This is a genomic window from Mesorhizobium qingshengii (assembly GCF_027563465.1).
GTDB lineage: Bacteria > Pseudomonadota > Alphaproteobacteria > Rhizobiales > Rhizobiaceae > Mesorhizobium > Mesorhizobium qingshengii_A.
The window spans coordinates 452266-562299 of record NZ_JAPFQA010000001.1; the positions used below are offsets into that span (position 1 = coordinate 452266).

Here is a 110034-nt window from a genome sequence, read left to right on the forward strand (position 1 = left end):
CCCGCATCTGTTCGGAGATACGGAGCTCGTTGAGCTTCTGGCCTGGTTCCAGCTGGCCGGTCAGGATCGCGCGCCGCAGCAGCGCGACGATTTCGGCGCGGCGCGTGGTGTCCGCGATCGGACTGAAATCCGCTTTCCCCATTCGGCCACTCCCAAGGAAACCGAAAGTAAGACAAGCAGATTGTCGACAATCTAACAAGAGACTATTTTCGGATTCTTCGATTGCCTCGAAGCCACGATGCGCCTCGACAATCGGTCCTCAGGCCGCGCGGCCGTAGAAGCCGATACGCTCCTCGTCGCTGAACATGACGCCGGGTTTCTCGTAGTAGGAGAAAACCGCGATCATGCGCTCGCGATTGCCTTCGACGGTGGTGACGCGGTGCGCGGTGTTCTTGCCGCGAAAGACGTTCAGCGTGCCCGGCTTCATGCGCAGGATCCTTGCCTGCGGGTCGCGCCCCTCAAGCAATCTGGCGACGCCGTCATAGTTGGGATTGTCGTCCGAACGGAGGTCGGTGCGGTATTCGAGATCGCCGCCGCGTTCCGCCTGCTGCAAGAGGAGGGTGGTGGTGAATTCCGAGCGGTCGAAATGCCAGTTCAGCGCCTCGCCGGCGCGGTAGGCCATGACATTGGTGCGGGCCAGCGGATCCTGCATGACATGCAGCCTGGCCTTGCCCATTGTTGCCGCGAGGAAACGCACAAGCGGCTCGTACTCGTAGATGGCAAGCACGGTGCTGCCGGGGATCTGGTCGGCGCAGACGGTGTGGCTGATGGTCTCGACCTTGCGCAAAGCGGGGTGATCTGGGGCAAGCTCGGGGATATCAGGCTTGAAGTAGATGTTGTGCGTCCGCTTGTGCACATGCGAGCGCGCATCCATCACAGGCTTGATTTCCCGCACCGCCATTTCAGCGACACCGGGGCGCAGAAACCCTTCGAGGTTGAACATGCCGCCTGCTTCGAGCGCTGCGATGGATTGTTCGACGAGGCGCTGCCATTCGGCGCTGCCTTCGCGGTCGAGCGGATAGCGGTCGAGATCGAGAATGTCTTTCATGATCATGGGCTCCGAGGTTCCGAGCACATGAGACGGCAAAAAAATCTTTCTCTCAACGTCGAAAATTATTAGGATTGGGCAAGAAAAACTTCTGGAGCCCGATGTGGAACGGCTGCCGCCGCTGAATGCCATCAAGGCCTTTGAAGTCGCCGCCCGCGCCGGCAGCTTCACCCTGGCCGCGACCGAGCTCGGCGTCTCGTCGGCGGCGGTCAGCCAGCAGATACGCAATCTCGAAACCTGGTTCGGCAAGCAGCTTTTCGTACGCAGCGGCAACCGCATCGCGCTGACCGACGCCGGCCACGCCATCTACCCGCAGACCGCGCGGGCGCTGGGCGACATAGCGGCGATCGGCCGGCGCATGCTGGAAGGGGGCTTGCGGACGCGCCTGGTCGTCAGCGTGCCGTTTTCGCTGGCCGAACTGTGGCTGGCGCCGAGGCTGGCCGTGCTTCTCGATGCCTTTCCGCAGATGGCGATCGACGTTCGGGTCGAGGACGATCCGGTCGACCTCATGCGCCAGAACATCGACCTGCGCATCAGCTATGGCGACTATCACTATCCCGGATTGAAACTCGTCCGTCTCGTCCATGACGACGTGCTGCCAGTCTGCGCGCCGGAGTTCTGGCGCAGGCACGGCAATGGCGATCCAAGCCTGGCGGACCTGCATGAGAGCCTGTTCATCCACACCAATTGGGGGCCGAACTATGCCTCCCATCCGACCTGGGCTGAGTGGTTTACGGCGTCCGGCGGCAGTCGCGCGCCCGATCCCTCGCATGGGCGCCGGGTCGGCCTGTCCAGCCTGGCGATCGCCTCGGCGAGGCTGGGTCTGGGCATTGCCCTTGGGCAGCGGGTCATGGCGCAGGCCGATCTGGAGGCCGGCCGGTTGATCGCGCTGTCGCCCGTGTCGGTGCGCCTCGGGCACCCCTATTGCGCGTTCATGCCACCGGCCAAGGCCGAGCGTGCCGACGTGGCCGGTCTGGTGGAGCTGCTCGTGAAAGCGGCGCCCGCGACCAGTGGGAAGGTCGGGGCGCCGCGCTAAAGCCGGACCTGACGGGGGTGTTCAGGTGGCCGGCTTTTCCGGCAGCGGAGAGATCGGCATTCCGGGTCCGATCTTCTGCAGATTGCCCGTTATCACTTGGTCGCCTTCGGCGACGCCATTCAGGATCGCCACCTGATCGCCGCTGGTCGGGCCAAGCGAGACCAGCCGCTGGTCGACCGTGTTGCCCTTGCCGACGACGTAGAGATATTTGCCGAGCTGGCTCGAGCCGAGTGCTGTCTGCGGCACCATCAGCGCGTCGGCCTGCTGCTTCACATGCAGCCGGACACGAACATACTGGCCCGGCAGCAGCGTGAACTTGCCGTTGCCGATCGTCGCCCGCGCCGTGATGGTGCCCGTCGAACGGTCGACCGAATTGTCGATGAAGGTGAGTTCGCCCTTCTGGCTGGCTTCGGTCTCGCCGGGAAGCAGGACCTCGACCTCGATCGGGCCGGCCGCGCGGGCCTGCTCGATCTCGATCAGGTCGGTCTCGCTCGGATTGAAGGTGACGTAGATCGGATCAAGCTGCACCAGCGTGTTGAGCACGGTGCCGGCAACGCTGACCAGTGTTCCGACCGAGGCCTGGTTGCGGCCCAGGCGACCGCCAAACGGCGCGCGGATTTCGGCATAGCTCAGATTGAGCTCGGCCGTGCGGACGGCTGCCTGGTTGAGAGCCAGCGACGCCTGTGCTTCGCGCAAGGTGCTGGTGCGCTGGTCGAAGCCGTCCTTGGCGAGGTAGCCGCTCTTGGCAAGCTCGGTGCCGCGGCCGAGATTGGACCGGGCATAGTCGAGCGTCGCCGTGTCGCGTTGCACCTGCGCCCTGGCCTGGTCGAGAGCCGCCTGGAAGTCATCAGGCGAGATCTTGTAGAGAAGATCGCCTTGCCGGACGTCGACGCCGTCAGCAGCGGTCTGCTCCTGCAGATAGCCTGGAATTCTGGCCTGCAGCGTGATGCTGCGGATGGGCTCAGTCCGGGCGGCATAGTCGAGGTAGATCGGGATCGTCTTCTTGACGACGCTGACCACCGGCACCGGCATGACAAACGCCGCCGGAGCCGGCGTCGCCGCTCCGGCCGTGCCGGCGTTGAGGCTGAGGTTGCCCATGTCGAGCAGGTGGACGCTGGCCATCGAGATCGCCCCCAGCGCGACAGCTGTTCCCAACGCGATTTTCCATTTACGCATGATCAGTCTCCAATCTTATTCGGCCGCTTCCGCCAGGGGCGGGAAGGCGGGCTCAGTAGTTGGTTCAGGGTGCTGGTGGGAGGCGGGCTCTTCACCGCCACGCCGTTCGCGCAGCTGTTCGATGACCGCGTAGAAGACCGGCACGAACACCAGCGACAGGATGGTCGCGGCGACCATGCCGCCAAACACCGTGGTGCCGATCGACTGACGGCTTGCGGCACCGGCGCCCGTGGCGAACATCAGCGGCAGAACGCCGAGGATGAAGGCGAAGGCCGTCATCAGGATCGGCCGCAGCCTGAGCCGCGCGGCTTCCATCGCCGCGTCGACGATACTGAGGCCTTCCTCGCGCCGTCGCCGTGCGAACTCGACGATCAGGATGGCGTTCTTGGCCGCCAGGCCGATCAGCATGACGAAGCCGATCTGCGAATAGACGTCGATCTGCATGCTGCGTGCCCACAGCGCCGCGAACGCACCGAACAGGGCCAGCGGCACCGCCAGCAGCACCATGAACGGCATCGCCCAGCTCTCGTACTGCGCCGCCAGGATCAGGAAGACAAAGACGATGGCGAGGCCGAAGACGACCGACGCGATCGATCCTGCCTTGAGCTCCTGGAAGGTGATGCCGGTCCATTCGAAACCGAAATCCCTGGGCAGCGCGGTGGTGGCGGCCCGTTCCATCGCGGCGACCGCCTGGCCCGAGGAAAAGCCGGGCGCAGCACCGCCATTGATCGTGGCAGACGCATTGTTGTTGTAGTGCGGTACGGTTTCCGGGCCCACGAACGGCACCAGCTTGCCCAGTGTGCTGAGCGGCACCATGCCGCCGGAGGCATTGCGCACATAGAGCCGCGAAATGTCGGCGGCGCCCGCACGTGAATCCTTGTCGGCCTGGATGGTCACCCGGAAGGTGCGGCCGAACAGGTTGAAGTCGTTCACGTAGAGCGAGCCGAGATAGATCTGCAGTGTGTTGAACACGTCGGGCAGGTTCAGGCCCAGCAGCTTGGCCTTGCTGCGATCGAGATCGTAGTTGAACTGCGGCGTCGAGGTCGAGAACGGCGAAAACAGCTGCTGCGGATTGATTTCCGGCTGCTTGCGCGCCTCGGCGATCACGGCTTGCGTCGCGTCGTTGAGTGCCGAACTGCCGCGACCGGTGAGATCCTCGACGACGAATTCGAAGCCGCCTGTCGTGCCGATACCCGGGATCGAGGGTGGATCGAAGCTCAGCGCGAAGGCTTCCGGAATCTGCATCAGCTTGCCGCGCACGTCGGCGACGAGCTTCGACGCACTCTGGTCGGGACCGCGTTCCTCCCAGGGCTTCAGGATGGCGAATTCGACCGCCGAGTTCGACTGCGCCGCGCTGGTCAGGAAGTTCAGGCCGCTGATCGAGCCGACGATGTCGACGCCGGGCGTCGACTGCAGGATGTCGCGCGCCTTCTGTGCCACCGCGTCGGTGCGCTCCAGCGACGCGCCGTCGGGCAACTGGATGACGACGAAGAAGTAGCCCTGGTCCTCGACCGGAAGGAAGGTCGAGGGCAGGCGCTGCCAGACGAAGTAGGTGGCGACCAGGCCGGCCGCGAACAGGCCAAGCATGATCCAGCGCAAGCGGATGAGAATGCGCACGCCATGGGCGTAGGCATGCGACAGCCTGTCGAAGCCTGTGTTGAACCAGCGGAACAGGACGAATTGCGTTGGCTGGCGATGCCGCAGGAAGGCGGCACTGAGCGCCGGGCTCAGCGTCAGCGAGTTGAAGGCGGAGATGCCGACGGAGATCGCCACCGTCAGCGCGAACTGGTTGTAGAGCCGGCCGGAGACGCCAGGAATGAAGGCGACCGGCACGAACACCGCCATCAGCACGGCGGTGGTGGCGATGATCGGACCGGTGACTTCGGCCATCGCCGCCTTTGTCGCCGCGAGCGGCTTGAGCCCGGCCTCCAGCTGTCGTTCGACATTCTCGACCACCACGATGGCATCGTCGACGACGAGGCCGATCGCCAGCACCATGCCAAGCAGGCTCAGCATGTTGAGCGAGAAGCCAAGCATCTCCATGACGACGAGCGTCGCCACCAGCGACACCGGAATGGCGATGGTCGGGATGATCGTCGTGCGCCAGCTTTGCAGGAAGATGAACACCACGGCGACGACGAGGACCAGCGCTTCGCCCAGCGTGATCAGCACGTCATGCATCGACGCCGAGACGAAGCGCGTGGTGTCGTAGTGCATTGCGTAGGACACGCCCTTCGGGAAACGGCCGGACAGCTCCTGCATCTTGTCCTTGACGCGCTGCTGCAGATCGAGCGCGTTGGAGCCGGGCATCTGGTAGACGGCAAGCACGACGGTCGGGTCCTTGCCGAAGAAGGCCGACGACGAATATTGCAACGCGCCGAGCTCGATGCGGGCGACGTCGCGCAGCAATACCAGGGAGCCATTGGCGGTGTTGGCGCGCACGACGATCTCGCCGAATTCCTTGGGATCGCTCAACCGGCCGACGGCATTGACCTGCATCTCGAAGGCGGTGCCGGCCGGAGCTGGCGACTGGCCGATCTTGCCGGCCGCGACCTGGACGTTCTGCTCTGCGATGGCGTTCTGGACGTCGACCGCGGTAATGCCGAGATTGGCGAGCTTGTCGGGGTCGAGCCAGACGCGCATCGAATAGCGCCGTTCGCCGAAGATCTGCACGTCGCCGACGCCGGGCAGCCGCTTCAGCGGATCGACGACCTGCAGATAGGCAAGGTTGCTCAGCGCCACCGGATCGATGGAATTGTCTGGCGAAGTCAGGTTGACGATCAGGACGAAGTTCGGGTTCTGCTTCTTGATCGTCACACCGCCCTGGTTGACGATCGCCGGCAGCGACGAGGCCGCCTGCGAGACGCGGTTCTGGACGTCGACCGCGGCGGTGCTCAGGGAATAGCCGACATCGAAGGTGATGGTGATTGTCGAGGAGCCGTCATTGGAGCTCGACGACGACATGTAGGTCATGCCCTGCACGCCGTTGATCTGCTGCTCCAACGGCGTCGTCACCGTGTCAGCCACCACTTGCGCGCTGGCGCCCGGATAGTGGGCGCTGACCACGACCTGGGGCGGCGTGATGTCCGGAAACTGCGAGACAGGCAGCAGGAAATAACAGATCGTCCCGGCGAGCACCATGATGATGGCGATCGCCGAGGCGAAGATCGGACGGTTGATGAAGAAGTTTACCACGACACACACGCCTCGCCGGCTGCTCTTGCCCGCCCGAAGGCGCTGGCAACCCTGGACAACTGGCCGTGCCTGTCACGGGGGGCTTCCCGTGAACGCAGCAACGGCACCCAGCTGCCCTGCTCATCGGCAAGTGAGCGAAGCATTTTCTCGAAGGCGCGGGGGTCGACCCCATCTGCTTTCATGACCAGCCGGATCATCGGATCCCGGACGGCCTCATCTATGGTAAGATCGCGGCGCTGTGGCATTGGCCGGCTCCTTGTCTGTCGATTCGCAGCCCATGCTCGCGAACCGTTTTCATCTCTTCACCGGCCGAGGCCGCATGATTGGCAGTTTCTCGTCCCTCTCATCTGGCAGGACCAGTTCACGGTCTTGTTATTGACGACGGACGACATAGGTGTTACCAGTAAGTAACATTCTGGAAGTTACAGACCGGTAACACCCTAGTCAAGAGGTGGCCGAGGGTTTTTTGGAAACGAAAGGAGATCATGATGGCAGACGGCGTCGTGGAGCGCTCTCGTCCCCGGGACCGGATCCTGGAGACGGCGCGCGACATGTTCCACAAGCACGGCATCAAGGGCGTCGGCGTCGACGCTATCACCGAAGCTGCCGGCACGAACAAGATGACGCTCTATCGTCACTTCGAATCCAAGGACGAACTGATCGTCGAGTGCCTGCGCGCCAACGCGGCCAAGGCCGGCGCTATGTGGGACGTGTTCGAGGCCGAATTTCCTGGTGACAAGCTTGCCCAACTGCATGCCTGGGTTCGCAAGGCAGCTGCCGTGCTCAAGGCTGACGGCCGCGGCTGCGACATGGCCAATGCCGCCGCTGAGCTGACCGAGCCGGACCATCCGGCCAGGCTGGTGATCAAGGAGCTCAAGGAGGCCCAGCGCGAGCGCCTTGTGACGCTATGCCGGGATGCCGGCATTGGTCAGGCCGAACTGCTCGCCGATACGCTGTCGCTGCTGTTCGAAGGCGCGCGCGTCAGTGTGCAGACCGTGGGCACCGAAGGGCCGAGCACGCAGTTCGTGCGCATGGCCGAGGGGCTGATCGTTTCCTTCCGGGGCACTGCCGCCGGTTGACGTGAGCCGCCGCTATCAACGACACGCCATTCTATCGTGCGATCAGGCGCGATGCGTGGCGCGCCTCGGCGTCGGTTACGCCGTTATTCCTGCCGGTTGAACGAAAAAAGCCCGCTGCCGGGAGGAGGTGGCAGCGGGCTCGATTTCGAATTTGGCGCGGGAGGAGGTGCGCCCCATTCAGCGTCGGCATCGCATCTGGGAGGAGTAGATGGCCGACAACCAGAAGCTATGACGTGCCCAACGATTCGGCAATCGCGGATCGTGCATAGCAGCTGTGCAGATTTGCCGTATCGCCCGCGAAAGTTGTGGGGTGTAGCCAGAAGAGCACAGGCTGCCTTCGCGGCGCGCCATCACTGCGCCGGAACGTTCTCCCTGAAGATCAGTCGCGGCTCGATGAACTTCCTTGTCAGATAGGGCGCGGAGGATGCGATGGAGCCAAGCAGGCGAATGACGGATTGTTCGGCGATCAGCCTGGCATTCTGGTCGATGACGACATCGAGCAGGTCGTCGACGAGATAGCCCCGCGTTTCCCTTGTCAGGTCGTGGCAGATGAACACCGGCTTGCGGTTCGGCTTGGCTTCCCGCAGCGCTCTCGCCACGCCCGAGCGTCCGGCTCCGACGCAATAGATGCCGAGCAGTTCCGGCTCGTTGTGCAGCGCCTTCATGGTCTCGGTATAGCTCACTTCCGGCTCGTCGTTGATCTCCACGGCGCTGCTGACGATCAGGTTGGGAAACTCCTCGTTGAGCACCGAGCGGAAACCCATTTCGCGTTCTTCGTGGCCGCGATAGGAGCGCGAGCCGACGACCATCGCCAGATGACCGGTACGGTCGCCAAGGAACCGGCCCATCAAAAGCGCCGCCGTTCGTCCGGCCACCCGGTTGTCGATGCCGACATAGGCCGATCGCGGTGCCGCCGGAATATCGGACACCAGGGTGACCAGGCGGATGCCGGCATCGACGATGTCGCGCAGGATGTTGCGGGTTCGCGGATGATCGACGGCGATGACACCGACGCCGTTGGCCCGGAGCGAGAGGTTTTCAACGGCGGTCTGCAATGCGCTCGGCGAGATGCCGGCAAGGTTGTGGATCCGGCACGAGGCGACCAGCGGAAGCCGCGCGGCGTAGTCCTCGATATGTCCGGCGAGATCGCTCATGAAAGCGTTGGTACCGATCGGCAGCAGGAATTCGAGATGGGCGGGCCGCGAGGGAAGCGTCACCTGATCGGCCACCGGCAGATAACCGAGCTGCTTGGCTGCCTCCATCACGCGCTGCCGGTTGGCCGCGCTGGCGCCCGCCCGGTTGTTGAGCACCCTGTCGACCGTTGCGGTCGAGAGCCCACAGCTGCGGGCGATATCCGAGACGGTGGCTTTCATGCCGCAACCCTATGCGCCGATGCGATACCGCGCCAGACAAGCGATGCGATTTGAGGTGACGGCTGATGGCCGCCCATCACCGGACGCATTTCGGCTGCTTTGACAAGGCGGCTTCCGGCCGTACTCAGTGAGATGGCTTGCCGTCGGCGATGGCATCGCGGATTTCCTTGTCCGACATGCCCGTGATGATCCGTTCGACTTCCGCCACGCTGGTCTTCTTCGGGTCGATGTCGTCGGCCACCACCTTGCCCCTGCGCATGACGACGATGCGGTCGACCACCTGGAACACATGGTGGATGTTGTGGGCGATGAAGATGCAGGAATGTCCTGAATCGCGGGCATTGCGCACGAAGCTCAGGACACCTTGCGTCTCGGCGACGCCGAGATTGTTGGTCGGCTCGTCGAGGATGATGAGGTCACTGTCGAAATGCATGGCGCGCGCGATGGCCACCGCCTGCCGCTCGCCGCCGGACAGCGAGCCGATCGGCGTCGTCGGCGGGATGTTCTTCGAGATGCCGACCTGCTTGAGCAGGTCGCGGGCGACATTGTTCATGGCCTCCTGGTCCATCCGGTTCAGGAAACGCGGCGGCTTGATCGGTTCACGTCCGAGGAAGAGATTGCGGGCGATCGACAGTTGCGTGACCAGCGCCGAGTCCTGGTAGATCGTCTCGATGCCGTGGGCGATGGCATCGCTGGTGCTGCGCAGGTTCACCTTCTTGCCGCGGATGAAGATATCGCCGCTGGTCAGCGGCACCGCCCCCGAAAGCACCTTGATCAGCGTCGACTTGCCGGCGCCGTTGTCGCCGAGCAGGCCGACGATCTCCCTTTCATTGACGTGGAAGCTGGCATCCTCCAGGGCCTGCACGCGGCCATAGGACTTACGGATGTTCTGCATGCGGATCAGTGGCTCGGCCATGGTTCAAGTCCCTGCCTGATGCCGGCGTTCCAGCCATGAATGGAGCGCCATCATGCCAAGGATGATCGCTCCGATGAAGATGTTGTAGGCAAGGCCTGGCACGCCGATCAGCACGATGCCGTTGCGCATCACGCGCAGGATCAGGATGCCGAGCACGGTGCCGATGATCGTGCCGCGCCCGCCGGTCAGCGCCGTGCCGCCGATCACCACCATGGCGATAACCTCGAGCTCATAGCCGGTGCCGCTGTTGGGGTTGGCAGCGGAAGTGCGCAGTGAGGAGATGATGCCGGCGAACGAGGCCATCAGCGACGAGAGCACGAACAGGCCGATCTTCACGCCGCTGACATTGACGCCGCGCGCCCTTGCTGCGTTGGGGTTGCCGCCGGCTGCCTGGATCCAGTTGCCGGTGCGGCTTTGCGTCAGGACATAGCCGAGCGCGATGGCCGCGGCGATGAACCAGAATAGGGACATGTAGATGCGGAACGGTCCGATGAAGAAGTCGCCGACCAATATGTTGGCAAGCCAGCTGCCCTCGGCGCTCCAGGTGCGTTGCGGAAAACCATCGGTGACGAAGAGGGCGGTGCCGCGCACCACCAGCAGCATGCCGAGGGTCACCAGGAAGGACGGGATCTTGAGCTGCGTCACGAACCAGCCATTGACCAGCCCGATCAGGGCGGCGACCAGCAGCGCGACGAGGAAGCCGACTTCCAGCGAGGTGATGCCGCTGTTGAACAGCGTCCACATCAGCACCGGCGAGAAGCCGAACAGCGAACCGACCGAAAGATCGAATTCGCCCGATGTCATCAGCAGTGTCATCGCCAGCGCGATCAGCCCCAGCTCGACCGTGAAGGCCAGTATGTTGGAGATGTTCTGCGGCGACAGGAAGTCGTGGTTGAAGCCCCAGAAGACGGCGACCTCGACGACGAGCAGCACGAAAGGCCCGAATTCCGGCCTCGCGATCAGGCGTTGGAGAAGCGAGTGATTTTCCACGAGGTATCCGCGACATGGTTGGAGCGAGCCGGGACCTCCACCGCATTGGCGGGACATGTCGCGGCGCTGGAGCAATTCCAGGAAAAGTCTGTAGCGGTTTTCCGTCCGGAATTGCGTAAAACAAAGCAGGAAGATGTCTGGCGCCGCGTGCCAGGAAGGGCGCGGCGCCAGGATCGCGGGTTACTTGCCGGACAGGATCTTGTCGTAGACGCCGGCGGTGTCCTTCTCGTAGAGCGCGCCGGTGATGACGTTGAAGCCCGGAGGAATGCCGCTTGCCGCCATGTTGGCCAGTGAAAGCGCAACGTAGCTGGTCGCCTGCGGGTCCTGCCACTGGCCGGCATTGACATAGCCGTTCAGCACTTCCTGGGTGGTGTCGAGCGAGTTGCCCCAGCCGACGACCGGGATTTCGCCCGGCTTGATGCCGACCTGGTCGAAGACCCGCTTGATCGAGCCGGTGACGAGGTCGCCGAGGCCGATGATCGCCTTGACCTTGGCCTTGTTGGCGGTGAGGTAGTCGACCATGCGGTTGATCACTTCGGCCTGGTCGAGCGTCGCTTCGGTGATCTCATAGGTGATGCCCAGCGGCCCGAAGACGCTCTTGATGCCTTCCTCTTCCTGGACGCCATAGGTGGCGCCGGGGATTTCGACCGGCATCCAGACGAAGTCGCCCTTCTTCACCAGCCCCTTGTCGACCAGATACTGCGCCCAGTGCTTGCCGAAGGTGACGTTGTCACCGCCGACATAGGCGTTGAAATTGGCCTTGGGATCGGGCGTGTTGAAATTGATGATCGGGATGTTGGCCGCGCGGGCTTCCTTGACGATCTCGACGAGGCTGCCCGGATCGGGGCTGGTGGTGACGATGCCGTCGGCCTTGGCGGAGAGGGCGGCGCGAACCGCTTCCTGCTGCGAGGCGACGTCACCATTGTGGAACGAGGTGTTGACGGTGTTGCCGGTGTCTTTCGCCCATTGCTTGGCGCCGGCGAGGAAGTAGGTCCAGACCGGGTCGGCCGGACCGCCATGCGAAATCCAGTAGAACGTCTTGGCCTGTGCCGCTGCTGGTACCACCATCAGCGCCACCAACAGGCCATACAAAACGAGTCTTAGCCGTGTCAGCATTTGATTTCCTCCCGTTTGAAGATGATCAGTCCGGATCCACTTCCTGTACCGGCAAGAACCGGATCGCGTCTCTCTCGCCGGCGCCAGTTGAATGCGTCAGAGCATTCCCTTTTTCGACGGATGGCAAGCCTCCATCTGCAAGTCGTAGTTGGCGTCCGACGAGGCGCCATCAACGATCCCATCAGATTGCATCAGTTGAGGTTGGTTTTTTTCGACGCTCGGATGATTGGCGTCGAGGCTCAGTCGAACGGATGATCCTGACCGCCATCGACGCGTCGGTTGCGCCAAAGCCTGACCAGCCGGTCGAGCGCCAGGGCGAGCACGGTCAGGGCGCCGGTGGCGAAGGTACTCCACGCGGAGTCCACGCCAAACAAGGTCATTGCGCTCAGGATCACCTGGACGATCAGGATGCCGATCGCCGCACCAATGACGCTGCCATGGCCGCCCGAAAGCGATGTGCCGCCGATGAGGGCCGCCGTGATCGCCAGCAACCCGAAGGCGCTGCCGTCACCTGGGGCAATGGCGCCGTCGGCGCCGCCATGGATCACGCCGGCAAGCCCCGCCATCGCGCCCATCAGCACCAGCGTCAGCAGCCGCACCCTGGCGGTGGGAATGCCGGCATAGGCGGCCGCCCGCGGATTGCTGCCGACGGCCTGGACCCGATAACCGAAGCGGGTGCGGTGGAGCACGATATGCATCGCCAGTGCCAGCGCGATGAAAACGATGCCCGCCGCCGGTACCACCGCGAAGGCCTTGGCTGACAGCGTCGTGAAGAGGCTGCCGTCCGCGCCCGGCGGCGTGATCGTCTGTCCCTTGCCAACCACCAGCGACAGGCCCTGGATCATCCACCAGGTGCCGGACGTCACCACCAGGGCGGGCAGGCGCAGCGTTGTCGCAAGCACGCCGTTAACGAGGCCAAGGCTGGCGCCGAGTACGATCCCGGCCAGCGCGGAAAGCCACGGGTCGAAGCCGGCCTCAATCAGAAGGGCGGTAGCAACCGCCGCAAGATGGAACACCGCGCCCGCCGAAAGATCGATCTCGCGCATGGCGAGCACGAACACCATGCCGATCGCCAGCAGGCCGGGGAGGGCGGCTTGCCCGAGCAGCGCCCAAAGATTGGCCGGATCCAGGAAAGAGGGTCTCAGCCAACCCAGTATCCCGACCAGGGCGGCGAGCGCGACAACGGCACCGGTCTCGTCAGGCAGTCTGATGCCGCGTCCTGGCTGACGGTTCGCCGACCCGGCCAGCGGCGGTGCGGTGTCGGTTTTGGTCATGCAGCGCTCTCCCGACGGGACTGTCTGTGCTCGCTGCCGGGCTCGTCCGCCGCGATCAGCTTGAGAATCGTTCCGGCATCCATGGCGGCATCGGCGATCTCGCCAACGAGCCGGCCCTGGCGGAAGGCCAGGATGCGGTCGCAGAGCCCCGTCAATTCGGAAAGCTCCTTCGAATGCAGGAGCACGATGCAGCCGCTTGCCGCCATCTGGCGGATCAACGCGTAGATTTCCTGCTTGCTGCCGATATCGATGCCGCGGGCCGGCTCATCGAGCAGCACCACTTGCGGGCCGATTTCCAGCCATTTGGCGATGATCACCTTCTGCTGGCCACCGGCCGACAGCGAGCCCGCCGGCATCTCCGGGGCCGACCTGATGCGCAGCGCCTCGATCTGCCGCGCGGCGCGGCCGAGTGCCATCCTGGGCGAGTACCAGCGCGTGCCCCAGTCGCGCGCGCCGACGACGACGTTCGACAGGTTGAAGGCGATCGACTTGTCGGGCATCAACCCGTTGCCGCGCTCGCCTGAAATCAGGCAGATGTTGCGTCGCGCCGCCTCCGTGCGGGTCCTCGGCAAGCCGTCGCCATCCGGAAAACGCACCTTGCCTTCGCGCGCCTTTTGCTGCCCGAACAACATGGCAAGCAGGTTCGACGCCCCGGAACCGGCAAGTCCGGCAAGGCCGACGATCTCGCCGGCGCGGGCCGTGAAGCAGATTCCATCCAGTCTGCCGCCGCCAAGCCCGGCAACGGTGATCTGCGGCCGCAGCGTGCCGGCAAGTGTCGGCAAGGCTCTGGGCGGCAGTGGAAACAGGGACTGGCGCAACTGGCCGATCATCGCCTCCTCGGACGCCGTCAGGTCCTGCCGCGCCTTGGACAACACGTCGCGGCCGTTGCGGATGACCGTCAGCTGGTCGGCAATGGCAAGCGTCTCCTCCAACCGGTTCGATGCGTAGAGCATGCTCATGCCCCTGGCTTTCAGCCCCCGCAACACCGCGAACAGCCGCTCGCTCTGACGCCGGTCGAGCGCCGAATTCGGGTCGTCGAGGATGAGCAGCCTCGGGTTTTCCAGCAGCGCGCGGGCGATGGCGATGAGCTGCCGTTCGCCGGGTGCCAGATCGCTGAGCGGGCGATGGACATCGACGGCGAGACCAAGCTGGCGAAGCACGTCGCGGCTGCGTGCCTCCATTTCGCGCCGGGAGATCAGCCCGTTGTGCAGCGGCTCGCCGTTGACGAACAGATTGGCGAGCACCGGGCGCTCCGGGAACAGGCCGGCCTGCTGGAGGACCACGCCAATGCCTTGCTTTCGCGCCGCATCGGGGCTGCCGATTGTCACTTTCTTGCCGTCATACTCGATGGTGCCCCTGTCTGGCCGGACGATGCCGGCGAGCACCTTTATCAGCGTCGACTTGCCGGCGCCGCTTTCGCCAACCACCGCGTGGATCGAGCCGCGCTCGACCGTAAGGTTCATGTCTTCAAGCACAACCGTGCCGCCAAAGCGTTTGGCGACGGTGCGCACGAAGAGTATCGGCGAATCGGACATATCGACGGCCCCCCGACCGCGCCGCGATCTTGGAGCGGATTGCGTCCGCAGTCACCCGGATTCCGCACAAAATTGTGTTGATGGCGCCCCTTCGGAACTGTGTTGATGGCGTCCCTTCGGACGACGGCCCTAGATGAGCTCCGCCTTCGCCAGCTCACGCATCAGATGGCTGGCGCCGTAGGTCCAGTGCGGGCAGTCGGGCGACAACCGCACCCGATTGACCAGCGCGCCGAATTTCTCCGACGAGATGGTGACGATGTCGCCGACCTTGTGGGTGAAGCCCTTGCCCTTCTCGCCGCGATCCTTGGACGGCACGAACATGGTGCCGAGATAGAGCGCCAGCCCGTCCGGATACTGATGATGCGGGCCCATGGCGGCGGCAACCAGTTCTTCCGGCGAGCGGCTGATCTCGGCCATCGAACTCGCGCCCTCCAGCGAGAAGCCGTCCTCGCCCTCGACCTTCAGGCGCACGACAGCCCGCTTCACGTCATCGATCGGGAACGTGTCGTCGAACAGGCGGATGAAGGGACCCAGCGCCGCCGAGGCATTGTTGTCCTTGGCCTTGCCGAGCAGCAGCGCCGAACGCCCTTCGACGTCGCGCAGATTGACGTCGTTGCCGATGGTGGCGCCGACGATCCTGCCGCTGCTGGCGGCGATCATGGCGATCTCCGGCTCCGGATTGTTCCAGGTCGACACCGGGTGCAGTCCGACATCGGCGCCGAAGCCGACCGAGGCCATCGGCTGGCATTTGGTGAAGATCTCCGCATCGGGGCCGATGCCGACTTCCAGATATTGCGACCAGGCGCCGCGCGCGATGAGCTTGGCCTTGATCTCCATTGCTTCTGGCGAGCCGGGCTTGAGCTTCGACAGATCGTGGCCGATCAGCCCGGCGATGTCGGCGCGGATGGCGTCGGCCTTTTCCGCCGAACCGCGCGCCTGTTCCTCGATCACTCGCTCCAGCAGGCTGACGACGAAGGTGACGCCCGACGCCTTGACCGCCTGCAGGTCGACCGGGGACAGAAGATACGGTTTTGCCGGATCGCGTGTGGCCTGGAAACTGTTGGCGGCGATGGCGTCGAGCGACCCGATTGGCTTGCCCTTGGCCGATCGGACGTGACCGGCGGGATCAGGCATCTCACAGACATCACGCACGGTCGGAGCCGCCCGCGACGTGATGTCGAACACGGTGCCGTCGCGGACGGTGACCACCAGCGGATGCGAGGCATCGCCGCTCCTGGCGCGGCCGACAAAAAGGCCTTCAGCGGGCAGGTGCGTCGGGTTCGTCATGGCGTTCGGTCCTCCGGATGGTCAACAATGCGAGCTGGCGCGGCACTTTCACCGGATTCCGGTGAAAGGTCTATCCCGTCACTGCCGATCGGATTCCAACCCACCGATGATCTGTTGGCGGCAGTCCACAGACGAAAACCGAAACGCTCTTTCAAAACTGTGAAATATTGACTAGGATTTTCACCAAACGCAGCGCATCCAGGTGACCCTTTGTCCGCACCATTTTCTGATCCGATCTGGCGCAAGCCGCAGGCGGCTTCCAAGTTTCAGGGGCTTTTTCCAAGCGGTGATCGTGTCGATGTCGTGGTTGTCGGTGGCGGTATCATGGGGCTGTCGACGGCGCTGCATGCTGCTCGCCTTGGCATGTCTGTGCAGGTGCTGGAGGCCGGTGAAATCGGCCAGGGCGCGTCGGGGCTCAATGGCGGGCAGGTCATTCCCGGCCTGAAGTATGATCCGGAATGGCTGCAGGAGCATTTTGGCGAGGAGCGCGGCGAGGCGCTTGTCAATTTTGCCGCCTCGACCGCCGATGCGGTGTTCGAACTGATCCGCGACGAACGACTGTCGGTGCCGTTCGTCCGCAATGGCTGGATCCAGGCGGCTCATACCGAGGTTGCACTGAAGGCAGCGGCAAACCGCGACCGGCAATGGCGGGCGCGGGGTGCCGACGTCAAGCTTCTGAGCGCGGCGGAGATCGCCACGATGACCGGCGCGCGCGGCTATCTCGGCGGCTGGCTCGATCGCCGCGCCGGTGTGATCGATCCGCTTGCCTATACGTCGGAACTCGCCCGGGTCGCAGCGGCGGCCGGTGTGAGGATAGCCGAGCGCCAAAGGGTCGTTCGGCTCACCAATGCCGCCGATGTCTGGCGCATTTCAACCGGAAATGGCGCGGAATTGCAAGCCAAGGCCGTCGTTCTGGCGACCAACGCCTACACGGACAGCCTGGTCCCCGGCCTCGCCGAGACGATCGTGCCGTTGCATTCCTTCCAGATTGCGACCGCGCCATTGCCGCCTGACCTGGCAGCCAGGATCCTGCCGGAAGGGCAGGCGGTGTCGGATTCCAGGCGCATCCTTGTCTATTACCGCAAGAGCGCCGATGGGCGGCTGGTTCTCGGCGGGCGCGGCCGCATGGCCTTGCCGTCGAGCGCCGGTGACTGGGCGCATCTCGAGCACGCGCTGCTGCGGCTCTATCCGGCGCTGTCTGGTCTCGCCATCGAAAGGCGCTGGTTCGGCCGGGTGGCAATGACGCCGGACCATCTTCCGCATATCCACGAGCCCGAGCGGGGCCTCGTCGCCGTGGTCGGCTGCCAGGGCCGCGGCGTCGGCCTGATGACGGCGCTTGGCGAGCGCCTCGCGGGCTATCTCCAAAGCGGTGATGCCAGGCAATTGCCATTTCCGCTTTCGCCGATCCGGCCGATTCCGTTCCATGCTTTCCGCCAGGTCGGCGTTGCCGCAACGATCGCCTGGTATCGCTTGCTCGATGCGCTGGAGCGTTGACTGCGGCATCAACGGGATTCCGCTTGACAGTTTCATGAATATGAAAAAGTCTTAGGTAATTTCAAAATTCGATGGGCAGGTCGATGTCGACCCTAGTTGCAACACGAGCGCCAGAGGCCCGGTCTTCATCGGGCTTCCGGATCGCCATGTTGCTGCCGGGCGCGCTGGTCACCTTCCTGCTGATCCTGTTTGCCCTCGGCCTGGTGCTTTTCCTCGCCTTTCGCGGCAATGACGGTTCGCTGCTCGGCGCCGGTTTCACGGTGGCGAACTTCGTCACCGTGGTTTCCGATCCGCTGTACTGGACGGTGACGCTGCGCTCGCTGGTCATTGCCGCTGTGGTCACGCTGGCCACGGTCGTCACCGCCTATCCCGTCGCCTACTATCTCGCCTTTCATGCCGGACGACGGCGTGGCCTGCTGCTGTTCCTGGTGACGCTGCCGTTCTGGACCAGCTATCTCCTGCGCGTCTTCGCCTGGAAGATCGTCCTGGCCTACAATGGCGTGCTGAATTCGGCGCTTATCGAAAGCGGCATCTGGTCCGAGCCGACATTGGCCTTTCTCAACACGCCGGCCGCCGTCGTCGTCACGCTCGCCCACGCCTATGCGCCGTTCGCCATCCTGCCGATCTATGTGGCGCTGGACACCATCCCGAAATCGCTGATCGAGGCCGCTTCCGATCTCGGCGCGAGACCCTTCACATCGTTCCGCCGGGTCGTGCTGCCCAATTCGATGCCGGGCGTGCTGGCGGCCGCCCTCGTCGTCTTCGTGCCGACGGTCGGCGACTATGTCACGCCAGCTCTCGTCGGCGGCCCGGCCAGTACGATGATCGGTACGTTGATCCAGGCTGAGTTCGGCAAGGCCAATGACTGGCCGTTTGGCGCCGCACTTTCCGTCGCCGTCATGCTGGTCATCCTCTGCGTGGTGCTGGTCGCGCGCTTCACCGACCGCAGATTTGGCAGCCGCACATGAGCGACGCACGCATGCAGGGAGGCGGCCGCTGGCTTGGCGTCTACGTCGTCGCCTACCTGGTCTTCCTTTATCTGCCGGTGTTGCTGATCCCGCTGTTTTCCATCAACAACTCGATCCAGGCAGCCTTTCCGCTGCAGGGTTTTACCTTGCAATGGTATGCGACGCTGTTCGGCAATTCAGCACTGTCCGGCGCACTTTTGAACAGTCTCGTCATCGGTGCCATTGCCGCCACCGGTGCTACGCTCTGCGGCATCACCGTATCCTACATGGACCTCTATGGCCGCTCGCCGCTGGCCGCCACCATCAGTGCCATCGCGCGGCTGCCGATCCTGATCCCGGGCGTCATTGTCGGCATATCGCTGCTGATCCTCGTCAATCTCATTGGTCTCGGGCCGTCGCGCGTCGCCATCGTTCTCGGCCACATTCTGGTGGCGCTGCCAACGACGGTGGTGATCATGCGCAGCCGCTTCGCGGCCATCCCGAAAACCATTCGCGAGGCGGCACTCGATCTCGGCGCCTCCGACTGGACGACCTTCCGGCGCGTGATGCTGCCGCTCAGCCTCCCGGCCATCGTTTCGGCCTTCATGCTGGCCTTCCTGATCTCGTTCGACGAATTCATCGTCGTCTTCTTCCTCGCTGGCACCGAGCCGACGCTGCCGCTCTACATCTGGAGCCAGCTGCGTTTCCCCAAATCGCTGCCGACGGTCATGGCGCTGGGCACGTCGATCCTGGCGGTCTCCTTCGTCATTGCTGCAATCGCCGAAATCCTGCGCCATCGCGGCCTGTCCGCGCCGGCGCCTCGACCCGCGGATCCATCACAACCAAAACAAACCGAGAGAGGAGAACTGCAATGGCATTCGACCTGATAAAGACGGCCCGGGCTGGTCTGGCCGCCCTGGCATTGGCGCTGTCGTCGACCGTCGCCTTCGCCGGTGACAAGCTGCAATATTTCACCTGGTCGGGCTACGAGCTGCCCGACTTCAACAAGAGCTTCCTCGCCGCGCACCCCGATGGCGTCGAGGCTTCTATCTTCGGTGACGACGATGACGCCTTCACCAAGGTCAAGGCCGGCTTCCGCCCTGACATCGCCCATCCCTGCTATGACAAGGTGGCGCGCTGGAACAAGGAAGGCCTGTTGCAGCCGATCGACACCAAGCGCATCAAGAACTGGGATTCGATCTTCCCGGTCTTCAAGAACCTGCCCGACCTGCAGGCCGGCGACGGCAGGGTCTGGATGGTGCCGTGGGACTGGGGCAACACCTCGATCCTCTACCGCACCGATCTTGTGAAGAACCCGGAAGCGAGCTGGAACCTCCTGTGGGACAAGCAGTATGCCGGTCGCATGGCGACGATCGACGCGGTGCATGACACGCCGATCGTCGCGGCGCTGCTGGCCGGCGTCAATCCGTTCGACATGACACCGGCCGAGATGGACAAGGTTGCGGCAAAGCTGCGCGAGCAGCGCCCGCTGCTCTCCAACTACACCACCGACATGACCTCGGTCGAGCAGGCGCTAGCAAGCGGCCAGCTGGTCGCCGCCATGACCTGGAACGCGTCCGCCACCTCGTTGAAGAAGCAGGGCGTGCCGGTCGAGTTCATGAAGCCGAAGGAAGGCATGCTGACCTGGGCCTGCGGCTTCGTCATGCTCAAGGACGCCAAGAATGTCGATCTCGCCTACGACTTCATCAACAGCCGTCTGGACGCCGACTCGGGCAAATACCTGATCGAGTCCTATGGCTATGGCAGCTCGCTGAGCTCTGCCTTTGCCACCGTGCCGAAGGAGGATCTGGAGAAATTGCAGCTCCCGTCCGATCCGGAAGTGATGCTGAAGACCACCATCTTCACCGGACCAATGAAACAGAATGACGAACTCGCCAAGATGTTCGAGAAGGTGAAGGCTGGCGGCTGAGCTGAGGCTCCAGTTCCAGTGGAGACGACTAATTGCTGAAGTTGGCGCCGCCCCTCACCTGCCTGCCGGCATCCTCTCCCCGTATAGTGACGGGGAGAGGGGTGCTCTCGCCGCCGGTTCGCCAATCGCCAACGTCGCAAGAAGGGCACCGAGGTTACGGCCAGCCCCTTCTCCCCGTCACTATACGGGGAGAAGTGCCCGGCAGGGCGATGAGGGGCGGCGCCGACCCCCGATAAGATGCGAATCCAATCCTGAAGCCGGCCTTGTGCGCTGCCGGCCTCAGATATTGCAAACAAGGACGAATGGATGGACATGCTGGATGGAGCGGCTGAAAAGCCGAAGGACGACGCCGATGTGCGCGTCGGCCGGCGCGTGCGGGCGCTCAGGCTGGAGCGCGGGCTGTCGCTGGCTGACCTTGCCGCAAGGGCAGGCGTGTCGATCGGCGCGCTCAGCCAGATCGAGCGTGGCATGTCCTCGCTGCGCGTCAAGGTGATCTGGCCGCTCGCCGCCGCGCTCGACATCGAGCCGTCGGCACTGATCGCCGACGGCAACGATGCCGTCAGCGATCTCTATTGCGTGCGCGCCAACAGCCGTCGCGCCATCCCCGTCAAATCGGAAGGCATTGCCAAGGCGCTGCTGTCGCCGCCGGGTGCAACGTTGACCGGCATGCTGGTGACGGTGGAAGCCAGTGGCGGCACCGCCGAGGCCTATGCGCATGCCGGACATGAATTCGGCTTCGTCCTGTCGGGGGAGGTTGAACTGGTGGTGGATTCCACAAACTACGTGCTGAAGAGCGGCGATAGTTTTGCGTTCAAGAGCACGCTTCTGCATGCCTTCCGCAATCCGGGTGCCGAGCGCTGCCAGATCCTCTGGGTCAACACCACGAAACCGTCCGAGGTTCGCGATGGCGCCTGATCCTCTCGTCCGGCTACAAGCGGTCTCGAAGGTTTTTCCCGGCGGCATCGTCGGGCTCGACGCCGTCGATCTGGACATCGTCGGTGGCGAGTTTCTCACCTTGCTCGGCCCGTCCGGCTGCGGCAAGACCACCAGCCTGCGGGTCATTGCCGGCTTCGAAAGCCCGTCGAGTGGCAAGGTGTTGCTCGACGGCCGCGACATCACCGCGCTTCGGCCCTTCGATCGGCCGGTCAACACCGTGTTCCAGGACTACGCGCTGTTTCCGCACATGAACGTCGCCGAGAATGTCGGCTTCGGTCTGTCCTTGCGCAAGCTTTCCGGAGCCGAGCAGTCAAAACGCGTTGGCGAAGCCCTCGACATGGTCGGTCTCGCCGACAAGCTCAACGCCCGGGTGTCCGAACTCTCGGGCGGCCAGCGCCAGCGCGTCGCACTCGCCCGCGCCATCGTCTGCGAGCCGCGCGTGCTCTTGCTCGACGAGCCGTTGTCGGCGCTCGATGCGCATCTGCGCGAACAGATGCAGGTCGAACTGAAGCGGCTGCAGTCCAGGCTTGGCACCACCTTCGTCATGGTCACCCACGACCAGACCGAAGCGCTGTCGATCTCCGATCGCATCGTCGTCATGAACAAGGGCCGCATCGAGCAGATCGCGCCGCCGGCGACGCTCTATGACCGGCCCGCCACCACATTCGTCGCCAGCTTCATCGGCACGATGAACCTGCTGCAGTCGCGCTTTGTCGGCCGCGACGGCGATCGCTTGCGGTTCGCCGCCGGCGCTCTGCCGCTGGAAGCCATGCCGGAAAATGGCGAGGCACCGAGCACGGGCGCAATGCGCATCATCGGCGTGCGTCCAGAGGATCTCCTGGCGACGACCAAAGCCACGGCCGGCACGGCGCCGGCGCGCGTCAACAGCATCGTCTTTCACGGCCGCACGCTGCGCCTGCATGCCGAACTCGAAAAAGGCGCACCTGTTGTCATCGATGCCCCGCGCCAGGCCGAGGGGTTTCAATTCAGCGTCGGCGACGTGGCGCATATCAGTCTGCGCCCTGGCGCCAACTGCCCTGTGCTGTCGGGCTAGTCTCATCCAGCGTCTCAAGGCTGCAGCCCAACTGCGCGCAGGACACGCCGTTCGGTGGTTACAGCCAAAGTCTGGCAACGGCCGCGAATACGCCCCTTAGGCAATTCATGCCGCCAATGCCGCAGCACCGGCGTCCGTTCCATTTTTGCTTGATTTGTTCCCTATTTGTTCTACAATTCCCAAACCGGATACAATTTGCCGATCGAGTTCAGTTATGAGTGGGCAACCTGCATTCGGAACCGCCAGGAACGGTCAGACCTTTTTCCAATGGGAAGAGTTCGAGCGACATTTCGACGACCGGATCTTCTTCGCCATCCTTGCCGAGAGCGCTATCGCGGGCACTCTCGCGCGGAAGGCTGTCGCCCTGGATCGGGAGTTAGGGTTGCAAGGCTGGTTTGTTCCGGAAGATCACATCCATATCTCGCTCGTCGGTCTCGGTGACCATGACGGATTTCCACAAGAGTTGGTCGAAATCGCCTGCCGCATAGGCTCGATGATCGTTGCAAAACCTTTCGAGGTTTCGTTCGATCGCCTGTCGGCTTTTGGCGGCGGTTCGCTTGTTCTGCGCGGTGGCAGTGGCAGCAATCCGGCACTGCAAGAATTCTGGCGCAACCTTACTGCGCTGATTTCCGACAGCCCGTTGAAATGCTTTCTCACAAAGTCCATCGAACCGCATGTCACGTTGCTACGCGATGAAGCGCATGTGCCCAAAATCCGCGAACGATCGATTGATCCAGTCGACTGGTTGGTGCGGGATTTTGTGCTGATTCACAGTCTCATCGGCAAGGGTGTCTACAAGGAGCGCGGACGTTGGCAATTGACCGGCCAGGACGATTCCCTGGCCGGTATGTGAGAAATCGCCGTCACACAGCCGCGCTATATATATCGTCCTGACACGGCTTGTCAGCTGTCATGCGGGCAAAGGTGGCGGGCCGGCAAGCGCTTCCCTACTTCGAGTGCGTCCGAACAGGAGGAACACAAATGACCATCGCGGAAATTGCCAAGGATTTCACCGAGCTCCTCAAGCAGGGCGACCACAACGGTGCTGCCGAAAAATACAATGCCGACGATATCGCCAGCTACGAAGCCATGGAGGGACCGATGGCCGTCAGCCACGGCAAGGAGGCCCTCAGGCAGAAAAGCCAATGGTGGCAGGAAAACCACGAGGTCCATGGCGGCTCGGTCGAGGGACCCTACGTCAACGGCGACCAGTTCGCGGTTCGCTTCACATTCGACATAACGCCCAAGGCCACCGGCCAGCGTGTCACCATGGACGAGGTTGGCCTCTACACGGTCAAGAACGGCAAGATTACCGAAGAGCGTTTTTATTACTGAGATACCTCCGGCTTCGGAGCCTGCTCTTCGCTCCGAGATACAAGCATGGCGGCCGGGACGGCGTCCTGGCCGCCATGTGGTGCTCAAATCGTCTTCACATACTCGGCAAGCTGGTCGGCCACCGTGCCCCAGCCATCGAAGAAACCCATTTCTTCATGGTTCTTACGGGTGGCCTCGTCGCGGTGGATGGCGGTGGCGGTGTAGCGCGTGCCCTGGCCATCCGGCTGGAGGGAAATGACCGCGGTGATGAAGGGTTCGCCTGACGGCCGATAGCCCGGCAGCAGTGCATCCGTCCACACCAGCCGCTCGTTCGGCACGATGTCGAGATAGCAGCAATGGCGGTCGTTGACCTCATTGCCATCCGGCGACTGCATGCGCGTCCTGAATAACCCACCTGGCCGCAGATCGATCTCGCAGTCGGTGATGATCCAAGGCTTCGGCGTGAACCACTGCTTGACATGCTCCGGCTTCGTCCACGCCCGCCACAACAGTTCGCGCGGCGCATCGACGACGCGCTCCAGCACAAGATCCAGCCTGGGATCCGGCTTGAAGGGATAGCTCATTTTTCCTGCTCCTTGAGGGTCATCACATAGGCGTCGAACTGGTCGAGGCGGCGCTCCCACAGGGTACGTTGTTCGGCCAGCCAGTTTTCAGCGAGTTTCAGGGGCTCGGGCGCCAGTTGATAGGTCCTGACCCGGCCGGTCTTTTCCGAACGCACCAGCCCGCAGACTTCCAGCACCTTGAGGTGTTCGATGAAGGAGGGCAGGGCCATTTCGAAAGGCTGCGCCAGTTCGCTGACCGAGGCTGGGCTGCGGTTCAGCCGCTCGACAACACGGCGTCGCGTCGGATCGGCAAGCGCGCGGAAGATGCCGTCGATCGGTGGAGGATTTGGATTTGTGGTTTGAAGACTTGTCATGGGTCGGTCCCGGGCAGCGCCAAACGTGGCTCAAAAATACTTAGGAAAATTCCTTAGTGTTGGCAATCCCCAAAATGCGACCATGCGGGCCTGGGTGCTGGCAAAGCGGGAAAGGCGGTTTTAGGCTGCGAAACGGATTCGACTGTCAGCCCAAGGAAAGCACGCTTTGACGATCACCATGTACGGCATCACCAACTGCGACACGATCAAGAAGGCGCGGGTCTGGCTGGAGAGCCATGACGTGCCCTATCGTTTCCATGACTATCGGGCTGAAGGAATCGAGGCGGGCAAGCTGAATGGCTGGGTCGGCAAGGTCGGGTGGGAAAAACTGCTCAACAAGGGCAGCACCACATTCCGCGAACTACCGGAGGCAGACAAGCAATCGCTCGACGAGAAGAAGGCCAAGGCGCTGATGCTGGCCAAGCCGACCATGATCAAGCGGCCGGTGCTGGAGATGGACGACAGGATTCTCGTCGGCTTCAAGCCGGATGTTTATCAGCAGGCGGTGGGGAAGTAGCGGCGCTGTATGCCCTTCACATCGTCATCCTAACGATGGCTTATTGTGAGCCTGCGCTGAGATACGCCGCCAGTGCCACCGCATTGTTGTGTGCTTCGTCATGCGCGCCGTAGAGCAGCGTCACCTTGCCGTCGCGGAGCAGGGCGCGCAGTTGCGCCACCGCCTCGCCATTGCCGTCCAGTTCGGCACGATATCGTTTCTGAAACTCAGCCCAGCGTTCGGGTTTGTGCCCGAACCACTTGCGCAATTCGGCGCTCGGCGCCACCTCCTTCAGCCATAGCTCCAGCGCGGCATGCTCTTTGCTGACGCCGCGCGGCCAGACGCGGTCGACCAGCACCCGCTGGCCATCGGCTTTTTCGGTTGCCGCATAGACGCGTTTGACCGCGATCCCGAAGGCCATCAAAGCCTCCCTTCATGCGATCACGTCAGGCCCACTCGCCCTTGCGCATGACAGGCACGCGGGCACCGTCCTTGTGGACGCCGTCTATGTCGATCTTGTCCGAACCGATCATCCAGTCGATGTGGATGAAGCTCTTGTTGCCGCCCCGCGCCGCGATCTCGTCCTGGCTGAGCGACGCGCCGTCGACGAAGCACTTCGAATAGCACTGGCCAAGCGCGATGTGGCAGGCGGCGTTCTCATCAAACAGCGTGTTGAAAAACAACAGGCCACTCGCCGAGATCGGCGAGGAATGCGGCACCAGCGCCACTTCGCCAAGACGGCGCGCGCCCTCGTCGGTGTCGAGCACCTTCTTCAGCACGTCCTCGCCTTTCGAAGCCCTGGCCTCGACGATCCTGCCTTCCTCGAAACGCACCGAGATCTCGTCGATCAGCGTGCCCTGGTACGACAGCGGCTTGGTCGAGGAGACATGGCCCTCGACGCGCCTTGCATGCGGCGTGGTAAAGACTTCCTCGGTCGGGATGTTGGGATTGCAGGTGACGCCGTTCTTGGCGGTCGAGGCGCCGCCCATCCACTCATGGCCATCCGCCAGCCCGACAGTGAGATCGGTACCGGGTCCGGTGAAGTGCAGCGCATGGAAATTGTGACCGTTGAGCCATTCGGTGCGGCCGCGCAGCGCTGCGTTGTGCGCCTTCCAGTTGCCGATCGGGTCCTCCACATCCACCCGCGAAGCGGCAAAGATGGCGTTGGCGAGCTTCGCGACGGCAACATCGTCGGCGTCGTCCGGAAAGACCTGCCTGGCCCAGGCGAGGTCCGGGTAGGCGACGATGTTCCAGTTGATGTCGAAGCCGGTGATCTTTTCCAGCGCCGGCTGGTAGGCCATCGAGTTCGCCTTGTTGGCGCGAGCCACCTTCGCCGGGTCCTGCGCCGACAGCAGCGACGGATCCTCGCCGCGTACGGCAAGCCGCGCCGCATTGTTGGAAAAGGCTTTCGCCATGCCTTCATAAAGCCAGCCGGCGGCACGGTCGAAGCTGGCATCGGCGCCGAAGCGGTAGCGCGCCAGCGTCATCTCGTCGTCGTTGAAGATCGGCGTCACCAGGCCGGCGCCGGCCTTGTAGGCGTGCTCGACGATCCGCCGGGTCAGCGGCAGCGCCGCGATCGACGATGTCAGCACCAGATCCTGTCCGGGCTGCAATTGCAGCCCGACCTTGATGGCGACCTCCGCCAGCCTGTCGAGCTTCACCGGGTCGATCGATGCGGAAACGCCGCGCGAATGTGTGGTCATGATCCTGCCTGCCGTAATGTCTTGATATGGTCTTACATAGACCGCAGGCCGCATCCTTTCCACCGCGATTGCGCTGGTCCAGACCTAGGCCGCGCTTTCAAGCGACCTGAACTGCGTCATCGTCGCCTCGATCTCCTCGCGGACCCAGATCTTGAAATCCCTGACCTTGCGGCTTTCGCTCCTGGTGGCGGAGGTCACCAGCCAATAGCCGAGCCCGCTCTGGGCGCGGATTCCGAAAGGCGCCACAAGCCGCCCGTCGGCCAGCGCATCCGCGGTGAGCAATTGCCAGCCCAGCATCACGCCATGGCCGGCAATCGCCGATTCCAGGCAAAGCATCGGGTCGGTGAAACGCGCCCCCTTCAGGAAGGTGACCGGTGCAACACCGGCCGCCTCGAACCAGCTTTCCCAGTTGATCATCGCCCGCTCGTCGGTGATCGCGCAGGTCTGGGCAAGGTCCTCGACCGATTTCAGTTTTTTGGCGATGACAGGCGCGCAGACCGGGAAGACCTCCTGCGCCAGAAGCAGTTCCGCCCGCCCGCCCGGCCATTTTCCGTCGCCAAGCCGGATGGCGATGTCGATGTCGGAGTGATCGAGATCGGCCAGCCGCACCGAAGCATCGATGCGCAGCAGCACGTTGGGATGCCGAGCGAAGTGACGCGACAGCCTGGGCAGCAGCCATTTCGAGGCAAAGGCCGGCGCCACAGAAACCACCAATGTGCATTGCGTCGCCTCGTCGGCCAGCGCCACGGCCTGGGCAAGCTCGCGAAACCCCGTGCCGAGGCGGGCCCCGAAGACGGCGCCGAATTCGGTCAGCACGAGACCGCTCGACGTCCGCTCGAACAGCGGCTGGCCGAGCTGCTTTTCGGTGCGGCTTATCTGCTGGCTGACTGCGCTGACGGAAACGGTGAGTTCGCCGGCCGCCGCCGCAAGCGAGCCGAGACGGGCAACGGTTTCGACGGCGCGAAGGCCGTTGAGGTGGACGCGATTGAGTATGGCCATTTGAGTTTTTCTAAACCGATCCGGCTGAAATCTCAATTGAAAGGTATATGGAAACGGCAGACCTTATCGTCGGGAAGACAGGCCCGCGGAGCCGGAAATGCTGAGGATGTTGTCGTCGCTGAAGGTCTTGTTCGCCGCGAATACGCCGTATGAGCCATGCCGTGAAAGCGAGACGCAGGGATGGCTGATCGATCCGCTTTCGCACCCCGTGCTGAACGCCATGTCGGAGCGCGAACTTGGTGATGTGCCGTTCAGGCTGACGGCGCGGCGGACCGTGCACGAGACGGCTTCGTTGCGTGCCGGTTCCGGTGGACGCCGCTGAGCGGACGTCACGGGTTCCGGCTTAAGGAAAAGTCGAGGCGATCGCCCCGCCTCGCGGTTGCACTGGCCCAACAAAAGGCGGATTGTTTCACCGGCTCGCGCACTTATTGTGCGCTGCGATGATATCGCCCCCCTCGACGGCGCTTCGCTTCGCTTTCGCCGGCATGATTGCCCTGGCCGTCGCCATGGGCATCGGCCGCTTCGTCTATACCCCGATCCTGCCTGGCATGATGGAAGAGCTCCACCTGTCGCCGGCCGATGCCGGGTGGATCGCCTCCGCCAACTATCTCGGCTACCTCGTCGGCGCGCTGGCCGCGGCGGGCGGCTGGGCGCATGGGCGCGAACGTCTGCTGATGCTGACGGGTCTCGGTGCCAGCACTGTCCTGGCCGCGCTGATGGGGCTGACTGACGCGATGGTCGCCTTTCTCGTCATCCGCTTTCTTGCCGGTCTGGCCAGTGCGTTTGTCATGGTGTTCATGGCCAGCATCGTTTTCAGCCATATCGCCGCTGCGGGTCGCGGCGATTTGCAGGCCTGGCATTTTGGTGGCGTTGGCGTTGGCATCGCGATTTCCGCGGCGATGATGGCGGTCCTGGTCACCGAACACGCCGGCTGGGCGGCAGGCTGGCTGTGGTCGGCGGCGATTTCGGCTTGCGGCTCTGTGCTCGTGGCGCTGCTGGCGAATGAAGGCCCGCTCGCCAATGGTGAAACCGGCCGTGAGCCGGCTCTGCCGAAAGAGCGGTCGTTGCTGAAGATCACCGTCGCCTACGGCCTGTTTGGCTTTGGCTATGTGGTGACGGCGACGTTCCTGGTCGCCATCGTCCGGCAAGGCGGCGGTAGCCGCGTCTTCGAGGCTGTCGTGTGGATGGTCGCCGGCCTTGCCGGCCTTCCCTCGACCTGGCTCTGGCAGAAGGTCGCCGCCCGGATCGGGCTCTATGCCGCCTATGCGCTGGCATGTTTCATCGAAGTTGTCGGCGTCACGGCAAGCGTCGCCATCGGCGGACGAACCGGGCCGCTGCTTGGCGGCCTGCTGCTCGGCGGCACCTTCATTGCCATTACAGCACTTGGCCTGCAGGCCGCGCGGCAGCGCGCACCTGAAGCGCCACGCCGGATCTTTGCCGTGATGACAGCCGCATTCGGTCTTGGCCAGATCATCGGTCCGGTTGCCGCTGGGTTTCTGGCGCAAGCGTCAGGTGATTTCGTCCTCGCCTCGATTGTCGCGGCCGGCGCTCTTGTCGTTTCTGGCGCAATCACATGGTCGGTTGCGCCAAAATCGCCATGATTGTGGTTTTGCTCGATGCAGGCATCGGGCACGGGCATTTGCTTTCCACCTAATGTGTGACTTTATGCCCGCCAAGTCAGCTGATTTGCACATCGATCGAGGAATTCGCCACAGTGTTCGTATCCTTCTTCCCGCAGCCGAAGCTGTTCTTCTCTTCGGCCGCCATCTGGAGCCTTGCGGCAATCCTGTTCTGGTTTTTCGGCGGTGAGCAACTGGGCGCCATTTTCGGACTTCCACCGGCTGCCGCCGACGCGCCGCCCATAATCGGCATCGCCGTGCTCATATCGAAGCCGTTCCTCTGGTTCTATCTCTACTTCGTGGCTTGCGTGGCCGTCTTCTATGCGTTCTGGAGCTGGTATTCTCCGCATCCATGGCAGCGCTGGTCGATCCTGATGACGGCGGTCATCCTGTTCTTCATCTATTTCAACGTGCAGGTCAGTGTCGCCGTCAACGCCTGGTACGGGCCTTTCTTCGACTATGTGCAGGGGCTGATGTCGGGAACCGGGAAGTCGACCAACGGGGAATTCTATACCGGATTGGCCGACTTTTCGTGGCTCGCGTTGGTCGGCATGAACGTGCAGGTGGTCAATGCCTTCATCGTCAGCCACTGGATCTTCCGCTGGCGCACGGCGATGAACAATTACTTCGTCGAGAACTGGGGCAGGCTGCGCCATATCGAAGGTGCCTCGCAGCGCATCCAGGAAGACACGATGCGCTTCTCGCAGATCATGGAAGATCTCGGCTCCAGCTTCGTCCAGTCGATCATGACCTTGATCGCATTCCTGCCGGTCATGATCCAGTTGCAGGCCCATATCAGCGAGTTGCCGATCATCGGCGCGATCCCCCAGCCTTTGGTCGTCGCAGCGCTGGCCTGGTGTCTGTTCGGAACGATCTCGGTGATGATTGCCGGCCTGAAGCTTCCCGGGCTGCAGTTCCGCAACCAGCGTGTCGAAGCCGCCTATCGCAAGGAACTGGTCTACGGTGAGGATCATGCGGACAGGGCGCAGCCGGCCACCACCGCCGAGCTGTTCGCGCATGTTCGTCACAACTATTTCAGGCTCTATTTCCACTACATCTATTTCAACGTCGTCCGTTACACCTACCTGCAGGCGGACAACATTTTCTCGCTGCTGATCCTGGGTCCGTCGCTGGTTGCGCACAAGATCACGTTCGGCGCGCTGAACCAGATATCGAACGCATTCGGCAAGGTAACGGGTTCGCTGCAGTTTCTGCTCACCTCCTGGTCGACGATCGTCGAACTTCAGTCGGTTCACAAACGCCTGCGCGCCTTCGAAGCGACGCTGCAAGGAGAACCGCTGCCGGATATCGACCAGCGCTACCTGGCAAGGCAGAGTGCCGAGGATCCGGCCTGATAAAGACCGAGGTTTTGGAAATCGAACCGGATTGGCGGCTCAGCCGCCAATCAAAGCCTGTTTCTGGCCAGCATCCTGTCGCGAAACGTAGTCGCGAAAGCTCATGCACTCGACGTCGGCCCTCACGCAGACCTCACCGGCAAAGCGCTCCAGCGCGCTCCAATAGGCGCCGTCATTCATCAGCGTGAAGTGGAAGCCGAGTTCCAGCGGAATACGCTTGCCCGCATATTCCCTGTCGAAGGCGGCGCGAAAGGCGTCATAGGTCCGGTTGGCGAACGCGTCCGCCTTGCTTGGCCGCTCGAAGCCGCCGGAATGCCGGACATAGAGATTGTAATCCATGGCGATCACCGGCCGTGATTTCGGTCCCTCCGGAATCTGCGGCAGGGAAAAGCGGGTGATGCCGCCGACGGTCGCCGGCCGGGCGGGGCCTTGCGAGACGCCGCTCGCGTCGAACTGGTAGCCGGCTGCCGGCAGCGCCTCGTAGAGCGCCTTGTTTGCCGACAGGTACGGCGCGCGAAAACCGGCCGCCGCATGCCGCGCGAAATCGCGCCAGCCCTTGGGTTCGGGCGCGATGCCGTTGATCGCGTAGGCGTTCTCGAGAATGTGCTCGAACGAGGCGAACTCGCTCAGCCAGTCGGCCTTGCTCCAGTCCTTGCCGTCGAAATGGCCGCAGCCATGGCTGGCGATGTCGTGACCCTCCGAGGCGGCAAGCCGGATCTGCTCGAGCCGCTCGGCGACTTCCTGCCTGGAAGCGGCAACGCCGATGTTGGATTTGCCTGGTGTCTTGCCTGGCGCGGTGTATTGGTTGCGGGTCTCCGGCGTCAGCAGGAACACGCAGGACAGGAAATAGGTGAAATGCGCGCCGGTACGCTGCGCCAGCGCCCGGCTGCGTTCCCACTGCGAAATGTCGCGGGCGCTGTCGAACGAGATGATGACGACCTGCTTGGGCTTCGCTGGCGGCGCCGGCGGATCGGCGAAGGCCGTGCCGACGCTGGCAAGCGAGGCGAGGGAGAACGCAACAACACGGAATGGACGAAGCATCGGCAATCGATCTGGGCTCGGGGAAATGTCTGGCAGCCGGCTATCGGGCAAATGTGGCGTGGGTACGGTCGTTCTTTTGTGGTCACTTGTCTCGCGATAAGCCGATTTTCCTGCCGAACCCCTTCCATGCCGACAAAATTTCGCTAAAACGCGGGCTCATGAACCGCCCCGGCCCGGGGCAGGAATGGTTTTGATTGATGTCCGACGACAGTTTTATCCGTGAAGTCAACGACGAGATGCGTCGCGAGCAGGCGCAGAAGCTGTGGGACCGTTTCGGCCCGGCTTTGCTCGGCATCGCGATCCTCGTGGTGCTCGGCACCGCCGCCTTCGTCGGCTATCGCTATTGGGACGAGACGCGCGCCAACCGCTCTGGGGATGCGTTCTCGCAGGCGTTGAAGCTTGCCAATGACGGCAAGAACGACGAAGCGCTGACCGCCCTTGATCAGCTGGAGAAGGATGGCTACGGCGCCTATCCGCTGCTTGCCCGCATGCGCGCCGCGACCGTCAAGGCCAACAAGGGCGATGTCGCCGCCGCCGTCAAGGATTTCGACGATGTCGCCGCCGACACCGCCATTCCCCAGGGCATCCGCGACATGGCACGGCTGCGGGCAGCACTCCTGCTCGTCGACCATGGCTCCTTCGCCGACGTCTCCAGCCGCGTCGAGGCGCTCACATCGGATACCAACACGCTGCGCCACACGGCGCGCGAGGCGCTCGGCCTTGCTGCGTGGAGGGAAGGCAAGACCCAGGACGCGCTGAAGCTGTTCGACCAGATCGCCGCCGATGACGGCGCCCCGCGCAACACCCGCGAGCGGGCAACGCTGATGTCCGAGCTGATCCGCGGCTCGGGCAATGCGTCGTAAATGCATGTCGCCCAAAAGTGTGCAGCGGTTTTGGGACAACGACATGCATGATTGTAGGACCGTATGACCTTCAAAGTCGCCATCATAGGCAGACCTAACGTCGGCAAATCGACTCTTTTCAATCGTCTGGTGGGAAGGAAGCTGGCGCTTGTCGACGACACGCCGGGCGTCACCCGCGATCGCCGTGTCCATGCCGCCAAGCTCTACGACCTGCATTTCGACGTCATCGATACCGCGGGCTTCGAGGATGCCGGCGCCTCGACCTTGCCCGGCCGGATGCGCGCGCAGACCGAGATCGCCATCCGCGAGGCCGACCTGATCTTCTTCACGGTCGATGCCAAGTCCGGCCTGATGCCCGATGACAAGACGTTCGCCGAGATCGTGCGCAAGTCCGGCAAGCCGGTCGTGCTGGTCGCCAACAAGGCGGAGGCGAAGGGCGCCCAGGGCGGCATGCTCGAGGCCTGGGAGCTTGGCCTCGGCGAGCCGATCCCGGTCTCGGCCGAGCATGGCCAGGGCATGCCCGATTTGCGCGATGCGGTGATCGGCGCGCTCGGCGAGGCGCGTGCCTTCGGCGAGGACGAGGATGGCGAGGACGACGAAATCGCCACCGGCGAAGTGCTGATCGGCGAGGACATCGCCGATCCGGATGCCGAGGACGCGCATACCTACGATGACACCAAGCCGATGCGCATCGCGGTCGTCGGTCGCCCGAACGCCGGCAAGTCGACGCTGATCAACGCGTTGATCGGCGAGGAGCGGCTGCTGACCGGACCGGAAGCCGGCATCACCCGGGATTCGATCTCGGTCGACTGGGACTGGCACGGCCGCCGCCTGAAACTGTTCGACACGGCCGGCATGCGGCGCAAGGCCCGGATTCACGAGAAGCTGGAAGTGATGTCGGTGCAGGACGGCCTGCGCGCGATCCGCTTTGCCGAGATCGTCATCATCGTGCTCGACGCCACCATTCCCTTCGAGAAGCAGGACCTGCAGATCGCCGACCTGATCATCCGCGAGGGCCGGGCGCCGGTGATCGCCTTCAACAAATGGGACCTGATCGACAACCCGCAGGAGCTTCTGGCGGAACTGCGCGAGAAGACGGAGCGGCTGCTGCCGCAGGTGCGCGGCCTCCAGGCCGTGCCCGTCTCGGCCGAGACCGGGCGTGGCCTCGACAAGCTGATGGATGCGGTGCTGAGGACCCACAAGGTGTGGAACAGCCGCGTCTCGACCGGCAAGCTCAACCGCTGGCTGGAAGGCATCCTGGCGCATCATCCGCCGCCTGCCGTCGCCGGGCGCCGGCTGAAGGTCAAGTACGTCACCCAGGCCAAGACGCGGCCGCCGGGTTTCGTTGTCCAGTGCTCGCGGCCGGATGCGATGCCGCAATCCTATGTCCGCTATCTCTCGAACAGCCTGCGCGAGGCCTTCGACATGCCGGGCGTGCCGATCCGCATCGCGCTGCGCACCTCCGACAATCCGTTTGCCGGCAGGGCAAAGAAGCGCGGCTGAGCGTCTGCGCCTGTCTGGCGCTGCATGATCACGCCACGTTACGCAAACCGCTGTCGTCAGCCCGGGCATTATCGGGCAGCGACTGCCGGGCCGCTTCCAGCAATATGTCGGCAAGGCGGGCCGCCACCGGCTCGGGTTCGGCGTCCTTGCGATGCAGGAACAGCGCCATTTTTGGCAATGCCGGCAGCCCGGCGATCTCAGGCGTCATCGCACTGACGCTGGCCGGCAGGCCGATGTCGGTGCGGATCGTCAGCCCAAGTCCCGCGGCGACGGCCGCCCAGATGCCGCCAAGGCTGGGGCTGGAGAAGGCCATCCGCCAGGACAGCCCAGCGCGGTCGAGCGTCTCTGTCGCCACCGTGCGCAAAAGGCATGGCGCTTCGAGCGCCACCAGCGGCAGTGGCTCGCCGTCGCGCAGGCTGGTCTCGATGCGCTTTGCCGGACCGATCCAGCGCATCTGCACATCGGCGACGTGCCGGCTGTAAGGCAGCGTCTCGCCGCTGTGCCAGGCGAGCGCGATGTCGAGATTGCCGGAGGTGATGCGCTCGGCGAGTTCGTAGCTGCGCGCGATCCTGGCCTCGATCTTGACCTTGGGATGGGCGCGGGCAAAGCGGCCGAGCACGTCAGGCAGCACCGCCTCGCCGAAATCCTCCTGCAGCCCAAGCCGGACCCAACCTTCCAGTTCGACGTCATGAAGGGCCGCCGCTGCCTCGTCATTCAATTCGAGCAGCCGGCGCGCATAGCCGAGCATGGTCTCACCCGCCTCCGTCAAGGCGAGGCCGCGTCCTGATTTGCGGAAGATCGGCGTCGCCGCCTGTTCCTCGAGTTTCTTCAATTGGGCGCTGACCGCCGAGGTCGACCGGCCAAGCCGGTCGGCGGCCCTGGCAAAACTGCCGAGCTCCATGCCGGTGACGAAACTGCGGAGAACGTCGAGATCGAATGTCACGCGTCGCATCGGAAAACGTCCCATTTTTCAGGATTGAATGTACGAAACTTCCTGATTTTAGGGATGGATTTATGGCGATAGAGAGAGTCCGTCAAGGTCCGGACCGCTGGTCCACCACGGGAAGATAATCATGTCCGCCATCGTCGACTGCACCGACCGACAGTCATCTGAATGCCTGAAGGATGGTCCTGCCAGCCCTGCCGAGAGGGTGTTCAGTCCAGGACATCGCTGGAAGGTTCTGGGCCTGGGCGTTGCCGCGAACGCCAGTTTCTCGGCCACTTTTTCCGGCATACCAGCAACGGCGGTCTTGCTTCGCCAGGGCTATCACCTGGGCAATGCCGAGCTAGGCATGGCGCTCGGGGTTCTCGGGTTGGGGGTTGCGCTCAGTGAACTGCCCTGGGGCTTGCTCACCGACCGCTGGGGCGATCGCCGCGTGCTTCTGATCGGGCTCGGCGCGACGGCGGCCTGGCTCTTCGTCATGGCGATGCTGGTTGTCCCGACGAGGACCAATATTCCCAACGTCACGCTCCTGTCGGCCAGCCTGCTCCTCACGGGATTGCTGGGGGGCAGCGTTAACGGTTCAAGCGGCCGCGCCATCATGGCCTGGTTTCGAGAAAGCGAACGCGGCTTCGCCATGAGCATCCGGCAGACGGCGGTGCCGCTTGGCGGCGGCCTCGGCGCGCTTGTCCTGCCGTCGCTTGCCCTGGCCTTCGGCTTTGCCGCGGTGTTCGGGCTCCTGGCGGCAGCATCCGCTCTCTCCGCCCTGTTCGCCTGGCGCTGGCTGCATGAGCCGCCGACGCGGGGCGAGGGCAAGTTCGGCTCGGCGGTTGTGACCGGGCCGCCGCCGCTGCGCAACATCGAGGTCTGGCGTATTGCCACCGCCATCGGCCTGCTCTGTTTTCCACAGGTGGCGGTGCTCACCTTCGCAGCGGTTTTCCTGCACGACTTCGTTGGGCTCGGAACGGCGGCGACCAGTGCCAGCCTCGCTGCCGTGCAGATCGGCGCCATGGTCACGCGCGTCTGTAGCGGCCGCTTCACCGACCGCCATGGCAACCGCCGCCTGTTTCTCCGGTCCTGCTGTGCGATCAGCGCGCTTGCCTTCGTGGTGCTTTGGCTGCTGGTTCTGGCCGCTTCCGCCATGTCAGGCAGCGCCTTCTTCCCGATGGCGCTCCTTCCTGTGCTTCTGGTTGTCGCGGGCATCTCGGTCTCTTCCTGGCACGGCGTCGCCTACACCGAGCTTGCCACGCTGGCCGGCGCCGGCCATGTCGGAACCGCGCTCAGCCTTGCCAACAGCTTCGTTTTCGTCGGCTTCTTCCTCGTGCCGGTGGCCATTCCGGGGCTTCTGCACCTCTTGTCATGGCCCGGCGTCTGGCTGTCGGCCGCGATCTGCGCGCTGATCGCCTGGCCGATCTTCCTGCGGCCGGCCTGAGCGCACGTGCCAGCCGCAAAACCGCCCGACTTTGAAATCACCACCTTGAGCCGACTGAGAAAACCCGATCGATTCCGTTAACGTCCCATCAAGGTTAATGCATCATTTTGCTCTCCAGTGGGGTCAGTAGCGTTCCTGGAGAGTGTTCCGTGCATCGACGTATGTTGAAGCGGCTGGTCGCCGCCGCCGGTGAGAGAAGACGCGGCTTTCTGCCTCCGCTCGTCATCGGTCTAGGCATCTGGATCGGCTTCCCGACCGTCGCCGCCTACCAGGACATGACGAGCCTTGTTTCCGGCCTTGAAGCGTCGAGCACGCGCTGGAATTCCTATGTCGAGAAATCCGTTGCCGGCTCGACCCATTCGGCTGAAATGCCGTTTGTCGATTCCGACGTCACCGGCTCCATCTCCGGATCCGGTGTCCATCTGGCCGGCGTCGGCACCGTGTCGTTTCGCGGCAAGGGCGGCAAGGTTAGCGGGACGCCCGACGAGGACCGCGTCGTGCGCGCCGACAAGAAGGGCCGCATCGTCCAGGTGTCTCCCGTTGCACCGCCCAGGAACTTCAATGCCGGGTCGATCTTCGAGCGCACCTCCTCCTTGCTGCGCCCCAGCATGGACAGCGGCCTGAAGATGGCCTTCGCCAAGCCGCAGATCAAAGGCAAGGAAATCCAGATTGCCGCGGCGTTCCATGCGCGTGAGGACAAGAAATCGGATCCCGGCGTGCCGGCCATGCTTGCGGCGCTGGTCAACAATGACCATCCGGATGTGCTGGCGACCGCCTATGCGCAGGCCGAGCCGGACTATGCCAAGGCGTCGCCCTTCGAGGCCCTGCTGCAGGACGACAAGCCGAATGACGGCCGCTTCATTCCGCCGATGGCCAAAGGTGACCATTCGTGGATACAGAACCCGCTTCCGGCAAGCGTCTTCTCCAAGCCGGAACAGGCATGCCTTGCCAACGGCATCTATTTCGAGGCGCGGAGCGAATCCGTGCGCGGCCAGGCCGCCGTTGCCCAGGTCATCCTCAACCGCGTCCGCAACCCGGCCTATCCGAATTCGATCTGCGGCGTCGTCTACCAGAACGACAGCTGGTTCAACCGTTGCCAGTTCTCCTTCGCTTGCGACGGCAGGAAGAAGCGCATCGACAGCCCGGCCGCCTACAAGACCGCCCAGGATATCGCCATGGCCGTCACCGCCGGCAAGATCTTCATCCCTGAGGTCGGCTCGTCGACCCACTACTATGCCCAATATGTCCATCCCGGCTGGGCACGCACGATGCAGAAGATGACAAAGATCGGCCTGCATATCTTCTACCGGACCTATGGCGGCGGCTGGAGCTGAGCAGCGAACAGATCGCTGATCTTTTCGCGTGGTGCGCGGTCGATCGAAGAGCCATTGCCCGGGGGATTCGTGCCATGCATCCCCGTCGACGCGGCGGGCACGATGTCGCACCTTCCTAAGCATCTGATTTTATTGCCTAAAATACATGACGATGAACTTCCGCCCGTGGCTTGACGGGCGCAAACCCTCTAACTATGTTGCCGGCGACTTTAGAAGCGGACGGACGGTGACGGTCTGACCGGGCAGGGGGGTTGCGATGGCCGATAAAAACAGGCCAGACGGAACCGGAGAAACCGGCCGCGGCAAGCAGCATGAACCCGACATCCGCGACGACGATCTTGAGCGACGTCGGCGTGAACTTGAAGCATCGCTTGCGACAAGGCTGCCGAACCGGCTCGAGGGGAAAGACGACGCGAAAGCGGGTAGTGCGGCCGGTTATGGCCAGGCGGTCAAACTCTCCAGTGAATTTATCGCTGGCGTGGTGGTGGGCGCCGGCATCGGCTGGATCATCGATCGTATGGCGGGGACATCGCCGTGGGGTCTGATCGTGTTCCTGCTGCTTGGTTTTGGCGCCGGCGTGCTCAATGTCATGCGTTCCGCGGGCGTTGTGGCCGAATTCGGACAGGGCGATAAGTCGCGTTCTGACCGGGACGATAGAAAATGACCGCCCTTCAGGCGGCATTTGGAAATGGCCGCCCTCGTGCGGCGATGGTAATTTGGCCGTACGCGGCATTGACGGGGTTTGAACGTGGCAGCTGACAAGGTCGATCCGATCCACCAGTTCCATATCAACAAGCTGATACCGATCGAGATCGGCGGCTATGACCTGTCGTTCACCAATTCGGCGCTGTTCATGGTCGCCACCGTGGTTGTCGCTGCGGCATTTCTGTTTCTGACCACGTCGAGCCGCAGCCTTGTTCCCGGCCGCCTTCAGTCGATCTCCGAAATGGCCTATGAGTTCGTGGGCAACATGTTGCGCGATGCCGCCGGCACGCAAGGCATGAAGTTCTTCCCGTTCGTGTTCTCCCTGTTCATGTTCGTGCTGGTCGCCAACCTGCTTGGCCTGTTCCCGTATTTCTTCACCGTCACCAGCCACATCATCGTCACCTTCGGCCTCGCCGCCCTGGTGATAGGAACCGTGGTCGTCTACGGGTTCATGAAGCATGGTCTCGGTTTCCTGAAACTGTTCGTGCCGCACGGCGTGCCGGTGTTCCTGCTGCCGCTAGTGGTGCTGATCGAGGTTATCTCCTTCGTGTCGCGCCCGGTCAGCCTCTCGGTTCGTCTGTTCGCCAACATGCTCGCCGGCCACATCACGCTGAAGGTGTTCTCGGGGTTCGTCGTCAGCCTGAGCGCGCTGGGCGCGGTCGGCGTGGCGGGTTCGGTCCTGCCGCTGGCAATGGCGGTGGCGCTGACCGCTTTGGAATTGCTGGTCGCCTTCCTGCAGGCCTACGTCTTTGCCGTCTTGACCTGCATGTATCTCAACGACGCCCTGCATCCCGGGCATTAACCCAAGAGTTTCCGGCATTGGCGCCGGATGGAATCGCAACGGAATTTCAGATCCAAAGGAGTTGAACAAATGGACGCAGAAGCAGCAAAGTACATCGGCGCCGGCATCGCTTGCCTGGGCATGGGTGGCGCGGGCATTGGCCTCGGCAACATCTTCGGCAGCTATCTCGCGGGCGCTCTGCGCAACCCGTCGGCTGCTGATGGCCAGTTCGGCCGTCTGATCTTCGGCTTCGCCGTGACCGAAGCTCTGGGCATCTTCTCGCTTCTCATCGCGCTTCTGGCCCTGTTCGGCTGAGCACTGGGAAGATTGGACAGGCCAGCCGCAAAAGCGGCGGGCCTGAATTTCGGGGATAGTCCATGTTCGTGACATCTGCCTTCGCGCAAGAGTCCGCGCCTGCCGCCGATACCAGCCACGCTGCGACGGAAGGCGACACGCATTCCGGCACCAGCGTGCCTGCGGAAGCGCACGGCACGTTTCCTCCATTCGATCCTGCGACGTTCCCGTCGCAGCTTCTGTGGTTGGCGATCACTTTCGGGCTGTTCTACCTCTTCCTGAAGCGGGTCGTGATGCCGCGTGTTGGCGGCATCATCGATGTCCGTAACGATCGCATCACGCAGGATCTCGACCAGGCAGCCAAGTTGAAGGGCGAGGCCGACGCCGCTGTTGCTGCCTACGAGCAGGAACTGGCGGAAGCCAAGACCAATGCCAACGCGATCGGCCAAAAGGCCAACGATGTGGCCAAGGCCGAAGCCGAGACCGCACGCAAGAAGGTCGAGGCAGCGCTTGACCAGAAGCTTGGCGAGGCGGAGGCGCGCATCGCCTCCATCAAGGCCAATGCCATGAAGGAAGTCGGCACCATCGCCGAGGACACCGCTTCGGCGATCGTCGAGGCACTGGTCGGCGGCAAGGCCAGCAAGGCCGAGATCGCGGCCGCGGTCAAATCCGTGGCCGGGTGAGGAGCGCATCATGGACGCCACATCTCTTGCAACGCTTTGGGCAACGGTAGCCCTCGTCATCTTCCTGGGCGTTGCCGTCTACATCAAGGTGCCCGGCATTATCGCCAAGGCGCTCGACGCCCGTGCCGCCCGGATCAGCAATGAGCTGGACGAGGCGCGCCGGCTGCGCGAGGAGGCCCAGCAACTGCTTGGCCAGTATCAGCGCAAGCGCAAGGAAGCCGAGCAGGAGGCCGCCGACATCGTCGCCGCCGCCAAGCGCGAAGCCGATATGCTTGCCGCCGATGCGCACAAGAAGACCGAGGATTATGTTGCCCGGCGTACAGCGCTTGCCGAACAGAAGATCGGTCAGGCCGAGCGTGACGCGATCGCTGAAGTCCGCGCCAGCGCCGTTGACATCGCCGTCGAGGCTGCGCGGACCCTGCTGGCCGGCAAGATCGACGCCAAGGCCGGTGCCGACCTGTTCAAGGCATCGCTTGCGGATGTGAAGTCGAAGCTGAACTGAGCCTGTCGATCAAGCAAAAAACGAAGCCGCCCGGGAAACCTGGCGGCTTTTTTGTTGTGGCGGGAATCATCTCCCCCTTGAGGGGGGAGGCTACCCGCTCAGCCGTTTCACCAATCCCTAAATTCAATCAAGCCCGGCCAGGCTCTCCTCTTCCGCCACCTCAGCGCCGCCCAGCCTGAACGGCGCGAAGGACACGCGGTGCAGCCGCGCGATAGGCCCATGCGCCTCGATCGCCGTGCGATGGCGGGCCGTGGCGTAGCCCATGTGGACCTCGAACCCGTAGCGGTCGTGATGGTTGCCGCAGCCGCACATCATTCTGTCACGCATCACCTTGGCGACGATCGAGGCGGCGGCGATCGATTGCGAACGCTGGTCGCCCTTGATCAGCGCCCGCCCTGCGCAAGGCAGGCCCGGTGGCACGTCGCGGCCGTCGGCGAGCGCGAGCTTCGGTTGAACCGACAGGCCGACCAGCGCACGGCGCATGGCCTCCAGGCTGGCCTTGAGGATGTTGCTGCCGTCGATGCCCTCGGCGCTGATGGACGCCATCGAAACGCCCAGCGCGGAGCCAAGAATTCGCAGGAACAGCGCCTCGCGCTGCAAGTGGCTGAGGCGCTTGGAATCGTCGAGCCCGTCTGGAATGTTGGCGGGGTCGAGCACCACCGCCGCGGCTACCACTGGCCCAGCCAGGGGGCCGCGGCCGGCCTCATCCATCCCGGCCACCGGCCACAGACCATCGGCCATCGCCTTCGTCTCGAAGGAGAAATCGGGTTTCTCGACGATTTCGAAGAGAAGCGGAGAGTCGGAACGCGCGCGAGCCATGTTGCGGCGAGGTTCGCATCGGCTCCGATTCTCCGCAAGTCCCTCCGGGTCGGGTGGGGCGCCGGACCGGGAGGGCACCGTCTGCAGGCCGGGGCAGGCCGGACGGGATTCTTGTGCTGCGACAGATCAAGCCACCGCAGCGAATTGAGCTTTCAAAGCAGCGTCAGCTGCAGCTGGTCCTTTCCGGCGGAAACGAACTGGTCGGTCCGAAGCGCACGCCGTTCGACATTGAGGCCGAGCCGCTTGGCGGTGATCTCGAAACGCCGGCCGATCTGCCAGGCGTAGGGACCGGCACCCTTCATGCGCTTGCCCCATTCCGAATCGTAATCCTTGCCATCACGCATCGAACGGATCAGCGACATCACGTGGCGGTAGCGGTCGGGATAGTGGCGCAGCAGCCAGTCCTTGAAGATCGGGCTCACCTCCAGCGGCAGGCGCAGGATGACGTAACCCGCCTCGCGCGCGCCGGCCGCGCGTGCCGAATCGAGGATGCGCTCCATCTCTTGGTCGGTCAGGCCGGGGATGATCGGCGCCACCATCACCGAAGCCGGAATGCCGGCATCCGAAAGCTGCCGGATAGCCTCCAGCCGCTTGGTCGGCGTCGATGCGCGTGGCTCCATCGTTCTGGCCAGCATGCGGTCGAGCGTCGTCACCGACAGCGCCACCTTGGCCAGCCCGCGCTCGGCCATGCGCGAAAGAATATCGATGTCGCGCGTCACCAGGGCGGACTTGGTGACGATGCCGACCGGATGGCCGCGTGCTTCCAGCACCTCGAGGATCTCGCGCATGATACGGTATTGCTTCTCGATCGGCTGGTAGGGGTCGGTGTTGGTGCCGATGGCGATGGTGCGCGGCTGATAGCCATCCTTCGACAGCTCCTTGTCCAGCAACCGCGCCGCATCCGGCTTGGCGAACAGCTTGGATTCGAAATCGAGACCCGGCGACAGGCCCATGAAACTGTGTGTCGGCCGGGCAAAGCAATAGACGCAGCCGTGCTCGCAGCCGCGATAGGGGTTGATGGAACGGTCGAAGGAAATGTCGGGCGATTCGTTGCGGGTGATGATGGTGCGCGGCTTCTCGACCTGCACTTCGGTCTTGAAGGGCGGCAGTTCCTCCAGAGAATTCCAGCCGTCATCGAAGACATGCCGGCTGACCGGCTCGAACCGCCCGGAAGGATTGATGCCCGCCGACCTGCCGCGATTGCGGTCCGGACGGACGCGCATGCCGCTCTGCTCGATCATTGCATTGGCCATCTCGGCTCTTCCTGCCCCGAAAGCTGCAATGTCGGCGCGCACGATCTGTTCCATTTTCGCCCGCTCCCAGGGACTGTCCATGTTGTGTCGAATCGCTCGGCTCATGAAATTATTCCTATTTAGCCGAAGAGAACAAAGCAAGAACTTTTTATGGTGCGGCGCAAGAACTGGCGCTGTGCGCCGCTTTCCGCTATTCGGCTAATGATGCTCAGCGTTCTCATAGAAACCCGAAATGACGAGGAGGCTCTCGCCCGAACGCTTGCCTCGCTGATTGGCGGCGCGGTCGAGGGCGTGGTGCGCGAAGTGATCGTCTGCGACACGGGTTCGACCGACCAGACGCATCGTGTCGCCGAGCATGCCGGCTGCCATTATGTCGCGAGCGGCGGTGTCGTTGCGGGCATCCGGCAAGCCAAGGGTGAATGGCTGTTGCTGCTGGAGCCGGGTGCGCGGCTGGTGGAGGGCTGGATCGACGAGGTCGTTGCCCACACGGCCAGGCAAACCATGGCAGCGCGATTCTCGCGGGTGCGAGCCAGCCGCGTGCCGTTCCTGGCTCGGGTCTTTTCGGGAAACCGCGCTTTGGCCGACGGACTGGTGATCAGCAAGCAGCAGGCCGCCGCCGCGGCGAAGAATGCGGGCAGCGCCGAGGCCATAGCGCGCGGCCGCGCGACAAAGCGGCTCGACGCCGAGATCTGGGTGGCGTCGGCGAAGCAAGAGCACCGCTCCCCTAAGTGATTTTTTGCAGCTGCTCTGTCTATTGTGCATTGCACAAAATCTGACGCGGGATTAGCCTGCTGTGGAAGCGGGTGGATTGGGTTTGGGTCATGCCGAGTGTTGAGCGCCGATGCGTATCGGTGCCGCTCTCATAGCCGAGGATCCGATGAACCTTTCGACATCAGACAAATCCGGCACTGCGAGCCTCGAGGCAATCGCGCGCGATGGCAGCCTGCTGCGCCGCATCGCCGTGCGCATTCCGACCTATTTGACGGATCTGCGCGAAAATCCCGCCTGGCTGCCGATGTTCGTTTTGGCCCGCACCATGCCTGGGCGCCGGATGCATTGGCTGGGGGCAAAGCGCGTCCGTGCGGCCGACAATGCCGGGGATACTATGTTCGCCGGCATCGAGCGCGCCGCGGTGGTCGAAGCGCTGCGCTCCGAAGGGCTGTTTTCAGGCCTGGTCCTGCCGCCGGCGATCCACGAAGAGATCGCGGATTTCGCCCGGCGCACGCCTTGTTTCGGTAATTTCGATCGCCGCCTCGAATTCATGCCGGGTGAACATGCCGAGGCCGAGAAGCGCTTTGGCCGCTCGCTGCTCAGCGGTCATTATTTCGAACGCACACTCGACTGCGATGCAGCCCGCGCCATCCAGCGCGATCCGCTGCTTCTCGACATCGCCGCGCATTATCTCGGCGGCCAGGCAAAACTGATCACGACGCGCGTCTGGTGGAGTTTTCCGACCGGCGAGGCCTCGGACGCCGACAAGAACCTTGCCTCGCTCGGCAAGTATCATTTCGACCTCGACGACTGGCGCATGCTGAAATTCTTCTTCTATCTCAAGCCCGTCGACGCAGACACCGGTCCGCATGTCTATGTCCGGGGCAGCCACAAGCGCCGTGCCCTCAAGCACCAGCTCACCCTTCTGGTCGGTCATTCCGCGCAAGAGGTTCTGGATGTCTATGGCGAGCAGAGCCCGGTGACGCTGACCGGCGAAGCGGGCCTCGGCTTCGTCGAGGACCCGTTCGGTTTCCACATGGGCACAGTGCCGGCGCGCACACCGAGGCTGATGATGGAAGTCGGCTTCGGCGTATCGCCGCCATCACGCCGGCGGTTTCATGGGGAACCTGTCATCCGCTGAAAGAGAACTATTCGAAGCTCACCTCGACAGGCATCCAGCGCGCGCGGCGCCTGGCTTGTCGCTGCACTTTGCTTTCCGTATCGAAATCCACGGGGATCGGCTGCTGACTGAACCGTCCTTGGTTGTCCAGGGCGTTGATGATGACGATCGCCCTGGCGTCGGTATCCTCTCCGGCGATCGCGGCGACATAGACGCCGCATTCCCCGCAGATCAAATAGTCGGCCGTGCTCAGTCCGAACCGGTATCTGCGCAATCGCGCGCTGTCTTTGACCGAGATGATCAGCCTGCCGTCCGGATCGGCAACGGCGCGCGAACCATGTTTGACGCAGAACGAGCACTGGCAGGCGCGAACTTCGATTTGCGACGGGTCGAGCCCGGCGGAAAATCCGAGGCGTATGTTGCCGCAATGGCATCCGCCAGTATGCGTGGTCATCGTATCTGCCTTGTCGTGAACGGCGATGATCGCCTTCAGGCAGGATACTTTTCCGGGGTCCGGTGCGGAATGGCGTTTCGAAGGCGCCGGTACCGTTCTGCCTGGCAAACACGACGCGAAACCGGTGCCTTGCCTCGGCTTTTACGGAGCCGATTTTCCGCGCCGCAGATGCTCGTCCAGGCGCGGCATGATCTCGACGAAGTTGCACGGCATGTGCCGGTAATCGAGCTGTGCCTTCAGGATGCCGTCCCAGGCGTCCTTGCAGGCGCCGGGCGAGCCTGGCAGCACGAAGACGAAAGTGGCGTTGACGACGCCGCCGGTCGCCCGGCTCTGGATCGTCGAGGTGCCGATCTTGTCGTAGGAGATGCGATGGAACACTTCCGAAAAGCCGTCCATGCGCTTTTCGAAGATCGGCTCCAGCGCTTCCGGCGTCACGTCGCGCCCGGTGAAGCCGGTGCCGCCGGTGGTGATCACGACATCGATCGCCGCGTCCTTGGACCAGCCAAGCACCTTGTCGCGGATTTTTTCGCGGTCATCGGTGACGATATCGCGGGCGGCAAGGATATGGCCGGCCTCGGTGATGCGGTCGGCCAGCGTCTGGCCGGATTTGTCGTCGGCAAGGCCGCGTGTGTCCGACACGGTCAGCACCGCGATGCGCACGGGAATGAAGGAGCGGCTCTCGTCAATTCTGGCCATCAGCTCCCTCCGATGCGATGCTGCGCGTAGCCGCGACGAACCAGTCGGGCTGGCGGGTGCGGATTTCTGCGGCCGCCCGCTTGGCCACATTGCCGGTCTCGAACAGGCCGAAGCATGTCGCGCCCGACCCGGACATTCGCGAAAAACCCGATCCAGCCTTGTTCAGCCATGAAAGCGCCCTGCCTATGGCAGGCTGTATCGCCAGCGCTGCCGGCTCGAGATCGTTGCGGGTGACTTCCAGCCAGTTGCGCAGGCTGTGAAAATCGATGCTGCGCGGCAGCGGCGGCAGGCCTTCATTGTCGCGCCGCGACAGCGCGTTGAATATCTCGGCCGTCGAGACCGGCGTGCCCGGATTGACCAGAACCAGCCCCAGTGTTGAAAAATCCGGCACCATCGACAGCTCGTCGCCAATGCCGCGCGCGACCAGCGGCTTTGCCGCCAGGCACATCGGCACGTCGGCGCCAAGCGAGACGCCGATCCGCGCCAGCTCGGCGCCATCGATGTCCAGGGCCCAGGTCGACGCCAGCCCGCGCAGCACCGCCGCCGCGTCGCTCGAGCCGCCGCCGACGCCGGAGGCAACCGGCAGGTTCTTTTCGAGCCTGATGGCGACCGGTGGTGTTCTCTCGGCCCCGGCCGCCCTGCGCAGGGCATCACGCGCCTTGAGCACCAGATTGCTGGCATCGAGAGGAACCGCCGGCGCGTAGCGGCCAGACACGGTGAAATCATCGCTGTCGGCGAGCGCGATCTCGACCCGGTCGCCAAAACGCGTGAACACCGCCAGGCTCTCGATCAGATGATAGCCGTCCGGGCGCCTGCCTGTGACATGCAGGGCAAGATTGATCTTGGCATGCGCAGGCCAAGTGCGCGCACCGATGACGGTGTCCGCAGCGTCTGATGTATGCGGGATGATGCTCAGTCCTTGGCCAGCCGGTATTCGCCGGTCTTCGGATCCTTGACCAGCGTTCCCATCGCGCCGTTCGCCGCCTGCTTTTCGGTGCGTCGCACCTTGGCCGTCACGCGTTCGGCTTCCCGCACGAAGGTGCGGTAGCCGAAATAGGCGGCGACGCCAACGACGGTGAAGAAAATGATCTGCGGCATGTCAAAACTCCTCCCACGCTGGGCCGGCAAAGGCGGCCGGTCGGGTCGGTTGATGCATGTCGCCCAAAAGTGGATCCGGTTTTTGGAAAACGACATGCGTAAGGCTTCACCCACTCATGCTAGACGGTTTTGCCCGGTTTTCAAAGCCCGAAGCGAGCCCACAGCGCGCGCTCTTCCGCCGCATCGATGACGCCGCTGGCGGCAGCCGCGGCAATATCGGGCGCCGAAAAGCCCTTGCTCGAGCCAAACAGACCGAAGCGGCTGAGGAAACCGCGCGGCGCCGTGATCAGCCTGAGCTGGGTTTTCGACCCGAACCGGGTTTTCAGCACCGTGCGCATGTCGCCGAGCGCATCGACCAGGCCGAGTTCGAGCCCCTTCTTGCCGGTCCAGAACAGCCCGGTGAACAGGTCGGGATCGTCTTTCAGCTTGGTGCCGCGCCGCTCCTTGACGAGATCGATGAAGGTGTCGTGTACCTCGAGCTGCAGCGCCTTCAGGCGCTCGACGTCTTCCTTCTTCTCAGGCTTGAACGGATCGAGCACGGCCTTGTTCTGGCCGGCGGTGTGGACACGGCGTTCGACGCCGATCTTCTTCATCAATTCCGGGAAACCGAACGAGGCCGAGACCACGCCGATCGAACCGACGATCGACGACGGATCGGCGAAAATCTCGTCGCCGGCGGCCGCGATCATGTAACCGCCCGATGCCGCGACGTCCTCGACAAAGACCAGTACCTTCCTGTTCTTTTCCGTCGCCAGGTCGCGGATACGCTTGAAGATCAGCCGCGACTGCACCGGCGAACCTCCCGGCGAATTGATCGAGACGGCAACCGCCGGCGCGTCGAAGGAAAATGCCTTCTCGATGAGACCGGCGGTGGAGGCCAGCGACAGGTTCTGCCGGAACTGGCCGCCCGACATGATCGTCCCGTGCAGCCGGATGACCGGAATGGTGACGACGGTGGAGCGCCAGGATTTCGGCAGCAGGCGGTTGAAAAGACGTTTCACGATGGCGCGGTCTCCGGTCGATGGGTTGCAGGCATGTAGGGATTCCCTGGCCAACGGCAATGTGGGGGCCAAGAATAGCTCAGTCTCCGAACAGCGAGGCGAGACCGTTGGTGATCATTTCGCTGCGCTCGTCAGGCCCGTGGCCCGATTGCGCATGAAGCATCAGGGGAGGGCGGATGGCGAGTTTTCCACGCGCTCCGAGCGTTGCCCGCACGACGATGCGGATCGCCGCAGCGTCGGGGCGAGGATGCACGGCGAGCAGCTCGGCATCGCCGAAACGGCCAGCGAGGGCGTCGAGAATGGGGCCGAGCTGTTCGGGCCGCGCGATGACGGCAAGCCCGCCGCGCGGCCTGACCACCGCCGCGGCACTTCGGATCCAGCTCTCGAACAGCCCGTCCTCCATGACATGCGCTTCCTTTCTCAGGCGATCGGGCGTGGCCCGGTCGCGTGCGGCATTGAAGGGGGGGTTCATGATGACGAAGTCGAAGTCATTGTCTGCGAGGCCGGCCGCCGCCCGAGCCCGGCCCGACACCGTGACATCGGCGACGAGGACGGACGCGCGATCGCTGAGATGCGCGTTGCCGGGGTGGGCAAGGGTGGCAGCCGCGAAGGCCGCCATTTCCGGCGCGCGTTCGACAAGCACGGCCTCGGCGGCCGGGCAGCGCGACAGCACCGCCAGGCCGGCGGCCCCGGCTCCAGCGCCGAAATCGGCGAGACGTCCGCCAAACGAGGATGGCACGGACGCCGCCAGCATCATCGCGTCCATGCCGGCGCGATGGCCGCCATGCTTGGGCTGCACGAGCCAGAAGCGGCCGCGATGGAAGGCGTCGACCGTGTGGGCCGGCGTGTCCGGGGCAAGGGCGGCTGGCGCGGCGGACATTATTTTCCGCGGATCTCGTTGGCGATGCCGGCGTCGGTCAGAATGCGCCGTGCGGCGTCGGCCTGGTCGGCGTCGACCATGATGCGTCGCGGCAGGATGCCGAGCGAACCGTCGAGCACGCTCATGTTCTGGTCGGCGACGAAGCAGCCGATGCCGGCGTCGCGCATCAGCGATTCGACAAAGGAAATGATGACGGCGTCGTTGGTGCGGATGAGCTCTATCATCGTGTGAAACTCGCAGCTTGCGCTATTGATGTAAACGGGCAGGGAATTCCGTGGCAAAGCAGAGCCCACTTCGGCATCGGTTGACACGCTGTCGTTGCCGCCGCGCCAATTCGCCACTTGCCGTGGCGGTGTCTGCCGCCCTAGAGTCCGTGCCGGGACTAAGGGTGCCGTCGCACGCGTTATACCAAGACGGGAGTGATTGTCGTGGGTGTCGTTCTCAACATTGAAAACGGGAAGCGGGAGCCCGCCTCCATCAAGGATCTGATCGATCTGACGGCGGCCGATATGGGGCGCGTCAACGAATTGATCCTGTCCAAGGCCGGCTCCGATGTCGAGATGATCCCGGAGGTTGCCAACCATCTGATCTCGTCTGGCGGCAAGCGGCTGCGGCCGATGCTGACGCTCGCCGCGGCCCAGATGTTCGGCTATGTGGGCGAGGGGCACGTCAAGCTCGCAACGTCGGTCGAGTTCATGCACACCGCGACTTTGCTGCACGACGATGTCGTCGACGAGAGCGGCATGCGTCGCGGCAAGAAGACCGCCCGCATGATCTGGGGCAACCAGGCGAGCGTCCTGGTCGGGGATTTCCTGCTAGGCCAGGCCTTCCGCATGATGGTCGATGTCGGCTCGCTCGAAGCGCTCGACATCCTGTCGAGCGCCGCCTCGATCATCGCCGAGGGCGAGGTGATGCAGCTTGCCGCCGCCAAGAACCTCGAGACCACCGAGGATGAACATTTCGCGGTCATCAAGGCCAAGACCGCGGCGCTGTTTTCCGCCGCCGCCGAGGTCGGCCCCGTCATTGCCCAGGCGACCCGCAACGACCGCGCGGCACTGCGCTCCTACGGCATGAATCTCGGTCTTGCCTTCCAGCTGATCGACGATGCGCTGGACTATGGCGGCACCAGCAAGGACCTGGGCAAGAATGTCGGCGACGATTTCCGTGAGGGCAAGGTGACCTTGCCGGTCATTCTCGCCTATCGGCGCGGCACCAAGGCCGAGCGCACCTTCTGGAAGCGCGCCATCGAGGACAATGTCGTCGATGATGCCGGCCTGGAAAAGGCGATCGGCCTGATGACCCGCCACGGCGCGATCGCCGACACGATCGGGCGCGCCAGCCATTTCGGCGAGATCGCCCGCGACGCCCTGGCGCCGCTGGAAGCGACGCCGCAGAAATCGGCGCTGATCGACGTCATCGATTTCTGCATCAGCCGGGTGAACTGAAAAGCGCAGCCGCGCCTGTCCGGCGCGGCTGACGAGGACGCCTACTCAAGAAGGCAATCCGCCGAATCCCGGTCCAACCGTCTCGACAAGCTGCCTTGCCGCAAATTATCTATAAAAAATGGCAAAGGGCACAGACGACACCATCGCCGTCCGCATCAGCAAGGCACTGGCGGATAGGATCATCTCGGGCGCGATAGAGCCTGGAGCTCGGCTTCGGCAGGATCATGTCGCCGAGGAATTCAACACCAGCCATGTTCCCGTACGCGAGGCCTTCCGTCGCCTCGAGGCGCAAGGGTTGGCCGTCAGCGAGCCACGCCGTGGCGTGCGCGTGGCGGCTTTCGATCTGGGCGAGGTCAAGGAGGTCGCCGAAATGCGGGCCGCGCTCGAAGTTCTGGCGCTGCGCCATGCCGCGCCGCACCTGACGTCAGCCATTCTCGATCTGGCCGAGGAAGCGACCAAGGCCGGCGACAAGTCCCGCGATGTCAGGTCGTGGGAAGAAGCCAACCGCGCCTTTCACCGGTTGATCCTGGCGCCGTGCGGCATGCCGCGCCTGCTCGCCACCATCGACGATCTGCACGCCGCGAGCGCCCGCTTCCTGTTCGCCGCATGGCGTTCGGAGTGGGAAGCACGCACCGACCAGGACCACCGGGCGATATTGACCGCCTTGCGGCAGGGAAACACCGAATCGGCGGCAGTGACGCTGGGGCGGCATGTCCAATGGATTGGCCGCAAGCCCGTCAAGACGGCCTCCGGGGCGACGCGCGAGGCCTTTGCCATCGTGGGCTAGGCGGCCTTTGCAAAGGGAAGGCTTGCTATCTCCAGGGAATTGTGGATTCGATAATAGATCGAAAACAGAAATTATCTATAATTTTAGATCGATCGAAGGAATCCCAATGGCAAACATCGCATTCACCTCCCGCAAGCCTTCTTTCAGCCCGCTCAGGCTCCAGGATCGCGCTCTCGGCTGGCAGGTCGGAGCCGTCGTGCTCGGCACGCTGTTCCTGGCGTTGTCGTCCTACATTGAAGTGCCGATGGTGCCGGTTCCGGTGACCATGCAGACTTTCGCCGTGACGCTCATTGGCGCGCTCTATGGCTGGCGGCTTGGTGCGGTTACCATCGCGGCATGGCTGGTCGAGGGCGCGGCGGGCTTTCCGGTCCTGGCCGGAGGCGCTGCCGGCGTACAGCATTTCGTCGGGCCGACGGGCGGCTATCTCTTCGCCTTCCCGATCACCGACGCGCTTGTCGGCTGGCTGGCCGAACGCGGCTGGAACGGCAACAGGGTGGTGCTCGCCTTTGCCGCCATGCTGCTCGGCAACCTTGCCTGCCTGGTTCTGGGCACGGCGTGGCTTGCCGTCATGATCGGCGCGGAAAAGGCCATTACTTTCGGTTTCCTGCCGTTCATCGTCGGCGGACTGCTCAAGTCGGCGCTCGGTGCTGCGACACTCAAGCTGTTTTCGGGCTACAAGCCGGAGCCGAGCGATCTCAGGCTGTAAGAATACATGACCATAAGGCTGCGCGCCCATCACCTCCTTTGCCTGCTCACCTATGTGGGCAAGGGATACAGCCCCGCCTTCACCGCCAACTACGACGGGATCGCGGAGCGCCTGAGCCGGGGCGAGGACATCCTGATCGTTTCCGGCCCTGACGACGTCTGCGCGCCGTTGCTCGACGAGCCGCAACCGCACTGCCTGCGCGAGAGCGCGGTGGAGCGGGACCGGCTCGCGGCGGCGGATGTGGAGGAATTGCTGGCGCGGCCAATCCGGATCGGCGCCCGCCTCGACCTCGACGCCGCGATCCTGGCCCGGATGCGGCAGGCGTTTTCGGCTGGCCCCGTGCGCAAGGCCTGCGGCGGCTGCGAATGGAACGAGCTGTGCAGCGCGGTCGCGGCCGGTGGGTATCGCGATACGCGCGTGCAGCGGTCCGCCTTGGCGGGCAAACGCTGATCGTGGCGACATAGTCTCGGTGGTTCGAATCTGTGCTATATTCGGCTCCGCCAGCGCCATGGCGGAAATTCGAGGCGGAAAACTGTCTCTTGCCGCCATGGTTTGTTAATCGGGTGACCCGATTGTGAATTTGAGGCGGATTGAAGCGTGACCCCAAAAAGGCCATGCTTTGCCCGGAAAGATCGAGTCTACGTCGATCCCGCTGACGCGGAGATGACGCCTGGCTGAAAGGGATACGATGCAGCAAGGACGTGCGCGCTGGCTGACAAGGCTGGCAATTGTGGCAGGCATGGCGATCTCGGCTCTGCCGGCCCATGCCAAGCAAACCACCGAACCGGTCAAGATCACGTCTTTCTCGGGGGCCTATCTGGCCGCGCGGATCGCCGAAGGCGACAACGACCTCGACAGCGCCATAGCCTACTACAAGCAGGCCTTGGCCTTTGACCCGAGCGACACCGGCCTGCAGCAGAGCCTGATGCTGTCGCTGATCGCTCAAGGCCGCTTCGACGAATCCCTGGTCTATGCGGACAAGCTCAAGGAAGTTCCCGATGTCGAGCGCTTCTCACGCCTGGCACTGGCCGTCGATTCCTTCCACAAGAAGGATTTCACCAAGGCGCAGTACTGGCTCAAGCTGTCGCTGGAATCCGACCTCGACCGGCTGATCTCCGGGGTGATGTCCGGCTGGGCCGAACAAGGCGCCGGCCAGGCCAGCGATGCGATGGCTTCGATCGACAAGCTCCAGGGGCCGGATTGGTTCGGCCTGTTCAAGTCGTTCCACCGTGCGCTCATCGCCGATGCGTCGAACATGCCTGAAAAGGCCGAGGCGATCTACGCCGCGACGATGCAGGATACGACCGCAGGCGGCGCTGCTCCCGAAACCTGGATGCGCAACGCCCAGGCTTATGCGTCGTTCCTGGCCCGCAAGGGCGACAAGGCCAAGGCTCTGTCGGTGCTCGATCAGGCCGAAGCGTTTTCGCCGGGCAAGCTGGAAATCGTCGCTTTGCGCAACAAGATCACCAAGGGCGACAAGATTGCGCCCTTCGTCGCCAGTCCGTCCGACGGCGCTTCCGAGATTCTGCTCGATCTCGCCACCGCGCTCAACCGCGGCGGCGGCGAACCGTTCGTCCGCCTCTACCTGCAATATGCGCTGGCCTTGAAACCCGACAGCGACGCCGCTCTCGTGCAGCTCGCTGCTGTCTCCGAGCAGCTGAAGGACGGCGAGGGCGCCATCGCGCTCTATCGGCGCATCCCCGCCTCTTCGCCGTTGAAAGAGCTTTCCGACCTGCAGCTCGGCCTCAACCTTGCCGATCTCGACCGCCATGACGAGGCGATCACGCATCTGAAGGCCTTCGTCGAGGCTCATCCCGACGACATGCGCGCCTACCTGGCGCTTGGCGGCGTCTATTCCTCGAAGGATGATTTCCGCTCTGCCGCCACTCTCTACGACAAGGCTGTCGAGGTGCTGAAGACGCCGACCGCCGCCAACTGGAACATCTTCTATCAGCGCGGCATCGCCTATGAGCGGCTGAAGGAATGGCCAAAAGCCGAGCCGAATTTCCGCAAGGCGCTGGAGCTTTTCCCCGACCAGCCGCAGGTGCTGAACTATCTCGGCTATTCCTGGGTCGACATGAACACGAACCTCAAGGAAGGCCTCGCGATGATCCAGAAGGCCGTCGACCTCAGGCCAAGCGACGGTTACATCGTCGATTCGCTGGGTTGGGCCTATTTCCGCATGGGCAGGTTCGATGATGCGGTGCGCGAAATGGAACGTGCCGTGTCGCTGAAGCCGGAGGATCCGGTACTGAACGACCATTTGGGCGATGCCTACTGGCGCGTCGGCCGCAAGCTGGAAGCCACCTTCCAGTGGAACCAGGCCCGCGACCTGAAGCCGGATCCCGATGTGCTGGCCACCTTGCAGCAGAAGTTGATGAAGGGCTTGCCGCCGATCGAATCCAACACGGCGCAGGAAACCCCGAAGGTCAAGCCCGAGCCAGTCCCCGCCCCGAAAGGATGAAGCCGGCTTTATGAATGCGAACGGGGCTCTTCGGAGCCCCGTTTTCGTTTGGATCGATGGTGTATCCGTCCAGACAGGCGCCGATGCGCTCGGAATTGCCTCAGAACATCTTCCGGTAGACGACGAAGCCGGAGCGTTCGCCGACCTTGTCATAGAGCTTCATCGCCGTGTGGTTTGTTTCGTGCGTCAGCCAGTACACCCGGCCGGAACCGGCGGCCTGGGCGCGTTCGTAGACACCCTCTATCAGCGCCCGGCCGATGCCTTTTCCACGCGAGGCCTGCATGGTGAAAAGGTCCTGCAGATAGCAATTCGGCGCGATCGCCGTGGTGCTGCGGTGGAAGAGGTAGTGGACGAGGCCGAGGAGTTGTCCCCCGCTGTCGGCGACCAGCGCATGGACCGGCTCATAGGCATCGAAGAAGCGGGACCACGTCATCGCGGTGATCTCACTTGCCAGGGCCGTCTCATCCGAGCGGCCATAAAATGCGTTGTAGCCGTGCCAAAGCGGCAGCCATTGCTCGAAATCCTGGCGGGTGACGGGACGGATGGCGATCGGGCTGGGCATGGCGGAACCTGTTGTCGTTGACACGGGGTGGTCCAAGTATCGAACAGACCTCGGGCTTTCATGGCCGGCAATGGGCCAGCCGCTCGCAATGCGTTCAACATCGTCCCGCGCGCTCCGGCGATCGGTGCCGACGCGCCTTGCTTGACGCTTCGCCGCCGGGTCTCTAGGACGTGGCGGCAAGCTAGCCTTTGCTGTCGAGGCCACCGTGACCGTTGAAATCCCCGCCCATATGCACCCCAGCCGCTCGTTCCAGGGGCTGATCCTGACCTTGCACAACTACTGGGCGGCCTATGGCTGCGTCATCCTGCAGCCATACGATATGGAAGTCGGCGCCGGCACGTTTCATCCGGCAACGACGCTGCGGGCGCTCGGACCCAGGCGCTGGAACGCTGCCTACGTCCAGCCTTCGCGCCGTCCCAAGGATGGCCGCTATGGTGAGAACCCGAACCGGCTGCAGCATTATTACCAGTATCAGGTCATCCTGAAGCCGAATCCGCCGAACCTGCAGGAGCTCTATCTCGGCTCGCTGGTGGCGATCGGCGTCGATCCGCTGCTGCACGACATCCGCTTCGTCGAGGACGACTGGGAAAGCCCGACGCTGGGCGCCTGGGGACTCGGCTGGGAATGCTGGTGCGACGGCATGGAAGTGTCGCAGTTCACCTATTTCCAGCAGGTCTGCGGCATCGAATGCGCACCGGTGGCCGGCGAACTCACCTACGGGCTGGAGCGGCTGGCCATGTATGTGCAGGGCGTCGACAATGTCTACGACCTCAACTTCAACGGCCGCGAGGGCACCGACAAGGTGACCTATGGCGATGTCTTCCTGCAGGCCGAGCAGGAATACTCGCGTCACAATTTCGAATACGCCAACACGGCGATGCTGCTCAGGCATTTCGAGGATGCCGAGGCCGAATGCAAGGCGCTGCTCGATGCCGGTGCGCCAGCGTCGAACGACAATCTGCCGATGCACAGGATGGTCTTCCCGGCCTACGACCAGTGCATCAAGGCCAGCCATGTCTTCAACTTGCTCGACGCGCGCGGCGTGATTTCGGTCACCGAACGGCAGAGCTACATCTTGCGGGTGCGCAATCTGGCCAAGGCCTGCGGCGAGGCGTTTCTGAAGACCCAGGCCGGCGGACTGGCGGCCTGAGTTTCAGGCGCGCTTCATCATCCCTGCTTCATCATCTCCAGGGAAGCGTTGATCGGCGACAGGATCTGGCCGCTCGGGCCGGCCATGGTCCGCAATGCCTGCCGCACGCCCGGCATCGAGAAGGCGCCGTGGACCTGCGCGGTGAAGCAGGCGCTGAGCGCGAGGATCTGAAGAAGTCTGGATGCCGTTTTCATGGTCGTTCAGCCAAGAGTTCCCTGCCTGAGCGTGGGTCGCTCCAGCGCTGCGTTCGGTTCATGGAAATCTTTGATCCAAGGACGAGCGGGATCGCCGCGCCCCGACAGGGCGGCCAAAATTGCGGAAATCAGCCGAAGTCGGTGATTGAAGCGCCGAAAGGGTGACAGCGGCCAGCCGAGTTGCTATGCCCCGCGCGGACCACTCTCCCGCATGAGCTGACCCCGATGCCTGACCTGCTTCTAGAACTTCGCTCCGAGGAAATCCCTGCCCGCATGCAGCGCAAGGCGGCGGGTGACCTGAGGAAGATGCTGACCGACGGTCTGGTCGAGGCAGGGCTGACCTACGAGGCGGCGCGCGAGTACTGGACGCCGCGGCGTCTGGCGCTTGATATCAGGGGGCTGATCGCGCGCTCGAAGGATATTCGTGAGGAGATCAAGGGCCCCTCGACCAGCGCGCCTGAACAGGCGGTCCAGGGTTTCCTGCGCAAGGCCGGGCTTGCTTCGATCGCCGAGGCGCATGTCCATTCCGACCCGAAGAAGGGCGACTTCTATGTCGCCCACATTTCGAAACCGGGCAGGGCGGCGGAAGAAATCATCGCCGAACTGGTGCCGGGCATCATCCGCAACTTCCCGTGGCCGAAATCGATGCGCTGGGGGCCGGCCTCGGCCAAGCCCGGCTCGCTGCGCTGGGTGCGGCCGCTGCAATCCATCCTGTGCACCTTCGGTCCGGAGACCGAGGAGCCGGTTGTGGTCGATTTCGAGATCGACGGCATCCGCTCCGGCAACATCACCTATGGCCACCGCTTTCATGCGCCTGATGCCATTACCGTGCGCCGCTTCGATGACTATGTTTCCAAGCTGGAGGCGGCGAAGGTCGTGCTCGACGCCGACCGGCGCAAGGAGATCATCCTTGCCGACGCTCGCAATCTCGCTTTCGCCAACGGTCTCGACCTGGTCGAGGACGACGGGCTGCTGGAGGAAGTCTCCGGGCTGGTCGAATGGCCGGTCGTGCTGATGGGCGCGTTCGAAGAGGCTTTCCTGGGCATTCCGGCCGAGGTCATCCGGCTGACCATCCGCGCTAACCAGAAGTGCTTTGTGACACGGCCACCGGGCGTCGACGATACGCTTTCCAACCACTTCATCCTCACCGCCAACATCGAGGCGAAGGATGGCGGCAAGGAGATCGCCCACGGCAACGGCAAGGTGGTGCGCTCTCGCCTGTCGGACGCGCTGTATTTCTGGACGACCGACCAAGGCGATTTGCCTGATCTCGACCGGTTGCGGGCGTCGGCGGAAAAGTTCGAACTCGACCTGAACAAACCGCTCGACCAGCGCATGGCCCGGCTCGACCATCTCGGCGTCACCTTCCATGCCAAGCTCGGCACGCAGGGCGAGCGGGTGGAGCGGATCAAGCGGCTGGCCGAAGAACTGGCGCCGATCGTCGGCGCCGATCCCGCGCTGGCGCGCCGCGCAGCGGTTCTCGCCAAGGCAGATCTGCAGACCGAGGTCGTTGGCGAGTTTCCGGAACTGCAGGGCGCCATGGGCCGCAAATACGCGCTCCTTCAGGGCGAGCATCCATCCGTGGCCGCCGCCGCTGAAGAACATTACAAGCCGCAAGGCCCGTCCGACCGCGTGCCGAGCGATCCGGTTTCGGTCACCGTCGCGCTCGCCGACAAGCTGGATACGCTGGCCGGCTTCTGGGCCATCGACGAAAAGCCGACCGGGTCGAAGGACCCCTATGCGCTGCGTCGAGCAGCGCTGGGCATGGTGAGGATCATACTGGAAAACAGGATCAAGCTTTCCCTTGGCGTCGCCATTGCGGCGGCAGTCTCCTCGGCGCTCGCCGCATATGAACGGCTCGGCGAGGGGGCTGAAAGCCGCGGTGTGGTCGCGATGCTCGATTCCCGCATTCGCGACTACAAGGGGGCAAGCCAGCTGTTGTCGGAAGCGGGCTTGATCTCCAACTTGTTGAGGGGCGGGCTGGCCAACGCGAGTTCAGAAATCTTTGGTTCCGCCGATCAGGAACGAGAGTTCTTTGATGGCCAGCGTATGATGGAATTGGAGGCGTCGCTGGCGCCATTCGTCGCCGACCTCCTCGCCTTCTTCCACGACCGCCTGAAAGTCTACCTCCGCGACCAAGGCGCCCGCCACGATCTGATCGACGCCGTCATCACGCCGCAGTCCGACGATCTCCTGCAGATCGTCCGCCGCGTCGAAGCGTTGGGCTCCTTCCTCGACACCGAGGACGGCAGGAACCTGCTCGCCGGCACCAAGCGCGCGGCCAACATCCTGGCTGCCGAGGAGAAGAAGAAAACGGCGGTCGCCGAAACCGTTGAGCCGGCTTTGTTCGAGGAAAATGCCGAGAAATCGCTCTTTGCGGCAGTGAATCAGGCTGAGAAGCAAGCCGGCGAAGCGATTCAAAACGAAGACTTTTCCGCCGCCATGCTGGCGCTTAGCGCGTTGCGCGAACCCGTTGATTCATTCTTTGAAGGTGTTCTCGTGAATGATGAAGACTTGGCGGTGCGGGCCAACCGTCTGGCACTTCTCACCCGGATCCGTGTAGCCACAGGTCAGGTCGCTGATTTCTCGAAAATCGCCGGCTGAGAAGACCATATTGTGAAAAGTGGGCACCGGTTTTCGGGCGGAATCACGCTCGAATAAAGCAATCCACAGGCGCCGGAAAAATATCTTCCGGCCGGCCGTTCGAGCCGGCTTACAGTCATATGACGATGATCTCTCCGTGGCAAAAGGAACATGTTCCCCAACCCACGGAGGCTTCCATGAATTCCGATCACGAAATCGAAGTGACTGAAGAAACCTCGGCGGCCGCCGAGGCGATTGAATCCGCTTCCGAAACCGATCACGACGCCGCTGCTGCGGTCGAGGCCGCTGATCACTCTGATGACGAGGACGGCGACGAAGAAGAAGGCGATGACGAAGACGGCGAAGAGTCCGACGAAGACGACGCTGAAGCCGCCACGCTCTCGGGCGATGACGACGAAGACGAAGACGAAGATGAGGACGAAGACGGCGCCGATGACGCCGTGAAGGCGGAAGGCGATGACGCCGAAGATGAATCTGAAGACGGCGAGTCGGAAGAAAACGACGACAAGGAAGAAGCGGCCTGAGATTTCAATCGGGTTCTGTCGAGAAGAGGGGGTGGCGCATCAGCGCCGCCCCCTCTTTTGTTGATTCCAGTTTTTGAGCGTGTCAGTCCTCCAGGATGCTGACGCGTACGCTGTTTTCGTAGACGTCGACCTGGATCAGCGGCTCGCCATTGACGATGGCCCGCTTGGTCGAGGAGCTCATCGCGCCGGGGCGCTCCAGCATGCGTTGCAAATCGGCGCGCTGGTCATTGGTCCTGAACCAGGCGTCACCCTCGTCGTCACGGTCGCGGCGATGGAATTTGTGCCAGTTGGCGCGGTCTTGCCGCACCATTTGCGCGGCGCTGTCGAGCGCATAGCCGTCACTCGCCTGATGATCCCGATCGGAAATGCGCGCGACATAGGATCCCAGCATGTCGTCCGCATGAGCCGCGCCGGCGCCAAGCAGTGATGCCAGCAGAAGCCCGGCCATGGTGACAGTTCTGGATTTGCTCATGATCAACCCCTTCTTGCCCTGAACGATGAAACCCCGTCTGCCACAGCCGCCCGGCGAAATTCAGGTGACGGCGTCCAGCGGTGAAGATGAACCGGGACGGGGTTTGCCCGGCAATGGTGCGCCGACCGTCAGACCGCAGTCAAGTCGCGGCGGGACGGCTACTTGGCTTTGCCGACCCCTTGTATGGGCTGGGCCGCGGCCTGCGCGGGCGAGCCCGGCGCTGCGGCGGATTTATTTCCGGTGTCTCCCGAAGGGGCTGCCGAGGCAGTGGCCGTTGCCGGCGCAGTGCCTGCGGCCGGCGCGGTGCCGGTCGCCGGTGCGGCGCTTGGTGTCGGCGCCGAGAAGGCAGGACCGGCGACGCCGCCACGGATGACCACGGGGCCTTGCTGGAAGCCGTGCCTGGTCCCGGGCTTGTCCGGGATGGCGGACACCTTTTCATAGGTGACGTCGGGCTGTGCTTCGGCGGGCGCCACCACGGACCGCACATCGCTGGCTTTGGTGGCGTCGGCGGTCTTCAGCGGTTTTGGGTCGCCGAGCTTGATGATGGATGGTGTCGAGGACGGCGCACCGGGAAAAACCAGCGACGAGGCCTGCGCCCCGCCGGTCACCGCCGCCAGGGTGATCCCCAGCGCTCCCAGGATATGCACAGACACGATGATAGCTCCCCTTTGTCCAGAACCGCACGATAGCGGGTCGGACTTGATATCGGCTTTCGTGGAAACAATGCATTTTAGGGATTGATAAATCGCCAATGCCTGACTTTCCCACCAGCGACTTGCCCAACTGCCGCCATCGTACTACGCAGCCGGCATCTGTGAGGTGACGAGAGTGGCTGAAATACTTGCCGTCGGCGAGGCGATGGAGCGGGCGCTGGCGCTGCTTAGGGGTGGCGATGTCGTCGCCATCCCGACGGAGACCGTCTACGGGCTTGCCGGTGACGCCACCAACGGCGTCGGCGTGGCGCGCATCTTCGAAGCCAAGGGGCGGCCGCGCTTCAATCCCCTGATCGCCCATGTCGCCGACATGGGGATGGCCGAGCGCATCGCGTTGTTTGATCCGCTGTCGAAGAAATTGGCGCTGGCATTCTGGCCGGGTCCGCTGACGCTGGTGCTGCCGCAGCGGCCCGGCAACGGCATCCATCCGCTGGTCACGGCCGGGCTCGATACGATTGCCTTGCGCATGCCGAGGGGCTTTGGCGGCGAACTCATCGCCCGCCTCGGTCGCCCGCTTGCGGCCCCCAGCGCCAATTCGTCGGGACGGATCAGCGCCACGACGGCGCAGGCGGTGGCCGCGGACCTTGGCGCGCGGATCAAGCTGGTGGTTGATGGCGGCGCGACGCCGGTCGGGCTGGAATCGACGATCGTCAAGGCCGAGGGTTCGGCGGTGCGGCTGCTCAGGCCCGGCGGCATTGCCGCCGGGGAGATCGAGGCGGTCATCGGCATGAAGCTGTTGCGTGGCGGTGCCGTCGGGGTCGAGGCGCCGGGCATGCTCGCCTCGCACTACGCGCCGGGCGCCGCGGTGCGGCTCAACGCCGGTACGGTCGCCGAGGGCGAAGCCCTGCTCGCCTTCGGCAGCCTGCGAGCCGAAGGCTGGCGACACGCGGCCGCGTTCCTCAACCTGTCCGTATCAGGCGACCTGCGCGAAGCGGCGAGCAATCTTTTTTCCTACATGCAGGATCTCGACCGCAGCGGCGCGCAGACCATCGCGGTCGAGCCGATCCCCCTTGATGGCCTTGGCGAGGCGATCAACGATCGGCTGTCGCGCGCGGCCGCCCCACGTGACAACACGCAGCCCGCAACATAGTTTTCCGACATGACCGAGATTTCCGCGACTCTCGACCCCGCTCTCATCGATCGCTTCGCGGCGATCGTCGGCGACAAATATGCACTGCGTGACGATCGGGATATCGCGCCTTACCTCGCTGAGCGGCGCGGGCTCTGGCACGGCGCGACATCGCTGGTGCTGCGGCCGGGCAGCGTTGACGAGGTCAGCCAGATCATGCGGCTGGCCACCGAGACGAGAACGCCGGTCGTGCCGCAGAGTGGCAACACCGGGCTGGTCGGCGCCCAGGTGCCGGACAAATCGGGCCGTGAGATCGTCTTGTCGCTGTCGCGGCTGAACCGCATCCGCGAGATCGACGTGCTGTCCAACACGGTGACGGTCGAGGCCGGAGTCATCCTGCAGACGCTGCAGGAGGCGGCCGACGCCGCCGACCGGCTGTTTCCGCTGTCGCTGGCCGCGCAAGGCTCCTGCCAGATCGGTGGCAACCTCTCGTCCAATGCCGGCGGCACGGGCGTGCTTGCCTATGGCAATGCGCGCGAGCTCTGCCTTGGCGTCGAAGTGGTGCTGCCGACCGGCGAGGTGTTCGATGACCTGCGCAAGTTAAAGAAAGACAACACCGGCTACGACCTGAAAGACCTGTTCGTCGGCGCCGAGGGCACGCTCGGTATCATCACGGCCGCCGTGCTCAAGCTGTTCCCGAAGCCGAAAGGGCGGGAAGTGGCTTTCGTCGGCCTGTCGTCGCCCGAGGCGGCGCTTTCCCTGTTCAGCCTGGCAATGGACCGTGCCGGAGCCGCACTCACCGCTTTCGAATTGATCGGCAGGCGGCCATACGATTTCACGCTGGCGCATGCCCAGGGCGTGACGCGGCCGCTGATCGAGGATTGGCCATGGTATGTGCTGATACAGATTTCGTCCGGCCGTTCATCGGAAGATTCGAGAGCCTTGATCGAGGACGTGCTTTCAGCCGGTCTTGAACAGGGATTCGTCGGTGACGCGGTCATCGCCGCAAGCCTCGGACAGGGGGATGCCTTCTGGAATTTCCGCGAGGTGCTGCCCGAAGCGCAGAAACCGGAGGGCGCCTCGATCAAGCACGACATTTCCGTGCCGGTGGCTATGATCCCGCGTTTTATCGAACAGGCCGCCGGTGCCGTGGCATCGGTGAGTGCGAACGCCCGCGTGGTCTGCTTCGGCCACATGGGCGACGGCAATCTCCACTATAACATCTCGCGGCCCGTGGACGGCGACGACGAGGCTTTTCTGGACCTCTATCACACCATGAACAAGGCCGTGCATGACGTGGTGCGCAGCCTGCACGGTTCGATCTCGGCCGAGCACGGCATCGGCCAGTTGAAGCGGGACGAACTGATCGCCACCGCGCCGCCGATGGCGATCGACTTGATGCGCAGGGTGAAGGCGGCCTTCGACCCGGCGGGGATCATGAATCCTGGTAAGGTTATCTGATCCTTTCAACATCTTGTGCCTGGTGGCATTCCGATAACCATCCCTGAGATCAGCAAAATTTAACCGACTTTCTTAAGCGCGGCGGTAAGGAGCCCGCGCTACTGTTTGCCCATAAACGAGGCCGGGAAAACCGGCCCGGAGAGAACCGGACACCGGCTCTCAGGAGACAAACAGGAAGGCACTCTATGAACACCGGACTGAAGCCAGTCTGGGCGGGACGCAACATGCGTCTTGACCCATTCCGCCTGCCGCAGGTGGTGAGCTACGCCACGCGCGACGACTATGGCGACGTGACCTTCACCATCGACCACCGTGGCGCCGTGATCCGCCGCGTGCTCGAGATGAGCGGCGTGCCGGCGATCATCGCTCTGCCCGCCAATGCGTTCCGCGGCGTTGCCGCCCGCGCGATGGAGGATCCGGACGGCAATGTCACGGTGACTTTGGAACTTCTGCACAACGATCCGATGCTGTCGGTGCCGCTGCTGGTTGCCGACGATCTCGAGGATGTCGCCGCCGACTGGCGCGCCTGGGCCGACGCCTACCGTCTGCCGATGCTCTTGATCGAATCGGACGGTGTCGCCCGCACGCTGGAGGAATCGCTCGGCGCGGCCATCAAGACGCTGCCGCCGCGGGATCGCCGCAAGGGTCGCGTTTCGACCACGCGTCGCCCGCGCTTCCTTGCTCGCCGCAGGGCCGGCGATCTCGGTCTCAGGCTGGTCGTCGACGGCCAGGAGATCATCTCGCGCGACTAGGCTTCTTCTCCCCGTCACTATACGGCGAGAAGTGCCCGGCAGGGCGATGAGGGGCAGCGCTGACCTAAGTGTTTGGCTACCACCTTAAGACTTTGAGTGTGCGTTGTGTCGCCGCTGAACCTCTCGCCTCGCTTTCAAGGTTGGCGGTGCCCCTCATCCGGCTGCCGCCACCTTCTCCCCGTATAGTGACGGGGAGAAGGAAGACTAAACGAGCGGCTTCAGCGCCACCCACAGCGCGCCGCCGATCAGGCCGAGGAAGATCAGCCAGCCGACCTGGTTGTTCGACCGGAACAGCCGCAGGCATTGGTCCGGATTGTCGATATCCAGAACCGTGATCTGCCGGGCCATATGGGCGCCGGCGGCGATCAGCCCGGCCAGTGCGGGCACCGGGGCCTGCGCCGACGCGAAGGCGATGGCGAAGCAGATCAGCGCGCCGCCATAAAGCCCTGCCAGCCACGACTTGGTGTTTTCGCCGAACAGGCGCGCCGTCGAGCGCACGCCGACAATGGCGTCGTCTTCCTTGTCCTGGTGCGCATAGATCGTGTCGTAGCCGATCACCCACAGGATCGAGCCGACATAGAGCATGATGGCGGGCCCATCGAGATCGCCGAACTCGACCGCCCATCCCATCAGCGCGCCCCAGGAAAAAGCAAGGCCGAGAACCAGTTGCGGCCAGTTGGTTACCCGCTTCATGAAAGGATAGATGGCGACGACGGCCAGCGAACAGATGCCGAGCAGAATGGCGAAGCTGTTGAACTGCAGCAGCACCGCCAGGCCGGCCAGGGCCTGCAGGACGAGAAACAGCCATGCCCGCCGGCGCGTGACCTTGCCCGATGGCAGCGGCCGCGACCGTGTGCGCTCGACCTTGTTGTCGATGTCCTCGTCGACGAGGTCGTTGTAGGTGCAGCCGGCGCCGCGCATGGCGATGGCGCCGACCAGGAACAGGACAAGATACCATGGCGCCGGCAACAGCGAGAGCAGCGGGTCGCCGGGACGCGGATAGGCGCTCGCCGCAAGTGCCGCCGACCACCAGCACGGCCACAGAAGCAGCTGCCAGCCGATTGGCCTGTCCCATCGGGCAAGCTGGGCGTAGGGCCATATCGAGCGTGGCAGCACACGGTAGACCCAATGGCCGTTCGGCGCATCGGCGACACGGCCCTGGGCCGCTTTCGATTGGATGGGTTCCATCATGCTGGATTGGCAGCAGAGTTGGAGGTCGTCAAGCGGCAAGCCGGGCAGCTGAACCGGATCATGACGCGAAGATGTCGTGGGCTGCGAACCAATCCTTCGCCACCTCGATGAAGGCCAGCGCCGCATTCGACACACGCTGATGCGTGTCATGGGTGAGCAGGATCCGCTGCATGGGCAGCGGATCCGACAGCGGCTTGCAGACGAGGGGCAGGCCGTCATAGCTGCGGTCACCGTGCGGGCGGGTGTAGCTGACCGCAACGCCGAAGCCGTTGGCGACCATGCTGCGCTGGAGTTCGAACGAGCTCGTCGCCCTGTCGGCAATTGGCGAAAGGCCGCGGCTGCGGAACAGGTCGAGCATGTGCTGCCAGCTGTGCGGCTGGTCCGTCGTGATCAGCGGATAGGCGGCCAGATCCGCGAGACTGACCGATGGGCGGTCCGCCAGCGCGTGGCCTGCCGGCAACAGGGCGTGCGGGCGAAGTTCGCGCAGCAGGATGCGGGCGAAATGCGTCGGCAGGCTGAGATCATAGGTTAGGCCGAGATCGATGGCCGCATCGCCGAGCCGTCGTCCCAGCGTCTCGAACGTCTCGTCGCGAACCACGACCTTCACCGCTGGATAGCGTTCGGAGAAGGCGCGGATCAGGGCCGGCGCGAAGAACGGAGCCAGATCCTCGAAGCAGCCCAGCACCAGTTCGCCGCCGACAGCCGATTTGCCTGAACCGAGGCCGGCGAGTTCGTCCGCCTGGGTGAGGACCTGTCTTGCCTTCGCCACAACGGCGCGCCCGAACGATGTCGGCGACACGCCGCTTCCCCGCTGGCGGACGAACAGCTTTTGGCCGAAATTCTTTTCGACGGCATCAATTGCCACCGAGATCGAAGGCTGCGAGACGTTCAGCATCCTTGCCGCGCCGGTGACGCTGCCATGACGCGCCACGGCGACAAGATAACGCAACTGCGTGAGGGTCACATTCATAGGCATACCCTATGCACCAAATGGAAAGTTATTATTTTACTGAATGAAAGACGGTTGCGATAGTCGGTTCATTCCCAAGAGGAGAACGCCATGGCTTCCGAAAGCGACACCCAGACGATCGATGCCCAGAAAATCGATGCCCAAACGATCGCCGACTACCAGCGTGACGGCGCGGTTTGCATTCGTGGCGCCTTCAAGGATTGGGTCGACACGATTGCCGCCGGCATCGAGCGCAACATGCAGAACCGCAGCGCCACCGCGTCGGATATCGCCAATGGCCGCGGCAGTTTCTTCGACGACTACTGCAACTGGGAGCGGATTCCCGAATTCGTCAGGGTGGTGCGGGAATCGCCGGCCGCCGAGCTGGCGGCGGCGGTGATGCGGTCGCGCAGCGCGCAGTTCTTCCATGATCATGTGCTGGTCAAGGAACCCGGCACGCAGAAGCCGACGCCCTGGCATCAGGACATCCCCTACTACTTTGTCGATGGCCGGCAGACGGTGAGCTTCTGGATTCCCATCGACCCGGTGAAGGAGGCGACGCTGCGCCTGATTGCCGGCTCGCACAAATGGGACAAGATGATCCTGCCGGTGCGCTGGCTCGACGACAGCAATTTCTACGCCGGCGAGGGTGACTATCTGCCGGTGCCCGACCCGGACAAGGATCCGTCGCTGAAGGTGCTTGAGTGGGAAATGGAGCCGGGCGACGCCATCCTGTTCGACTTCAGGACCGCGCATGGCGCGCGCGGCAACATGACCTCGGCGCGGCGCCGGGCGCTGTCGCTGCGCTGGGTCGGTGACGATGCACGCTATGTCGAGCGGCCGGGACGCACGTCGCCGCCCTATCATGGCCACGGCATGCAGCCGGGACAGAAATTGCGCGAGGACTGGTTTCCGGTCGTCTACCAGGGCTGAACCGAATTGCCCGAACACGGGCGCCGGTATCCGCCGCCCGTGTTCTGCAGGGGTTACGTTCCCGTGCGCAATTCCGATCAAAGCACCCGGATGCCTTGACCCATCGTCCAGAGAGCAATAGCGGGTTCTCTACAGGATTCTCGGCATCAAGAGGTCGCCATGAACGTTCTTCTTCTCGGCTCCGGCGGCCGCGAACATGCGCTCGCCTGGAAGATCGCCGCGTCGCCGCTGCTGACCAGGCTCTATGCCGCTCCCGGCAATCCGGGCATTGGCCGTGAGGCCGAGCTGGTGAAGCTGGACATCACCGATCACGCCGCCGTTGCCGCCTTCTGCAAGGACAAGAAGATCGATCTCGTCGTGGTTGGCCCAGAGGGGCCGCTGGTCGCCGGCATTGCCGACGATCTGCGCGCGCAAGGCATTCGCGTGTTCGGTCCATCCAAGGCCGCCGCACAGCTGGAAGGCTCGAAGGGTTTCACCAAGGACCTCTGCGCCAGATACAACATCCCGACCGCCGCCTATGGCCGTTTCGGCGATCTGGCGTCGGCCAAAGCCTATGTCGAAAAGACGGGTGCGCCGATTGTCATCAAGGCCGATGGCTTGGCCGCCGGCAAGGGCGTGACCGTCGCCATGACACTCGGCGAGGCACAGGCAGCACTCGATGCCTGTTTCGACGGTTCCTTCGGCGCCGCCGGCGCGGAGGTGGTGATCGAGGAATTCATGACCGGTGAGGAGGCAAGTTTCTTCTGCCTCTGCGACGGCACCACCGCGCTGCCCTTCGGCACCGCGCAGGACCACAAGCGTGTCGGTGACGGCGATGTTGGCCCCAACACCGGCGGCATGGGCGCCTACTCGCCGGCCCCGGTGATGACGCCGCAGATGGTCGAACGCACCATGCGCGAGATCATCGAGCCGACCATGCGCGGCATGGCTGTATCAGGCGCGCCTTTCGCCGGCATTCTCTTCGCCGGGCTGATGATCACCGAGAATGGCCCGAAGCTGATCGAATACAACACCCGTTTCGGCGACCCGGAATGCCAGGTGCTGATGATGCGGCTGAAGGATGATCTGCTGGTGCTGCTCAATGCGGCGGCCGACGGCCAGCTTGCACATAGCTCGGTGCGCTGGCGCGACGAGGCCGCCCTCACCGTGGTGATGGCCGCCAGGGGCTATCCCGGTACTCCGGAAAAAGGGTCCGTCATCCGCGGCGTCGAGGACGCGGCGAGCGACGGCGTCCAGATATTCCACGCCGGCACGGCCATCAACGGCGGCGCGCTGGTGGCCAATGGCGGCCGCGTCCTCAATGTCACGGCGACCGGCGCCACGGTCGGCGAGGCGCAGAGGCGAGCCTATGCCGCGCTCGACCGCATCGACTGGCCGGACGGCTTCTGCCGCCGCGACATCGGCTGGCAGGCCGTGGCGCGCGAGCAGGCGAGCTGAGATTCCGGCGCGGCGGCTTACTGCTGGCCGCGGTCGATTTCGGTCGAAGCGGTGCTGACCGGATCGGCCCCGGCGAAGGCGGCGTCGAGTTGCTCGGGTGAACGCTGTTCGGTTCGCTTCCAGGCGACATATTGGACAATGCCGAAGCCCGGCCGGCGCGGCACCGTCTTCACCACAGGCATGCGGAACCCGTCGCGGAATTTCGACCAGCGCGAGCCAAGCACCGCGACCATTTCCTCGAACGTCGGCGGCGTTGCCACATCCGCATAGATCAGGGTCGCCTTGCCGGCGAGCGCTGCCTCGCGCGAGAGCGGCACCGGCACGCTGGCAAGATAGTCTGATGGCACGTCGATCAGCCCGCCAAAGGGCCATTGCTGGCGCAGCGTGGCGGCGTCCGTTGGTGCGACGTTGACGTCGATATCGTTAGGCGTGCCGGCAACCCTGTAGGGGCAACGGAAGCGGCCGCAATTGGCCTGCGCGGAAAATTGCCAGAGCGCATAGCCTTGCCAGTTGCCCATCGGAAAATGCACGTCAATATCAGGCTTGTAGCGTGCGTACCAAAGCGGCAGCCGCGACAGGAGCCGGTACTTGTAGCGATTGTCGGCGATGTACTGGGCTGTCTTGCCGTTGGTATAGAGCACCGGGAAACGGCCGATGCGCCTGTGCACCTGGCGGACGAACTCCTCGGCATCGTCGAGCGACATCCATTGCGAGGGATCGTTTCCCTCGAGGTCGAGAACCATGAGATCGTCCGGCGCGGGATCGGCAAAATCGAGGAAATTGTTGGCCTGCTCGACCGGATTGCCGGGGCGGGCGAGGTGATAGGCTCCCCATTTCAGGCCGAGCGCCTTGGCGACGACCCTGCGCGTCTGGAACAGCTCGCGCGTCACCGCATGGCGTTTCCACAGCGCCTTGCAGAGTTTGACCTCGGTATCGTTGCCTAGGCAGAAGTAGGGCGGCGGCATGCCGTCGGATGCCTTGTTGATGAAGCCGACAATCCGCTTGTCGGTGGCGAGGTGGGCCCAGTCGATGGAATTGTACTCGTAGGCATCGACGACCAGGGCCCGGTCAGCGTTCTTCCACGGCTCGGAAAAATCCGAGGCCTTTGCCGCCGTCGACAGTGCCATCGTCGCCGCGAAAGCGAGAAGCGCTGTGCGGCGAAGGAGGCGCGCCGGCATTGGCAAACAGGGAATCCCCGTTGATCAAAGGCAGATGCTGAACCGCTATGGTTAAGGATTTGCTGCTGGATGCGCCACCAGCAAAGCTAGCGTCGCATGAGCGGCTGAAATTCAAACGGGTCGGGTGCCGGCTCTTGCGGCAGCGTGCCTTCGGCGGCGCGTTTGCGGTGGTGGGCGAGGGAGCATTGCGGCGAACACAATATACCGCGATCCGACCAGTAGGCGGCGCCGTTTTCGAGCTTGCCCTGATGGTACCAGAACCCTGTTGCACGATAGGGCAGGCCGCATTCGATGCAGCGATAGGAGTCGGGTCTGGCAAGCATGGGGTGGTCCGGGCCGTTGGTTTTGCTCTGTCGCCGGGTCGACTTGATCCGGTGACGCTTGAATTTAATACGTGTTGGCGCGATTGCAAAATCCGCGTGACAAAATTTGACGTTTACGTAAAAAGAAGATGAGAGACCGCCCAAGGGCGGATGGTTTTGCGGCGACACTGGCTTTAGGGTCGACGCCGTCGATGCATCAGGAGGAGAGAGCGGCATGTATCGCGCACCGGTCGAGGATATCGCTTTCACCCTCAAGCATGTTGCGGGCCTCAAGGCCGCGCTCGATGCCGGCACGTTCGGCGATCTGAGCGAGGACCTGGTCGATGCCGTGCTTGGCGAGGCCGGCCGTTTCGCCACAGAAGAGGTGGCACCGCTCTACAAGATCGGCGACGAACAAGGCGCCGTGCTGAAGGATGCCGCCGTCACCACGCCGCCCGGCTGGAAGCAACTCTATCGCCGCTGGATCGACGGCGGCTGGAACGCGCTCGCCGGGCCCGAAGAGTATGGCGGCCAGGCGCTGCCGACCATGCTCGGCGTCGCCGCGCTCGAAATGTGGAACTCCGCCGCCATGGCCTTCGGTATCGGCCCGACACTGACCATGGGCGCGGTCGAAGCGCTCGACAAGCATGCCTCTGAAGACCTCAAGGCGAAATATCTTGCCAAGCTCGTGTCGGGCGAATGGATGGGCACGATGAACCTGACCGAACCGCAAGCCGGCTCGGACCTCAACGCACTGCGCGCCCGCGCCGAGCCGGCCGGTGATGGCACCTACCGCATCTTCGGCCAGAAGATCTTCATCACCTATGGCGAGCACGACTTCACCGACAACATCATCCATCTGGTGCTGGCGCGGCTGCCCGATGCGCCGGCCGGCACGCGCGGCATATCGCTGTTCCTGGTGCCGAAATTCCTGGTCGGCGACGATGGATCGCTCGGCGCGCGCAACGATGTCTTCTGTTCCGGCCTCGAGCACAAACTGGGCATCCATGCCTCGCCGACCTGCACCATGATCTATGGCGATGGCTTCGAGGGGGCCAAACCCGGCGCCGTCGGCTGGCTGATCGGCGAGGAGAACAAGGGCCTCGCCTGCATGTTCACCATGATGAACAATGCCCGCCTGGCCGTCGGCATGCAGGGGGTCGCCGTCGCGGAAGCCGCGACCCAGAAGGCGATCGCCTATGCCAATGAGCGCCGCCAGGGCAAGGCGGCGGACTACGCTGGCACCGGCATGGCGCCGATCGTCCATCATCCCGACGTGCAGCGCAATCTGTTGACCATGAAGGTGCTGACGCAGACGGCGCGCGCCATCAGCTATTGCTGCGCCCACGCCATCGATCTGGCGCGCGTATCGGCCGGCGATGAGGCGGCGCATTGGCGCGACCGCGCCAATCTGTTGACGCCGCTGGCCAAGGCTTTCTCGACCGATGTGGGCGTGGACGTCGCTTCGCTCGGCGTTCAGGTGCATGGCGGCATGGGCTTCATCGAGGAGACGGGCGCGGCCGCCCTCTATCGCGATGCGCGCATCGCGCCGATCTACGAGGGCACCAACGGCATCCAGGCGATCGACCTGGTGATGCGCAAGCTGCCGCTCGGCGGCGGCGAACATGTGCATGGCTTCATCGACGAACTGGCGGCGGTCGCGGGAGCGGTGCGCACCTCCAATCTGCAGGGGTTCGGCCGCACCGCCGATGCTCTCGACGCGGCGCTCTCCGATCTGACGCAAGCGACCCGCTTCCTGCAGAAACTGACGGCCGACGGCCGGTCGGACGAGGCGCTGGCGGGTGCAACGCCCTATCTCAGGCTGATCTCGCTCGCCGCCGGCGGTGCCTATCTGGCGCAGGGGGCGCTTGCTGATCGGAACCGTATCGCGCTTTGCCGCTTTTTCGCCGAAAACCTGCTCGGTGAGGTCAGCGCATTGAGGGCGCGCGTCACCGAGGGCGCCGACAGCCTGGCCGCTGCCGGTAAAACGCTGATTTCAGCCTGACGCTCACAAGGAAAAAACCGTGACAGACCATATCCTCGTCGAGCGTCAAGACGCCGTCCAGATCATCCGCATGAATCGCCCCGACAAGAAGAACGCGCTGACGCGCGCCATGTATGCGAAAATGTCGGCGGCTCTTGCCGAGGGTGACGCCGACCCGGCGATCCGCGTCCATGTCTTTCTCGGCGTGCCCGGCGCCTTTTCCTCCGGCAACGACCTTGCCGACTTCATGGTCGTCGCCACGGGCGGCGATGGCGGCACCGAGGTCTGGGATTTCCTCATGGCGCTGGCCAGGGTCGAGAAGCCCATCGTCTCCGGCGTCGACGGCATCGCGGTCGGCATCGGAACGACGCTCAACCTGCATTGCGACCTGACTTTCGCCACGCCACGCACCGTGTTCAGGACGCCTTTCGTCGACCTCGGTCTGGTGCCCGAGGCGGGGTCGAGCCTGTTGGCGCCGCGAATCCTGGGCCAGCAAGGCGCATTTGCGTTGCTCGGCCTCGGCGAGGGTTTTTCGGCCGCGCGGGCGAAGGCCGCCGGCCTGATCTACGAGGTGGTTGAGGAAGGGGCGCTGGAAGCCTCGGTCCTGGCGGCGGCCGGCCAGATCGCCGCCAAGCCACCGCAGGCGCTGAAGATCGCACGCGACCTGATGCGCGGTTCGCGCGACGACCTTGTCGCCCGCATCGGCGAGGAAAGCGAGCATTTCCGCGAGCGGCTGAAGTCAGACGAGGCGCGCGCTGCCTTGACCGCCTTCATGACCAGGAAGAAAGCCTGAGCCTCTCTTTCAGGGATAAAGCCGCGTCTTGCCCCAACCGCCCTTGCCGTTGCGTGAAAAGACGACGCGGTCATGCAGCCGGAACGGACGGTCGTGCCAAAACTCGATCGTTTGCGGCACGATGCGGAAGCCCGACCAGTGTCTTGGCCGCGGGATATCGCCGATCGCATAGCGCGCCGTGTATTCCGCCACCGCCTTCTCCAAGGCGAAGCGGCTTTCCAGCGGTCGCGACTGTTTCGAGGCCCAGGCGCCGATGCGGCTGCCGCGCGGGCGCGTCGCATAATAGGCGTCGGCTTCGGCCTCGCTGACGATTTCCACCGGACCGCGAATGCGCACTTGGCGGCGCAGCGATTTCCAATGGAAGCACATCGCCGCCTTCATGCTGCCAAGAATTTCCTGGCCCTTGGCGCTCTCGAAATTCGTGTAGAAGACAAACCCGCCCTCATCGAACCCCTTGAGCAGAACCATTCGCACATCCGGCATGCCGTCGGCATCGACGGTCGCCAGCGCCACGCCGTTGGGGTCGTTCACTTCGCTCTTCGTGGCGTCTTCCAGCCATGCGGCAAAGAGGCGAAACGGCTCGGCCGCCTCGGTAAAGTCACTGCTTGTTAACTCTGTGTCACTCATAGTTTTTCTCAAATTGTCACGAAATCAGGGAGGTTGCTGATTGTCGCGTATCGCGCAAGCTTTTGACAGCAGGCAATGGAGCGTTATCGCTTCGGCCAGCAGGAAAGCCGCGATCGTGGCAGTCGCCCTGCCGCTTGCAGCCTGTGGCGCCGGCGGCTTCAGCCTGGAAAAAGCCGAAGTCGATCGCTCGATCCTGACCAGCAGCACATCGGCTTCAGCCGCGCCGGTTGATTCGGAGCGCGACTCCGACCAGACGACGATCGGCAATGCGGTGTCTTCCGCCGACATCGAGCAGCTCGCCGGCCAGTCCGTGCCATGGGCGAACGCCGGCACCGGGTCACGCGGCTCGATCACCGGGCTGGCGGAATTGAAGGACAAGGGCCAGACCTGCCGCCGGTTCAAGGCCTCGCGCGAAAGCTTTGATGGCGTTGCCATGTTCGAAGGCGAACTTTGCCTGGCCAGCGCCGGCGGCTGGCGCATGCAGGACTTCAAGGCGCTCTGATTTTCCGCCTTTGATATGCCGTCCCACCACTGGAATTTCTTCCTATGCGGGCGCATATAGGGGTCAACCAGAGACTCACTCCTTCTCCAGGGCAATAAGCATGCGCGACCCCTATGAGGTGCTGGGCGTTGCCAAGAACGCATCGGCCAAGGACATAAAATCGGCGTACCGGAAACTCGCCAAGAAGCATCATCCGGACCAGAATCCGAATGATCCCAAGGCGAAGGACCGTTTTGCCGCGGCCAACCAGGCCTATGAGATCGTCGGCGACGAGAAGAATCGCGCCGCTTTCGATCGCGGCGAGATCGACGCCGACGGCAAGCCGCGGTTCCAGGGCTTCGAGGGCGCTGCCGGTGGCGGCGATCCCTTCGGTGGGTTTCGCCGGCAGCAAGGGGCTGGCGGTTCGCGATTCGAATTTCGCTCCGGCCGTCCGGGCGGGGATCCGTTCGACGGCAACAGCGACATCTTCAGCCAGATATTCGGCGATGCCTTTTCGGGCGCGCGCGGCGCGAGCCCGGGCGACCGCCGCAAGCCGGCGACATCAGCCGATCTGAATGTGACGCTCGACGTCACCATCGAGGAAGCCGCGACAGCCGACAAGGTGACGGCGATGTTCCCCGACGGCCGCAAGGTGGCGGTCAAGCTGCCGGCCTATGTCGAGGATGGCCAGACCATCCGGTTGAAGGGGCAGGGCGAGCAGGGGCCGGGCCAACCTGGCGATGCGCTGGTCAAGATCCGCTTTCGCCGGCATCCGCGCTATCGTCTCGAGGGCCGCGACCTGCACGCCGATCTGCCGGTTGCGCTGGCGGATGCGGTGCTCGGCGCCAAGGTGGCGGTCGATACGCCGACCGGCAAGCTTGCCGTCAACGTTCCGGCCTGGTCGAGCTCGGACAAGGTCCTGCGGCTGAAGGGCAGGGGTCTGCCGGAAAAGGCAGGCGGCCATGGCGATCTTTATGCCCATGTGCGGATCATGCTGCCAGAGGGTGGCGACAGTGCGCTCGAAGCGCTGTTGCGCAGCCAAAAAGGCTGATTGTCGGCTCTTGTCCCCTGAACTGTCCGGTTTGAGCGCTTGAAGGGGCCCTGTGCCTGTGCGATAGGCACTCCACAAAGCAGAGAACCTTGCGGAGAGCGCTCACATGGCGGGTGGACAGGGCCTTATGGCCGGCAAGCGCGGCCTTATTCTTGGCGTCGCCAACAACAGATCGATCGCCTATGGCATCGCCAAGGCCTGCGTCGACCATGGCGCCGAGATCGCGCTGACCTATCAGGGCGAGGCGTTCAAGAAGCGCGTTGAGCCGCTGGCCGCGGAACTGGGCGCCTTTGTCGCCGGCCATTGCGATGTCACCGATCCAGCGAGCCTGGACGAGGTTTTCGCCAATGTCGCCAAGCACTGGGGCAAGCTTGATTTTCTCGTCCACGCCATCGCTTTTTCGGACAAGGACGAGCTGACCGGCCGTTATGTCGAGACGACGCGCGACAATTTCCTGCGCACCATGGACATTTCGGTTTATTCCTTCACCACCATTGCCAAGCGCGCCGAGGCGCTTATGGCCAATGGCGGCTCGCTGCTGACGCTGACCTACTATGGCGCCGAAAAAGTGATGCCACATTACAACGTCATGGGTGTCGCCAAGGCGGCGCTCGAGGCCAGCGTGCGCTACCTGGCTGTCGATCTCGGCGCCAAGAAGATCCGCGTCAACGCCATCTCGGCCGGCCCGATCAAGACGCTCGCCGCGTCCGGCATCGGCGATTTCCGCTACATCCTGAAGTGGAACGAATACAATTCGCCGCTGAAGCAGACGGTGACGCAGGAGGAAGTCGGCGATTCCGCCGTCTATTTACTGTCCGATCTGTCGCGCGGCGTCACTGGTGAGGTGCATCACGTCGATTCGGGCTATCACGTCGTCGGCATGAAGGCGGTCGACGCGCCGGACATTTCGACGGTCAAGGAATAACAGCCCGCCAATCGTCGTCAGTCCCGATCCCGTTCCGGAAGACCCGATGTACCCGCTGGTTTATATCGTGCGCCACGGCCAGACCGCGTGGAACGCCGAATTCCGGCTTCAGGGGCAGGCCGACACCGATCTCAATGCTCTCGGCCGCGAACAGGCGACCGGAAACGGGCATCGGCTTGCCGAACTCGTCGGCAATCCCCGGGATTTCGATTTCGTCGCCAGCCCGATGAAGCGCACGCGCGAAACGATGGAGCGCATCCGCGCCGCGATGAAGCTCGATCCGGGTGCCTATCGGACCGATGCTCGCCTCGTCGAAGTCAATTTCGGCGATTGGCAGGGGTTTACCTTTGCCGAACTCGAGACGCGGTATCCAGGCGCGAGCAGGACGCGCGCCTTGGATAAATGGAACTTTCAGCCGCCAGGCGAAGGCGCCGAGAGCTACCAGAGGCTGCTCGTGCGGGTGAAGCCCTGGTTCGACGCGATCCAGGGTCCGACGATCTGCGTGACGCATGGCGGCGTCATGCGGACCTTGTTTCGCTTCGTGCTTGATATGGCCGAGGACGAGGCCGCGAACCTGGATATACCGCAGGATCGCGTGCTCAAACTTGAAGGCAAGGGCCTGGAGTGGCTTTAGCCGCCTGGTGGCGGCGCCGATTCTCTAGTTGGCCGAGCTGTCCGGCAGTTCCATGTCGGTGATCACGTTTTCGCCATTGGTCACATCATAGGCGATGACGATGTCCATGCCCGGCTTCAGCGCATCGAGATCGGTCTCGGCGTTCAGCTTGTAGGACTTGCCGTCATCCAGCGTCAGCGTCAGCGCGTCCTTGTCGATTTTCTTGATCAGGCCTTCGGTCTGGCCGGCGAAAGCGGCGGTGGAAAGCAGCAGTGTGGCGGCAACGGCGCCAATCAGGGTACGCATAATCGTTCCTCTTTATCATTGCACCGGCATGGCGGCGGGCGTTCAACGGCGGATGGAGCAGAGCAGAAACCAACCGAATGTGTCAAAACTAAATCCACCAGATCACGGTTTGACCCCTGTGAAAAACGCCAATAGAAGGCTGCCTTGAGCCGGCTCCAATGCCGGGCAGGGTCATTTTATGTCTCACAACACGTTCGGCCATCTTTTCCGCGTCACCACCTGGGGCGAAAGCCATGGCGCCGCGCTCGGCTGCGTCGTCGACGGCTGTCCGCCCGGCATCCGCTTTACGCGCGACGAGATCCAGGCGGAACTCGACAAGCGCCGGCCGGGACAGTCACGCTTCGTCACCCAGCGCCGCGAGCCCGACGAAGTGAAGGTGCTGTCCGGCTTCATCCTCGACGAGGACGGCGAGACGATGATCACCACCGGCACGCCGGTGTCGATGCTGATCGAGAATGTCGACCAGCGTTCAAAGGACTATGGCGAGATCGCCCGCCAGTACCGGCCAGGCCATGCCGACTACACCTATGATGTCAAATATGGCGTGCGCGACCATCGTGGCGGCGGCCGCTCCTCGGCCCGTGAGACGGCCGCGCGGGTGGCAGCCGGTGCCTTGGCGCGCAAGGTGGTGCCCGGCATGGTGGTGCGCGGCGCGCTGGTGTCGATGGGCGAAAAATCGATCGACCGCGCCAACTGGAACTGGAATTTCATCGGCGACGCGGAAAATCCGTTCTTCACCCCAGATCCGGCTTCCGTTCCCGTCTTCACGCAGTATCTCGACGGCATCCGCAAGGCCGGCTCCTCGGTCGGCGCGGTGATAGAGATCGTTGCGGACGGCGTTCCGCCAGGCCTCGGCGCGCCGATCTATGCCAAGCTCGACCAGGACATCGCATCCGGCCTGATGTCGATCAACGCGGTCAAGGGTGTCGAGATCGGCAACGGCTTCGAAGCCGCCCGCATCACCGGCGAGCAGAATGCCGACGAGATGCGCATGGGCAATGACGGCAAGCCGGTGTTCCTGTCCAACAATGCCGGCGGCATACTGGGCGGCATTTCGACCGGCCAGGCGATCATCGCCCGTTTCGCCGTCAAGCCGACGTCCTCGATCCTGACGCCGCGAAAGTCGATCGACAAGGACGGCAACGACGTCGAGGTGATGACCAAGGGCCGCCATGATCCCTGCGTCGGCATCCGCGCCGTGCCGATCGGCGAAGCGATGGTTGCGTGCGCCATTGCCGATCATTATCTGCGTCATCGAGGACAGACGGGGCAGGGAATAGGCAATAGGCAGTAGGCAGTATTCTACGCAGCCCACTGAAACAGCCAAATTTTTCCTTTTCCCGACTACCGTACTGCCCTAGTCCCTATTCCCTGCGAGCGAAGCGAGCCAATGCCTTACGACCAGAAGAAGATCGTCGAAGCCCTGCGTGCTTTCGAGCGCGGCGAGATCGTTGTCGTCATGGACGATGACGGGCGCGAGAACGAGGGCGACCTGATCGTCGCCGCCGTCCATTGCACGCCGGAAAAGATGGCGTTCATCGTCCGCCACACCTCCGGCATCGTCTGCACGCCGATGCCGCGCGAGGAGGCCAAGCGCCTCAACTTGCAGCCGATGGTTGCCGACAATGATTCGGCGCACACCACCGCCTTCACCGTCAGTGTCGATTTCAAGCACGGCACCACGACAGGCATTTCGGCCGAGGACCGCACGCTGACCGTTCGCAACCTCGCCAACGGCAATGTTGGTGGTTCGGATTTCGTCCGTCCCGGCCACATCTTTCCGCTGATCGCGCGCGAGGGTGGCGTGCTGATGCGCTCCGGCCATACCGAGGCGGCGGTCGACCTGTGCAAGCTCGCCGGCCTGCCGCCGGTCGGGGTGATCTCGGAACTGGTGAATGACGACGGCACGGTCAAGCGCGGCCCGCAGGTTGCCGCCTTTGCCGAGCAGCACGGTCTCAAGCAGGTTTCGGTTGCCGACCTCATCGCTTACCGGCAGCGCAAGGAAACGCTGGTCGAACGCGTCGCCTGTTCGGATATTGAAACGCCTGGCGGCAGGGCGCAGGTCTTCACCTACACGCTGCCGTGGGATTCCATGCATCACGTCGCCATCGTCTTCGGCGACATCCGCGACGGCGAGGATGTCCCGGTGCGCCTGCATTCCGAGGATGTGGTGACCGACGTCTTCGGCACCAGCCATCGGCTCGACGGCATCATGAAAACGATGGGCGAGCGCAAGCGCGGCGTCATTGTCTACCTGCGTGAGGGCTCGGTCGGCGTCGCCCATCAGGAGCGCAAGCGTCCCGCCTCCGGCGACCGCGAGGATCACGATGAGGCGCGCCGCCGCGAGAACGAATGGCGCGAGATCGGGCTCGGCGCGCAGATCCTGAAGGATCTCGGCATTTCCTCGATCAACCTGATCGCCTCGCGCGAACGCCACTATGTCGGCCTCGAGGGCTTTGGCATCCATATCGCCAAGACCGAGATTCTCTGAAGGTCAGTCGACAGAGGATAGCGCCCGGCCGTTCCAAACCGGGCGCTTCCTGGATCGTTGCGCGGGAACGTCGCCCGTTTCGCATCCGTCCAGGCCTCGCAGCGGATCGCAAATTCGCAAGACCCTGAAGCAACGTGAAAATGGCGGCAGCGGCCTTCAAGAAACCGCTCGAAGGCCTGCTCAAAAAACCGCATCGGCAGCCGAACTGAAGGCGCCATTGGCGGCTTGGCGCTGCTATCGCAATTGACAATAGCCGGGTTGAGCGCATCCTCTCCCACCATCTCTGAGGGGAGATTCGGGGCATGTGGGATTTCGATATCGGCAGGTCGGTGTCCATCATGATGCGGACCTGGCCCTTCATTGTCTTTCGCATGATCGTCTATTTCGGCATCACGCTGGCCTATATCGTGGCGACCGGCACTGGCGCCTCCGTCGGCTATGGCGTCGGCCATATCTCCACCGATCCTGACGGGCCGTTGTCGTTTGCCTTGTGGGGCGGCGTGGTCGGTTTCGGCGTTGTTTCGATCGCCGTCTACTGGATTCGCGAATACATCCTCTATGTCGTCAAGGCCGGCCACGTCGCCGTCATGGTCCATCTGATCGACGGCCGCGACGTTCCCGATGGCCAGGACCAGATCGCCTATGCCAGGCAAGTTGTCACCCAGCGTTTCGCCGAGGCCAACATCCTTTTCGTCGTCGACCAACTGGTCAAGGGCGCTATCCGCGCCATCACCGGCCTGCTCGGCGGCATCGCCGCCTTCCTGCCGATCCCGGGTTTGAGCGGCCTGGTCTCCTTCATCAACACGGTGATCCGCTTGTCGCTGACCTATGTCGACGAGATCATCCTCGGCTACAACATCCGCATCAATTCCGCCTCGCCTTTCGAGACGGCGCGGCAAGGCGTCGTGCTCTACGCCCAGAACGGCAAGATCATGGTCAAGAACGCCGTCTGGCTGGCGGTCATCATGTGGGCCGTGTCCTTCGTCATCTTCCTGCTGATGCTGGCCCCTGCCGCCGCCATTCTGTTCATGATGCCTGGGCAACTCGCCGGCTGGGCCTTCGTGCTCGCCATCGTCTTCGCCTGGGCCTTCAAGGCGGCCTTCATCGAACCTTTCGCCATCGCCTGCCTGATGCAGGTCTACTTCAAGACCATTGCCGGCCAGGTGCCCGATCCCGACTGGGACGCCCGGCTGGCAGAGGCATCGTCGAAGTTCAGGGAACTCAAGGATAAGGCGCTGGCCTCCTTCGGCGGTTCGCGCTGGGGCCCGGCCGGCGCGACACGCTGATCGGCGGGGCCTGCGATCGCCGCCGTGGCATCGACGGTGTTGAGGCGCGCCACGGTCGACTTGAGCAGCGATTCGCCTTGTCCGCAAAACGTCTCGCTCATGATCAGCTCCGGCAGCGGCAGCCTCCGGCCCCAGCCATGGGTTTCGAGGTCCGGCTTTGGCGCGAACTCGGAAACGCGGCCGACGCAGAGATAGGCGACAGGCGTCACATGCTCGGGAATGGACAGCAGGCTTTTCAGCGCCTGCGCCTCGATGATGCTGACCCAGCCGACACCGATGCCTTCGGCGCGCGCCGCCAGCCAGAAATTCTGCACCGCGCAGACCGTGCTGTAGAGATCCATTTCCGGATTGTGCCAGCGTCCCAGCGGTGAATCCCTCGAGCGCTCGCGGTCGCAGGTGATGCAGATGTTGAGTGCGCTTTCGCAGATGCCCTCCAGCTTGAGCTTGCGGTAGAGCGCCTGCCGTTCTGCCTCGATTTCAGGCAATTCCCGCTCGCGCGCCGCCAGGAACAGGTCGCGCACCTTTTTCCGTCGTTTGGCGTCGCGGATGACGATGAAATTCCACGGCTGCATGAAGCCGACCGACGGCGCATGATGGGCCGCAAGCAGCAACCGCGCCAGCACGTCATCATCGAGCGCGGCGGGCAGGAAATGGCTGCGCACATCCCGCCGCGTGAACATGGCGCGATAAACCGCATCGCGCGCCAACTGGTCAAATCCGTCGCCCATAGGAGCGGTCATGGTTTCCGGCATCGCTTGTCCCCTTGCGATTGCAATCAATGCCAGCCGCCTGACCATGCGGATGACGATGCCTGCCAGGCCGGTCTTCTGGCTCGGGATCAACCCGCGTCCGGCGCCTTCCCGTCATGGACAGTGGCATTTACCGGCGCGGTCCCCCTCACAGCGTTGGGCACGCCACGGAGTTCAACCGTGTTCCCGATTCTCCCGCTTGCGGCGGGCACCAGGCAGTGGCGACGACCTTACGCCGAAGCGCCGACGACGCCAATGCCCGCGGCGACACGAATGGACGCAGGCGTGATTTTCCCCAGCCATCAGCCGCCTGCTCATGGCCTTTGTCGATCCGGGCCATTAGATTAGGACGATGGTTACCCGTCTCTACACCCATCCGATCTTCCTCGAGCACATCACGCCGCCCGGCCATCCCGAGCGGCCGGACCGCTTGCGCGCCATCGAGCGCGTGCTCGACGACGAGGCATTTGCCGCGCTCGACCGCGTCAAGGCGCCGGAAGGTGACGAAGCCACCATCCTCTACGCGCATCCCGCTGATTTCGTCGCGCGCGTCCGCGCCGCCATTCCCGACGAGGGTATCGCCCGCATCGACGCCGACACCACGGCCAGCCCCAAGAGCTGGCAGGCGGCGATCACGGCGATCGGCGCCGCCAACGCCGCCGTCGACGACGTCTTCACGGGCCGCGCCGACAACGCCTTCGTCGCCGCCCGGCCGCCAGGCCATCACGCCGAGAAGACGACGGCGATGGGCTTCTGCCTCTTCAACACCGCGGCGATCGCGGCGCGCTATGCGCAGAAGAAATTCGGCGCCGAGCGCGTCGCCATCGTCGACTGGGACGTGCATCACGGCAACGGCACGCAGGATATCTTCTGGGACGATCCCTCCGTGCTCTATTGTTCGACGCACCAGATGCCGCTTTATCCCGGCACAGGGGCAAAGAACGAAACCGGTGCCGGCAACATCGTCAACGCGCCACTGGCGCCGCAGACCGGCAGCGAGGTGTTTCGCGATGCCTTCCTGTCGCGCGTGCTGCCGGCGCTCGACGATTTCGCGCCCGACCTGATCATCATTTCGGCCGGTTTCGACGCGCATCACCGTGATCCGCTGGCCGAGATCAATCTGACCGAGGACGATTTCGATTGGGCGACCGGCCAGCTGATGCAGCGCGCCACGCGCCACAGTGGCAACAGGCTCGTCAGCCTGCTCGAGGGTGGCTACGATCTGCAGGGACTGGCATTTTCGGTCGCCGCCCATGTCGGGCGACTGATGAAAGGATGAATGATGGCTGGTGAGACCAACGAAGACGTCAAGGCGATGAGCTTCGAACAGGCACTCGACGCGCTGGAGAAGATCGTCGATGATCTGGAGCGCGGCGATGTCCCGCTCGACCAGTCGATCAGGATCTACGAGCGCGGCGAGGCGCTCAAGGCGCATTGCGACCGGTTGCTGAAGGCCGCCGAGGACAAGGTCGAGAAGATCAGGCTGTCGCGCGACGGCAAGCCGGTTGGAACGGAGCCGCTCGACGCGGACTGAGGCGCGGTCGCCAACGATGGTCTTGCCTCACCGGTTTTTGGACACGATCATGATCGAGGATGAAACTCGTCCCGATTGAAACGGCTCCAGGACAAGAGGAGGTTCGGAAACGATGTGCAGAAACATCAAGACCCTGTTCAACTTTGATCCGCCGGCAACCAACGACGAAGTCCGCGACGCGGCCCTTCAGTTCGTTCGCAAGCTGAGCGGAACCACACGGCCCTCGAAGCAGAACCAGCATGCGTTCGACCACGCTGTCGATGCGATTGCCGCGTCAGCGCGCGAACTGCTCGATTCTCTCGAAACCCATCAGCATCCTCGCAATCGCGAAGAGGTGGCGGCCAAACTACGGGCCAAGGCGGCGATCCGGTTTGCCTGAGGCGTCCAATGCGGTCGTCGACCGCTGACAAGGAGATCTCGTGAGCTTCTTCCCCGGAAACGATCCACAGGCCGGCGATGCCTTCGCCAGCGACCAGATCGAGCTGATGGTCATTCCGAACGCCAAGGATATTGGCGGTTTTCAGGTGCGCCGCGCCCTGCCGACCGCCAAGCGGCGGCTGGTCGGTCCGTTCATCTTCTTCGATCGCATGGGGCCGGCCATTCTGCGCGCCGGCCAGGCGCTTGATGTCCGTCCCCATCCGCATATCGGACTGTCGACGGTCACTTATCTGTTCGACGGCAAGATCAGGCATCGTGATTCGCTCGGCACCGAGATGGTCATCCAGCCTGGTGACGTGAACCTGATGACCGCCGGCCGCGGTATCGTCCATTCCGAGCGCACGCCCGAGGAATTGCGCGGCGCACCGATGTCGATCTCCGGCCTGCAGACATGGCTGGCGCTGCCGGACGGCAAGGAGGAAGTGGCACCGGTGTTCGAGAACACTGGCGCGCTGCTTCTCCCCGAGATCGATGCCGAAGGCGTCAGCGGGCGCGTCGTCATCGGTGATTTCCAGGGAATGCGGTCTCCAGTCAGGGCGCATTCCGACACGCTTTATGCCGATCTGCGCCTGGCGCCCGGCGCCAGCGTGAAAATTCCAGCCGATGCGGAAGAGCGCGCCATCTACACGCTGGAAGGTGAGGTCGCGATTTCGGGCGACGTGTTTCCGGCGGAACGCCTGTTGGTGTTCCGGCCCGGTGACGAAATCGTCGTGTCGTCGCAGGGCGGCGCGCATTTCATGCTGTTTGGCGGCGCTTCGCTCGGCTCGCAGCGTTACATCTGGTGGAATTTCGTCTCGTCGTCCAAGGAGCGCATCGAACAGGCCAAGCAGGAATGGAAGACCGGCCGCTTCGATATCGTTCCTGGAGACGAGGAAGAATTCATCCCGCTGCCGGAGAGCTGAGGCATGATCCCGAAAAGTGGGAACTGGTTTTCGGAAGAGATCATGCCCCACGGATAGAGCCGTGGATCGACGCGCGTCACTGACACGCATTTACATTCGCTGGCCGGCGGCCTATTTCGCCGATGAATAGAGAGCCTGAGCCCGTGAACGCAACACTGCATACGCCGCTTCTCGACAAGGTCCGCATTCCGGCCGACCTGCGCACGCTTGCCGAGAGTGAGCTGCCGCAACTGGCATCCGAGCTGCGCGCCGAACTGGTCGACGCCGTGTCCCGCACCGGCGGCCATCTTGGCGCCGGCCTTGGCGTGGTCGAGCTGACGGTGGCGCTGCACTATGTCTTCAACACCCCGGATGACCGGCTGATCTGGGATGTCGGCCACCAGGCCTATCCGCACAAGATCCTCACTGGCCGCCGCGACCGCATCCGCACCTTGCGGCAGGAGGGCGGCCTGTCCGGCTTCACCCGCCGCGCCGAGAGCGAATACGATCCCTTCGGCGCCGCCCACTCCTCGACATCGATATCGGCCGGCCTCGGCATGGCCGCCGCCCGCGACCTATCCGGCGGCCGCAACAATGTCATCGCCGTCATCGGTGACGGCGCCATGTCGGCTGGCATGGCCTATGAGGCGATGAACAATGCTGGCGCGCTCGATGCCCGTCTCATCGTCATCCTCAACGACAACGATATGTCGATCGCTCCGCCGACCGGCGCCATGAGCGCCTATCTGGCGCGTCTGGCCTCGGGCAAGGCCTATATCGGCCTGCGCGACTTCGGCAAGAAACTGACCTCCTATCTCGGCAAACGCGCCGACCGCGCGATCACCCGGGCGGTCGAGCATGCGCGCGGCTACGTCACCGGCGGCACGCTGTTCGAGGAGCTCGGCTTCTACCACATCGGCCCGATCGACGGTCACAATCTGGAGCATCTGATCCCGGTCCTGAAGAATGTCCGCGACAATGGCAAAGGTCCGGTGCTGATCCATGTCGTCACCCAGAAGGGCAAGGGCTATGCGCCGGCGGAAGCCGCCGCCGATAAGTATCATGGCGTCAACAAGTTCGACGTCATCACCGGCGCGCAGGCCAAGGCGCCTGCCAACGCGCCGGCCTACACCAAGGTGTTCGCCGAAAGCCTGATCCAGGAAGGCCATCAGGACGACCGCATCGTCGCCGTCACCGCCGCCATGCCGAGCGGCACCGGCCTTGACCTGTTCGGCGAGGTGTTTCCGGCACGGACCTTCGATGTCGGCATTGCCGAGCAGCACGCGGTGACCTTCGCCGCCGGCCTCGCCACGGAAGGTTACAAGCCGTTCGCTGCCATCTATTCGACCTTCCTGCAGCGCGCCTACGACCAGGTCGTGCACGATGTCGCGATCCAGAAACTGCCGGTGCGCTTCCCCATCGACCGCGCCGGCTTCGTCGGCGCCGATGGCGCCACCCATTGCGGCGCCTTCGACACCACCTTCCTGGCGACGCTGCCGGGCTTCGTGGTGATGGCGGCGGCCGACGAGGCGGAATTGCGCCACATGGTGCGAACCGCGGCGAGCTATGACGACGGCCCGATCGCCTTCCGCTATCCGCGCGGCAACGGCGTCGGTGTCGACATGCCGGAGCGTGGCTCGGTTCTCGAAATCGGCAAGGGCCGCATCGTCAGGGAAGGCAGCAAGGTCGCGCTGCTGTCCTTCGGTACGCGTCTGCAGGATTGCCTGATCGCCGCCGAGGAGCTTGGCGCTGCCGGGCTTTCCACCACCGTCGCCGATGCCCGTTTTGCCAAACCGCTGGACGAGGATCTGATCCGGCGGCTGGCCCGCTCGCATGAAGTTCTGGTGACGGTGGAGGAGGGCGCCGTTGGCGGCTTCGCCAGCCATGTGCTGCAGTTCCTCGCCCATGAGGGCCTGCTGGAAAGCGGCCTGAAGGTGCGCCCGCTGGTGCTGCCCGACGCGTTCACCGACCACGCCAAGCCGGAAAAGATGTATGCCGATGCCGGTCTCGACGCCGCCGGCATCGTACGCACCGTATTCACCGCGCTTGGGCATACGGTCCGCGCCCAGCGCGCCTGAATCAAAACCTCAACGGCTTGAATCTATTTGCCGGCTTGAATTCGTAACGTATTGTTTACGCTGCTGTTTGGCGCTTTGCTTACCGTGTCTCTTGGCCGTTTTTCAATGGCGCCCTGCTAGATCATGGATCAGGCAGGGAGATGACAACAATGAGAACGCTTCTGTGCGGCGTGGCCTTCTTGGCGGTCATCGTCGCGCCGGCCACCGCCGAAACGCGCTATGATCGCAACCTTGAACAGGCTGCCATGAGCATCGTCGCCGGCAAGATGGGCGATATTCGCGGCGGCTTTTCCTACAAGCAGGTGCCGCAGCTTGTGGTGCTCCCGGACCCGGTTCCGGCGCCCGCGGTCGCGACCGGGCATCCACACGAGCAAGCTTCGGGCGATCGGGACGACGGTTTGTCTCCAGCCATCGAGCGCCAGGTTTCGCGAACCGTTTTCTAGAACCACAAGTCGCGCACGCAGCGGCCATCACGTGGCAGGTCTTCGTAGGTGTCGAGGCCATCGAAATGGTCGATCGGCAAGTCGGCGACGGTCTCCGGCGGTGCAAGCCTCACATTGACGGCGATTCGCGTTCGACCGCTGGCGCTGGGGCGCAAGCCACGCCAGGCGAGCACACAGGCGCACGTCGGACAGAACAGGACCTCGAGCGAAGGGGCATCCTTCCCGGCACGCGTATAGCTTCTCATCGGTCCGGCGACGCGAATGCGTTCGTCGACATAGTCGTAAGCCCAGAGCACGCCATAGCGACGGCAAAGCGTGCAATTGCAGGCTGTGATGGATCCAGGACCGCCCTCCAGGGTCCAGTGGGCCGCACCACAATGGCTGGTTCCCGTCAGCATCCGTCCTCCTTCGAGTTCCGACAGCAAGCTGCTCTCTCCTTAACATTGTGCCGGACCTGATGCGATATTCGACGGCCGCTGAGCGGCTTGATGCGTTCCGCTTTCCGACGATGTTCCTTGTCCCGCCCCAATATCCTTGCCTTCGCCGCCGGCTTTCGCCATGAAGGCCGATGAACTCGCCTCTGCCAGCCAGCGCACGCCAGCGGCTCGACGAACTGCTCGTCCAGCGCGGGCTGTTTGCCAGCCGCTCGCGTGCCCGCGACGCGGTCGAACGCGGGGCCGTCACGGTTGACGGCGTGATTGCCCGCAAGCCCGGTGAGAACGTCTTGCCGCAATGCCTGATTGCCATCGACGATCCGGCGCAAGGCTACGTGTCGCGCGCGGCGCTCAAGCTGATCGGCGGGCTCGACCATTTCGGCCTCGATCCGGCTGGCCGCGAGGCACTCGACATCGGCGCTTCGACCGGCGGCTTCACCCAGGTTCTGCTTGAGCGTGGCGCGGCCCATGTCACCGCGATCGATGTCGGTCATGGCCAGATGCATCCCGAGGTCGGCGGGGATCCGAGGGTGACGGTCATGGAGGGGCTCAACGCCCGCGACCTCGCACCCGCCGATCTTGCCGGCCGTATTCCCGACTTTATCGTCTCCGATGTCAGCTTCATTTCGCTGAAGCTGGCGCTGCCGCCGGCGCTTGCCATTGCGAAGGCTGGCACCGGCGCCGTGTTTCTGGTCAAGCCGCAATTCGAGGCGGGACGCGAAGCGATCGGCAAGGGTGGCCTGTTGAAAGATCCCTACGATGCCTCCCGTGTCGCCGGCCTGCTGCAGGATTGGCTGGACGCCATTCCCGGCTGGCGCTCGCTCGGGCTGCACCTGTCGCCGATCGAAGGTGGCGACGGCAATCGCGAATTCCTGCTCGGTGGGGTCAAGGATCGATGAGCACGCGCTTCACCATCAGGAAACTTGGCGCCCAGGGCGACGGCATTGCCGAGACCGAGAGCGGTGATCTGTTCATTCCCTTCACACTGCCCGGCGAAACCGTCACCGCCGCGCGCGAAAGGGACCGCGCCACGCTGATGGCGGTGCTGGAGGCCTCGCCGCTGCGCATCGATCCCGCCTGCCGCCATTTCACCGAATGCGGCGGTTGCGCCCTCCAGCATCTCGAAGCCGAAGCCTATCGCCAGTGGAAACGCGACAAGGTGGTGCACGCCGTGAAGGGGAAAGGCATCGATTGCGAGGTTGGCGAGTTGGTCGCCTGCGCGCCGCACACGCGCCGCCGTGTCGTGCTCGCCGCCCGGCGCGCCGAAACGGGCATGCTGCTCGGCTTCAATCGCCATCTGTCACCGGAAATCATCCCGATATCTGAATGCCCGATCTCCCTGCCAGAGATCGTCGCCGCGCTCGACCGGTTGAAGGCACTTGCCGAATTGGTTTGCGCCACCACCAAATCGTTCCGGATGGCGGTCACCGTGACGGGGTCGGGCCTTGACATCGCGGTCTATGAGTCCGGGAAACTGGGTGAGAACCAGCGTCGGGTCGCCTCCAACTTCATCATGGCTCAGGGATTTGCCCGGCTTTCGATCGACGACGAAATCGTCATCGAGCCGAAGAAGCCGGTGGTCATGTTCGGCGGCGTCGCGGTCGCCGTTCCGCCGGGCGCTTTCCTGCAGGCGACGGCGGCCGCCGAACAGACGATGGCCGATATCGTCGGCGGACATCTGACGCGGGCCAAGAAGGTCGCCGATCTGTTTGCCGGTTGCGGCAGCTTTGCGCTCAGGCTTGCGGCGAAATCGGAAGTCCATGCTGTCGAAGGCGATGCGGCGGCACTGTCGGCGCTCGACCGGGGAGCACGCTTCGCGACTGGACTGAAGCGGGTGACGGGCGAACGCCGCGACCTGTTCCGCCGGCCGCTGACGTTCAAGGAACTGAACGCCTTCGACGGTCTGGTGTTCGACCCACCGCGCGCCGGGGCCGAGGATCAATCGAAGCAGATCGCGCGCTCGGATGTTCCGTTTGTCGCCGCGGTGTCCTGCAATCCGGTGACGCTGGCGCGGGATTTGCGCATCCTCCTCGACGGCGGCTACACCTTGAAAAGCGTGACGCCGATCGATCAGTTCCTGTGGTCATCCCACGTCGAGGCGGTGGCACTGCTGGAGAAGCCGCGGAAGCGGCGATAGGTTCGCGCGAGAACCGAAGACGATCACATTTTCTTGAGGTTTCCGCATCGGGCGGGCTTGCCGAAATCGCGCCGCAAAGCCGCCCCTTTGGGCCCGTCTATTTCGGAATCACTGGAGGAAGGAACCATCCTGCTCCATCACCGTTTGCTTCACATGGTGGCCAGAAATGCGGACGCTCCAGAAATTCCTCGGCTTATTCCTGCTCTTCATTTTCGTGGCCGGTTCCGCGACGGGTGCCCTCGCGCAGGGCGAAAAACGCCTCGCTTTCGTCATCGGCAACGCCGCCTATCCGTCGGATGCGCTGGCGACGCCCGCCAATGATGCCGGGCTGATCGCGCAGACCTTGCAGGCGGCAGGGTTCGATGTGGTCGGTGCCCGCGACGTCGACCAGGAATCGCTGCGCGGCGCGTTGCGGGATTTTCTCGGCAAGGTTTCTGCCGCCGGTCCCGACGCGGTCGTCTTTATCTATCTCGCCGGCCATGGCGTGCAGTTCGAAGGCGAGAATTACTTCCTGCCGGTCGATGCCCAGATCGCCAATCCAACCGACATCCCGCTTCAGGGGATGCGGCTCTCCGATGTTTCCAAGTCGCTGGCCGGACTGCCGACGAAGGTCAACATCGTCGTGCTCGACGCGGCGCGGCCGAACGCATTCCCGCAGACGAACCAGCCGCTGGCCGGAGGTCTTGCACTGGTCGATCCCGATCCGAACATGCTTATTGCATTCAATGCCGCTCCGGGAACCGTCGCGCCGGAGGGCAAGGGTCCGTACGGCGCCTATGCCCAGGCGCTGGCCGAAATGATGCGCGACGGTGGCCTGCCGCTTGACGATGTTTTCGATCGCACGCGCCTGCGCGTCAACGAGGTGACCCAGGGCGCGGAAGTTCCGTGGAGCGCCTCGAAGAGCACGGCGCCCTTCGTCTTCTTCGACCGCGCTCCGGACGCGCCCGCGCCAAAGGTCTCGGAGGCCGAGTCCCAAGCCAACCGGACCAGAGAGATTCGCGATTTCGACGCCCATGACGCCTATGTCGCGGCCCTCGACCGCGACACGCTCCGCGGTTACGAGGATTTTGTCGGCGCCTACCCGCACGATCCAATGGCCAAGCGCGTGCGTGCCATCATAGCTGCCCGGCGCGAAGCGATCACCTGGCGCGAAACCTGGCTCCGGGACACGCCGGAAGCCTACTGGTCCTACCTGGATCGCTATCCGCACGGCCCGCACGCGTGGGATGCCCGCCGCCGGCTGGAGCATTTCGATGCATCGCTGGAGCCGCCGGAGGATTTTACCGTCTATGACTACGACGTGCCGCCGCCACCACCGGAAGAGATCATCTATGTCGACCGGCCCGTGCTCTATTTCGACGATCCCGATTTCGACTTCGAGCCACCACCGCCTGTCGCGGTGATCTTCCTGCCGCCGCCTCCGCCGGATTTCGTCGTGCTGGCGCCGCCGCGGCCGGCAGTCGATATCTTTGTTCTGCCGGTGCCGGTCTTCGTGCCGGTGCCGGTATGGGTCAACCCGCCGCGCAACATCGTGCCGCCGCCCGGCAACATCATCTTCAACAACATCCACAACACGACGGTCATCAACGACACGACGATCAACAACGAGGACAATCTGGCGCGGCAGGGCAATGGCGGTGGCCTCACCACCGGCCAGAAGCTGACCGGCGCCGCGGTTGGACTGGGCGCGGCCGCGATCGCGACCAGGGTGGCGCTGCCGCCGCTGCTGCAGAAGAAGAAGGCCGTGCTCTCCAGCCAGAACCCTGCCGCCCCGGGCAAGCTCGGCCAGGGTACTGGGCAAGGCCGGCAGCCCGGGGCGGCAAAGCGGCTGTCGAGGACGCTCTCAACTGATCACGCCCTGCCGGGAGCGAACGGCAAGACGCTGCCCCTCGTCAACGGCAAGCCGCCGGTGCTCAACGGCCAGAATTTGCCCAACAACAAGTCCAAGAAGCTGCTTGGCAAGCAAGGCGCCTTGGGCGGCAACCGGCAGGCTACGGGAAATGCCGGCGCTGCCGTTACCGGACAGGGCAATGGCGGGCAGAACGGAGTCGGCAATGGGCTGGGCAAGAACGGCAAGTTCCGCAAGCTGCCGACCGTCACCGGTGCGCCGGCCGGGCAGGGCCCGAGCGCGCAGGAAAAGTTCAAGAAGAACAATCCAGCTGTCTTCTCCAACCAGGGTGGCGGCAAGCCGAAGAAACTGACACGCAAGGATCTGTCCGCCGGTCAGGCCGTTGCACCGGGCGATCAGCTCCCGGGAAACGGGAACAAGAAGTTCCGCAAGCTCCAGAACGGCGGTGGAGGTTCCGCTGGCCCGGAAGTCAACGTCCAGCGGAATTTCAAGGTCAACAAGCCTAACGAGAATCCGCCGCGTCAGCTCAAGCTGCAGGAAAAGCCGAACGTGCAGGTGTTCTCCAAGCCGCAGAAGCCGGAGTTCCATGCTCAGCCCAAGCCCCAGGTCCAGGAGCGGCGTCTGCCGCAACAGCCCAATCCGCAGCCGCCGCAAGGCAACAAGAAGCCTGCCTGCGGACACCCGGGCGAGCCTCCGTGCAGGCAGTAGGCGGGAAGGCGGAAATGCGCCGGCCCTCCTTCATGTCGTGACGCTCAAACCCGCGTGCCGCCGACTGTCATCTGGTTCATCCTGAGATGCGGCTGGCCGACGCCGACAGGCACGCCCTGTCCGGCCTTGCCGCACATGCCGATGCCGGTATCGAGCTTCATGTCGTTGCCGACCATCGAAACGCGGTGCATGGCATCCGGCCCGTTGCCGATCAGCATGGCGCCCTTGATCGGCTGCGTCACCTTGCCGTTCTCGATCATGTAGGCCTCGGTGCAGCCGAACACGAATTTGCCCGAGGTGATGTCGACCTGGCCGCCGCCGAAGGAGACGGCATAGATGCCGTTCTTGACCGAGGCGATGATCTCTTCCGGTTCCATGTCGCCCGCCGTCATGTAGGTGTTGGTCATGCGCGGCATCGGCTGGTGCGCATAGCCTTCGCGCCGGCCGTTGCCGGTGGCCTTCATGCCCATCAGCCGGGCGTTCTGGCGATCCTGCATGTAGCCGACCAGTCTGCCGTCCTCGATCAGCACGTTGCGGGCCGAAGGCGTGCCTTCGTCGTCGACGGTGAGCGAGCCGCGCCGCTCGGGCATGGTGCCGTCGTCGACGACGCTGACGCCCTTGGCGGCGACCTGCTGACCCAGCAGGCCGGCAAAGGCCGAGGTTTTCTTGCGGTTGAAGTCGCCTTCCAGGCCATGGCCGACGGCCTCGTGCAGCATGACGCCCGGCCACCCGCTGGACAGCACGATGTCGAAGGTCCCGGCCGGCGCCGGAATGGCCTCGAGGTTGACCAGCGCTTGCCGGAGCGCCTCCTTGGCGGCGTGCTTCCAGCTGTCCTCGACGAGAAAGTCGCCGAAAGCCTTGCGTCCGCCCATGCCGTAGGAGCCGCTCTCCTGGCGGTCGCCATTGCCGACGACGACAGAGACGTTAATCCGGACCAACGGGCGGATATCGCGCACCACCTGGCCGTCGGCGCGCACGATTTCGACATGCTGCCAGGAGGCGGCGAGCGATGCCGAAACCTGGCGAACGCGCGGGTCCTCGGCGCGCAGCCAGGCGTCGATTTCCTGCAGCAGCTTCGCCTTGACCTCGAAGGAAGGCGAGGGGATCGGGTTCTCGTCTCCATAAAGATGGCGATTGGTACGGGCGGGGGCCGCGGCAAGCGTGCCGGAATAGCCGCCCTTGACAGTGGACACGGCATCGGCCGCGCGTAGCAACGAGGCTTCCGAGAGATCGCTGGAATGGGCATAGCCGCTGGCTTCGCCGGCAACGGCGCGCAGGCCGAAGCCCTGGTCCGTGTTGAAGTTGGCGGTCTTCAGGCGGCCATTGTCGAACATCAGCGCCTCGCTCTCGCTGTATTCGAGGAACAGCTCGCCATCGTCGGCGCCATTGATGGTATCGGCGACGATCTGCTTGATGCGGTCGTCGGAAATGTCAAATTGGCCTATCAGGCTGTTCATGGCGCATCCCTGGAGAAGGTTTCTTTTGCCGATGTAGGCGCGACCGGGCGTTTCGGCAATGCGCTGCGGCAAAGCGATGGCGCACGCGCGACCGTGCAAACATGTCCCTCAGGAAGAGAACTGCTCAGGGCAGGGCGGCGAAACCGTCGGCGAAACCCTTGAGGTCCACCGGAATGCCGATGCCTTCTTCCGGGGTCTGGAAGACGATGAAAGTGGCCGATGTGCCGGTCTTCAGCGTGTCGAGCAGTGGCTTTTCGAGAATGACCTCCGCGTAGCAGCCGTCCTGAAAGCAGCGCACGAAATAGGCGCGGCCGATATCCTTGCCGTCGACATTGAGGCCGAGCCCGTTGGGCAAAAGCACGCCGAGCGGCGCCAGCACGCGCAGGATCTCCGCCTTGTTGTCGGCGGTGCGCAGCACGACGACCGACAGTCCCATCTCGGGGCGATCCTCGGCGACGACGTTCTGCATCATCACGCATTGCTCCGTGGTGGCGCCGGCCGGCGTGTCGCAGATGATCGACCACGCGCCATGCGTCGAGCGGACGGTGCCGCTCGGCTGCGCGGCATTGGCCTGGCTGGTGCCGGACAAGCCGATTGCAGACAAGCCCATCGCGGACAAGGCGGCGAGAAAGCTGACCTTCGCCAGGGTTCTCGAAAGCCCAAGTCTCGAAAGCCAAGAGTTCATGACGGCTCCATTGCGAATCACGGCACTTTAAGCCGCGCCAAAGCCAAGTAAAGGATGAGACCGCAGCCGGTCTGCCCCGAAAAAGCCAACACGGCGCTTTTCCTAGCCAATTTCGCCCGAATTGCGACGTTGCTACGCAGGGCCCGCAAGAATGTGGCCATTGGCCGAACATACGCGATTCGGGGCCGCCGCTCATGCCTTCAAGGGCTCATCCTGGCTTGCGCGCAAAAATGCCGCACGGTTTCGTCCGCTCCTTTCTTGCGGAGGGAAAAAGAGTATGGTTTGAACCAGCTTGAGACTGTCGGGATTCCCGTCCCGGCATTGTTCGATATTCTCGCACCGCAACCGCGAGGAACTGGGAGACGATGAGGGCGATGAGAAAATTCCTAGCAAGCGCCAAGCTTCTAGCAAGTGCTGGGGCCGCTGCCACGTTTTTCACCGGCGCACCCGCCCATGCCGACCAGCCGGTGGCATGGCAGACCACCTTCCAGGCGCCGGCTACCGACATCATGCGGCAGATCGAGTGGTTCGGAAACTACACGATGTGGTTCATCATCCCGATCACCGTCCTGGTGCTGCTTCTTCTCGCTTACTGCATCGTGAGATTCCGCGCGGGTGCAAACCCGGTCCCCTCGAAGACCAGCCACAACACGCTGATCGAGGTGATCTGGACTGTTGGTCCGGTCGTCGTCCTGCTCTGCCTCGCCATACCTTCGTTCCAGCTTTTGACGGCGCAGTACACGCCGCCGGAAGAAGCCAAGCTGACAGTCAAGGCGACAGGCAACCAGTGGAACTGGGACTACGAATACCAGACCGGGAGCACGCTTTCCTTCAATTCCGCGGTCCTCCAGGACGCGGACCGGGCGGCTGCCGGCAAGGAAGATCGCAAGGTCTATCCTCGCCTGCTTGCCGTCGACAACGAGATGGTTGTGCCGGTCAACACCATGACCCGCGTATTGGTGACCGCAACCGACGTGATCCACTCCTTCGCCATGCCGTCGTTCGGCATCAAGATGGACGCGGTTCCCGGTCGCACCAACGAGACCTGGTTCAAGGCGGAGAAGGAAGGCCTCTACTACGGTCAGTGCTCGCAGCTCTGCGGCAAGGATCACGCTTTCATGCCGATCGCCATCCGCGTTGTGTCCGACGCGCAATTCAACAGCTGGCTGGCAGCAGCCAAAACCAATCTGCCCGGCGCCAACAAGGCGCTGATGGCTGAGGTCGACGGCCAGAACAAGGTAGCGGTCGCCGGCAACTGACGCCGCGGCCAGAAAAGATCAGGGAACGGAGCGGAACATGGCAGACGCTGCAGCTCACGACGGGCACGACCACAAGCCTTATCACGGCTGGGTGCGCTGGGTTTATTCGACCAACCACAAGGACATCGGGACGCTCTATCTGATCTTCGCGATCTTCGCCGGCATCATCGGCGGCGCCCTGTCCGTGGCTATCCGCATGGAGCTGCAGGAGCCGGGCATCCAGATTTTCAGCGGCCTCGCGCAGATGGTCTACGGCATGAACGGTGATGCCGCGATCGATGGCGGCAAGAGCATGTACAATGCCTTCGCCACCGCGCACGCCCTGATCATGATCTTCTTCATGGTCATGCCGGCGCTTATCGGCGGTTTTGCCAACTGGATGGTTCCGATCATGATTGGCGCGCCCGACATGGCGTTCCCGCGCATGAACAACATTTCCTTCTGGCTGCTGCCGCCAGCCTTCATCCTGCTGCTCACCTCGATGTTCGTGCCGAGCGCGCCGGGCGCCTTTGGCGTCGGCGGCGGCTGGACGCTCTATCCGCCGCTCTCGACCTCGGGTCAGCCCGGGCCGGCGATGGATTTGGCGATCCTGTCGATCCATATTGCCGGCGCGTCGTCGATCCTCGGCGCCATCAACTTCATCACCACCATCTTCAACATGCGCGCTCCTGGCATGACGATGCACAAGATGCCGCTGTTTGCATGGTCGGTGCTGGTCACCGCATTCCTGCTGCTGCTGTCGCTTCCGGTGCTTGCCGGCGGCATCACCATGCTGTTGACCGACCGTAACTTCGGAACGACCTTCTTCGCACCGGATGGCGGCGGCGACCCGATCCTGTTCCAGCACCTGTTCTGGTTCTTCGGTCACCCGGAGGTGTACATCCTGATCCTGCCGGGCTTCGGCATCATCAGCCACATCGTCTCGACCTTCTCGAAGAAGCCGGTGTTCGGCTATCTGGGCATGGCCTATGCCATGGTGGCGATCGGTGCGGTGGGCTTCATCGTCTGGGCGCATCACATGTATACGACCGGCCTGTCGCTCGACACGCAGCGCTATTTCGTCTTCGCCACCATGGTCATCGCGGTGCCGACGGGCGTGAAGATCTTCTCCTGGATCGCCACGATGTGGGGCGGGTCGATTTCGTTCAAGCCGCCGATGCTGTGGGCGCTGGGTTTCATCTTCCTGTTCACGATTGGTGGCGTCACCGGCGTCCAGCTGGCCAATGCCGGCCTCGACCGCTCGCTGCATGACACCTATTTCGTGATCGCGCACTTCCACTACGTGCTGTCCTTGGGTGCGGTCTTCGCCATCTTCGCCGGCTGGTACTACTGGTTCCCGAAGATGACCGGCTACATGTACTCGCCGGTTATCGCCAACACCCACTTCTGGGTCACGTTCGTCGGCGTCAACCTGATCTTCTTCCCGCAGCACTTCCTCGGCCTTGCCGGCATGCCGCGGCGCACCATCGACTATCCGGACGCGTTCGCCGGCTGGAACATGGTGTCCTCCTACGGTTCGTATATCTCGGCCGTCGGCGTCATGATCTTCCTCTACGGTGTGTTCGAAGCCTTCCAGAAGAAGCGGGTGGCCGGTGCCAACCCGTGGGGTGAGGGCGCGACGACACTGGAATGGCAGCTGCCTTCGCCGCCGCCGTTCCACCAGTGGGAGCAGCTGCCGAAGATCAAGTAAGGCGGCAGCCTGCATGGAATCGAAACCGCCGGTCCGCCGGCGGTTTTGGCCAAACGGAATGATGGACTTAAGTACGCATGGCCCTTGTCGACGACCCACTGATTGACGAAGCGGGCTTTCGCATGTCGGAAGCGACGGCAGGCGATTTCTTCGCCCTGCTGAAGCCGCGCGTCATGTCGCTGGTGGTGTTCACCGCCTTTGTCGGCCTGGTCGCCGCACCCGTGACCATCAACCCGCTGCTGGCGGTGATCGCCATCCTGTCGATCGCCATCGGTGCCGGGGCGTCGGGCGCGCTTAACATGTGGTATGACGCCGACATCGATGCGGTGATGACCAGGACCGCGAGCCGTCCGGTCCCGGCCGGTCGCATTCGGCCCGGCGAGGCGCTGAGCTTTGGACTGGTGCTTTCGGTGCTGTCGGTGATGACGCTGGGCGTTCTGGTCAACTGGCTGTCGGCGACGCTGCTGGCCTTCACCATCTTCTTCTACGCCGTCGTCTACACGATGTGGCTGAAGCGCTGGACGCCGCAGAACATCGTCATCGGCGGGGCTGCCGGCGCCATTCCGCCGGTCATTGGCTGGGCAGCGGTGACCGGAACGGTCAGCCTCGAAAGCCTGATCCTGTTCCTGATCATCTTCCTCTGGACGCCGCCGCATTTCTGGGCGCTGGCGTTGTTCAAGTCCGAGGATTACGAACGTGCCGGCATTCCGATGATGCCGAATGTCGCCGGCCAGGCTTCAACCCGCCGTCAGATCTTCGCCTATGCGCTGGTGCTGGCACCGGTTGGCGTGCTGCCATGGCTGCTTGGCTACACCACGCCCGTCTATGGCGTGGCCGCCGTGCTGCTCGGCGCTGGTTTTGTCTGGTACGCGGGGAAGGTGCTGGCGATGGCCGACGGCGACCGCGTGATGAAGCCGGCCAAGGCCCTGTTCGCCTATTCGCTGCTTTATCTCTTCGCTATCTTCGCCGCCTATCTTGCCGACAGCGTCGTCGAGCGTGCCCTTGCCATGGGTGGAGCATGACCATGATCGAAGAGAAGCTCGAGCTGGTCACGCTGACCGAGCGTCAGAGGAAAGCCAGGCGCAACCGTTCCGTCGCCATCGGCCTGGCTTTGGCGGTGCTGGTCGTCATTTTCTATATCGCGACGATCGTGAAGTTCGGCCACAATCTGTCAGGCACGATGTGATGAGCGTCGAGACATCCAAAAGACCGGCCAGGAACAACGGCAACGTCATAGTCGCGGCGGTCTGCCTTGCTTTCTTCACCGGCATGATCGGCATGGCCTATGCCGCGGTGCCGCTCTACAAGATGTTCTGCCAGGCTACCGGCTATGGCGGCGCCACGAAGCGCGCCACGCAGCAATATGCCGACCGGGTGCTCGACCGCGCCATCACCGTCCGCTTCGATGCCAACATTGCCGGCGTGCCGTGGCAATTCCAGCCGGTCCAACGATCGATGACGATGAAGATCGGCGAGACGGTGCAGGCGCAGTACCAGGCCGTCAACAAGTTCGATCGCCCCGTTACCGGCCGGGCCACCTTCAATGTGCAGCCGGAACTCGCGGGCCCCTACTTCAACAAGGTCGAGTGCTTCTGCTTCACCGATACGACGCTGGAGCCTGGCCAGACGCTGGACATGCCGGTCGTGTTCTATGTGGATCCCGATATCGTGAACGTGCCGGAACTGAAGGACATGAAGACGATCACTCTGTCCTATACGATGTTCCCGGTCGAGAAGAGCAAGCCGGTTGCATCATCAGTGCCGGTCAAAGGCAGCAGCAAGACAATTTCGAATACCGAAGCAAATCTCGGGGGTTGATATGGCAGACGCGCACGCAAAACCACACCATGACTACCATCTCGTAGACCCGAGCCCATGGCCTTTCCTGGGGTCCGTCGGCGCGTTGGTGACAGCGATCGGTGGCGTCTGCCTGATGCAGTATCTCAAGGCCGGCAACTTCCCGATCTTCGGCTTCAACATCGCCAATCCGTGGCTGTTCTTCATCGGCATGGCGATCGTCCTCTACACCATGTTCGCCTGGTGGTCGGATACGATCAAGGAAGCGCATGAGGGCCATCACACGCGGGTGGTATCGCTCCACCTGCGCTACGGCATGATCATGTTCATTGCCTCGGAGGTGATGTTCTTCGTCGCCTGGTTCTGGGCTTTTTTCGATGCCAGCCTGTTCCCCAGCGAGGTTCAGAATTACGCGCGCACTGCGTTCACCGGTGGTGTCTGGCCGCCGAAGGGCATGGAAGTTCTCGATCCTTTCCACCTGCCGCTCTACAACACCGTCATCCTGCTCCTGTCGGGCACCACGGTTACCTGGGCGCACCACTCGCTCATCCATGGCGATCGCAAGGGGCTGATCAACGGTCTCGCCCTGACGGTCGGCCTCGGCATGCTGTTCACCATGGTGCAGGCCTACGAGTACATGCATGCGCCGTTCGCCTTCAAGGATTCCATCTACGGCGCCACCTTCTTCATGGCCACCGGCTTCCATGGTTTCCACGTCATCATCGGCACGATCTTCCTGCTGGTCTGCCTGATCCGGGCAATGAAGGGCGATTTCACCCCCAAGCAGCATTTCGGCTTCGAGGCCGCGGCCTGGTATTGGCACTTCGTCGACGTGGTCTGGCTGTTCCTGTTCGCATCGATCTACGTCTGGGGATCGGTCGGTGCGGTGATCGAGGGCCGCTGATACCGGTTCGAGGAAACAAGGAGGCGGCCGCGGCGACGCGGCCGCCTTTTTCTTTTCGGCGCAATGATCGCCCGTCGATATGATCCATGCCGACCAAGTGGTTTCGGCTGGTGGGCTGGCTGCTTCAATTGGTCGACTGGACCGATGGCTGCATTGCGGTTACGGATTCCGGCATGGACGAAATCTGGGCGATGGCGGCCGATGGCACACCATCGAGATCGAGTGGTAGACAATGAGCGACGACAAGGCGATCTGGCCTCCGATCGATCCGATTTCGGCCGGCCTGCACGGCCGCTGCCCGCGCTGCGGCGAGGGGCGACTGTTTTCCGGCTTCCTCACCGTCGGCAAGCGCTGCGTCAATTGCGGCCTCGATTATTCCTACGCCGATGCCGGTGACGGGCCTGCGGTCTTCGTCATTCTGATCATAGGCTTCCTGATTGTCGGCCTGGCGCTCTGGGTTGAAGTCACGCTGAGCCCGCCGCTCTGGCTGCATCTGCTGCTCTGGATCCCGCTGGCCGTCGTGCTGTGTCTGACGGCGCTCCGGCTGATCAAGGGCGTGTTGCTCACCCTGCAATATCGCAACAAGGCGGCCGAGGGCCGGCTGGATCGCGGTGAATGAGCGAGGCGTCCATGAAAGGCGGCGGCCGTTCGCGGCCAAGGACGGCATTGCTGCTAGGCCTCGGCCTGGCGCTGCTGCTGATCTTGCTGGCGCTTGGCACCTGGCAGGTGCAGCGACTGCACTGGAAGGAAGGTCTTCTCCAGACCATCGACCAGCGCACCCATTCGGTGCCACGGCCCCTGGCGGAAGTTGAGAAAGAGTTCGCCTCCACCGGGGACGTCGACTATACGCCGGTAACCGTCACCGGCACCTTCCTGCATTCGGGCGAACGGCATTTCTATGCAACGTGGGAAGGTGAAGCAGGCTTCAACGTCTACACACCGCTTTCCCTCGACGATGGCCGCTTCGTCCTGATCAATCGCGGCTTCGTGCCTTACGACCTGAAAGATGCCGCCAAGCGCCCGCAAGGGCAGGTGGCTGGGAAGGTGTCGATATCAGGGCTCGCCCGCAACCCGCTGCCGGCAAAGCCGTCGATGATGCTTCCCGACAACGACGTGGCGAAGAACATCTTCTACTGGAAGGACCGCGACGCGATGGCGGCTAGCGCCGGGCTGCCGGCGGGCGCCACGCTGGTGCCGATCTTCATCGACGCCGACAAGGCGCCCAATCCGGGCGGGCTGCCGGTCGGCGGCGTTACCATCATCGACCTGCCGAACAGCCACTTGCAATATGCGGTGACCTGGTACGGGCTTGCCGCGGCTCTCGCCGCCGTGCTCATCCTGCGGCTTCGCCGACCCGTGAAAGAGGAATGAGCTGAAAGAGGAATGAACGCAACCGACTCCCCCGTTTCCACCGACACTCTTGACAGGGTGGGGGTGCGCACCTCATTTCGGCTCTGATCAACCGGCCCGGATTCATGCTTCAGACAACCACCAAGCCTCCTCTGACGATCCGGCTCTGCCAGCCTCGCGGTTTCTGCGCTGGCGTCGACCGTGCCATCCAGATCGTCGTGTTGGCGTTGAAGAAATATGGTGCGCCGGTCTATGTCCGCCACGAGATCGTGCACAACCGCTACGTCGTCGAGGGGCTGCAAAGCCTTGGCGCGGTCTTCATCGAAGAGCTCTCCGAGATTCCGGCGGAACATCGCCAGAGCCCGGTCGTGTTCTCGGCGCATGGCGTGCCGAAATCGGTGCCGGCCGATGCCCAGGCGCGCAACCTCTTCTATCTCGATGCCACTTGCCCGCTGGTGTCGAAGGTCCACAAGCAGGCGATGCGCCACCAGCGGCTTGGCCGTCATGTGCTGCTCATCGGTCATGCCGGACACCCCGAGGTGATCGGCACCATGGGCCAGCTGCCGGAGGGAGCGGTGACGCTGGTCGAAACCGAAGCCGACGCCGCGAAGCTCGCGCCTGCTGATCCACAGGCGCTCGGCTTCGTTACCCAGACCACCCTGTCGGTGGAGGACACCGCCGGCATCATCCGCGCCTTGCGGGATCGCTTTCCAGACCTGCATGCCCCGGCCGCGGAATCGATCTGCTACGCCACCACCAACCGCCAGGAAGCGGTCAAGGAAACCGCGGCCGGCGCCGATCTCTACCTGATCGTCGGCGCGCCCAATTCATCCAATTCGCGGCGTCTTGTCGAAGTGGCGGAGCGAGCCGGCGCCTCGATGTCGCTTCTCGTGCAGCGCGCCGCCGAGATTCCATGGAATGACATCGCCGGCATCTCGACGCTCGGCCTGTCGGCCGGCGCCTCGGCGCCCGAAATCATCGTCGATGAGATCATCGACGCGTTCCGCCAGCGCTTCGATGTCACGATCGATCTGGCCATCACGGCCACGGAAACGGAGGATTTTCCGGTCATGCGGGTATTGCGCGACGTCGAACTGACGCGGGCCGACATGGCCTTCGTCAATGGAGCCGCGTAAGGCAGATGGCGGTCTACACCGATGTTGCGGAAGGCGAACTCGGCGCATTCCTGAAGCGCTATCCGGTTGGCGATCTCCTGTCCTACAAGGGCATCGCCGAAGGCACCGAGAACTCGAACTTCCTGCTGCACACATCGAGCGGCTCCTACATCCTGACGCTCTATGAAAAGCGCGTCGAGAAGGCGGATCTCCCGTTCTTCCTCGGGCTGATGGGCCATCTCGCCAAAAAGGGCGTGTCCTGCCCGCTGCCCGTGACCGCGCATGACGGCAGCGTCATCGGCACGCTCGCCGGCCGGCCGGCGGTCATCATCACCTTCCTCGAAGGGCTTTCACTGCGGCGGCCGACTTCAATGCATTGCGCCGAGGTTGGCAAGGCGCTGGCGGCCCTGCATCTGGCCGGCGCCGATTTCCCGATGACCCGTCCGAATGCGCTCGCCATCGACGGCTGGCGCAAGCTTTGGAATGCGTCCCACGAGCGGGCCAACGAGGTTGAGCCAGGCCTGGCGGCCGAGGTGGACGCCGACTTCGCCGACTTCGAGCGGAACTGGCCGAAGAACCTGCCCAAAGGCATCATCCATGCCGATCTTTTCCCGGACAACGTCTTTTTCCTTGGCGAAAAACTCTCCGGCCTGATCGATTTCTATTTCGCCTGCAACGACCTCTACGCCTACGATGTCGCCACCTGCCTCAACGCATGGTGCTTCGAGAAGGATTTTTCCTTCAACCTCACCAAGGGCAGGGCGTTGCTTGCCAGCTATCAGAGCGTGCGTCCCTTGAGCGACCAGGAGAAGGCGGCGCTGCCGATACTGGCGCGCGGTTCGGCGCTGCGTTTCATGCTCACTCGGCTCTACGACTGGTTGACCGTTCCCGATGGCGGGCTGGTGATGAAACGCGACCCGACCGAATATATCCGCAGGATGCGGTTCCATCGGGCGATCAGATCTCCTTCGGAATATGGATTGGCATGAGCAAACAGGTTGAGATCTTCACCGACGGCGCTTGTTCGGGCAATCCCGGTCCCGGCGGCTGGGGCGCGATCCTGCGCTTCAACGGCACCACCAAGGAGCTTTCCGGCGGCGAGGCCGAGACGACCAACAACCGCATGGAACTTCTCGCCGCCATCTCGGCGCTGAATGCGCTGAAGGAGCCTTGCACTGTCGACCTTCATACCGACAGCAAATATGTCATGGACGGCATTTCCAAGTGGATCCACGGCTGGAAGAAGAACGGCTGGAAGACCGCCGACAAGAAACCGGTCAAGAACGGTGAGCTGTGGCAGGCGCTCGATGAAGCCAACCGGCGCCACAAGGTCACCTGGAACTGGGTCAAGGGCCATGCCGGCCATACCGAGAACGAGCGCGCCGACGAACTCGCGCGCGAAGGCATGGCGCCGTTCAAGAAAGGCCCGGTCAGGCCTGCCGCGGCGCCGAAGCCGGCAGCGCAGGCAAAGCGGCCGACGGTGGCAAAGGCGCGGCGCTCGACCCAGAGCTATTGAGCGTACCCGTCGGCCACTTTAGCGGATCAGCAGCGCCGTGCCGTAAAGCCCGAGCGCGAATACGGTGTGCGAAACGAGGTTGAGCGCCCGGATTTGCATGGGATTGGGCCGCTTTGAAGCCGCCCAACCAGCGCCCATGCCCGGCGCCAGCAGGAACCAGCCGGCGCCGACGGTGACGATACCGAGGATGAAGGCCGGCAGGAATGTCGGCGCGGCCAGCCATGCGGCTCCCGCCAGCAGCACCAGGATGATGCCGTAGACGATGCCGACAAAATAGTGAAAGGCCCAGCCCAGCGCTGTCTCGTGAGCGTAGGGCGCGGCATCGCCGATATCGTCGTGAAAGACCTTGCCTTCCCTGAGATGCCAGACCCAGCGGCCGACCAGTCCCCAGTTCGGCCGCGGCAGGTCAAACACCTTGTTCAGGAAGATTGCCCAGATGTCCATCAGCGCCGTGGCGCCGATGCCGATCGCGATCGCGCGCCAGAAGATATCAGACATCGTTTGAGGTCCCCCAAAGCAGGCAGTTCTGGAGTACCAGCACAAACGTCAGGTCTGGACGGGTACCAGGCCCGCCGCTGTCGCTGAGGTTCAGAGCTGTCCGAGAATATGAGCCGCGCCGCTCTCGTCGACACCTGGCTTGGTCTCGACATTGAGCGCCGTCACCTTGCCGTCCTCGACGATCATCGAAAAACGCTTCGAGCGCAGCCCCATGCCGCCTGCGGAAAGGTCGTTGTCGAGGCCGACCGCCTTGGCGAAATCACCACTGCCGTCGGCGAGATAGAGGATCTTGCCCTCACCGCCGGTGAAGCGCGCCCAGGCGCCCATGACGTGAACGTCGTTGACCGAAACGACGGCGATCGTATCGACGCCGCGCGCCAGGATGGCGTCACGGTTTTCGAGATAGCCTGGCAGATGGTTGTTGCTGCAGGTCGGCGTGAAGGCGCCGGGGACGCCGAACAGCACGACCTTCTTGCCGGAGAAAATCTCGGCCGAAGTGATCGCCTTCGCGCCGTCGGCGGCCATCGTCTTGAAGGTCACCTCGGGCAGCTTGTCGCCAACGGAAATGGTCATGAGTTCCTCGCTTGGGATGGGAAGGATGTCTGCTTGCGTAGCGAACTCGGCGGCTTCCTGCAATCGTTTGGGCAGGCTGGATCAAGGGAAAGGCAGAACCCCTTCGACGGCGCCGGCCGAACTCGTCAGCGTGTAGTGAAGTCCGCCATCCGTGGGCGTCGTCGAAGGGCGGTCGAGGATCGGCACGGTGAAAATCAGCTTGCCGTCCTTTTCGCTGCGGACAGGAGAGCCGAACATGTAATCCCGCTCGCCGGCAACAAAGAAATCCGCTGCTTGCGGATCGCCGGGGAAGCTCGCCTCGACAATCAGCGTTTCGTGGTCGCCGGGCAGCACGTTGATGCCAAAATCCGGCCGCGCGGGCGTCGGCAATGCCGTGAAGCCCGCCTTCACCAGCGCCGCGTCGTCGGCATTGTCCGGGTCGGAGGCGGGGTCGACAGTCAACCGCGTCTGTACGGGGATACAGATCGTTTCACAAATGCCGAGAAAAATGTCGGCGACAATGACGGCTGGATCCTTCGCCGCCGACAGCGTGAACACCACCGGCAGCGAAACCGGATGGTCGTAGCCCGCCCATTTGCCATAGCCGTCGTCGTGACGCTGCGGTGCCGGGAAGGAAAGCCTGGCCTCGGCGATGTTGGTGCTGGCCGAAATGTCGAGCTGTGGCGGCACGCCCGCGTCGCCCGGGTCGCGCCAGTAGGTCTTCCAGCCGGGTTTGAGCGCTATGTCGAGAACACCCTGGATGCGACCGGCGTCATCGGGTTTGCCGCTCGTCACCAGCCGGACCTTGCCGCCCTCGCTGTTGTACCATGCCGACGATGAGGCGGCGGCGGGAAGAGCGGTAGCCGATCCGATCGCGGCGCCGAGCAGCAGGATTTTCAAGCTTTGCATGGCGGTGATTTGATCGTCCGTTCGTGGTCGCGCAATGATTTCATGGTGTCGCCGATATCATATTTGCGTGACCTCGAGCGGAAGAATGCTCGAGCCGGCGGTATGGGCTTTGGTCGAATCCCGCACGGTGCATCTTTTCGGCGCTCCGGAAACGCGTTACCTTCCGGTAATGGACTTGCTGCGCCACAAGAAGACAGCCGCCAGCCGCGGCTTTCTCGACGACCAGTTCCTGATTGCCATGCCCGGCATGAAGGACGACCGTTTCACGCGCTCGGTCATCTATGTCTGCGCGCACAGCGATGAAGGCGCCATGGGCCTGATCATCAACCAGACACAGCAGATGCTGTTTCCGGACCTGCTCGTGCAACTGGGCATCATGAACGAACAGGAGGCGATCCGCTTGCCGGCGCAGGCTCGTGATTTCGTCGTGCGCAATGGCGGGCCCGTCGACCGGAGCCGGGGTTTCGTCCTGCATTCGGGCGACTATCGGGTGGAATCGTCGCTGACCGTTTCGGACGACATCTGCCTGACCGCCACCGTCGACATATTGCGTGCCATATCGGCAGGCCGTGGCCCCCGTCACGCGCTGATGGCGCTTGGCTATTCGGGCTGGGGCGCCGGCCAACTGGAGACCGAGATCGCCGAGAATGGCTGGCTGACCTGCCCGGCCAGCGCCGAGCTTCTGTTCGACACCGACATCGAGCGCAAATACGACCGGATCCTTGCCTCTATCGGCATCGATCTCGCGCATCTCAGCCTCGCCGCCGGACACGCCTGAGCCCTCGACCGTCGCGAACATCCGAGATTGGCTGAAACCTCCTCAACTTCGTCATCCTAGGGCGAAGCAGGAGCGAAGCTCCGTCGCCGAGACCCCAGGATGACGACGCGATGGGTGTTTTCGCCAGTCGCCAAGGGACGTCTCACGCCAAGGGATGTCTCACCGCGCTTGGGCGGCACGCGCAAAACGGATCAGGCTTGCGTCAGCGGATACTGCTCCTTCAGCGTCTTCAGCACCTGGTCGCCCGGCATCGGGGCGCCGAACATGAAGCTCTGCACATATTCACAGCCCATCTGGCGCAGCTCCAGCGCGTCGCTTTCGTCCGAAATGCCCTCGGCGACCACCGAAAGGCCAAGCTCATGCGCCATGTTGACCATGGATTTGAGCAGAACCGCGCGTTTGGGCGTGTTGTCGTCGACGAAGCTCTTGTCGATCTTGATGGTGTCGAAGGGGAAGCGCGTCAGATAGGCCAGTGAGGAATAGCCGGTGCCGAAATCGTCCAGCGACAGGCCGATGCCGAGCTGCTTCAGCTTGGTCAGCACATGGGCGGTCTGCTCGGGATTGTCCATCACCAGCGATTCAGTGAGTTCGAGCCGGAAGCAGCGCGGCTTCAGATTGGCCCGCGCGATGACCGAGCGGACGTCGCTGACCAGGTCGCGGCGGATGAGCTGGCGGCTCGACAAGTTGACCGAAACCGACAGCGGCGCGTCGCCGATCTGCTTTTGCCACCCGGCAAGGTCCTCGGCCGCCTGCTGCATGGCGAACAGGCCAAGCTGCACGATGAGCCCGCAGCTTTCTGCGACCGGGATGAAATCCGCCGGCGGGATCATGCCGCGGCGCGGATGGTCCCAGCGCAGCAGGGCTTCGAAGCCGGCGACGCTGCCATCCTCCAGCCGCACGATCGGCTGGTAGGCAAGCGTGAATTCGCGCCGTTCGATGGCGCGCCGCAGGTCGGATTCGAACTGCAGCCGATCGGTGCCAACGGTGCGGAAAGCCGGCCGGAACGGTTCGATCCGGTCACCGCCGAAGCGCTTGGCCTGATGCATGGCGAGTTCGGCATCCTTGACCATGTCCTCCGCCGACATCTGCGGCGAGTTCCAGGTGATCAGGCCGATCGACGCGGTCAGCACGATCTCGCGCTTGGCGAAGGTGATCGGGTTGTTGATCGCATGCTTGATGGCGTCGGCGACAGCGGCGATGCGGGCCGGGTCCTGTTCGGAAAGCAGCATCAGCGCGAACTGGTCGCCGGCAAAGCGCGACAGCGAATCCTTCGGTTTGAGCAGCCGATGCAGGCGACGCGCAATGGTCAGCAGGATGGTGTCGCCGGCCGAGATGCCGAGCCCGTCATTGACCTGCTTGAAACGGTCGATGTCGATGACGAAGACAGTCGGGCGCACTTTCTCCTCGGTGCGTGCAATCGAGATGATCGCTTCCAGCCGGTTCATCAAGAGTTCGCGGTTCGGCAGGCCGGTCAGGTTGTCGTGCACGGCGTCGTGCAGCAGCCGTTCCTCGGACTTCTTCTGCTCGGTGACGTCGACCATGGTGCCGACACAGCGGATGACTTCGCCGTCGGATCCGATGACCGGCCGTGCGCGCAGCGAAAACCAGTGGTAGTGGCCGTCGGCGCCACGCAGGCGGAAGTTCTGCGACACCCGGCCGCGCCGATGTTCCAGCACCACGTCAAGCGTCGTGCGGAAGGTGTCGCGGTCGTCGGCATGCAGCACCGGCAGCCAGTTGCGGGCGGCACCTCCAAGGCTGTTGGGCGCCAGTCCAAGCTGGATGCTGACATCGGGCTTGGTGACGACGCGGTCGCGCAGCACGTCCCAGTCCCACACCGTGTCGCCCGATCCGGCGACGGCCAGCGCCTGCCGTTCGAGGTCGGAAAACAGGCCCTGGTGCAGCGCTCCGCCGGCAAAGGCATGCTGCATGACGGTGAAGCCGATCAACAGGATGATCAGGATCAGGCCGCCGCCGAGCGCCGGCTGGGCGATGTCGTTGTCGAGCATGCCGGTGATCGCCATCCACGACCCGCATAGCCACAGCAGCACCATGACCCAACTGGGCACCAGCATGATGGCGCGGTCGTAGCCGCGTATGCCGAGGAAGATGATCAGGCCGAGCCCGGTCAGCGCGGTGGCGGCAAACGAGATGCGGGCGATGCCGGCGGCGACCGCCGGATCGACGATGGCCACACCCGCGATCAGCACCAGGCCGAGGATCCAGACCAGCGCGCCATAGCTGAAATGGCCGTGCCATCGGTTGAGGTTGAGATAGGCGAACAGGAACACCACGAAGGTTCCCGCCAGCGCCACCTCCGTTCCCGCTCGCCACATCTGCTCATTGCCCGGCGAAATCTCTATGATCTTGTTGAGGAAGCCGAAATCGACGCAGATATAGGCAAGCACCGCCCAGGCAAGCGCCGCGGTCGCCGGGAACATCGAGGTTCCCTTGACCACGAAAAGGATAGTCAGGAACAGCGCCAGCAGGCCTGCGATGCCGATGACGATGCCACGGAACAGCGTGTAGGAATTGACCGAGTCCTTGTAGGATTCCGGATCCCACAGATAGACCTGCGGCAGCTTCGGCGAGGCCAGTTCGGCGATGAAGGTGATCACCGTGCCGGGGTTCAGCGTTACCCGGAACACGTCGGCGTCGGGGCTGGTCTGACGATCCAGCGCGAAGCCTTCGCTCGGCGTGATCGCGGCGATGCGGGTCGAGCCGAGATCCGGCCAGAAGATGCCGGAATTCACCAGGCGGAAATGCGGCGCGACGATCAGCCTGTCGAGCTGCTGGTCGGTGGTGTTGGCAAGCGCGAACACCGCCCAGTCGCCGGTCGAGCGGGCGTCATTGGCCTCGACCTCGATGCGCCGCACGATACCGTCCGGTCCGGGCGCGGTCGACACCTGGAAATTCTCGCCCTGGTTCCGGTAGATCTCGACAGCGCCCGACAGGTCGAGCGCGACGTCGTCGCGGGCAATCTTGATCGGCTCGACGGCGAAGGCCGACGATGCCGCGCACAGCGCCAGGATTGCCGCGAGGACAAAGGCGAACAGCGGCCCTTTTCGCAGGAAATTCGTCAAAAATCAGTCCTTCGTTCCAGCGCCCGGCGGATCGTCCGCGATCCGGGCGTAGAGGTAGTGGTCCTGCCAGACGCCGTTGATCCTGAGATAGGATCGCAGAAGTCCTTCGCGCCGGAATCCGGCTTTTTCAAGCACGCTGATCGATCGGGCGTTGTCGGGAATACAGGCCGCTTCGATCCGGTGCAACCTCAGCGTATCGAAGGCGAAGCGCGCCACGACCTTGACCGCGTCGGTCATCAGGCCACGGCCGCCAAAGCGCTCGCCGATCCAGTAGCCGACATGACCGCTTTGCGAAACGCCGTGGCGTATGTTGCCGAGCGTTATGCCGCCCGCCAGCTTGCCGCTGCTCTTCTCGAAGATGAAGAAGGCGATCGCGGTTCCCTGGGCATAGTCTTCGCGGTAGCGGCTGATGCGCAGCCGCCATGCCGTGCGGTCGAGTTCATCGGGGGTCCAGCGCGGTTCCCATGGCTCCAGGAAGGCGCGGCTCTCGCCGCGCAGCGCCGACCATTCGCGGTAGTCATTCGTGAACGGCACGCGCAGCGTGACGCGGTCGCCCTTCAGTGCCGGCAGGTCACGGCGAAAGAAAGGGAGGGCGAACACGACGCTTTGAGGGACTTAGACGGCGAGCTTGCGGGCCGTGGTCTGCGTACCCGCAAGCGAATCGAGGATCGCCTCGTATGGTGCCAGCGTGCCCACAGGCCCGACCGCGGTAAGCGTCGGCTTGGTGGAGAACAGCCGCGACGACAGATCGGTCAGCCGTTCGACCGTCAGCGCCGACAGCCGCTCCATCAGTTCCTCCTTGCCGATCGGCCGGCCGAACAGAA

The 110034-nt window shown here is 63.6% G+C and carries 114 protein-coding genes, 1 pseudogene and 1 riboswitch (2 of these 116 cut by a window edge); of the genes and pseudogenes, 68 read left to right on the top strand and 47 right to left on the bottom strand.

Translation table 11 applies throughout. The annotated features are described in order from the left end of the window. Both OOJ09_RS02055 and OOJ09_RS02060 read right to left on the bottom strand, forming a co-directional pair. Positions 1 to 142 carry the start of a GntR family transcriptional regulator gene (locus OOJ09_RS02055; protein ID WP_269903593.1) on the bottom strand. It extends 551 nt beyond the left edge of the window, so the window shows 142 of its 693 coding nt (coding positions 1–142); the start codon lies at positions 140 to 142; the stop codon falls past the left edge of the window. 117 nt (positions 143 to 259) lie between these two features. Then, a complete protein-coding gene (locus tag OOJ09_RS02060; protein ID WP_269903594.1) occupies positions 260 to 1048 on the bottom strand; it encodes a 2OG-Fe(II) oxygenase in 789 nt (262 codons plus the stop codon). Between the two features lie 103 nt (positions 1049 to 1151). On the opposite strand from OOJ09_RS02060, the gene OOJ09_RS02065 reads away from it, so the two are divergent. Further along, positions 1152 to 2084, top strand: a complete 933-nt coding sequence (locus OOJ09_RS02065) for a LysR substrate-binding domain-containing protein (protein WP_269903595.1) — start codon at positions 1152 to 1154, stop codon at positions 2082 to 2084. Positions 2085 to 2105: 21 nt separating this feature from the next. Here the strand turns inward: OOJ09_RS02065 and OOJ09_RS02070 are convergent, their stop codons facing one another. Together OOJ09_RS02070 and OOJ09_RS02075 are read right to left on the bottom strand one after the other, a co-directional pair. Continuing rightward, positions 2106 to 3260 carry an efflux RND transporter periplasmic adaptor subunit gene (locus tag OOJ09_RS02070; protein ID WP_269903596.1) on the bottom strand — a complete coding sequence of 385 codons (1155 nt, stop codon included), beginning with the start codon at positions 3258 to 3260 and terminating at the stop codon, positions 2106 to 2108. Between the two features lie 15 nt (positions 3261 to 3275). Next, positions 3276 to 6455: an efflux RND transporter permease subunit gene (locus OOJ09_RS02075; RefSeq protein WP_269903597.1), complete on the bottom strand. Its 3180-nt coding sequence runs from the start codon at positions 6453 to 6455 to the stop codon at positions 3276 to 3278. A 488-nt stretch (positions 6456 to 6943) separates the two neighbouring features. On the opposite strand from OOJ09_RS02075, the gene OOJ09_RS02080 reads away from it, so the two are divergent. After that, complete coding sequence (locus OOJ09_RS02080; protein ID WP_269903598.1) at positions 6944 to 7534, top strand: TetR/AcrR family transcriptional regulator; 591 nt, start codon at positions 6944 to 6946, stop codon at positions 7532 to 7534. Positions 7535 to 7884: 350 nt separating this feature from the next. On the opposite strand, the gene OOJ09_RS02085 is transcribed toward OOJ09_RS02080, so the two are convergent. From OOJ09_RS02085 to OOJ09_RS02115, 7 genes are all read right to left on the bottom strand, one after another. After that, positions 7885 to 8907: a LacI family DNA-binding transcriptional regulator gene (locus OOJ09_RS02085; protein ID WP_269903599.1), complete on the bottom strand. Its 1023-nt coding sequence runs from the start codon at positions 8905 to 8907 to the stop codon at positions 7885 to 7887. A gap of 124 nt (positions 8908 to 9031) precedes the next feature. Continuing rightward, positions 9032 to 9823, bottom strand: a complete 792-nt coding sequence (locus OOJ09_RS02090) for an ATP-binding cassette domain-containing protein (protein ID WP_269903600.1) — start codon at positions 9821 to 9823, stop codon at positions 9032 to 9034. A gap of 3 nt (positions 9824 to 9826) precedes the next feature. Beyond that, a complete protein-coding gene (locus OOJ09_RS02095) occupies positions 9827 to 10813 on the bottom strand; it encodes an ABC transporter permease (RefSeq protein ID WP_269903601.1) in 987 nt (328 codons plus the stop codon). 180 nt (positions 10814 to 10993) lie between these two features. After that, positions 10994 to 11929, bottom strand: coding sequence for a substrate-binding domain-containing protein (locus tag OOJ09_RS02100; RefSeq protein ID WP_091576490.1), 936 nt, complete (start codon positions 11927 to 11929; stop codon positions 10994 to 10996). A 239-nt stretch (positions 11930 to 12168) separates the two neighbouring features. Beyond that, a complete protein-coding gene (locus tag OOJ09_RS02105) occupies positions 12169 to 13203 on the bottom strand; it encodes an ABC transporter permease (protein ID WP_269903602.1) in 1035 nt (344 codons plus the stop codon). Further along, positions 13200 to 14738: a sugar ABC transporter ATP-binding protein gene (locus tag OOJ09_RS02110; RefSeq protein ID WP_269903603.1), complete on the bottom strand. Its 1539-nt coding sequence runs from the start codon at positions 14736 to 14738 to the stop codon at positions 13200 to 13202. The genes OOJ09_RS02105 and OOJ09_RS02110 overlap by 4 nt, the downstream gene beginning before the upstream one ends. A 129-nt stretch (positions 14739 to 14867) precedes the next feature. Next, the gene (locus tag OOJ09_RS02115; protein ID WP_269903604.1) at positions 14868 to 16025 is read right to left on the bottom strand and encodes a fumarylacetoacetate hydrolase family protein; all 1158 of its coding nucleotides are present in this window, start codon (positions 16023 to 16025) and stop codon (positions 14868 to 14870) included. A 210-nt stretch (positions 16026 to 16235) separates the two neighbouring features. Between OOJ09_RS02115 and OOJ09_RS02120 the strand changes: the two genes are divergently transcribed. The 8 genes from OOJ09_RS02120 (at position 16236) to OOJ09_RS02155 (ending at position 23721) form a co-directional block, all read left to right on the top strand. Beyond that, the gene (locus OOJ09_RS02120) at positions 16236 to 17519 is read left to right on the top strand and encodes an NAD(P)/FAD-dependent oxidoreductase (protein WP_269903605.1); all 1284 of its coding nucleotides are present in this window, start codon (positions 16236 to 16238) and stop codon (positions 17517 to 17519) included. Positions 17520 to 17602: 83 nt separating this feature from the next. Further along, positions 17603 to 18487 carry an ABC transporter permease gene (locus tag OOJ09_RS02125; protein WP_269903606.1) on the top strand — a complete coding sequence of 295 codons (885 nt, stop codon included), beginning with the start codon at positions 17603 to 17605 and terminating at the stop codon, positions 18485 to 18487. After that, positions 18484 to 19353, top strand: coding sequence for an ABC transporter permease (locus OOJ09_RS02130; protein WP_269903607.1), 870 nt, complete (start codon positions 18484 to 18486; stop codon positions 19351 to 19353). Before OOJ09_RS02125 ends, OOJ09_RS02130 begins: the two co-directional genes overlap by 4 nt. Beyond that, positions 19338 to 20396, top strand: coding sequence for an ABC transporter substrate-binding protein (locus OOJ09_RS02135; RefSeq protein WP_269903608.1), 1059 nt, complete (start codon positions 19338 to 19340; stop codon positions 20394 to 20396). Before OOJ09_RS02130 ends, OOJ09_RS02135 begins: the two co-directional genes overlap by 16 nt. Before the next feature lie 306 nt (positions 20397 to 20702). Continuing rightward, entirely contained in the window at positions 20703 to 21311 is a 609-nt protein-coding gene (locus tag OOJ09_RS02140; RefSeq protein ID WP_269903609.1) for a cupin domain-containing protein, read from the top strand. Next, positions 21301 to 22386 (top strand): ABC transporter ATP-binding protein, encoded by a 1086-nt coding sequence (locus OOJ09_RS02145; RefSeq protein ID WP_269903610.1) that lies wholly within the window; start codon positions 21301 to 21303, stop codon positions 22384 to 22386. Before OOJ09_RS02140 ends, OOJ09_RS02145 begins: the two co-directional genes overlap by 11 nt. Before the next feature lie 214 nt (positions 22387 to 22600). Continuing rightward, on the top strand, positions 22601 to 23239 hold the full coding sequence (locus OOJ09_RS02150; protein WP_269903611.1) for a 2'-5' RNA ligase family protein: 639 nt from the start codon (positions 22601 to 22603) through the stop codon (positions 23237 to 23239). Between the two features lie 128 nt (positions 23240 to 23367). After that, positions 23368 to 23721, top strand: a complete 354-nt coding sequence (locus OOJ09_RS02155; protein WP_019856911.1) for a SnoaL-like domain-containing protein — start codon at positions 23368 to 23370, stop codon at positions 23719 to 23721. Between the two features lie 83 nt (positions 23722 to 23804). On the opposite strand, the gene OOJ09_RS02160 is transcribed toward OOJ09_RS02155, so the two are convergent. Then, positions 23805 to 24284 (bottom strand): SRPBCC family protein, encoded by a 480-nt coding sequence (locus OOJ09_RS02160; RefSeq protein WP_269903612.1) that lies wholly within the window; start codon positions 24282 to 24284, stop codon positions 23805 to 23807. Next, positions 24281 to 24637, bottom strand: coding sequence for an ArsR/SmtB family transcription factor (locus tag OOJ09_RS02165; protein WP_269903613.1), 357 nt, complete (start codon positions 24635 to 24637; stop codon positions 24281 to 24283). Before OOJ09_RS02165 ends, OOJ09_RS02160 begins: the two co-directional genes overlap by 4 nt. Positions 24638 to 24803: 166 nt before the next feature. Here OOJ09_RS02165 and OOJ09_RS02170 point away from each other — a divergent pair, with 166 nt between their 5' ends. Then, complete coding sequence (locus tag OOJ09_RS02170) at positions 24804 to 25154, top strand: ArsC family reductase (RefSeq protein WP_269903614.1); 351 nt, start codon at positions 24804 to 24806, stop codon at positions 25152 to 25154. 40 nt (positions 25155 to 25194) lie between these two features. Here the strand turns inward: OOJ09_RS02170 and OOJ09_RS02175 are convergent, their stop codons facing one another. From OOJ09_RS02175 to OOJ09_RS02185, 3 genes are all read right to left on the bottom strand, one after another. Beyond that, complete coding sequence (locus tag OOJ09_RS02175) at positions 25195 to 25554, bottom strand: DUF488 domain-containing protein (RefSeq protein ID WP_269903615.1); 360 nt, start codon at positions 25552 to 25554, stop codon at positions 25195 to 25197. 25 nt (positions 25555 to 25579) lie between these two features. After that, positions 25580 to 26836 carry an aminopeptidase gene (locus tag OOJ09_RS02180; RefSeq protein WP_269903616.1) on the bottom strand — a complete coding sequence of 419 codons (1257 nt, stop codon included), beginning with the start codon at positions 26834 to 26836 and terminating at the stop codon, positions 25580 to 25582. An 84-nt stretch (positions 26837 to 26920) separates the two neighbouring features. Next, entirely contained in the window at positions 26921 to 27835 is a 915-nt protein-coding gene (locus OOJ09_RS02185; RefSeq protein WP_269903617.1) for a LysR substrate-binding domain-containing protein, read from the bottom strand. 97 nt (positions 27836 to 27932) lie between these two features. Between OOJ09_RS02185 and OOJ09_RS02190 the strand changes: the two genes are divergently transcribed. The 3 genes from OOJ09_RS02190 (at position 27933) to sbmA (ending at position 30809) form a co-directional block, all read left to right on the top strand. Next, the gene (locus OOJ09_RS02190) at positions 27933 to 28157 is read left to right on the top strand and encodes a hypothetical protein (RefSeq protein ID WP_269903618.1); all 225 of its coding nucleotides are present in this window, start codon (positions 27933 to 27935) and stop codon (positions 28155 to 28157) included. A 118-nt stretch (positions 28158 to 28275) separates the two neighbouring features. Continuing rightward, positions 28276 to 29436, top strand: a complete 1161-nt coding sequence (locus OOJ09_RS02195; protein ID WP_269903619.1) for a YbfB/YjiJ family MFS transporter — start codon at positions 28276 to 28278, stop codon at positions 29434 to 29436. 113 nt (positions 29437 to 29549) lie between these two features. Further along, on the top strand, positions 29550 to 30809 hold the full coding sequence (gene sbmA / locus OOJ09_RS02200; protein WP_269903620.1) for a peptide antibiotic transporter SbmA: 1260 nt from the start codon (positions 29550 to 29552) through the stop codon (positions 30807 to 30809). A 39-nt stretch (positions 30810 to 30848) separates the two neighbouring features. On the opposite strand, the gene OOJ09_RS02205 is transcribed toward sbmA, so the two are convergent. After that, on the bottom strand, positions 30849 to 31850 hold the full coding sequence (locus OOJ09_RS02205) for a polysaccharide deacetylase family protein (RefSeq protein WP_269903621.1): 1002 nt from the start codon (positions 31848 to 31850) through the stop codon (positions 30849 to 30851). A gap of 197 nt (positions 31851 to 32047) precedes the next feature. Between OOJ09_RS02205 and OOJ09_RS02210 the strand changes: the two genes are divergently transcribed. Together OOJ09_RS02210 and der are read left to right on the top strand one after the other, a co-directional pair. Next, positions 32048 to 32713 (top strand): tetratricopeptide repeat protein, encoded by a 666-nt coding sequence (locus tag OOJ09_RS02210; RefSeq protein ID WP_269903622.1) that lies wholly within the window; start codon positions 32048 to 32050, stop codon positions 32711 to 32713. Positions 32714 to 32776: 63 nt separating this feature from the next. Continuing rightward, positions 32777 to 34216 carry a ribosome biogenesis GTPase Der gene (gene der / locus OOJ09_RS02215; RefSeq protein WP_269903623.1) on the top strand — a complete coding sequence of 480 codons (1440 nt, stop codon included), beginning with the start codon at positions 32777 to 32779 and terminating at the stop codon, positions 34214 to 34216. Positions 34217 to 34244: 28 nt separating this feature from the next. On the opposite strand, the gene OOJ09_RS02220 is transcribed toward der, so the two are convergent. After that, complete coding sequence (locus OOJ09_RS02220) at positions 34245 to 35168, bottom strand: LysR substrate-binding domain-containing protein (RefSeq protein ID WP_269903624.1); 924 nt, start codon at positions 35166 to 35168, stop codon at positions 34245 to 34247. A gap of 121 nt (positions 35169 to 35289) precedes the next feature. Here OOJ09_RS02220 and OOJ09_RS02225 point away from each other — a divergent pair, with 121 nt between their 5' ends. The 7 genes from OOJ09_RS02225 to OOJ09_RS02255 all read left to right on the top strand — a co-directional run bounded on the left by OOJ09_RS02225 (position 35290) and on the right by OOJ09_RS02255 (position 40887). After that, positions 35290 to 36588 carry an MFS transporter gene (locus OOJ09_RS02225; protein WP_269903625.1) on the top strand — a complete coding sequence of 433 codons (1299 nt, stop codon included), beginning with the start codon at positions 35290 to 35292 and terminating at the stop codon, positions 36586 to 36588. A 149-nt stretch (positions 36589 to 36737) separates the two neighbouring features. Next, complete coding sequence (locus tag OOJ09_RS02230) at positions 36738 to 37922, top strand: cell wall hydrolase (protein WP_269903626.1); 1185 nt, start codon at positions 36738 to 36740, stop codon at positions 37920 to 37922. A 256-nt stretch (positions 37923 to 38178) separates the two neighbouring features. Continuing rightward, positions 38179 to 38586 (top strand): AtpZ/AtpI family protein, encoded by a 408-nt coding sequence (locus OOJ09_RS02235; protein WP_269903627.1) that lies wholly within the window; start codon positions 38179 to 38181, stop codon positions 38584 to 38586. An 84-nt stretch (positions 38587 to 38670) separates the two neighbouring features. Beyond that, positions 38671 to 39429 carry a F0F1 ATP synthase subunit A gene (locus tag OOJ09_RS02240; RefSeq protein WP_091576882.1) on the top strand — a complete coding sequence of 253 codons (759 nt, stop codon included), beginning with the start codon at positions 38671 to 38673 and terminating at the stop codon, positions 39427 to 39429. 69 nt (positions 39430 to 39498) lie between these two features. Beyond that, positions 39499 to 39723, top strand: a complete 225-nt coding sequence (locus OOJ09_RS02245) for a F0F1 ATP synthase subunit C (RefSeq protein WP_006206606.1) — start codon at positions 39499 to 39501, stop codon at positions 39721 to 39723. Positions 39724 to 39785: 62 nt separating this feature from the next. After that, positions 39786 to 40385, top strand: a complete 600-nt coding sequence (locus tag OOJ09_RS02250; protein ID WP_269903628.1) for a F0F1 ATP synthase subunit B — start codon at positions 39786 to 39788, stop codon at positions 40383 to 40385. Positions 40386 to 40395: 10 nt separating this feature from the next. Further along, positions 40396 to 40887, top strand: a complete 492-nt coding sequence (locus OOJ09_RS02255) for a F0F1 ATP synthase subunit B (protein WP_269903629.1) — start codon at positions 40396 to 40398, stop codon at positions 40885 to 40887. Positions 40888 to 41010: 123 nt separating this feature from the next. On the opposite strand, the gene OOJ09_RS02260 is transcribed toward OOJ09_RS02255, so the two are convergent. Next, the gene (locus OOJ09_RS02260) at positions 41011 to 41706 is read right to left on the bottom strand and encodes a ribonuclease HII (RefSeq protein WP_269903630.1); all 696 of its coding nucleotides are present in this window, start codon (positions 41704 to 41706) and stop codon (positions 41011 to 41013) included. A gap of 152 nt (positions 41707 to 41858) precedes the next feature. Then, positions 41859 to 43013 carry a PA0069 family radical SAM protein gene (locus OOJ09_RS02265; RefSeq protein ID WP_143019402.1) on the bottom strand — a complete coding sequence of 385 codons (1155 nt, stop codon included), beginning with the start codon at positions 43011 to 43013 and terminating at the stop codon, positions 41859 to 41861. Positions 43014 to 43163: 150 nt separating this feature from the next. Here OOJ09_RS02265 and OOJ09_RS02270 point away from each other — a divergent pair, with 150 nt between their 5' ends. Together OOJ09_RS02270 and OOJ09_RS02275 are read left to right on the top strand one after the other, a co-directional pair. Then, positions 43164 to 43691, top strand: a complete 528-nt coding sequence (locus OOJ09_RS02270; protein WP_269903631.1) for a glycosyltransferase — start codon at positions 43164 to 43166, stop codon at positions 43689 to 43691. Between the two features lie 145 nt (positions 43692 to 43836). Further along, positions 43837 to 44811 carry a hypothetical protein gene (locus OOJ09_RS02275; protein ID WP_269904047.1) on the top strand — a complete coding sequence of 325 codons (975 nt, stop codon included), beginning with the start codon at positions 43837 to 43839 and terminating at the stop codon, positions 44809 to 44811. A 7-nt stretch (positions 44812 to 44818) separates the two neighbouring features. Here OOJ09_RS02275 and OOJ09_RS02280 read toward each other — a convergent pair whose 3' ends face one another. From OOJ09_RS02280 to OOJ09_RS02310, 7 genes are all read right to left on the bottom strand, one after another. Beyond that, entirely contained in the window at positions 44819 to 45244 is a 426-nt protein-coding gene (locus OOJ09_RS02280; RefSeq protein WP_269903632.1) for a GFA family protein, read from the bottom strand. Between the two features lie 141 nt (positions 45245 to 45385). Continuing rightward, complete coding sequence (gene moaB / locus OOJ09_RS02285; RefSeq protein WP_269903633.1) at positions 45386 to 45940, bottom strand: molybdenum cofactor biosynthesis protein B; 555 nt, start codon at positions 45938 to 45940, stop codon at positions 45386 to 45388. Continuing rightward, complete coding sequence (locus OOJ09_RS02290; protein WP_269904048.1) at positions 45927 to 46847, bottom strand: 4-(cytidine 5'-diphospho)-2-C-methyl-D-erythritol kinase; 921 nt, start codon at positions 46845 to 46847, stop codon at positions 45927 to 45929. The genes moaB and OOJ09_RS02290 overlap by 14 nt, the downstream gene beginning before the upstream one ends. A 5-nt stretch (positions 46848 to 46852) precedes the next feature. Next, positions 46853 to 47038: a membrane protein gene (locus OOJ09_RS02295; RefSeq protein ID WP_013896713.1), complete on the bottom strand. Its 186-nt coding sequence runs from the start codon at positions 47036 to 47038 to the stop codon at positions 46853 to 46855. A gap of 140 nt (positions 47039 to 47178) precedes the next feature. Next, positions 47179 to 48039, bottom strand: a complete 861-nt coding sequence (locus OOJ09_RS02300) for a S49 family peptidase (RefSeq protein WP_269903634.1) — start codon at positions 48037 to 48039, stop codon at positions 47179 to 47181. A gap of 79 nt (positions 48040 to 48118) precedes the next feature. Further along, positions 48119 to 48919, bottom strand: a complete 801-nt coding sequence (locus tag OOJ09_RS02305) for a tRNA1(Val) (adenine(37)-N6)-methyltransferase (protein WP_269903635.1) — start codon at positions 48917 to 48919, stop codon at positions 48119 to 48121. Next, entirely contained in the window at positions 48919 to 49143 is a 225-nt protein-coding gene (locus tag OOJ09_RS02310) for a DUF2007 domain-containing protein (protein WP_091576439.1), read from the bottom strand. The genes OOJ09_RS02305 and OOJ09_RS02310 overlap by 1 nt, the downstream gene beginning before the upstream one ends. 204 nt (positions 49144 to 49347) lie before the next feature. Here OOJ09_RS02310 and OOJ09_RS02315 point away from each other — a divergent pair, with 204 nt between their 5' ends. The 5 genes from OOJ09_RS02315 (at position 49348) to OOJ09_RS02335 (ending at position 54321) form a co-directional block, all read left to right on the top strand. Continuing rightward, positions 49348 to 50364: a polyprenyl synthetase family protein gene (locus tag OOJ09_RS02315; RefSeq protein WP_269903636.1), complete on the top strand. Its 1017-nt coding sequence runs from the start codon at positions 49348 to 49350 to the stop codon at positions 50362 to 50364. A gap of 118 nt (positions 50365 to 50482) precedes the next feature. Further along, the gene (locus tag OOJ09_RS02320) at positions 50483 to 51151 is read left to right on the top strand and encodes a GntR family transcriptional regulator (protein ID WP_269903637.1); all 669 of its coding nucleotides are present in this window, start codon (positions 50483 to 50485) and stop codon (positions 51149 to 51151) included. 106 nt (positions 51152 to 51257) lie between these two features. Next, entirely contained in the window at positions 51258 to 51857 is a 600-nt protein-coding gene (locus OOJ09_RS02325) for a biotin transporter BioY (RefSeq protein ID WP_269903638.1), read from the top strand. Between the two features lie 6 nt (positions 51858 to 51863). Next, on the top strand, positions 51864 to 52307 hold the full coding sequence (locus tag OOJ09_RS02330) for a DUF1284 domain-containing protein (RefSeq protein WP_269903639.1): 444 nt from the start codon (positions 51864 to 51866) through the stop codon (positions 52305 to 52307). A gap of 238 nt (positions 52308 to 52545) precedes the next feature. Next, positions 52546 to 54321: a tetratricopeptide repeat protein gene (locus OOJ09_RS02335; RefSeq protein WP_269903640.1), complete on the top strand. Its 1776-nt coding sequence runs from the start codon at positions 52546 to 52548 to the stop codon at positions 54319 to 54321. Positions 54322 to 54421: 100 nt separating this feature from the next. Here OOJ09_RS02335 and OOJ09_RS02340 read toward each other — a convergent pair whose 3' ends face one another. After that, a complete protein-coding gene (locus OOJ09_RS02340) occupies positions 54422 to 54883 on the bottom strand; it encodes a GNAT family N-acetyltransferase (RefSeq protein ID WP_269904049.1) in 462 nt (153 codons plus the stop codon). Positions 54884 to 55112: 229 nt separating this feature from the next. On the opposite strand from OOJ09_RS02340, the gene OOJ09_RS02345 reads away from it, so the two are divergent. Then, a complete protein-coding gene (locus OOJ09_RS02345) occupies positions 55113 to 56033 on the top strand; it encodes a glycine--tRNA ligase subunit alpha (RefSeq protein ID WP_269904050.1) in 921 nt (306 codons plus the stop codon). A 17-nt stretch (positions 56034 to 56050) separates the two neighbouring features. On the opposite strand, the gene OOJ09_RS02350 is transcribed toward OOJ09_RS02345, so the two are convergent. Further along, positions 56051 to 56227, bottom strand: a complete 177-nt coding sequence (locus tag OOJ09_RS02350; protein ID WP_269903641.1) for a hypothetical protein — start codon at positions 56225 to 56227, stop codon at positions 56051 to 56053. 225 nt (positions 56228 to 56452) lie between these two features. Between OOJ09_RS02350 and glyS the strand changes: the two genes are divergently transcribed. After that, on the top strand, positions 56453 to 58831 hold the full coding sequence (gene glyS, locus OOJ09_RS02355; RefSeq protein ID WP_269903642.1) for a glycine--tRNA ligase subunit beta: 2379 nt from the start codon (positions 56453 to 56455) through the stop codon (positions 58829 to 58831). Positions 58832 to 59007: 176 nt separating this feature from the next. After that, complete coding sequence (locus OOJ09_RS02360; RefSeq protein ID WP_269903643.1) at positions 59008 to 59355, top strand: ATPase; 348 nt, start codon at positions 59008 to 59010, stop codon at positions 59353 to 59355. An 82-nt stretch (positions 59356 to 59437) separates the two neighbouring features. Here the strand turns inward: OOJ09_RS02360 and OOJ09_RS02365 are convergent, their stop codons facing one another. Further along, complete coding sequence (locus tag OOJ09_RS02365) at positions 59438 to 59827, bottom strand: hypothetical protein (protein WP_269903644.1); 390 nt, start codon at positions 59825 to 59827, stop codon at positions 59438 to 59440. 158 nt (positions 59828 to 59985) lie between these two features. Beyond that, positions 59986 to 60480 carry a hypothetical protein gene (locus OOJ09_RS02370; RefSeq protein WP_269903645.1) on the bottom strand — a complete coding sequence of 165 codons (495 nt, stop codon included), beginning with the start codon at positions 60478 to 60480 and terminating at the stop codon, positions 59986 to 59988. A 175-nt stretch (positions 60481 to 60655) separates the two neighbouring features. On the opposite strand from OOJ09_RS02370, the gene OOJ09_RS02375 reads away from it, so the two are divergent. The 3 genes from OOJ09_RS02375 (at position 60656) to OOJ09_RS02385 (ending at position 63822) form a co-directional block, all read left to right on the top strand. Next, complete coding sequence (locus OOJ09_RS02375) at positions 60656 to 61630, top strand: L-threonylcarbamoyladenylate synthase (protein WP_269903646.1); 975 nt, start codon at positions 60656 to 60658, stop codon at positions 61628 to 61630. Between the two features lie 9 nt (positions 61631 to 61639). Then, positions 61640 to 63070: an FAD-binding oxidoreductase gene (locus OOJ09_RS02380; RefSeq protein WP_269903647.1), complete on the top strand. Its 1431-nt coding sequence runs from the start codon at positions 61640 to 61642 to the stop codon at positions 63068 to 63070. A gap of 185 nt (positions 63071 to 63255) precedes the next feature. After that, a complete protein-coding gene (locus OOJ09_RS02385; protein ID WP_269903648.1) occupies positions 63256 to 63822 on the top strand; it encodes a DUF6101 family protein in 567 nt (188 codons plus the stop codon). A 204-nt stretch (positions 63823 to 64026) separates the two neighbouring features. On the opposite strand, the gene ubiA is transcribed toward OOJ09_RS02385, so the two are convergent. Beyond that, a complete protein-coding gene (gene ubiA, locus OOJ09_RS02390) occupies positions 64027 to 65010 on the bottom strand; it encodes a 4-hydroxybenzoate octaprenyltransferase (RefSeq protein WP_269904051.1) in 984 nt (327 codons plus the stop codon). 61 nt (positions 65011 to 65071) lie between these two features. After that, positions 65072 to 65983, bottom strand: a complete 912-nt coding sequence (locus tag OOJ09_RS02395) for a LysR family transcriptional regulator (RefSeq protein ID WP_269903649.1) — start codon at positions 65981 to 65983, stop codon at positions 65072 to 65074. Positions 65984 to 66073: 90 nt separating this feature from the next. On the opposite strand from OOJ09_RS02395, the gene OOJ09_RS02400 reads away from it, so the two are divergent. Together OOJ09_RS02400 and purD are read left to right on the top strand one after the other, a co-directional pair. After that, positions 66074 to 66895: a phytanoyl-CoA dioxygenase family protein gene (locus tag OOJ09_RS02400; protein ID WP_269903650.1), complete on the top strand. Its 822-nt coding sequence runs from the start codon at positions 66074 to 66076 to the stop codon at positions 66893 to 66895. 159 nt (positions 66896 to 67054) lie between these two features. Further along, a complete protein-coding gene (gene purD, locus OOJ09_RS02405) occupies positions 67055 to 68332 on the top strand; it encodes a phosphoribosylamine--glycine ligase (RefSeq protein WP_269903651.1) in 1278 nt (425 codons plus the stop codon). A 17-nt stretch (positions 68333 to 68349) separates the two neighbouring features. On the opposite strand, the gene OOJ09_RS02410 is transcribed toward purD, so the two are convergent. Further along, complete coding sequence (locus OOJ09_RS02410) at positions 68350 to 69510, bottom strand: glycoside hydrolase family 25 protein (protein ID WP_269903652.1); 1161 nt, start codon at positions 69508 to 69510, stop codon at positions 68350 to 68352. A gap of 86 nt (positions 69511 to 69596) precedes the next feature. Further along, the gene (locus tag OOJ09_RS02415; protein WP_256749387.1) at positions 69597 to 69833 is read right to left on the bottom strand and encodes a hypothetical protein; all 237 of its coding nucleotides are present in this window, start codon (positions 69831 to 69833) and stop codon (positions 69597 to 69599) included. A gap of 214 nt (positions 69834 to 70047) precedes the next feature. Between OOJ09_RS02415 and OOJ09_RS02420 the strand changes: the two genes are divergently transcribed. Together OOJ09_RS02420 and OOJ09_RS02425 are read left to right on the top strand one after the other, a co-directional pair. Continuing rightward, a complete protein-coding gene (locus OOJ09_RS02420; protein WP_269903653.1) occupies positions 70048 to 71817 on the top strand; it encodes an acyl-CoA dehydrogenase in 1770 nt (589 codons plus the stop codon). A gap of 19 nt (positions 71818 to 71836) precedes the next feature. Further along, complete coding sequence (locus OOJ09_RS02425) at positions 71837 to 72589, top strand: crotonase/enoyl-CoA hydratase family protein (protein ID WP_269903654.1); 753 nt, start codon at positions 71837 to 71839, stop codon at positions 72587 to 72589. A gap of 9 nt (positions 72590 to 72598) precedes the next feature. Here the strand turns inward: OOJ09_RS02425 and pdxH are convergent, their stop codons facing one another. Next, entirely contained in the window at positions 72599 to 73216 is a 618-nt protein-coding gene (gene pdxH, locus OOJ09_RS02430; RefSeq protein ID WP_269903655.1) for a pyridoxamine 5'-phosphate oxidase, read from the bottom strand. A gap of 40 nt (positions 73217 to 73256) precedes the next feature. On the opposite strand from pdxH, the gene OOJ09_RS02435 reads away from it, so the two are divergent. The 4 genes from OOJ09_RS02435 (at position 73257) to OOJ09_RS02450 (ending at position 76307) form a co-directional block, all read left to right on the top strand. Then, a complete protein-coding gene (locus OOJ09_RS02435) occupies positions 73257 to 73718 on the top strand; it encodes an RT0821/Lpp0805 family surface protein (protein ID WP_269903656.1) in 462 nt (153 codons plus the stop codon). Positions 73719 to 73818: 100 nt separating this feature from the next. Further along, on the top strand, positions 73819 to 74748 hold the full coding sequence (locus OOJ09_RS02440; RefSeq protein ID WP_269903657.1) for a J domain-containing protein: 930 nt from the start codon (positions 73819 to 73821) through the stop codon (positions 74746 to 74748). Between the two features lie 106 nt (positions 74749 to 74854). After that, positions 74855 to 75673, top strand: coding sequence for an enoyl-ACP reductase FabI (gene fabI / locus OOJ09_RS02445; RefSeq protein WP_269903658.1), 819 nt, complete (start codon positions 74855 to 74857; stop codon positions 75671 to 75673). A gap of 46 nt (positions 75674 to 75719) precedes the next feature. Continuing rightward, positions 75720 to 76307 carry a histidine phosphatase family protein gene (locus OOJ09_RS02450; RefSeq protein ID WP_269903659.1) on the top strand — a complete coding sequence of 196 codons (588 nt, stop codon included), beginning with the start codon at positions 75720 to 75722 and terminating at the stop codon, positions 76305 to 76307. Positions 76308 to 76331: 24 nt separating this feature from the next. Here OOJ09_RS02450 and OOJ09_RS02455 read toward each other — a convergent pair whose 3' ends face one another. Then, positions 76332 to 76592 (bottom strand): DUF1344 domain-containing protein, encoded by a 261-nt coding sequence (locus OOJ09_RS02455; RefSeq protein ID WP_091576397.1) that lies wholly within the window; start codon positions 76590 to 76592, stop codon positions 76332 to 76334. A gap of 178 nt (positions 76593 to 76770) precedes the next feature. Here OOJ09_RS02455 and aroC point away from each other — a divergent pair, with 178 nt between their 5' ends. The 3 genes from aroC to OOJ09_RS02470 all read left to right on the top strand — a co-directional run bounded on the left by aroC (position 76771) and on the right by OOJ09_RS02470 (position 80369). Then, a complete protein-coding gene (aroC, locus tag OOJ09_RS02460; protein ID WP_269903660.1) occupies positions 76771 to 77886 on the top strand; it encodes a chorismate synthase in 1116 nt (371 codons plus the stop codon). A 96-nt stretch (positions 77887 to 77982) separates the two neighbouring features. Continuing rightward, positions 77983 to 79083, top strand: coding sequence for a 3,4-dihydroxy-2-butanone-4-phosphate synthase (gene ribB / locus OOJ09_RS02465; RefSeq protein ID WP_269903661.1), 1101 nt, complete (start codon positions 77983 to 77985; stop codon positions 79081 to 79083). A gap of 302 nt (positions 79084 to 79385) precedes the next feature. Continuing rightward, the gene (locus OOJ09_RS02470; RefSeq protein ID WP_269903662.1) at positions 79386 to 80369 is read left to right on the top strand and encodes a hypothetical protein; all 984 of its coding nucleotides are present in this window, start codon (positions 79386 to 79388) and stop codon (positions 80367 to 80369) included. Positions 80370 to 80491: 122 nt separating this feature from the next. Here OOJ09_RS02470 and bluB read toward each other — a convergent pair. Next, positions 80492 to 81166, bottom strand: a pseudogene (gene bluB / locus OOJ09_RS02475) (5,6-dimethylbenzimidazole synthase); the annotation flags it as partial. A gap of 2 nt (positions 81167 to 81168) precedes the next feature. Further along, a riboswitch (cobalamin riboswitch) is annotated at positions 81169 to 81349 on the bottom strand. A 121-nt stretch (positions 81350 to 81470) separates the two neighbouring features. Between bluB and OOJ09_RS02480 the strand changes: the two are divergent. The 6 genes from OOJ09_RS02480 (at position 81471) to OOJ09_RS02505 (ending at position 86492) form a co-directional block, all read left to right on the top strand. Beyond that, complete coding sequence (locus tag OOJ09_RS02480; RefSeq protein WP_269903663.1) at positions 81471 to 82397, top strand: histone deacetylase family protein; 927 nt, start codon at positions 81471 to 81473, stop codon at positions 82395 to 82397. Positions 82398 to 82400: 3 nt separating this feature from the next. Beyond that, positions 82401 to 82652: an exodeoxyribonuclease VII small subunit gene (locus OOJ09_RS02485; protein WP_013532792.1), complete on the top strand. Its 252-nt coding sequence runs from the start codon at positions 82401 to 82403 to the stop codon at positions 82650 to 82652. 112 nt (positions 82653 to 82764) lie between these two features. Next, a complete protein-coding gene (locus OOJ09_RS02490) occupies positions 82765 to 83031 on the top strand; it encodes a DUF2277 domain-containing protein (RefSeq protein WP_013532791.1) in 267 nt (88 codons plus the stop codon). 40 nt (positions 83032 to 83071) lie between these two features. Next, positions 83072 to 83992: a pirin family protein gene (locus OOJ09_RS02495; RefSeq protein ID WP_269903664.1), complete on the top strand. Its 921-nt coding sequence runs from the start codon at positions 83072 to 83074 to the stop codon at positions 83990 to 83992. A gap of 122 nt (positions 83993 to 84114) precedes the next feature. Then, positions 84115 to 86049: a 1-deoxy-D-xylulose-5-phosphate synthase gene (gene dxs / locus OOJ09_RS02500; protein WP_269903665.1), complete on the top strand. Its 1935-nt coding sequence runs from the start codon at positions 84115 to 84117 to the stop codon at positions 86047 to 86049. Between the two features lie 170 nt (positions 86050 to 86219). Then, positions 86220 to 86492 (top strand): hypothetical protein, encoded by a 273-nt coding sequence (locus tag OOJ09_RS02505; protein ID WP_269904052.1) that lies wholly within the window; start codon positions 86220 to 86222, stop codon positions 86490 to 86492. Here the strand turns inward: OOJ09_RS02505 and OOJ09_RS02510 are convergent. Beyond that, positions 86489 to 86890 carry a GFA family protein gene (locus OOJ09_RS02510; protein ID WP_269904053.1) on the bottom strand — a complete coding sequence of 134 codons (402 nt, stop codon included), beginning with the start codon at positions 86888 to 86890 and terminating at the stop codon, positions 86489 to 86491. The genes OOJ09_RS02505 and OOJ09_RS02510 overlap by 4 nt on opposite strands. Positions 86891 to 87060: 170 nt before the next feature. On the opposite strand from OOJ09_RS02510, the gene OOJ09_RS02515 reads away from it, so the two are divergent. The 3 genes from OOJ09_RS02515 (at position 87061) to OOJ09_RS02525 (ending at position 91620) form a co-directional block, all read left to right on the top strand. Then, entirely contained in the window at positions 87061 to 87825 is a 765-nt protein-coding gene (locus OOJ09_RS02515) for a TlyA family RNA methyltransferase (protein WP_269903666.1), read from the top strand. Next, on the top strand, positions 87822 to 89063 hold the full coding sequence (locus OOJ09_RS02520) for a class I SAM-dependent RNA methyltransferase (protein ID WP_269903667.1): 1242 nt from the start codon (positions 87822 to 87824) through the stop codon (positions 89061 to 89063). Before OOJ09_RS02515 ends, OOJ09_RS02520 begins: the two co-directional genes overlap by 4 nt. A gap of 166 nt (positions 89064 to 89229) precedes the next feature. Beyond that, entirely contained in the window at positions 89230 to 91620 is a 2391-nt protein-coding gene (locus tag OOJ09_RS02525; protein ID WP_269903668.1) for a caspase family protein, read from the top strand. Between the two features lie 44 nt (positions 91621 to 91664). Here the strand turns inward: OOJ09_RS02525 and tldD are convergent, their stop codons facing one another. Next, positions 91665 to 93077: a metalloprotease TldD gene (gene tldD, locus OOJ09_RS02530; RefSeq protein ID WP_269903669.1), complete on the bottom strand. Its 1413-nt coding sequence runs from the start codon at positions 93075 to 93077 to the stop codon at positions 91665 to 91667. A gap of 124 nt (positions 93078 to 93201) precedes the next feature. Then, positions 93202 to 93762 (bottom strand): invasion associated locus B family protein, encoded by a 561-nt coding sequence (locus OOJ09_RS02535; protein ID WP_269903670.1) that lies wholly within the window; start codon positions 93760 to 93762, stop codon positions 93202 to 93204. Between the two features lie 374 nt (positions 93763 to 94136). Here OOJ09_RS02535 and coxB point away from each other — a divergent pair, with 374 nt between their 5' ends. From coxB to rnhA, 11 genes are all read left to right on the top strand, one after another. After that, positions 94137 to 95021: a cytochrome c oxidase subunit II gene (coxB, locus tag OOJ09_RS02540; protein WP_269903671.1), complete on the top strand. Its 885-nt coding sequence runs from the start codon at positions 94137 to 94139 to the stop codon at positions 95019 to 95021. 37 nt (positions 95022 to 95058) lie between these two features. After that, the gene (gene ctaD, locus OOJ09_RS02545) at positions 95059 to 96711 is read left to right on the top strand and encodes a cytochrome c oxidase subunit I (protein ID WP_269903672.1); all 1653 of its coding nucleotides are present in this window, start codon (positions 95059 to 95061) and stop codon (positions 96709 to 96711) included. Positions 96712 to 96788: 77 nt separating this feature from the next. Continuing rightward, the gene (locus tag OOJ09_RS02550; RefSeq protein ID WP_269903673.1) at positions 96789 to 97733 is read left to right on the top strand and encodes a heme o synthase; all 945 of its coding nucleotides are present in this window, start codon (positions 96789 to 96791) and stop codon (positions 97731 to 97733) included. Positions 97734 to 97735: 2 nt separating this feature from the next. Then, positions 97736 to 97897, top strand: a complete 162-nt coding sequence (locus OOJ09_RS02555; protein ID WP_269904069.1) for a hypothetical protein — start codon at positions 97736 to 97738, stop codon at positions 97895 to 97897. After that, positions 97897 to 98529: a cytochrome c oxidase assembly protein gene (locus OOJ09_RS02560; protein WP_269903674.1), complete on the top strand. Its 633-nt coding sequence runs from the start codon at positions 97897 to 97899 to the stop codon at positions 98527 to 98529. Before OOJ09_RS02555 ends, OOJ09_RS02560 begins: the two co-directional genes overlap by 1 nt. 1 nt (position 98530) lies before the next feature. Then, positions 98531 to 99412, top strand: a complete 882-nt coding sequence (locus OOJ09_RS02565; protein ID WP_269903675.1) for a cytochrome c oxidase subunit 3 — start codon at positions 98531 to 98533, stop codon at positions 99410 to 99412. 232 nt (positions 99413 to 99644) lie between these two features. Continuing rightward, positions 99645 to 100031 carry a DUF983 domain-containing protein gene (locus tag OOJ09_RS02570; protein ID WP_269903676.1) on the top strand — a complete coding sequence of 129 codons (387 nt, stop codon included), beginning with the start codon at positions 99645 to 99647 and terminating at the stop codon, positions 100029 to 100031. Beyond that, entirely contained in the window at positions 100028 to 100783 is a 756-nt protein-coding gene (locus OOJ09_RS02575) for an SURF1 family protein (RefSeq protein WP_269903677.1), read from the top strand. The genes OOJ09_RS02570 and OOJ09_RS02575 overlap by 4 nt, the downstream gene beginning before the upstream one ends. A gap of 104 nt (positions 100784 to 100887) precedes the next feature. Further along, positions 100888 to 101898, top strand: a complete 1011-nt coding sequence (gene ispH, locus OOJ09_RS02580) for a 4-hydroxy-3-methylbut-2-enyl diphosphate reductase (protein ID WP_269903678.1) — start codon at positions 100888 to 100890, stop codon at positions 101896 to 101898. 5 nt (positions 101899 to 101903) lie between these two features. Further along, positions 101904 to 102866 carry a homoserine kinase gene (locus tag OOJ09_RS02585; RefSeq protein ID WP_269903679.1) on the top strand — a complete coding sequence of 321 codons (963 nt, stop codon included), beginning with the start codon at positions 101904 to 101906 and terminating at the stop codon, positions 102864 to 102866. Continuing rightward, positions 102863 to 103393, top strand: coding sequence for a ribonuclease HI (gene rnhA, locus OOJ09_RS02590; RefSeq protein WP_269903680.1), 531 nt, complete (start codon positions 102863 to 102865; stop codon positions 103391 to 103393). Before OOJ09_RS02585 ends, rnhA begins: the two co-directional genes overlap by 4 nt. Positions 103394 to 103411: 18 nt before the next feature. On the opposite strand, the gene OOJ09_RS02595 is transcribed toward rnhA, so the two are convergent. The 3 genes from OOJ09_RS02595 to OOJ09_RS02605 form a co-directional block, all read right to left on the bottom strand. Continuing rightward, a complete protein-coding gene (locus OOJ09_RS02595) occupies positions 103412 to 103891 on the bottom strand; it encodes a DUF2938 domain-containing protein (protein WP_269903681.1) in 480 nt (159 codons plus the stop codon). A gap of 90 nt (positions 103892 to 103981) precedes the next feature. Next, positions 103982 to 104464, bottom strand: coding sequence for a peroxiredoxin (locus tag OOJ09_RS02600; protein ID WP_269903682.1), 483 nt, complete (start codon positions 104462 to 104464; stop codon positions 103982 to 103984). Between the two features lie 81 nt (positions 104465 to 104545). Continuing rightward, entirely contained in the window at positions 104546 to 105352 is an 807-nt protein-coding gene (locus OOJ09_RS02605) for a protein-disulfide reductase DsbD domain-containing protein (RefSeq protein ID WP_269903683.1), read from the bottom strand. Between the two features lie 169 nt (positions 105353 to 105521). On the opposite strand from OOJ09_RS02605, the gene OOJ09_RS02610 reads away from it, so the two are divergent. Continuing rightward, positions 105522 to 106130: a YqgE/AlgH family protein gene (locus tag OOJ09_RS02610; protein ID WP_269904054.1), complete on the top strand. Its 609-nt coding sequence runs from the start codon at positions 105522 to 105524 to the stop codon at positions 106128 to 106130. A 191-nt stretch (positions 106131 to 106321) separates the two neighbouring features. Here the strand turns inward: OOJ09_RS02610 and OOJ09_RS02615 are convergent, their stop codons facing one another. The 3 genes in view from OOJ09_RS02615 to OOJ09_RS02625 are tightly spaced (at most 15 nt apart) and all read right to left on the bottom strand, a layout consistent with a single transcriptional unit that may run on beyond the window. Next, positions 106322 to 109210, bottom strand: coding sequence for an EAL domain-containing protein (locus OOJ09_RS02615; protein WP_269903684.1), 2889 nt, complete (start codon positions 109208 to 109210; stop codon positions 106322 to 106324). Between the two features lie 3 nt (positions 109211 to 109213). After that, positions 109214 to 109810, bottom strand: coding sequence for a GNAT family N-acetyltransferase (locus tag OOJ09_RS02620; protein ID WP_269903685.1), 597 nt, complete (start codon positions 109808 to 109810; stop codon positions 109214 to 109216). Positions 109811 to 109825: 15 nt separating this feature from the next. Further along, on the bottom strand, positions 109826 to 110034 hold the 3' portion of the coding sequence (locus OOJ09_RS02625; protein ID WP_269903686.1) for a M16 family metallopeptidase. The gene runs 1084 nt beyond the window's last position; 209 of the gene's 1293 nt are visible here — the last part of the coding sequence; its start codon lies off the right edge, out of view; the stop codon is at positions 109826 to 109828.

What these genes read in the sequence shown, in the direction of transcription:
- OOJ09_RS02070 (WP_269903596.1), bottom strand. Translation starts at nt 3,260, where the DNA reads ATGCGTAAATGGAAAATCGCGTTGGGAACAGCTGTCGCGCTGGGGGCG.
- OOJ09_RS02100 (WP_091576490.1), bottom strand. Translation starts at nt 11,929, where the DNA reads ATGCTGACACGGCTAAGACTCGTTTTGTATGGCCTGTTGGTGGCGCTG.
- OOJ09_RS02400 (WP_269903650.1), top strand. Translation starts at nt 66,074, where the DNA reads ATGGCTTCCGAAAGCGACACCCAGACGATCGATGCCCAGAAAATCGAT.
- OOJ09_RS02145 (WP_269903610.1), top strand. Translation starts at nt 21,301, where the DNA reads ATGGCGCCTGATCCTCTCGTCCGGCTACAAGCGGTCTCGAAGGTTTTT.
- OOJ09_RS02320 (WP_269903637.1), top strand. Translation starts at nt 50,483, where the DNA reads ATGGCAAAGGGCACAGACGACACCATCGCCGTCCGCATCAGCAAGGCA.
- OOJ09_RS02305 (WP_269903635.1), bottom strand. Translation starts at nt 48,919, where the DNA reads ATGTCCGCCGCGCCAGCCGCCCTTGCCCCGGACACGCCGGCCCACACG.
- OOJ09_RS02310 (WP_091576439.1), bottom strand. Translation starts at nt 49,143, where the DNA reads ATGATAGAGCTCATCCGCACCAACGACGCCGTCATCATTTCCTTTGTC.
- OOJ09_RS02195 (WP_269903619.1), top strand. Translation starts at nt 28,276, where the DNA reads ATGATATCGCCCCCCTCGACGGCGCTTCGCTTCGCTTTCGCCGGCATG.
- OOJ09_RS02520 (WP_269903667.1), top strand. Translation starts at nt 87,822, where the DNA reads ATGAGCACGCGCTTCACCATCAGGAAACTTGGCGCCCAGGGCGACGGC.
- OOJ09_RS02410 (WP_269903652.1), bottom strand. Translation starts at nt 69,510, where the DNA reads ATGCCGGCGCGCCTCCTTCGCCGCACAGCGCTTCTCGCTTTCGCGGCG.
- OOJ09_RS02340 (WP_269904049.1), bottom strand. Translation starts at nt 54,883, where the DNA reads ATGCCCAGCCCGATCGCCATCCGTCCCGTCACCCGCCAGGATTTCGAG.
- OOJ09_RS02345 (WP_269904050.1), top strand. Translation starts at nt 55,113, where the DNA reads ATGCACCCCAGCCGCTCGTTCCAGGGGCTGATCCTGACCTTGCACAAC.
- OOJ09_RS02080 (WP_269903598.1), top strand. Translation starts at nt 6,944, where the DNA reads ATGGCAGACGGCGTCGTGGAGCGCTCTCGTCCCCGGGACCGGATCCTG.
- OOJ09_RS02485 (WP_013532792.1), top strand. Translation starts at nt 82,401, where the DNA reads ATGGCTGGTGAGACCAACGAAGACGTCAAGGCGATGAGCTTCGAACAG.
- OOJ09_RS02250 (WP_269903628.1), top strand. Translation starts at nt 39,786, where the DNA reads ATGTTCGTGACATCTGCCTTCGCGCAAGAGTCCGCGCCTGCCGCCGAT.
- OOJ09_RS02105 (WP_269903602.1), bottom strand. Translation starts at nt 13,203, where the DNA reads ATGACCAAAACCGACACCGCACCGCCGCTGGCCGGGTCGGCGAACCGT.
- OOJ09_RS02175 (WP_269903615.1), bottom strand. Translation starts at nt 25,554, where the DNA reads ATGGCCTTCGGGATCGCGGTCAAACGCGTCTATGCGGCAACCGAAAAA.
- OOJ09_RS02150 (WP_269903611.1), top strand. Translation starts at nt 22,601, where the DNA reads ATGAGTGGGCAACCTGCATTCGGAACCGCCAGGAACGGTCAGACCTTT.
- OOJ09_RS02190 (WP_269903618.1), top strand. Translation starts at nt 27,933, where the DNA reads ATGCTGAGGATGTTGTCGTCGCTGAAGGTCTTGTTCGCCGCGAATACG.
- OOJ09_RS02260 (WP_269903630.1), bottom strand. Translation starts at nt 41,706, where the DNA reads ATGGCTCGCGCGCGTTCCGACTCTCCGCTTCTCTTCGAAATCGTCGAG.
- OOJ09_RS02060 (WP_269903594.1), bottom strand. Translation starts at nt 1,048, where the DNA reads ATGAAAGACATTCTCGATCTCGACCGCTATCCGCTCGACCGCGAAGGC.
- OOJ09_RS02535 (WP_269903670.1), bottom strand. Translation starts at nt 93,762, where the DNA reads ATGAACTCTTGGCTTTCGAGACTTGGGCTTTCGAGAACCCTGGCGAAG.
- OOJ09_RS02325 (WP_269903638.1), top strand. Translation starts at nt 51,258, where the DNA reads ATGGCAAACATCGCATTCACCTCCCGCAAGCCTTCTTTCAGCCCGCTC.
- OOJ09_RS02265 (WP_143019402.1), bottom strand. Translation starts at nt 43,013, where the DNA reads ATGGAACAGATCGTGCGCGCCGACATTGCAGCTTTCGGGGCAGGAAGA.
- OOJ09_RS02550 (WP_269903673.1), top strand. Translation starts at nt 96,789, where the DNA reads ATGGCCCTTGTCGACGACCCACTGATTGACGAAGCGGGCTTTCGCATG.
- OOJ09_RS02130 (WP_269903607.1), top strand. Translation starts at nt 18,484, where the DNA reads ATGAGCGACGCACGCATGCAGGGAGGCGGCCGCTGGCTTGGCGTCTAC.
- tldD (WP_269903669.1), bottom strand. Translation starts at nt 93,077, where the DNA reads ATGAACAGCCTGATAGGCCAATTTGACATTTCCGACGACCGCATCAAG.
- purD (WP_269903651.1), top strand. Translation starts at nt 67,055, where the DNA reads ATGAACGTTCTTCTTCTCGGCTCCGGCGGCCGCGAACATGCGCTCGCC.
- OOJ09_RS02235 (WP_269903627.1), top strand. Translation starts at nt 38,179, where the DNA reads ATGGCCGATAAAAACAGGCCAGACGGAACCGGAGAAACCGGCCGCGGC.
- OOJ09_RS02610 (WP_269904054.1), top strand. Translation starts at nt 105,522, where the DNA reads ATGGACTTGCTGCGCCACAAGAAGACAGCCGCCAGCCGCGGCTTTCTC.
- OOJ09_RS02125 (WP_269903606.1), top strand. Translation starts at nt 17,603, where the DNA reads ATGTCGACCCTAGTTGCAACACGAGCGCCAGAGGCCCGGTCTTCATCG.
- OOJ09_RS02110 (WP_269903603.1), bottom strand. Translation starts at nt 14,738, where the DNA reads ATGTCCGATTCGCCGATACTCTTCGTGCGCACCGTCGCCAAACGCTTT.
- ispH (WP_269903678.1), top strand. Translation starts at nt 100,888, where the DNA reads ATGCTTCAGACAACCACCAAGCCTCCTCTGACGATCCGGCTCTGCCAG.
- rnhA (WP_269903680.1), top strand. Translation starts at nt 102,863, where the DNA reads ATGAGCAAACAGGTTGAGATCTTCACCGACGGCGCTTGTTCGGGCAAT.
- OOJ09_RS02165 (WP_269903613.1), bottom strand. Translation starts at nt 24,637, where the DNA reads ATGACAAGTCTTCAAACCACAAATCCAAATCCTCCACCGATCGACGGC.
- OOJ09_RS02510 (WP_269904053.1), bottom strand. Translation starts at nt 86,890, where the DNA reads ATGCTGACGGGAACCAGCCATTGTGGTGCGGCCCACTGGACCCTGGAG.
- OOJ09_RS02570 (WP_269903676.1), top strand. Translation starts at nt 99,645, where the DNA reads ATGAGCGACGACAAGGCGATCTGGCCTCCGATCGATCCGATTTCGGCC.
- OOJ09_RS02440 (WP_269903657.1), top strand. Translation starts at nt 73,819, where the DNA reads ATGCGCGACCCCTATGAGGTGCTGGGCGTTGCCAAGAACGCATCGGCC.
- OOJ09_RS02155 (WP_019856911.1), top strand. Translation starts at nt 23,368, where the DNA reads ATGACCATCGCGGAAATTGCCAAGGATTTCACCGAGCTCCTCAAGCAG.
- OOJ09_RS02470 (WP_269903662.1), top strand. Translation starts at nt 79,386, where the DNA reads ATGTGGGATTTCGATATCGGCAGGTCGGTGTCCATCATGATGCGGACC.
- OOJ09_RS02295 (WP_013896713.1), bottom strand. Translation starts at nt 47,038, where the DNA reads ATGCCGCAGATCATTTTCTTCACCGTCGTTGGCGTCGCCGCCTATTTC.
- OOJ09_RS02335 (WP_269903640.1), top strand. Translation starts at nt 52,546, where the DNA reads ATGCAGCAAGGACGTGCGCGCTGGCTGACAAGGCTGGCAATTGTGGCA.
- OOJ09_RS02395 (WP_269903649.1), bottom strand. Translation starts at nt 65,983, where the DNA reads ATGAATGTGACCCTCACGCAGTTGCGTTATCTTGTCGCCGTGGCGCGT.
- OOJ09_RS02255 (WP_269903629.1), top strand. Translation starts at nt 40,396, where the DNA reads ATGGACGCCACATCTCTTGCAACGCTTTGGGCAACGGTAGCCCTCGTC.
- der (WP_269903623.1), top strand. Translation starts at nt 32,777, where the DNA reads ATGACCTTCAAAGTCGCCATCATAGGCAGACCTAACGTCGGCAAATCG.
- OOJ09_RS02480 (WP_269903663.1), top strand. Translation starts at nt 81,471, where the DNA reads ATGGTTACCCGTCTCTACACCCATCCGATCTTCCTCGAGCACATCACG.
- OOJ09_RS02565 (WP_269903675.1), top strand. Translation starts at nt 98,531, where the DNA reads ATGGCAGACGCGCACGCAAAACCACACCATGACTACCATCTCGTAGAC.
- OOJ09_RS02555 (WP_269904069.1), top strand. Translation starts at nt 97,736, where the DNA reads ATGATCGAAGAGAAGCTCGAGCTGGTCACGCTGACCGAGCGTCAGAGG.
- OOJ09_RS02600 (WP_269903682.1), bottom strand. Translation starts at nt 104,464, where the DNA reads ATGACCATTTCCGTTGGCGACAAGCTGCCCGAGGTGACCTTCAAGACG.
- moaB (WP_269903633.1), bottom strand. Translation starts at nt 45,940, where the DNA reads ATGGCCAGAATTGACGAGAGCCGCTCCTTCATTCCCGTGCGCATCGCG.
- OOJ09_RS02135 (WP_269903608.1), top strand. Translation starts at nt 19,338, where the DNA reads ATGGCATTCGACCTGATAAAGACGGCCCGGGCTGGTCTGGCCGCCCTG.
- OOJ09_RS02515 (WP_269903666.1), top strand. Translation starts at nt 87,061, where the DNA reads ATGAACTCGCCTCTGCCAGCCAGCGCACGCCAGCGGCTCGACGAACTG.
- OOJ09_RS02090 (WP_269903600.1), bottom strand. Translation starts at nt 9,823, where the DNA reads ATGGCCGAGCCACTGATCCGCATGCAGAACATCCGTAAGTCCTATGGC.
- ubiA (WP_269904051.1), bottom strand. Translation starts at nt 65,010, where the DNA reads ATGGAACCCATCCAATCGAAAGCGGCCCAGGGCCGTGTCGCCGATGCG.
- OOJ09_RS02385 (WP_269903648.1), top strand. Translation starts at nt 63,256, where the DNA reads ATGAACACCGGACTGAAGCCAGTCTGGGCGGGACGCAACATGCGTCTT.
- ribB (WP_269903661.1), top strand. Translation starts at nt 77,983, where the DNA reads ATGCCTTACGACCAGAAGAAGATCGTCGAAGCCCTGCGTGCTTTCGAG.
- aroC (WP_269903660.1), top strand. Translation starts at nt 76,771, where the DNA reads ATGTCTCACAACACGTTCGGCCATCTTTTCCGCGTCACCACCTGGGGC.
- dxs (WP_269903665.1), top strand. Translation starts at nt 84,115, where the DNA reads ATGAATAGAGAGCCTGAGCCCGTGAACGCAACACTGCATACGCCGCTT.
- OOJ09_RS02490 (WP_013532791.1), top strand. Translation starts at nt 82,765, where the DNA reads ATGTGCAGAAACATCAAGACCCTGTTCAACTTTGATCCGCCGGCAACC.
- OOJ09_RS02585 (WP_269903679.1), top strand. Translation starts at nt 101,904, where the DNA reads ATGGCGGTCTACACCGATGTTGCGGAAGGCGAACTCGGCGCATTCCTG.
- OOJ09_RS02450 (WP_269903659.1), top strand. Translation starts at nt 75,720, where the DNA reads ATGTACCCGCTGGTTTATATCGTGCGCCACGGCCAGACCGCGTGGAAC.
- OOJ09_RS02140 (WP_269903609.1), top strand. Translation starts at nt 20,703, where the DNA reads ATGGACATGCTGGATGGAGCGGCTGAAAAGCCGAAGGACGACGCCGAT.
- OOJ09_RS02330 (WP_269903639.1), top strand. Translation starts at nt 51,864, where the DNA reads ATGACCATAAGGCTGCGCGCCCATCACCTCCTTTGCCTGCTCACCTAT.
- OOJ09_RS02560 (WP_269903674.1), top strand. Translation starts at nt 97,897, where the DNA reads ATGAGCGTCGAGACATCCAAAAGACCGGCCAGGAACAACGGCAACGTC.
- ctaD (WP_269903672.1), top strand. Translation starts at nt 95,059, where the DNA reads ATGGCAGACGCTGCAGCTCACGACGGGCACGACCACAAGCCTTATCAC.
- OOJ09_RS02455 (WP_091576397.1), bottom strand. Translation starts at nt 76,592, where the DNA reads ATGCGTACCCTGATTGGCGCCGTTGCCGCCACACTGCTGCTTTCCACC.
- OOJ09_RS02205 (WP_269903621.1), bottom strand. Translation starts at nt 31,850, where the DNA reads ATGCTTCGTCCATTCCGTGTTGTTGCGTTCTCCCTCGCCTCGCTTGCC.
- fabI (WP_269903658.1), top strand. Translation starts at nt 74,855, where the DNA reads ATGGCGGGTGGACAGGGCCTTATGGCCGGCAAGCGCGGCCTTATTCTT.
- OOJ09_RS02575 (WP_269903677.1), top strand. Translation starts at nt 100,028, where the DNA reads ATGAGCGAGGCGTCCATGAAAGGCGGCGGCCGTTCGCGGCCAAGGACG.
- OOJ09_RS02415 (WP_256749387.1), bottom strand. Translation starts at nt 69,833, where the DNA reads ATGCTTGCCAGACCCGACTCCTATCGCTGCATCGAATGCGGCCTGCCC.
- glyS (WP_269903642.1), top strand. Translation starts at nt 56,453, where the DNA reads ATGCCTGACCTGCTTCTAGAACTTCGCTCCGAGGAAATCCCTGCCCGC.
- OOJ09_RS02595 (WP_269903681.1), bottom strand. Translation starts at nt 103,891, where the DNA reads ATGTCTGATATCTTCTGGCGCGCGATCGCGATCGGCATCGGCGCCACG.
- OOJ09_RS02275 (WP_269904047.1), top strand. Translation starts at nt 43,837, where the DNA reads ATGAACCTTTCGACATCAGACAAATCCGGCACTGCGAGCCTCGAGGCA.
- OOJ09_RS02185 (WP_269903617.1), bottom strand. Translation starts at nt 27,835, where the DNA reads ATGGCCATACTCAATCGCGTCCACCTCAACGGCCTTCGCGCCGTCGAA.
- OOJ09_RS02365 (WP_269903644.1), bottom strand. Translation starts at nt 59,827, where the DNA reads ATGAGCAAATCCAGAACTGTCACCATGGCCGGGCTTCTGCTGGCATCA.
- OOJ09_RS02350 (WP_269903641.1), bottom strand. Translation starts at nt 56,227, where the DNA reads ATGAAAACGGCATCCAGACTTCTTCAGATCCTCGCGCTCAGCGCCTGC.
- OOJ09_RS02380 (WP_269903647.1), top strand. Translation starts at nt 61,640, where the DNA reads ATGACCGAGATTTCCGCGACTCTCGACCCCGCTCTCATCGATCGCTTC.
- OOJ09_RS02225 (WP_269903625.1), top strand. Translation starts at nt 35,290, where the DNA reads ATGTCCGCCATCGTCGACTGCACCGACCGACAGTCATCTGAATGCCTG.
- OOJ09_RS02210 (WP_269903622.1), top strand. Translation starts at nt 32,048, where the DNA reads ATGTCCGACGACAGTTTTATCCGTGAAGTCAACGACGAGATGCGTCGC.
- OOJ09_RS02420 (WP_269903653.1), top strand. Translation starts at nt 70,048, where the DNA reads ATGTATCGCGCACCGGTCGAGGATATCGCTTTCACCCTCAAGCATGTT.
- OOJ09_RS02085 (WP_269903599.1), bottom strand. Translation starts at nt 8,907, where the DNA reads ATGAAAGCCACCGTCTCGGATATCGCCCGCAGCTGTGGGCTCTCGACC.
- OOJ09_RS02525 (WP_269903668.1), top strand. Translation starts at nt 89,230, where the DNA reads ATGCGGACGCTCCAGAAATTCCTCGGCTTATTCCTGCTCTTCATTTTC.
- OOJ09_RS02115 (WP_269903604.1), bottom strand. Translation starts at nt 16,025, where the DNA reads ATGACGAACCCGACGCACCTGCCCGCTGAAGGCCTTTTTGTCGGCCGC.
- pdxH (WP_269903655.1), bottom strand. Translation starts at nt 73,216, where the DNA reads ATGAGTGACACAGAGTTAACAAGCAGTGACTTTACCGAGGCGGCCGAG.
- OOJ09_RS02360 (WP_269903643.1), top strand. Translation starts at nt 59,008, where the DNA reads ATGAATTCCGATCACGAAATCGAAGTGACTGAAGAAACCTCGGCGGCC.
- OOJ09_RS02160 (WP_269903612.1), bottom strand. Translation starts at nt 24,284, where the DNA reads ATGAGCTATCCCTTCAAGCCGGATCCCAGGCTGGATCTTGTGCTGGAG.
- OOJ09_RS02270 (WP_269903631.1), top strand. Translation starts at nt 43,164, where the DNA reads ATGCTCAGCGTTCTCATAGAAACCCGAAATGACGAGGAGGCTCTCGCC.
- coxB (WP_269903671.1), top strand. Translation starts at nt 94,137, where the DNA reads ATGAGAAAATTCCTAGCAAGCGCCAAGCTTCTAGCAAGTGCTGGGGCC.
- OOJ09_RS02280 (WP_269903632.1), bottom strand. Translation starts at nt 45,244, where the DNA reads ATGACCACGCATACTGGCGGATGCCATTGCGGCAACATACGCCTCGGA.
- OOJ09_RS02180 (WP_269903616.1), bottom strand. Translation starts at nt 26,836, where the DNA reads ATGACCACACATTCGCGCGGCGTTTCCGCATCGATCGACCCGGTGAAG.
- OOJ09_RS02245 (WP_006206606.1), top strand. Translation starts at nt 39,499, where the DNA reads ATGGACGCAGAAGCAGCAAAGTACATCGGCGCCGGCATCGCTTGCCTG.
- OOJ09_RS02220 (WP_269903624.1), bottom strand. Translation starts at nt 35,168, where the DNA reads ATGCGACGCGTGACATTCGATCTCGACGTTCTCCGCAGTTTCGTCACC.
- OOJ09_RS02605 (WP_269903683.1), bottom strand. Translation starts at nt 105,352, where the DNA reads ATGCAAAGCTTGAAAATCCTGCTGCTCGGCGCCGCGATCGGATCGGCT.